The following is a 112,547-nucleotide window of genomic DNA, read 5'->3' as shown; positions in this document are numbered from 1 at the left end:
TTTCACGTCTGCCAATTGGGGGAATACCTGCAGCATCTTCGGCCGCATGTAGGCGCCGATGTCCTTGGGGTCTCGACCGGAGTAGTGGCAGGCGCCGCCGAACAACAGGCGGCGGTCGGCGGACAGGCGGAAGTAGTCCACCGTCACGCGCTGGTCACACACGGCCATGTTCTGCGGTAACAGGCGGGTGGCTTGCGCTTCGCTCAAGGGCTCGGTGGCAATGATGTAGCTGCCGGCGGGCAACACCTTGCCGCTCAGTTTCGGGTTGAGCCCGTTCAGGTAGGCGTTGCAGGCCAGTACCAGGGTCTTGGCGCGCACAGTGCCTTGGGCGGTATGCACCTTGACCTCAGGGCCATAGTCGATACGGGTCACTTGGGATTGCTCGTACAGCGCCGCGCCCAGCTGCTGGGCAACGGCAGCCTCACCCAGTGCCAGGTTCAGCGGGTGCAGATGGCCGGAACCCATGTCGATCATGCCGCCTACATAGCGATCAGAGCCGATTACCGTGCCCATCTCGCTGGCTTGCAGCAGGCGCACTTGGTGGCGGTAACCCAGGCTGCGCAGCTCTTCGGCATCCTCGGCCAGGCCCTGTAGGTCGCGGGGTTTGTTGGCCAGGTCGCAGTAGCCCCAGGTCAGGTCACAGGGGATCTGGAAGCGCTCCACACGCTCGCGCACGATCTCCACGGCTTCCAGGCCCATCAGCTTCATCTGGCGCACGCCGTCGCTGCCGATCACCTGGGTGAACTGATCCAGCCCGTGGCCGACACCGCGAATCAACTGGCCGCCATTGCGTCCGCTGGCGCCCCAGCCGATCTTGCGCGCCTCCAGCAACACCACGTGAAAGCCGCGCTCGGCCAATTCCAGGGCGGTGTTGAGCCCGGAGAAACCCCCGCCGATCACACAGACATCGGCGTTCACCTCACCCGTCAGCGTCGGGTAATCCGGTTGCGGCACGCTGCTGGCGGCGTAGTAGGAAGCGGTGTGCCGGGCGCTGGCGGTCATGGGGAACCTCCCTGTCTGGAAAATTTGACGCAGGATACAGGGGTCGCACGACGCTGTCTGCGCGGGGCGTTTTGCGTCAGAATCCACGTCTATTCGCCGTTCGGTATGGGTTTCGATGAGTTGCAACAGTCAGAAAATCAGCGCGCTGCGTCGCCAGATTCCTTCGTTCGAGTGCGTCCCCGGTTGCCACGACTGCTGTGGGCCGGTGACCACTTCACCTGAGGAAATGTCGCGCCTGCCGCGCAAGACCGCTGCCGAGCAAGAGGCGGCGATGGACGAGCTGAACTGCGTGCACCTGGGGCCCAAGGGTTGCACCGTGTATGACGAGCGGCCGCTGATCTGTCGCCTGTTCGGCACCACCAAGACCTTGCCGTGCCCTAATGGCCGCCGGCCAGTGGAGCTGATTCATCCGCGGGTGGAGAAGCAGATTCATGAGTACATGGCGAGTACCCGGCAGGTGCTGGTCTAGCGGATGTACTCGGTTAAAACTGTGGGAGCTGGCTTGCCTGCTCCCACATTTGACCGTGTTGTGTCAGTGGGTCAGTCAGGGATCGGCAGGTTCAGGCTCTCTTTCACCTCTTCCATCACGATATAGCTCTTGGATTCCCGCACATGAGGGAGTTTGAGCAGGATATCGCCCAGCAATTTGCGGTACGAAGCCATCTCCGAGATTCGCGCTTTCACCAGGTAGTCGAAATCACCCGACACCAGATGGCACTCCAGCACGTGAGGCAGTTTCAGCACGGCTCGGCGAAATTCTTCAAAGGTGTCACCCGACTTGTAATCCAGGCTGATCTCGACAAATACCAGCAAACTGCCCTTCAAATGCTGGGGATTGAGCCGTGCGTTGTAGCCCATGATGATCCCTTCGCGCTCCAGGCGCCGCACGCGCTCGGTGCAGGGCGTGGTGGACAGCCCGACCTTTTCCCCCAGCTCCGTGAACGAGATGCGCCCGTCGGTTTGCAGGATGCGCAGGATATTGCGGTCGATCTTGTCCAGCTCCCGCTTGGTCTGGGTGTTGGTACGCATAGGGGATACGCCTCTGTCAAAAGGGTTTTTGCCAAGAATTGTCGCCAAATATAGGCATTTATATAGTGAAATGCACTGCCGATTGTTTTTTACACTGCGCCCATCATTGCTCGAATAACACACGTCAGCGGCTGAGCCCGCGATGAGGATATAAAAATGCGCGTTCTGGTCTTGGGTAGCGGCGTCATTGGGGTGACCAGTGCCTACTATTTGGCGCGGGCCGGCTTCGACGTTGTGGTGGTTGATCGTCAGCCTGCCGCTGCCATGGAAACCAGTTTCGCCAACGCCGGTCAGGTGTCCCCTGGCTACGCCTCGCCATGGGCCGCGCCGGGTGTGCCGCTCAAGGCCATCAAATGGCTGCTTCAGCGCCACGCGCCGCTGGCGATCAAGGCCACTGCCGATATCGACCAATACCTGTGGATGGCGCAGATGCTGCGCAACTGCACGGCCAGCCGCTACGCGGTGAACAAGGAACGCATGGTGCGCCTGTCCGAGTACAGCCGCGACTGCCTCGACGAATTGCGCGCCGAGACCGGCATTGCCTACGAAGGGCGCAGCCTCGGGACTACCCAACTGTTCCGCACCCAGGCCCAGCTCGATGGCGCCGCCAAGGACATCGCCGTGCTGAAAGAGTCCGGCGTGCCATTCGAATTGCTCGACCGAGCCGGCATTGCCCGGGTTGAACCGGCCCTGGCCAGCGTCACCGATATCCTCGCGGGTGCCTTGCGCCTGCCCAACGACCAGACGGGCGATTGCCAGATGTTCACCACGCGCCTGGTCGAAATGTGCAAACAATTGGGCGTGGAATTCCGCTTCGAACAAGACATCCAGCGCCTGGACTACGCAGGCGACCGCATCAACGGTGTGCTGATCGACGGCAAGCTGGAAACTGCCGACCGCTATGTACTGGCCCTCGGCAGTTACTCGCCCAAGTTGCTCAAGCCATTGGGGATCAAGGCGCCGGTGTACCCGCTCAAGGGTTATTCGCTGACTGTGCCGATCACCAACCCGGCAATGGCGCCGACCTCGACCATTCTCGATGAGACCTACAAAGTCGCGATCACCCGTTTCGACAACCGCATTCGCGTCGGTGGCATGGCTGAAATAGCCGGTTTTGACCTGTCGCTGAACCCGCGGCGACGCGAAACCCTGGAGATGATCGTCAACGACCTTTATCCTCAGGGCGGCGATCTGGCCCAAGCCAGTTTCTGGACCGGCCTGCGCCCGACCACCCCGGACGGCACTCCGATTGTGGGTGCCACGCCGTTCAAGAACCTGTTCCTGAACACGGGCCACGGTACCCTCGGTTGGACCATGGCTTGTGGTTCCGGTCGCTTGCTGGCCGACCTGATGGCGAAAAAAACGCCGCAGATCAGCGCCGCAGGCCTCGATATTTCCCGTTATGGCAACCACCAGGAGTCCGCACAACATGTCAATCCAGCGCCAGCTCACCAATGAGCGCATGAGCCAGATCGTTGTCCACAGCGGTACCGTGTACCTGGCAGGGCAAGTTGGCGACGACATGAGCGCCGGGATTGAGCAGCAGACCCGTGAAACCCTGGTCAATATCGAGCGCTTGCTGGACCTTGCCGGTACCGACAAGTCCAAGTTGCTGTCGGTAACGATCTACCTGAAGGACATCGACGCCGACTTCGCTTTGATGAACGCGGTATGGGACAAATGGCTGCCTAAAGGCGTCGCCCCGGCCCGCGCCACGGTCCAAGCCAAGCTGTGCGAACCCGAGATTCTGGTAGAGCTGTCTGTCGTGGCTGCGCTGCCTTAACAATGATCCCTCTCCCGGTGCCGACGTTGTTGGTCGGCACCGGTTTTTTATTGACTTTGCTGCCTAGAAGCCTGCCGCCATGCGTCCAGCCCGTGCCCTGATCGATCTCCAAGCCCTGCGCCATAACTACCAATTGGCCCGAGAAGTCACCGGGGCCAAGGCCCTCGCCGTGATCAAGGCCGATGCCTACGGCCATGGCGCGGTGCCCGTGGCCCAGGCACTGGAGGCGCAAGCCGACGGGTTCGCGGTGGCGTGCATCGAGGAAGCGCTGGAACTGCGCGCCGCCGGCATTCGTGCCCCGGTGTTGCTGCTGGAAGGTTTTTTCGAAGCCGACGAGTTGCCGCTGATCATCGAGCAGGATTTGTGGTGCGTGGTGCATTCGTTGTGGCAGTTGGAAGCCATCGAGCAAGCTCGTTTGAGCAAGCCGCTGACAGTGTGGCTGAAGCTGGACTCGGGCATGCACCGTGTGGGCCTGCACCCCAAGGATTACCAGGAGGCGTATCAGCGCCTGCTGGCGAGTGGCAAAGTGGCGAAAATCGTGCTGATGAGCCATTTTGCCCGCGCCGATGAGCTCGATTGCGTCAGCAGCAACGAACAAGTAACGGTGTTTGAGGCGGCGCGCCAGGGGCTGGCGGCTGAGGTCAGCCTGCGCAACTCACCGTCTGTATTGGGCTGGCCGAGCGTGGCCAGCGACTGGGTGCGCCCCGGTATCATGCTTTACGGCGCAACGCCCTTTGGCGAAGACCAGGCCCTCGCCGCGCGCTTGCAGCCGGTGATGACCCTGGAGTCCAAAGTCATCTGCGTGCGCGAGTTGCCAGCCGGTGAGCCGGTGGGCTATGGCGCCAGGTTCGTCACGCCCAAGCCGATGCGCATCGGCGTGGTTGCCATGGGCTATGCCGACGGTTACCCACGTCATGCGCCCACCGGCACACCGGTGCTGGTCGCTGGCCAGCGCAGCCGACTGCTGGGGCGCGTGTCCATGGACATGCTGTGTGTCGACCTCACCGACTTGCCCCAGGCGGGCCTTGGTTCCACCGTAGAGTTGTGGGGCAAGCACATCCTCGCCAGTGATGTTGCCGTGGCCGCCGAGACCATCCCCTATCAGATTTTCTGCAATCTGCGCCGAGTGCCAAGGCTCTATAGCGGCGCTTAGCCGCCGGCAACGAACCGAGTACACCGGGATTTAGGCCCAAGTGTTGTAAATACTGAACGCTGTCGCCATGATAACGCTCAATTACAACAAAGCCTGAATCCTAGGAGGCTCCTGCATTGGACGTCGGCGAACGACTGCAATCCATCCGTAAACTCAAAGGTCTTTCCCAGCGTGAGCTCGCCAAGCGTGCGGGCGTCACCAACAGCACCATTTCGATGATCGAGAAAAACAGCGTCAGCCCCTCGATCAGCTCCCTGCGCAAGGTGTTGGGCGGTATCCCCATGTCCATGGTCGAGTTCTTCTCCGAAGAAGTGCTCCAGGAAATACCGACGCAGATCGTCTATAAAGCCAATGAGCTGATCGACATCTCTGACGGTGCCGTCACCATGAAACTGGTGGGCCGGGCGCGCCCAAGCCGGGCCATCGCATTTCTCAATGAAATCTACCCTCCGGGTGCCGACACGGGCGAAGAAATGCTCACCCATGAAGGCGAAGAAACCGGAATTCTGGTGGAAGGGCGCCTGGAGTTGGTGGTCGGTCTTGAAACTTTTGTGCTCGAAGCGGGCGATAGCTACTACTTTGAAAGCACCAGGCCTCATCGTTTTCGCAATCCGTTCGACGTGCCGGCGCGACTAATCAGCGCAGCCACACCCGCGAACTTTTAAGAATAGAGGCGCCCTGCCAGCGTTGCAGAGGTTCCCGCAGCTGTACACCGTGAGGCCGAATCTCCCTTTATTTAATAGGGTTGTTTCGGCCAGGCGGGCTAACCGTTATACTTTCGCCGCCTGCGAAACCGTGGCCGCAGGCGTGAATAGCCACCATTGAGGGTGAACGCGTGAACCTAATTATGAAAATGCTGGCTGCACCAGCAACCGTACTGGCCCTATGGGCTGTCAGCGCTCAAGCTGCGACCAATGATGACATTGCCAAGCGCCTGGAGCCTGTGGGCCAGGTTTGCGTCCAGGGCCAGGAATGCAAGGGCATGGAAGTTGCCGTGGCAGCCGGCGGCGGCGGCGCGAAAACCCCCGATGAGATCATCGCCAAGCACTGTAATGCGTGCCACGGCAGCGGCCTTTTGGGTGCGCCAAAAATTGGCGACACCGCCGCATGGAAAGAACGCGCCGACCATCAAGGTGGCCTCGATGGCATCCTGGCCAAGGCCATCACCGGTATCAACGCCATGCCGCCCAAAGGCACCTGCGCTGATTGTTCGGATGACGACCTCAAGGGTGCGATCAAGAAGATGTCCGGGCTGTAATCGGCCGATCTTCGTCAAAAATGCCGCTTACCAGCGGCTTTTTTGTGCCCGCGATTTGGTATTCAGGCTGTTCATTGCAGCAAAGACCCGGCAAGCTCGGTCCAACCCCTAATTCATGGAATGTTCGGGAGCAGTCGGATGGTGCAGTTGTGTTCAATCGAGCAAGCAGTTGACGACGTACTGGAGCGCCTGCCGGCGCATATCCATATGGGCATGCCGCTGGGGCTGGGCAAGCCCAACCTGTTCGTCAACGCGCTGTACCGGCGCATCGCGCAGTTGCCTGAACGGGCGCTGACGCTTTATACCGCCCTGAGCCTGGGACGGCCTACGCAGGGTGACGGTCTACAGAAACGCTTTCTCGAACCCTTCATCGAGCGGGTGTTTGGTGACTACCCCGAGCTGGATTTCCTCGCGGACCTGCACAAGGGCAGCCTGCCGAAGAATATCCGTGTGCAGCAATTCTTCATGCAGCCCGGCAGCTTGCTCCACAGCGCCGCGGCGCAACAGGATTACGTCAGCAGCAACTACAGCCATGCGGCCCGCGACATCAACGCCGCCGGCCTGAACCTGGTGGCGCAATTGGTTGCCAGTAGCAGCGAGCATCCCGACCGCCTGAGCCTGAGCTGCAACCCGGATATCACCCTCGACCTGATGCCCATGATCGCCAAGCGCCGCGCGGCCGGGGAGACCATCCTGGTCGTTGGCCAGGTCCATAGCGATTTGCCCTACATGCCTGGCGATGCCGAGTTGGGCATGGATGAGTTCGACTACCTGCTGGATGAAAAAGACAGCACCACGCTGTTCTCCACTCCGAACATGCCGGTGGGCTTTCAGGATCATTTTATCGGCCTGCATGCCAGCACCCTGGTGCGTGATGGCGGTACGTTGCAGATTGGCATCGGCTCCATGGGCGATGCACTGACGGCTGCCTTGCTGGCGCGCCAGGCCGACAACGAAGCCTATCGCCTGTTGCTCACCGACCTGGATGTGTACCAGTGGGCGCCGTTGATCAGCCGCGAAGGCGGCGTTGAGCCGTTTGCCCGTGGCCTTTACGGTTGCAGCGAGATGTTCGTCAACGGCTTGCTGGTATTGGCCGATGCCGGGATCGTGCGGCGCAAGGTCTACCCGGATGTGGCGACCCAGATGCAGGCCAACGCGGGCACCCTGGACGACGCGGCGCAGCCCGATGGCGTGTCGATCCATGGCGGTTTCTTCCTGGGGCCGCGCAGCTTTTACCAGCGTCTGCAGGAAATGACCCACGCCAAGCGCCAGGCATTCAACATGACCCGCATCAGCTATATCAACGAGCTGTACGGGCAGGAAGAACTCAAGCGCCTGCAGCGCCTGGATGCGCGGTTTATCAACAGCGCCATCATGGTCACCTTGCTCGGTGCTGGCGTGGCTGATCAGTTGGAAGACGGTCGCGTGCTCAGTGGTGTGGGCGGGCAATACAATTTTGTGGCCCAGGGGCATGCGCTGGAAGGTGCACGCTCAATCCTGATTTTGCGCAGCTGGCGTGAGTCGGCGGGTGAGGTCAGTTCCAATATCGTCTGGGAGTACGGCCACTGCACCATTCCCCGGCACCTGCGGGATATCGTCATTACCGAATACGGTATTGCCGACTTGCGCGGTCAGACGGATGCCAAGGTGATCGAAGCGTTGCTGAACATCACTGACTCAAGGTTCCAGCACGACTTGATTGAGCAGGCGCAAAAGGCCGGCAAACTGCCCAAGGATTTCCAGTTGGATCCGCGTTTTGCCGACAACACGCCGCAGCGGCTTCAGGCGATTCAGGCCAGGCACCGTCGCTTGTTTCCCGAATACCCCCTGGGCAGTGACTTCACGGATGAGGAGCGGGACTTGTTGCGGGCGCTGAACTGGCTCAAGAGCAAATTCAAGCTCACGGAAATTCTGGAGTTGGGCAAGGCGGCACTCGACGCGCCGGAGCCGGAGGCGTTTCCCGGGCATTTGAAGCGGATGCGCTTGGATAAGCCGGAGGGCATCAAGGAAGACCTGTATCAACGCTTGCTGCTGGCCGGCCTGCAGGCCACCGCCCACTGACAGCGCAACGCAAAACCTAATGTGGGAGCTGGCTTGCCTGCGATGAGGGCCTGTCAGCCGACATCTCTGTCGACTGACACACCGCTATCGCAGGCAAGCCAGCTCCCACACAGTGATTACTCGATAAAGGTCACGACACCACCGGCCAGCGACTTCACCCGCGCCAGCGACTCAACCCGATAACCTTGGGCATCCAGTTCTGCACGCCCACCCTGGAACGACTTCTCGATCACAATGCCCAAGCCGGCTACGGTCGCGCCGGCCTGCTTGATGATCGAGATCAGCGCCTGGGACGCCTTGCCGTTGGCCAAAAAGTCATCGATCACCAACACGCGGTCGCTGCTGGTCAGGTGCCGCGGGGAGATCGCCACGGTGCTTTCGGTTTTCTTGGTGAAGGAATACACCGTGGCCGACAGCAGGTTTTCCGTGAGCGTCAAGGATTGCTGCTTGCGGGCGAAGATCACCGGCACACCCAGGTTCAGCCCGGTCATGATCGCCGGGGCAATGCCCGACGCTTCGATGGTGACGATCTTGGTGATGCCCGAATCCTTGAACAGTGCGGCGAACTCGTCGCCGATCAGTTTCATCAGTGCCGGGTCGATCTGGTGGTTCAGAAAGGCGTCAACCTTGAGGACCTGATCGGAAAGCACGATGCCTTCTTCGCGAATTTTCTTGTGCAGTGCTTCCACGGAAAGCTTCCTCTAATGGCGCGTTGTGCGCCGAAAGTAGATTAAAAAGTAGTCGATTCTAGCGCTTTAACATCGCGCGTATATCCGCCAAGGCGGTGTTGCCGCGAACGGCCTTCACCTCGGTGGGAGTGTCGTCATTACCTTCCCAGGCCAGGTCGTCCGGCGGCAGTTCATCCAGGAACCGGCTGGGGGCACAATCGATGATTTCACCGTATTGCTTGCGCTTGGCGGCAAAGGTGAAGGCTAGGGTCTGACGTGCGCGGGTAATGCCCACGTAGGCCAGGCGGCGTTCTTCTTCGATGGTGTCGGCTTCGATGCTGGAGCGGTGCGGGAGGATTTCCTCTTCCATGCCCATGATGAACACGTAGGGAAATTCCAGGCCCTTGGACGCATGCAAGGTCATCATCTGCACGCCTTCGGCACCGTCTTCCTCTTCTTGCTGGCGCTCGAGCATGTCGCGCAACACCAGCTTGCCGATGGCGTCCTCGACGGTCATCTCGCCGTCTTCATCTTTTTCCAGGGTGTTCTTCAACGCCTCGATCAGGAACCAGACGTTGCCCATGCGGTAATCGGCGGCCTTGTCGCTGGAACTGTTGGTGCGCAGCCAGTTTTCATAGTCGATGTCCATGACCATGCTGCGCAGGGCGCTGATCGGGTCTTCGCCGGCGCACTGCTCGCGGACCTTGTCCATGAAGCGCTTGAAGCGTGACAGGCGATCAGTGAAGCGCGTGTCCAGGTGTTCGCCCAGGCCGATTTCGTCGGTGGCGGCGTACATCGAGATCTTGCGTTCGGTGGCGTAGTTGCCGAGCTTTTCCAGGGTGGTGGAGCCGATTTCCCGGCGTGGCACGTTGATCACGCGCAGGAAGGCGTTGTCATCGTCCGGGTTCACGATCAGCCGGAAGTAGGCCATCAGGTCTTTGACTTCCTGGCGTCCGAAAAAGCTGTTGCCGCCCGACAGGCGATACGGCACCTGATGATGCTGCAGTTTCAGCTCGATCAGCTTGGCCTGGTAGTTGCCGCGATACAGGATCGCAAAATCGCTGTAGGGCCGGTCGGTGCGCAAGTGCAGGCTGAGGATTTCCACGGCGACGCGCTCGGCTTCGGCGTCTTCGTTGCGGCAGCGGATCACACGGATCTCGTCGCCATGGCCCATCTCGCTCCACAGTTGTTTTTCAAACTCGTGGGGGTTGTTGGAGATCAGCACGTTGGCGCAACGCAGGATGCGGCTGGTGGAGCGATAGTTCTGCTCCAGCATCACCACTTTCAAGGAGGGGTAGTCTTCCTTGAGCAGCATCAGGTTTTCCGGGCGGGCGCCGCGCCAGGCGTAGATCGACTGGTCGTCGTCGCCCACCACGGTGAACTGGTTGCGCGTGCCGATCAGCAACTTCACCAGCAGGTATTGGCTGGCGTTGGTGTCCTGGTATTCGTCCACCAGCAGGTAGCGCACCTTGTTCTGCCACTTCTCCAGGATGTCCTTGTGCTCCTGGAACAGCTTGACTGGCAGCAGGATCAGGTCGTCGAAGTCCACGGCGTTGAACGCCTTGAGCGTGCGCTGGTAGTGGGTGTAGACGATGGCGGCGGTCTGCTCCTTGGGGTTGCGTGCAGCTTCCAGGGCTTCGGCGGGCAGGATCAGGTCGTTTTTCCACGAGCCGATCATGTTCTTGATTTCGTCGACGCCGTCGTCGCCCGCGTATTCCTTCTGCATGATGTCGGTCATCAGGGCCTTGACGTCGGTCTCGTCAAAGATCGAGAAGCCCGGCTTGTAGCCCAGTCGCACATGCTCCTTGCGGATGATGTTCAGGCCCAGGTTGTGGAAGGTGCACACGGTGAGGCCACGGCCTTCGCCACCCTTGAGCAGGGTGCCGACCCGCTCTTTCATTTCCCGCGCCGCCTTGTTGGTGAAGGTCATGGCGACGATGTACTGGGCGCGGATGCCGCAGTTCTGGATCAAGTGCGCGATCTTGCGCGTGATCACGCTGGTCTTGCCGGAGCCTGCACCGGCGAGCACCAATAGAGGGCCGCCGACGTAGTTCACGGCTTCTTGCTGCCGGGGATTGAGTCGGGACATACGGAAGTTCAGGGGTCGTTGTTCAAAAGGGCGGGCATTTTAACAGGCTGGAAAGATTCTGCTGCCATAGAACGACGGTGTGACGTACCACTCGATCTAAATTTGCCGGTTTTGCTACTTTGCCGCAGGATGTTAAGGATTATTCGAGACTAATATTTACAGTCTACGTGTTTGATAACACCTATCATTTGTCATCCTTTGTCATTGTCAGGCCGCACGTCATAATGGCACCGCTAATGAAATTTTGCAGAGTCTAGGGAGTTAGCGTGTCTACGCCTGTCGAACCCTTGCGTTTGCTGCTGCTGGCTGATGAGCCCGAGTGGGCAGCGTTGTTGCGCGAGTGCCTGGCGCCGATGGGCGAAGGGGCTGTGCTGATCAGTGCGCCCAACTGGGACTCGGTAAGCCGCCTGTTCGATGACGACCAGGGTGCTGTGTTATTGACCACGCCCAGCCTGCAGCCCGGCCCCGGCCGGTGCAGCCTGCCGTGTGTATTGCTGCTGGAGCAGGAGCCACTGGTGTCGCCGCTGGGTGTCAGCGATTGGTTGGTGTTGGATGCATTGGACGCCGACACATTGCGCCGCTGCCTGCGCCATGTGCGCGAGCGCGGCGTGCTGGAAAACACCTTGCAGCGCCTGGCCGAGCAAGACCCGCTCACCGGTATTGCCAACCGTCAGGGCTTCCAGACCTTGCTGGCCGCCCGGCTGGCAGAAAACGAAGGCCGTGGCCTGGCGCTCGGTCATCTGGACCTGGACAATTTTCGTCACGCCAACGATGCCCTTGGCCATCAGGCGGGCGACCGTTTGATCCTGCAAGTGGTGTCGCGGCTCAAGAGCCAGCTCGAAGCCGGGGACCAACTGGCGCGCCTGGGCAGCGATGAGTTTGCCTTGTTGATCGATACCCGCCGGGCGCCCCAGCGCGCCGAATGGATGGCCGAGCGCATCACCGAAGTGATGGCCGAACCCTATTGGGTGGATGGCGAAAGCCTGTTGATCGGTTGCAGCCTGGGCATGGCCCATGCTCGAGCCCGCGCTGGCGCCGACCCGTTGATGTGGCATGCCCATATCGCCATGCAGCAGGCTAAAAGCACCCAGGGCTGTACCTTTCATATCTTCAATGAACGCATCAACCGCAACGCCCGCAGCCTGGCCGACCTCGAAAGTGAACTGCGCCGGGCCTTGCGTCGCGATGAGTTGGAGCTGCATTACCAGCCGCGACTGGACCTGGACGACGGTCATATCGTTGGCCTCGAAGCCCTGGTGCGCTGGCGCCACGGTGAGCGCGGCTTGTTGCCGCCTAGCGAATTCGTGCCGCTGGCCGAACAGAGTGGTCTGATCGTGCCATTGGGCTACTGGGTGATCTCCCGAGCCCTGCGCGACATGCAAGACCTGCGTGAACGCGGCCTGCCGCCGCTGCACATGGCGGTCAACCTGTCGTTTCGCCAGTTCCAGGACAGTCAATTGTTGTCTACTCTCAGCCGCCTGATTGCCGAGCGCGGCGTGGAAGCGCAATGGCTGGAGTTCGAATTGACCGAAACCGCCGTGATGCGCCGCAGCGACCTGGTCAAGCAGACCATGGACGCCCTTGGCCGGCTGGGCGTGCGGTTTTCCCTGGATGATTTTGGCACCGGTTTTTCGTCGTTTGTGCACCTCAACAGCCTGCCGATTGCCTTGTTGAAGATCGACAAGAGCTTTGTCGGCGGCATGGAAGAGCGCGAAGAAAACCGCAAGCTCGTGCACGCCATGATCAACCTGGCCCACAACCTCAACCTGGAAGTGGTCGCCGAAGGCGTGGAAACCCCTGAGCAGCTTGAGCTTTTGCGCTTGTTTGGGTGCGATCAGGTCCAGGGTTACCTGATCAGCAAGCCGTTGCCGCTGCCAGAACTGGTGGAATACCTGATGTTCGGGCAAAGCCAGCAGGCGCTGTTGGGTTAAGCCTTCAAAGTGGTTCAAATGTGGGAGCTGGCTTGCCTGCGATAGCGGCCTGCCAGCCGACGCCTTTCTACCTGACACCCCACAATCAAACTGTGGGAGCGGGCTTGCTCGCGAAGGCGGCCTGGCAGTCAACACAGTTGGATTGTGTGTATATCCATTGCTGCGGTAACGGCCACTTAGGGTTCCGCCCTGACGGCGGCTCACTTTCGAAAAGCGCGAAAGTAAGCAAAGCGCTCTTGCCCCACCACTCGGCACCTCGCTTAGGCTCGGTGTGCCCGTAATCCGCCAGTGATTTGGGGGGCCGCCGCCACGCGCCATCCATGGCGCGGGGCGGCTAAACCGGCATCCCTGCCGGTTTACCCCCCAAATCCCTGTCGAATTCCGGCCAGCGTGGTTTAACGGGGCGCCTAAGATCAAAAGCAGATCAAGAGCGACTCGCTTCGCATCGTGGTTACCGTCTGCTGTTACAACCCACAAAGTTGTGTAGATCCTATGCTGCGATGGCGGTGTTGGATTCACTACCGCTATCGCAGGCAAGCCAGCTCCCACATGGGCCGCGTGCACTCGCTAGTCCGGCACGGCCGCTTGGAATTCAACAGGAGCATCCGGCTCCTGCCGAATCATCCGCTTCATCTTCGCCTCAAACGCCCAGGTCAGGCTCACCGCCGCACACGCCAGGCCCAGTGCCAGGCCCCACCAGACGCCTGTTGGCCCCCAGCCCAGGGTGAACGCCATCAACCAGGCTGACGGTGCGCCAATCAGCCAATAGCAACCCAGGCCCACCAGGAAGGTGGTCTTGGCGTCCTTCAAGCCACGGATACAACCCATGGCGATGGTCTGCACGCCATCGAACAATTCAAACCAGGCGGCGACGGCCAGCAGGCTCACCGCCAGCACGATGACGTCATGGAACGCCGGGTCGTCATGGTCGAGGAACAATCCGATCAGTGGGTCGGAAAACAGCCACAGTACCGCCGCAAACCCCAACATCACCATGGCGCCGAATCCTATGCCCACTCGTCCGGCCAGGCGTGCCTGCAGCAACTGCCCGGCGCCGTAATGCTGGCCGATGCGCATGGTCACCGCGTAGGACATCCCCGCCGGCACCATGAAGGCCACCGAGACAATCTGCAGGGCGATCTGGTGCGCCGCCAACTGCGTGCTGCCCATGGTGCCCATGCACAACGCCGCAAAGGCAAACAACCCGACCTCTACCGCATAGGTGCCGCCAATCGGCAGGCCCAGGCGCCACAGCTCGCGCAGGTAGTGGGTATTCAGGCGCAGCAGGCCGGTGCCCAGCGGGTAGGCGGCGTAGGCGCGGTTGCTGCGGATGTACCACATCAGTGCCAGCGCCATGCCATTGGCGACGATGGCGGTCACCAGGCCGATGCCCATCAGGCCCAGTTTCGGCAGGCCGAACATGCCTTCGATCAGTGCATGGTTGAGCAGGTAATTGACCACGGTGCCGCACAGGCTGATCACCATCACCGGGGTGGCCTTGCCGATGGCGCTGGTAAAGCCGCGCAGGGCCATGAAGCTCAGGTAGCCGGGCAGGGCAAAGGGCAGGATCGTCAGGAATTGCCCGGCCGCATGCACGTTGGTTTCGGTCTGGCCGAACATCAGCAGCACCGGCTTCAAGTTCCATAACAGCAACGCCGCCGCCAGGGCCATCAACCACGCCAGCCACAGCCCTGCCTGGGTCAGGCGAGTAGCGCCGTCGATATCGCCCGCGCCATGGCGAATGGCGACCAGGGTGCCCACGGCTGCGATCACGCCGATGCAGAAGATCGCCACGAACGAATAGCTCGCCGCGCCCAGGCCTCCGCCGGCCAGTGCCTCGGGGCTCAAGCGCGCCATCATCAAGGTATCGGTCAGCACCATCAGCATGTGCGCCAACTGTGAGGCAATCAACGGCCCCGATAGCCGCAGAATGGCCCAGAGTTCGGTACGTGCCGGATGTTGCATGATCATCACACTCGAATGGTCAGGAAGGTGGGGAAGGGTTGATTCTCGGCGCATTCAGCGCATTGCACAAAAGGATAAAAGCGATCGTTAGCATGATTAAAACTCATGTATGAGCGATTCTGGTAGGGTTTCCAGATTGCGCAGTCGGAGTTTTCAGCATGTCTCGTCGTCTTCCTCCTCTTTATGCCTTGCGGGCATTTGAAGCCGCCTCCCGCCACCACTCGTTTACCCGCGCGGCTGAGGAATTGTCGATTACCCAGAGTGCGATCAGCCGGCATATCCGTACGCTCGAAGATTATTTCGCCTGCCGATTGTTCCAGCGCAGCGGTCGCACGTTGCAGCTCACGGAAGCAGCGCGTTTGTTGCTGCCTGGCGTACGGGAAGGCTTCGCTGCCCTGGAGCGTGCTTGCCATACCTTGAATGCCGAAGATGACATCCTGCGTATGAAGGCGCCGTCAACCTTGACCATGCGCTGGCTGCTGGCGCGGTTGAGTCGCTTCCGCGCATTGCAGCCAGGCAATGAGGTGCAACTCACCAGTGCGTGGATGAGCATTGATGAAGTGGACTTCAACCAAGAGCCATTCGACTGCGCGGTGTTGCTCAGCAACGGGCACTTTCCGGCGGACTGGGAGGCCAGTTATCTGTTTGCGGAAATGCTGATCCCTGTGGGAGCCCCCAATCTGTTGGACGACGGTCCCTGGGACGTGACGCGGCTGGCAACCGCCGAACTGCTGCATCCGACGCCTGACCGCCGCGACTGGCGTTACTGGCTGCAGCGCATGGGGTTGTCATCTCACGTTTCACTCAAGGGTGGGCAGGTGTTCGACACGCTTGAACTGGGCATGATAGCCGCCGCCCGAGGCTATGGCGTCTCCATGGGTGATTTGCTGATGGTGGCTGAAGACGTGGCGCAGGGACGCTTGAGCCTGCCGTGGCCTACGGCGGTCGCCAGTGGGGAAAGCTACTACCTGGTGTGGCCGAAAACCCGTCCGGGTGGCGAACGTTTGCGACGGCTGGCGGAATTTCTTCAAGGTGAAGTCAAGGCGATGGAATTGCCCCAGGTTGAACGCCTCGATTGAGTAGGGCCGGACCGTTTGTGCAATCGTTTGCGAGATACCCCTGTGATTCGCTCAAGTATTGCCAAATGCCGCCGAAGAAAGGTGTTGGAACCCTCGTGCACTACCGTTTCCCACTAGATAATTTGCCGAGCAGCGCTATGAGATCAGGATGATCCTGGCCTCGGCCAGGAGCTGTCATGTCTCAACCTCGTGCCCGGATTGCCTCCCAGTTAGGCCTTGCACTCGCCGTGATTCTGGCTGTCGTGATCAGCGGCAGTACGGTCTTCGCCCTTCGTACCCTCGACTCCGCCAACCTCGCCACCCGCGAGGAACACTTGGCCAGCGAGGCGCGTTTGCTCGCCGACCAACTCAACACCTTCCACAGCACCTTGCGTGAAAGCACCCAGCGTTTGAGCGGGCTGTTTGAAAAGCGCTTCGGCGCCGGCTTGAGTGTGCGTGCGGACCAGCCTGTGGCCGTGGCCGGCGTGCAGACGCCGAGCCTCTACCTGGGCAATGAGGTGCTGAACAATAACTTCGAAGAGGTGGATGAGTTCAAGCAGATGTCCGGTGGCGTGGCCACGGTGTTCGTGCGCAGCGGCGACGACTTTATCCGTGTAAGCACCTCCCTGACCAAGCAGGACGGCAATCGCGCCATTGGCACCGTGCTCGACCGTCAGGGCGCGGCCTACCAGCGCGTTGTGAGCGGCCAGACCTACATCGGCCGTGCCGTGTTGTTCGACCGCTCCTACATGACCCAATACAGCCCCGTACGTGACAGCAGTGGGCAGGTCATCGCCGTGCTGTTCATCGGTTTCGATTACACCGATGCCCAGAACGCCCAGTTTGAAAACCTCAAGCGCTTCCGTATCGGCCAGACCGGCTCCCTCGCGCTGCTGGATGAGCAAAAGCACTGGCTGGTGCCGCCGGCTGGCGTGCAAGCGCCGGATCAGGCGATTGCCGTGATGCTCGACCTGGCGAAAAAGCCGGGTGCTGGCCGTTTCTGGAGCGACAAGAACGAAGATTTCTATAGCGTCTCGGTGCCGTTCGAAGGCGGCCCTTGGGCGGTGGTAGCGAGCATGCCCAAGGCTGAGATTCGCGCAGTGACCTGGGAAGTCGGCATCCGCCTGGTGGTGGGCAGTGTGCTGGCGATGTTGCTGGCAGTGGGCGCCACGGTGTGGCTGTTGCGCAGCAAGCTGGCGCCATTGAGCGAGCTGGTGCGCCAGGCCCAGGCCCTGGGCGCGGGCGATTTGAGTGCGCGGCTCAATGTGTCCAGCCATGACGAAATCGGCCAGCTGGCGCGTAGTTTCAACCAGATGGGTGAGGCGCTGTCGACCATGGTGTCGCATATCCGTACCGCCGCCGAACAGGTCAACAGCCGCGCCCAGGCGCTGTCGGGCTTGTCCGGCGGTGCCTATGAAGGCATGGAGCAGCAGTCCGGCGAGATCACCAGCATGGCCGGTGCGGTGGAAGAGTTCAGTGCTACCTCGCTGAACATTGCCGACAACATGGGCAACACCGAGCGCCTGGCCCAAGAGAATGCCCAGCAAACCCGTATCGGCCGCAGCTCGATGCAAGAGGCGTCATCGTCCCTGGAACATATCGCCACTGCGCTGAACAGCACCGCTGCCGTGATCAACACCCTGGGCCAGCGTTCCCAGGAAATCGGCGGGATCGTCGGCGTGATTACCGCCATCGCCGAACAGACCAACCTGCTGGCGCTCAACGCCGCCATCGAGGCTGCGCGCGCCGGCGAGCAAGGCCGTGGCTTCGCCGTGGTCGCCGACGAAGTGCGCAACCTGGCTTCGCGCACCCGCCAGGCCACCGATGAAATCTCCGGCATGATCCAGAGCATCCAGCAGGAAACCGGCAACGCCATCAGCACCATGGAGCACGGCAATGCGCTGATGCAGGAAGGCCTGTCGCGCAACGCCGACGTGGCCTCGGCCCTGGCGCGTATCGACGAGCAAAGCCGCTCGGCCGGCCAGCAATTTGCTGCGATCACCACCGCCACCCAGGAACAGAGCAGCACCGCGACCTTGCTCAGCAGCAACCTGCAGAGCATTGCGCTGGCCAACAGCGAGCAGCGTGAAGTGGTGTCCAACCTGGCAGTTACCGCCAAGGAACTGGAGACCTTGGCGGCAGGCTTGCGTCATGAGGTGGATCGGTTTCGTTGACGGATATAGATAAAAAGTTAAGGATCCAGTCTTATCTCTCTCGTTAAAAGCATTAAAAAGGTGAGGCTTAGATGTTAAAGTGGCCAATGAGTCTTTCTGAGGGATATATTGACTCTTCAAAAGTCTCATCGAATATAGTTATCGCATCAGCATGCTTTTTAAAGGCAGTATGATAAAAATTTCGTAAAAGGAACGCTAAGAAGGCATGAGGAGTTACTGGGGCGCTTACGGGGATTCTACAGTTTTTATATTGCCCTAGTGTTAAGTGAGATTTAGGGTGGTCAATTTCTTTGTAAGTGCCTTCAGTGATGTCAAAATCAAAACGGATAGGAAAAACTACGATATTTCGCATGACTATATCAGCATAAATTTCGTCATCTTCATAGATTTCTGGGTTGTTTTGATATTCTGTAAGGTCTGGTGACGGAAAAAATGCTAATCTATGGCATTTGAGTTTTCCATTTTCAAACTTATACATTAATTGGATTAAAGCGCCGTCTAGCATTTTTAGATTATAAGCATTTGTTCTTAATATTTCGTTATAGATTTCTTGGTATGGTTGGTTTTTTAAGATAAAGCTTAGGTCGCCCGTGCCGCTATAACTAACTTCTTGTAAGCTTCCCTCGCTCTTAAGTGAGGGGAAATTTTGACTGTTGCATAGGCCGAGGCCGATAAAATCTGCCGTAAGCTTCTCTACTTGGGTTCTGATTTTTTCGGGTGCTGGCATATGTCATTTGTCCTTATTGAATAAGGCCCGTAAGCGCTCTAGCTGATCCTCTGGAAGATCGTCCAGGAATACTTTTCCTTGGTCGATGTCGTCTAGAAGAGTTGCTACATTAACTTGTACCTGCTTAACTTTGCCTTTGGTTTCCGATGACATATCCCGATTGACGATGTTGAGATTTGCCCGCTCTGCGTCAGTTGGATATCTAAAAGCCAACTCAAATCTATTTTCTTTTACTGCGTTAAATTCTTCTATTAAGCTCTGCATTTGCGGCCCAATACCTAATACTCTTACCCAGGCTTTGCTTCTGGTAATGGCAGTAAATAGCATGTTTCTCATTCTTGCTAAGCTGCCGAAGGAGTAATAGCAGTCCTGAGCGTTGATGATGTAAACCATCCCCGCCTCATTTCCTTTGGCCCGATAGATTCCGGTGAATACTACTGAGTCCTCATCGCCTTCAAAAAACACATCTTGGGCTGTGTCAACACCCGCAAGATGAGAGTTTATATTTTTTTCAAATAGTAATTTTCTTGCAGGGCTGACATCATTTCTTGTTGTTAGCGGGTCGGGATTTATTACTATTATATCGTCATGATTCAGTTCGTCTTGCATCAGGTTTTTTTGGATGGCGTCCGCTAGCCAAGTCGCTTGTTCTTGAATGGTATCAAATTTTATGAATTGCACTAAGTCATTGATTTCAGAGTGATCCTCAAGAAAGGCTGGGCTGCTAAATTCAGTCCTCGCTAATCTTACTTGATGTCCGTCTTCTAATTTACCATCTTTAACTTCATATCCGACATCTTTCCAAAGATGACTTTGGTCAAACATTTGGATCAGCCCAGTCCCAGTTTTAGCGTCAGCTTTTCGGTATATTCCGAACCCTAGAGCATGAGCTGTAGTTAATACTGGTCTTGAATTTCGATAGCACTTTTCCAAAATTATGTCTTGTTTAGGCTTTCCAGGTACAGGATCTTCAAATCTAACTCGGGGTGAACCGTCTGGATTTTTGCCGAAAATTTCCTCTGGAGAGGGCAAAGACTTCTCGCTCAGGCTTTGTAGTTCGTCGTAAGCATAAACGAGGCGTTTGTCTCTTGTAAGGTATTCGTAGCATAATTTTAAAAACGCAGGAGAAAAATCTTGTGCCTCATCAATTAAGATTACATCATATAAAGGCTTGAGTTTGGAAGCGTCTTTAAGTGCTTTTTCACATGCGCCTTCAAACTCCCTATTTCTCCCATATTTGTTTTTTGCGGTCTGATAATCAAGAAACTCTATGCCGTGTGTTTGGCAAAAACTGTAGTACATTCCATTTCTTTGAGCTCCGCCAGGCCCTCCCCATGCATTGATAATCTGAAGATTGTCCCAGTCTGGCTCTTCATTCGTATGCTCAATTACAAATGTATTGATAAGTCGCTTAAACTGACCTTTTAATGATCGCGTATTGAAGGTTACAGCTATTTTCCATTCGGGGTGTTGGGCGTGCAAATATGCTGCTTTCAAGGCAAGTACAATTGTCTTTCCGGAGCCTGCCAATCCTCTAATTCGTTGCACACCTTGAACTGTTTCTATGACGGCGCTGCCTTGAAGGTTGTCTAGGTTAGCAACTGAGTCCTCAAGGTTTTTCAGGATCGCTCCTCGAGATGTTGTAGAGGAAGTCTCTCGCTTCCGCTTACCTTTACGTATGGTCGATATAGACTGTATTACTGCTAACACGGATTCAAATATATCTTGGTTGTCAAAGGCAGGTAGTTCATCAATAAAAGCATGCAGGCTTTGGGCATTGCAAATTGGGTACTCTTCCTCTAGTAGTTCCTCTTTTGCAGGAATTGCTGGTGCAAATGTAATTACGTTCGGCGGGATTTGTAGTCTTCTTCCGCGCATTAGACTTTTGTGGTTTCTTAGTTTCGCTTCTAGAGTGTTGAAGCTGTCATCCTGCGCTTGTTCATAATTTTCGAGGTTTTTTCCTTCTATTAAGTTAAATAATAGAAGTCCGCTCTCTTTGCTCAGCCAGATAGCGTCGATAGGGTAAGGGCCCTCTGGCGTCCCTATAATCGGATAACCTATAAAAAGGTGCCCATCATACTGAGGATTATTCTGGAAGAATTCGGCCAGCTGTTGGCTCGAAACCGGCTTTTTTGTGGAGCCCCAGATTATGTTGATCATTGAGTATCCAATTTTCAAATGTGACTAATGAATTGAGCAGAAATGCCATAAGGCGGAGGCTACTACACGCTCGAGCATGAGGCCACTGTCCGTTGGAGATAAAGCCATCTTAAGTACTGTTTAGGGATCCATATATAGTATTTTATGCTTTTCTGGCGTTTCCTCCAGGTCGTTTTTTTAAGAAGGTACAGATCGCGCTGTCCCTCAGGTTTTCTCAGTCTGAGTGATGAACTCTTTAGCTAGAAGCTGATGGTCGATACTGAAGGGCCTCTGCCAAATGATGACGAGAAATCACTTTAGCCTGATCCAAGTCCGCCAAGGTACGCGCTACCTTGAGCAACCGGTGTGCTGCGCGCAAGGATAACGTCAGTCGTTCACAGGCGCTCTCCAGCCAACGTTCATCGGCTTTCGTCAGCTGGCAGTGTTTGCGCAGTCGTGGCAGGTCGAGGAACGCATTGGCACAGCCCTGGCGCTGTTGCTGGCGCTCCCGGGCCTCGGCCACCTGGGCGGATGCCTGCGCGGTGGTGTCGCCGCCTTGTTGGTCGGGATTCAGCGCAGTGACTTCCCGCGCAACTGTCAGGTGCAAATCAATCCGATCCAGCAAAGGCCCGGACAGTTTATTGCGATAGCGCTGGATCTGCTCCGGCGTACACCGACAACGCCCACTGGGTTCGCCCATGTAGCCGCAAGGGCAGGGATTCATCGCCGCGACCAGTTGAAAGCGCGCCGGGAAACTCACACGGTCTCGGGCTCGGGAGATTACGATATGCCCCGACTCCAATGGCTCGCGCAGCACCTCCAGTACCTTGCGATCGAACTCTGGCAGTTCATCCAGGAACAACACCCCGTGATGAGCCAGGGTGATTTCACCCGGTTGTGGCTTCGAGCCGCCACCCACCAGCGCCGGCCCGGATGCCGAGTGGTGCGGCTGGCGAAACGGGCGGTTTGGCCAATGGCTCAGCGGTGCCAGGCTGACCACGGATTGGATTGCGGCCACTTCCAGCGCTTCCTGCTCGCTCAACGGCGGCAGCAAGCCCGGTAGCCGGCTGGCCAGTAAAGTCTTGCCGGTGCCCGGTGGCCCGCTGAACAACAGGTTATGCGCGCCCGCCGCGGCGATCAGCAATGCTCGCTTGGCCGCGAGTTGGCCCTGCACTTCACTCAGGTCCGGGTAAGGTTTGTTCAGGTACAGCAAACCGTCGGACGCGTAGGGCTCAATCGGCACATGCCCATTCAGGTGCGCCACCACTTGCAGCAGGTGGTCCACCGCAATCACCTTCAACCCCGACGCCAGGCACGCCTCCTCGGCATTGGCGCGCGGCACTATCACGGTGCGCCCGGCCTTGCGCGCCGCCAGCGCGGCCGGCAACACCCCCTTCACCGCGCGCACCTCGCCGGACAGCGCCAATTCCCCAAGGCATTCCACGTCATCGAGCATCAACGCCGGCACTTGCACACTGGCTGCCAGGATGCCCAGGGCGATCGCCAGATCAAAACGCCCGCCGTCCTTGGGCAGGTCGGCGGGCGCGAGATTGAGCGTGATGCGGCGGGCCGGATATTGCAGCGCCGAGTTGAGGATGGCGCTGCGCACGCGATCCTTGCTTTCCTTCACTGCAGTTTCGGGCAAACCCACCAGAGTGAGAGACGGCAGGCCATTGGCCATGTGCACCTCGACGGTGACGGCGGGGGCTTCTACACCCACCTGAGCGCGGCTGTGGACGATGGCGAGGGACATGCTCGTTCCTTGAGTGGGAGGGCCGCTTCCTGCGGTTTTTTCAAGGGTAGACGAGGTGGGATGGAGCGGGGCGGGGAGGTTTTACAGAACGTATCCGCGCGGCAGCGCAAAACAAGTGTGGGAGCTGGCTTGCCTGCGATGGCGGTGTGTCAGCAAAGAATCATCTGCTGATAAACCGCCATCGCAGGCAAGCCAGCTCCCACAACAATCGCGTTCACTCAGCAGAAGGTGGCGCCAACCGTGCTTCAAGTTCAGCCACCTTCGCCTCCAGGCTCTCCAGCCGCGCACGTGTGCGCGCCAGCACCACCATCTGGCTGTCAAACTCTTCCCGGCTGACCAGGTCGAGCTTGCTGAAACCACTCTGTAGCAAAGCCTTGAACTGGCTTTCGATTTCATTGCGGGGCAGCGGAGTGTCGCCGCTGAACAGGCGAGAGGCGTGGCCGCTCAGGGCGTCGAGGAAGTCTTTGGGCGCGAGCATTGGACATATTCCGGAAAACAGTTGGCCGGCAGTGTACCACGCAGCGTCTATAGTCATTTTCACGCCCCGCTGCGCACGGTTTTCGCGCATTGGGGCGGGCGGCTGCGCACTGTTTTGATGCGCATTGCGGCCGCACAGGCGCCCCGTAGGTGGGCATAAGCGGGCAAAGGATTGATTTCGGTGGTTTTTACGGAGCTGGCAAGGTTTCTGCTTAGACGATCATGACCCATGCACTGATGCAGTCGCTGTGACGAATGCAGTGCGCCGACGGATCCGGGTACAGGGCTCGTCACCAGTGGTTCGCTGGCGTCGCGACGGCAAATGCCGAGGCGACGATGCGTTACAAAGCCAGGCACTGCGCTTAGACTTGAGACGGGTTTGTTTTCCTGGGGCAAGTCCACCAAATTCGGGAGAGAGTTTTCATGAAGCTAGTCACTGCCATCATCAAGCCGTTCAAGTTGGACGATGTACGCGAGTCACTGTCCGAGATCGGCGTGCAGGGCATTACCGTTACTGAGGTCAAGGGCTTCGGTCGGCAGAAGGGTCATACCGAGCTGTATCGCGGCGCGGAATACGTGGTCGATTTCCTGCCGAAGGTGAAGATCGATGTCGCCATTGACGACAAGGATCTTGACCGGGTTATCGAGGCGATAACCAAGGCGGCCAACACCGGCAAGATCGGTGACGGCAAGATCTTCGTGGTCAATCTGGAACAGGCTATTCGCATCCGTACCGGCGAAACCGATACCGACGCAATCTAAGCCGCCAAACCCCAACGCCCCAGGAGAAAACAATATGACTCTGCGTAAATTCGCAGGGCTCGGAGCCCTGCTGTCCATCGTAATGCCAAGCCTGGCCATGGCGGCAGATGAAGTGGCTGCTCCAGTCCTCAATTCCGGCGACACCGCCTGGATGCTTACCGCCACCGCGCTGGTGCTGTTCATGACCATCCCTGGCCTGGCGCTGTTCTACGGCGGCATGGTCCGCTCCAAGAATATTCTGTCGGTGATGATGCAGTGTTTCGCCATCACTGGCCTGATCAGCATCCTGTGGGTCGTCTACGGCTACAGCATCGCGTTCGATACCACCGGTATGGAACAAGGTGTGGTCAACTTCAATTCCTTCTTCGGCGGCATGGGCAAGGCGTTCCTGGCGGGTGTCACCCCGGCCAGCATCACCGGGCCGGCGGCGCTGTTTCCGGAAGCCGTGTTCATCACCTTCCAGATGACCTTTGCCATCATTACTCCGGCGCTGATCGTCGGTGCTTTCGCTGAGCGTATGAAGTTCTCCGCGATGCTGATCTTCATGGCTATCTGGTTCACCCTGGTCTATGCGCCGATTGCGCACATGGTCTGGAGCGGCAATGGCGGCCTGATGTGGGACTGGGGTGTGCTGGACTTCGCTGGCGGCACCGTTGTGCACATCAACGCAGGTGTGGCTGGCCTGGTGGCGTGCATCGTGCTCGGCAAGCGCAAAGGTTTCCCCACCACCCCGATGGCCCCGCATAACCTGGGCTATACCCTGGTGGGCGCGGCCATGCTGTGGATCGGCTGGTTTGGCTTCAACGCCGGTTCCGCTGCGGCGGCCAACGGCACCGCGGGCATGGCGATGCTGGTAACTCAAATCGCTACCGCAGCTGCGGCCCTGGGCTGGATGTTTGCCGAGTGGATCACCCACGGCAAGCCAAGCGCACTGGGTATCGCCTCGGGCGTGGTCGCCGGCCTCGTCGCCGTGACACCAGCGGCTGGCACCGTGGGCCCGATGGGCGCCCTGGTGATTGGTCTGGTCGCTGGTGTGGTGTGCTTCTTCTGCGCGACCAGCCTCAAGCGCAAGCTGGGTTATGACGACTCCCTGGACGCCTTCGGCGTGCACGGTATTGGCGGTATCGTCGGTGCGATCCTCACCGGTGTGTTCGCAGCTCCTGCTCTGGGCGGCTTTGGCACCGTGACCGACATCGCGGCCCAGGTCTGGATCCAGTGCAAAGGCGTGGGCTTCACCGTGATCTACACGGCGATTGTGACCTACGTCATCCTCAAGGTGCTCGACATGGTCATGGGCCTGCGTGTCACCGAAGAAGAAGAGGCGGTCGGCCTCGACCTGGCGCAACACAACGAGCGCGGCTACAACTTGTAACTACGCGAAAAAAACATGCCCGGCTTGCCGGGCATTTTTTTGCCCGGCGTTTGTCTGTGGCTAAAGGTGCATGGGTTTTTTATCGACTTTGTGATGGGATCCACACTGCACTTTTAAGGGTGCAAATGTCTTACAGGCATGAAGGCGTATTAGGCACTTTGTTTTTTCCCAGAGCGCGCTAGAATGCGCGCCGATGGGCGGAGAACTGTATGTGGCAACAGACCCTGATTACCCTGCGGGCCAAGCCCCGGGGCTTTCACTTGGTAACGGACGAGTTGCTTGCCGGCTTGCCTGAATTGAGGGCGTGCCGTGTGGGCCTGTTGCATCTGTGGCTGCAGCACACCTCGGCCTCGTTGACCGTCAACGAGAATGCCGACCCGGCGGTTCGCCGTGACTTCGAGCGTTTTTTCAACCTGCTGGTGCCACAAGGTCGCGCAGGGTTTGAACATAACGACGAAGGTCCGGATGATCTGCCGGCGCACTTCAAGGCCAGTCTGCTGGGCTGCCAGCTGAGTTTGCCGGTCAAGGCCGGCCGCTTGGCGATAGGGACCTGGCAAGGTGTTTATCTGGGCGAGCACCGTGATCATGGCGGTGCTCGTAAAGTCCTCGCCACCTTGCATGGTGAAGGGGCGTAAGCCACTGGTGATCCAGTGGATGTTGATTTTTTTCCGGCAACCTCGACAGAGGGTGAAGCTGGGCTATAACTAATCTGCTTTTCGCAAGTCATGAGGTAGAACATGAGCGACGATGATCTGGAACAAGACGACCTCGAAGTAGGTGATGAAAGCGACACCGAAGACGGTCTTGAAGTTGCGGCCGAAGACGTTGCTGAGGACGTCGATGACAGTGTTGGCGATGACGCGGCTCCCAAAGCCAAAGGCAAAGCCAAGGCGGCTGTGTCGGTAGACGAGTTGCCGAGCGTTGAAGCCAAGAACAAAGAGCGCGATGCCCTGGCGCGTGCGATGGAAGAGTTCCTCGCTAAAGGCGGCAAAGTGCAGGAAGTCGAGGCCAACGTGGTGGCTGATCCACCGAAGAAGCCGGATAACAAGTACGGCAGCCGACCTATCTGAGGTTTGCCTCCTGCTTGTAAGAAAAAGCCCGCCGTCGCTGCGGGCTTTTTCATGCCTGGAGCAATTTACCGGTTTGCTGCAATACCCTGTGGGAGCTGGCTTGCCTGCGATAGCGGTCTATCTGAGAGCCCTGTGTTGACTGATCCACCGCTATCGCAGGCAAGCCAGCTCCCACATTGGGGTCAGTGTTAGCTCCAGCGACTCAGCAGTGGCGGTAACTCCGTCAGGCTGCGAATTTGCGCATCCGGGCGCTTGTCACCCTCCCAGGCCTTGCCCGTGGGGTTGAACCACACTGCCCGCAGTCCCGCCTGCTGCGCGCCGGCGATGTCATCCCCAGGATGATCGCCCACATGCACTGCCGCGCTGGCGTCCACACCGCCACGCTGCAGTGCTTCATGAAACAGCCGTGCATCCGGCTTGGCGATGCCGATATCTTCAGCGCGCAGGGCAAAGTGAAAGTAGTCCGCCAGGCCCACACGCTGCACATCGGCATTGCCATTGGTGATCACGCCGAGCAGGAAGTGCTGGCGCAGCGCCTTGAGCATCGGCTCGGCTTCCGGAAACACGGTGAGTTGGTGGCGTGCGTGGATGAACGCTTCGAAGCAGACATCCGCCATCTCTGTGGCCTCAGGCTGGGGATAACCGGCCTCCTCGAACGCATGCATCAACACGCGATGACGCAGCAGGCTGATACGGTGTTTGAGTTCGGGATGACGCTGCAGCACCTGCTGGCGCAGGCTGGCAAAATGCTCAAGGGGCAGCTCGCCGACCTTGGACGCGTGGGTCGCCAGCCAGTCGCGCATCGACGCTTCGGCGCTGATGATGACGGGTACGTTGTCCCAGAGGGTGTCGTCCAGGTCGAAGGTGATCAGCTTGATACTCATGAGTCGCCGCCCTTGATGCGTTTGGCCCGTGGATGGGCGCTGTCGTACACCGTTGCCAGGTGCTGGAAGTCGAGGTGGGTGTAGATTTGCGTGGTCTTGATATCCGAGTGCCCGAGCAGCTCCTGCACGGCGCGCAGGTCCTGGGAGGATTCGAGCAGGTGGCTGGCAAAGGAATGACGCAACATGTGCGGGTGCAGATTCTGCCCCAGCTCGCGCTCGCCGGCAGCCTTGACCCGCAGTTGAATCGCCCGCGGCCCCAGGCGCCGGCCTTGCTGGCTGACAAACACGGCATCGTCTGCCGGGTTGGTCAAGAGACGTAGCGGCAGCCATAGCTGCAAGGCTTCGCGGGCTTTCCTGCCCACGGGCAGTACGCGCGTCTTGCTGCCTTTGCCGAGCACTTGCACCAGGCCATCGGCGAGGTCCAGCTGATCGAGGTTCAGCCCCGTCAGCTCCGACAGGCGCAGGCCCGAGGAATAGAACAGCTCGAGGATTGCCTGGTCGCGATGAGCCAGGAAGTCATCCTCGACGGCACCGTCGAGCAATTGCAGGGCGCGGTCTGTGTCCAGGGTCTTGGGCAGGCGCCGTTCGCCTTTGGGCGGTGACAGGCCATTGGCCGGGTCGTGGTCGCACAGGCCTTCGCGATTGAGGTAGTGATAGAGGCCGCGCACCGCCGATAGCAGGCGAGACAGGCTGCGGGAGGATTGGCCCTGTTGGTGCAACCGGGCGATCAGGCTGCGCAGGGCCTGGATATCCAGGGCCTTCCAACTGCTGACGTGCTGTTTTTCGCAATAGGCCAGGACCTTGTTCAAGTCCCGCCGATAAGCTTCCAGCGTGTGGGACGACACCTGGCGCTCATTGCGCAGGTGAGCGCAGTAAGCGTCCAGTTGCCGCTCCATGATCAGCGCACCGCGCGCAGGGTGGTGGTGTGGCGTGGCAGGACGCGGCCCAGCACTTCGGCGATATAGGTCAGGAACAACGTGCCCACCGAGCTTTTGTAGTGCGCCGGGTCGCGGCTGGCGATGGCCAATACCCCGTGCAAGCCTTGATGGCTGAGGGCGATAACGGCCGTAGAGCCGATCTGCTTGCGCTGTTCGGCGCCAAACAGGAAGTCCAGCTCATGCTCGCGCAAGGTGCCGCTGACGGTCTTGCCTTCGGACAGCAGGCCACCGATGGCCGTCTGCGCTTCGCCACCTGTGACCCAGCGCCCCACCGGCATCGGGTTATCGCTGAACAGGATCAGGCTGACGAAGGGCACCTGGAAATCCTCGCGCAGGCTGTCTTCCACGGCGATCACCGTTTCTTCCAGGCTGGCGGCATCCATCAGGGCCAGAATCAGGCGGCGGGTCTTGTCGAACAAGCGGTCGTTGTCGCGGGCCACGTCCATCAGATGAGAGAGCCGGTGGCGCATTTCAATGTTGCGCTCGCGCAGGATCTTCATCTGCCGCTCCACCAGCGACACGGTATCGCCGCGCTGGTGGGGAATGCGCAAGGCCGGCAGCAGTTCTTCATGCTCGACGAAGAAGTCCGGGTTAGCCTCAAGGTACGCCGCGACAGCAGCGGCCTCCAGGCTCTCACTCGGGGTAGCGTGTGCGGGTACTTGAGGCTTATCGGTCATTAGCTTGGCTCACTCATAGACGGACCTGTCCTTCGTATACACGCGTGGCTGGCCCGGTCATCATCACCGGGTGGCCAGGGCCTGCCCATTCGATGGACAAACGTCCGCCGGGCAGGTCGATCAACAGTGGCGAATCCATCCACCCCTGGCTGATCGCGGCCACGGCAGCGGCGCAAGCACCGGTGCCGCAAGCCTGGGTTTCGCCGGCGCCGCGTTCCCATACGCGCAATTGCGCACGGTTACGGTCGATCACCTGCAGGAAGCCCACATTGACCCGTGCCGGAAAGCGCGGGTGATGTTCGATCTTCGGCCCCAGTTCATGCACGGGGGCGTTATTGATGTCGGTGACTCGCAGCACCGCATGGGGGTTGCCCATGGACACAGCGGCGACCTCCACGGTTTTGCCATCCACGTCCAGTGGGTAACTGAGGGCCTGCTCGGTGGCCTGGAACGGAATATCCGCCGGCACCAGGCGTGGGGCGCCCATGTTGACGCTGATCTGGCCATCATTGCGGATGTCCAGTTCGATCACGCCGCCCTTGGTTTCGACGCGAATCTGGCGTTTGGCAGTCAGGCGTTTGTCGAGCACAAAGCGCGCAAAGCAGCGAGCGCCGTTGCCGCACTGTTCCACTTCGGAACCGTCGGAGTTGAAGATCCGGTAACGGAAATCCACCTCCGGGTTGCTCGGCGCCTCGACCAGCAGCAACTGGTCGAAACCGATCCCGGTGTGGCGATCGCCCCACTGTTTGGCGTGCTTGGGCAGGATGTGCGCGTGCTGGCTGACCAGGTCGAGGACCATGAAATCATTACCCAGCCCGTGCATTTTGGTAAAACGCAGCAGCATGGCTTACTCCGGCAGCAGGCTTTCGCCAGCATACAACTCGGCTACCGTCTCGCGGCGACGCACTTCAAATGCTTGATCACCGTCCACCAGCACCTCGGCGGTGCGCCCGCGGGTGTTGTAGTTGGAACTCATGACAAACCCGTAGGCACCGGCCGAATGCACGGCCAGCAAATCACCTTCTTCAAGCGCCAACTCACGATCCTTGGCCAGGAAGTCGCCGGTCTCGCAGATGGGCCCGACGATGTCATAGGCGCGGGCGTCGCTTTTACGCGGCGTCACGGCGGTGACATCCATCCAGGCCTGGTACAGCGCTGGGCGGATCAGGTCGTTCATCGCCGCATCGACGATGGCAAAATCCTTGTGCTCGGTGTGCTTGAGGTACTCGACCTGGGTCAGCAGCACGCCTGCGTTGGCGACGATGTAGCGGCCTGGCTCGAACATCAGCGTGAGGTCGCGGCCTTCGATGCGTTCGCGCACGGCCTGGATATAGTCGGCAATCAGCGGCGGCTCTTCATCGCGATAACGCACGCCCACGCCACCACCGAGGTCGATGTGGTGCAGGTAGATGCCGCACTCGCCCAGACGGTCGATCAAGGCCAGCAGGCGGTCGAGGGCATCCAGGAACGGTGGCAGGGTAGTCAGTTGCGAGCCGATATGGCAGTCGACACCCAGCACTTCCAGGTTCGGCAGTTGGGCGGCGCGGATGTACACGTCCTCGGCGTCGGCGATGGCAATGCCGAACTTGTTTTCTTTGAGACCGGTGGAGATGTACGGGTGGGTGCCGGCGTCGACATCCGGATTGACGCGCAGGGAGATCGGCGCACGCACACCCATCTCGGCGGCGACCATTTGCAGGCGCTCCAGCTCGTCGGTGGATTCGACGTTGAAGCAATGCACGCCGACTTCCAGGGCGCGGCGCATGTCTTCGCGGCTCTTGCCGACGCCAGAGAAGACAATTTTGTCCGCCTGGCCGCCGGCGGCCAGTACGCGTTCCAGCTCGCCACGGGACACGATGTCAAAACCAGCGCCAAGACGCGCCAGGACATTGAGTACACCCAGGTTGGAGTTGGCCTTGACTGCGTAGCACACCAGGTGCGGCACGCCGTCGAGAGCGTCGGTGAACGAGCGGTATTGAGCTTCGATATGCGCACGCGAGTACACATAGGTCGGGGTGCCGAAGCGCTGGGCAATCGCGGACAAGGCCACGCCTTCCGCGAACAGCTCGCCGTCCCGGTAGTTAAAAGCGTCCATAAGTTTCCCTTAACTTAGTAGGTGTCGTGCTTATGGGCTTTTGACGGCTTTTGCGACGATTGCGCCTGTTCGTTTGGATCTTTGCTGTCATCCGGCAGGTACAGCGGGCCTTTCTGGCCACAGGCACTAACGAGGCAAGCGACCGCGACGAGCGCAGCAAGGGAAGAGATCAGGCGCTTCATGGCGAAATCCTTGAATATGCATTAATTGCGCCCGAGTATACCGACCACCCGCCAGCTTGCCTATGCGCCGCACCACCCGTCCGGCGGGGGTTTGCCGAGACAGTAGGGAAGCAGGCTACGATGCCTGGGGATATTTCGTACCGTCATCCGTGATGAAATCAGTATCCTTTGCAATCGGCGAAGCTCGCCCGTATCGTGCGGCGCTTGAGCAAAACCAGACACTTTTGAGGTTGCCACAATGAGTTTGACCGAAGCCCGCTTTCACGACCTGGTGGATGCCACCCAAGAGAAGCTGGAAGATATTTTCGACGACAGCGGCCTGGACGTGGACCTGGAAAGCTCGGCCGGTGTGCTGACGGTCAAGTTCGAGAGCGGCCAGCAATTGATCTTCAGTCGCCAGGAGCCGCTGCGTCAGTTGTGGCTGGCGGCGCGCTCCGGTGGCGTTCACTTCGACTACGATGAAGAAAGCGGCAAATGGCAGTGCGACAAGAGTGAAGAGTTGCTGGGTGAGATGCTTATGCGCCTGGTTCAGGAATACACCGGCGTCGAGCTGGATTTCGACGAGATCTGATGGTGAGTGAGCCTGTAGCCGTACGCCCGCCCAAGCCGCTGTTCAGCAATGTCAGCCCGGCGGTGCCGTCACCTTGTATCAGTTTGTGTCGCCTGGACGAGCGGAAAGTCTGCCTTGGCTGCTTTCGCCATGTGGAAGACATCCGGGAATGGCGCTCTGCCGACGATGCGCGGCGCCGGGTGATCTGCGCCGAGGCCGAGCAGCGCAAGGCGAGCGCCTGACGGCGTCTTGTTTATTTGTGTCGCTGTGGTAGTGTCCGGATACACCTCCATTCATCGAGGTCCGTGAGAACCCCGCCTTTTCCTGGCGGGGTTTTGCTTTTTTGTGCAGAAAAAAGGAGTCTGCCTGAATCATGACCACCGCACCGTCCATCATTCTTACCCGTCTTGACGTGCAGCGTCTGGAGCAACTGATCGACCGCTTGGGCGACGAGTTTCCCGGCGTCGAAGCGTTGCAAGCCGAACTCGACCGCGCCGAAGACGTGGTTGGTCACGATGAAGTGCCTGCGGGTGTCGTGACCATGAATTCCAGCGTGCATTGCCGTGAACAAAGCAGCGGCAAGGACTATCACCTGACGCTGGTCTACCCCAAGCACGCGAACGCCGACGAAGGCAAGATTTCGATCATGGCGCCCGTGGGCAGCGCATTGCTTGGCCTGCAAGTGGGCCAGCACATCGACTGGCCGGCGCCAGGCGGCAAGACCCTCAAGCTGGAATTGCTCAACGTCGAAGGCCAGCCCAAAGATGGCGGCGCCTTCCCGCTCTAAACCTGATCCAAGGCCGCATTGAGTGACTGTTCCAGTTCGGCTTTATAGCGCAGGTACAGATTGCTTGGGCTTTGCACATCACCGAGCAGCCCCGACAGATCCAGGTCAGTGATATAGCCGCGGTAACGCTCGGTCTCCCGACGTTGCCCGACGATCTCCCGGGCGACCACCGCAAACAGTTGGTCGCCAAATTCCAGTTCGGAAAACTCCCGCTGATTGCAGTACAGGGTGATCCCTACCTGGCCTGGCGCGCCCTTACCGATGATGGCCTGCACGTCATAAAACGCCTTGTTGGCCGGGTCTTGCGGGGCCGGTCGTGGCTCCACGCCCCGCGCCCGGCCGTTGCCCGATGGCAACAGTTTGTAGTACAGGATCTGTACCTCGCTCGCGGGTTGCTGGGTGTCCAGGTGCGATAGCGCTTCCCGGCGGTACAGGATCGATTGTAAAAAGCGTTGCAGTGGGGCCAAGAGGCTTTGCTCATCATGAAACGGCAAGCGCTGTTGCCAGAGCGCGTTGAATTCGTCGAGCACATAGACGTCGGCGAAGCCTTCATTGACCCGGTAGAACACCTGCACACACTCGGCTTGGCCCATGGGCAGCAGCAGCGCCAGGTCGTGGTCTTCCAAGGCCATGGCGTCCAGGTGCCACGGGCTGTAGCTGGCCAGCTCCTCGCTAAGGTAAGCGATCAGCGCGTCCTGAGTCGGCAGTGATACATGGGTGGCTTGGCCCGGTACCAGTTCCATGACGTGATAATGCTGCTGCACCTGGAGCAGGTAACGATGATTGCCCTGCCCGAGCAACAGATGTTGCGCGGTGTCGAATACCTCTTCCACCCGCTGGGCAATGAACTGTGCCCGGTTGTGGCAAAAACAACGCACTCGCAGGCGTGGCAGATGGTTCGATGGCAGTTGGTTGAGGTAGTCGCGCAGGCAGTCGAGCAGGGCGTGCGGGCCGTCATAGCGGCTGACCATTACTTCGTTCCAACTGTTGAGCGTGACTTGGTCCAGAGTCAGCACCAGGTTGTCGCGCACGCCGGCATAGCTCAGGGAGTCGGTGCGCTCCGTGGTCATCAGGATATTCAGGTCGCGATGATGCTTGAGCGGGTCAACCCCGACGTTGATCAGCAGCAGCACCTCTTCTGGCACTGCCGGGCGCAGCAAGCGGACCTCGTCGACACTGGCCAGGGGCAGGGTGATGGTCTGTTGCAGGCTGCCCAGCAGGTTGAACAGCTCGAACTCGGTCATGTCACTGGTGCCGGGGTGCAGCGCCAGGCGGGTGCTGCTGTCGATCACGCCGTTGCGATGGCACCAGGTGAGCATTTCCAGCAGGTCGCGGCTGCGTTTGATCGGTGCAAAGTGTTCCCATTCGAGAGCGGTAAGGTTGCCGTTATACAGGCCCCAATGGTGTTGGCCCGGCTCCTTGCGGTTGGGCGACTGCACCAGAGTCAAGGTATCTTCGGCCAGGTCAGGGGCGATGCCAGGGTTGATGAACTCGACCTTGCCGGCCTTGCGCTCGAACGCCGCGTACAAGCGGCGGCCCAGTACATTGAGCTCGCGCTTATTGACCGCGCTGGCGGTCTGTTCGCTGCGGGTGAACTGGGTGAGGAAGCGGTAGCTGTAGTTCAACTCATTGACCAGAGCACGGCGCTCGGAGGCGACCTGGCGCACTTTCCATTGGCTGCGGCTGTCCAGCAGGGCCAGTTGACGCGTGTCCCAGCCCCACTCATGCGCCAGGCGTTCCAGCAGCTGCCGTTGCCAACCGGCGGTGCGCTGGCCGGCGCTGAGCTTGCGGTTGACCTTCAGGTACAGGCTGCGCCGCACCAATTCCAGGCGCTCCAGCTCGTTGCGGGCCTTGAGGTACTCCTCGATACGGCGGTAGACCATGATGTACGGGTCCAGCTCATCCAGGTCTACCTGATGGCTGAACACCGCCTGTTTGAAGCGCAGGCTCAGGCAGTGCACGTTCGGGTGTTCGCTGGCATAGACCTCGGTCAGCAGCAGCTTGAGCACCGACTTGTAGGGCGACTCGATGCCCTTGAACAGTTGCCACAGCCCGGCACCAATAAACTCCCCCGGAGGAATATGAGCCAGATGGCCGAGGTCGAGGGTTTCATCGGTGCGGATAAAACGCTTGGACACCAGGGTGTGAGTAAATTCGGCGTAGCGGCTTTCTTCGTAGACCGGCACCAGCCACCAGATGGGCGTGCGCCCGGCCAGCCAGATCGCGGTGCGATAGAACTCATCCAACAGCAGGTAGTGCTGGGTGGTGCCGCAGTCGTCGGAACTCAGTTGGGTATCGCGATCACCCAACACAAAGCGCGTCGGGTCGATCAGGAAGAAATGCGCTTCGGCGCCCATGCCCAAGGCCCAGGTTTCCAGCAGTTGGCACTTTTTGCGCAGCTCGGCCAGCTCGGTTTCGCTCAGGTCGGGAGCGTGGCACACCCACACGTCCATATCGCTTTGATCGGCCTGGGCCAGGGTGCCAAGGCTGCCCATCAGGAACAAGCCGTGGATCGGCGTAGGCGGGTTGCCGTGGCGCGGTTTATAGGAGAACGAACGGGTCAGGCGCTGGGCATCTGCCAGGGCCTGGGCGTCCGGTTCGAAATTCGACAGCCCGGCCGGCGTGCTGCTAGAGACATAGCCCGGCAAGAGTGGGTGATTGACGTGGAAAAACAGCGGCAACAAGGCCAGCACGCTTTGCTGACGTGGCGTCAGCCCCTCGACGGCCCGGGACATGCGGCCTTGATTGAGGGTCATGAAACGCGCGCGCAGTTGGGTCAGCACCTTGCGGTCGATGCCTTCGTCCAGATCGGGGCGGATTTCATGGGTGGGGGTCATGTCGAACTCGTTGGCTCGCAGGGCCCGACGCGGGCTGCCATGCAGGAGTTTACAGACAGTAGCGTAGGAGTTTTAGAGGGAAATGGCTTTTTGGCGTCAGAATTCTGTATGCCGCGCAGCAATGCCCGCGGAATCCGCAGGCGGCGGACTCCATGGGCCGTATCAGGTATCAGGCGGCTTCTTTGGTGCTGGCAGTGGTGAGGATGGTCAGCAGGGTTTGGGCTTGCTCGGCAGCGTCCCGGCCAAGGCTCGTCAGGTAGCCCCCGTCCGGTTGGTCGATCAGCCCTTTGGCATGGAGGCGCTTGGCAGCGGCGATGGCAGTAGGGGCGGCAGTCTGATGGACTTTCAAGCCTTCCTTGGTGCTGTCCAAGGGAAAGAGTACAAGGATTTCCAGTTCGGCAACCAACTCAGGGGTATACGACATAAGGACTCCAGACTTTCTAAAATTTATTAGAGGCTAGCAGGCCATAAGGTGAACGCACTTTGCCGAACTGTCCAGCGTGTTGCTGCGTGCCGGGGTTATTCCTTTTCCGGCGGCAGCTCGGGCAGTGCCCGCAGTGCCGTTTCATACCACTCGGTATTGAAGGCGCGGTCATCTTCGAGCATGGCATCGATCTCGAACGCCAGCACGTGAGCCATCAGATTCAGGATATCTTCGCGCTCGTAACCCACCAGGGTCAGTTTGTTGAACGTAGCCTTGGCCGCTGGCGGGTTATCGCTCTCTATCTGGTTCTCGATGGCTTCGATCAGCGTGGTCTCGGTGAATTCTTCTTCGTCGTTGTCGATATCGGTCGGCTCGCTCATGGCAGGCTCCTCAAGGAAAGGGCGTCAGTCTACCCCCATTCAGGTGGGTGATGCTGCTGGTCAGGGTGCCTTCGAGGATCTATAACTCTTGCAGCCAACCCCACACCCGGCCTGGAGGCTTTGTGATGCTCAAGCTTTACGGATTTTCGGTCAGCAACTACTACAACATGGTCAAGCTGGCGCTGTTGGAGAAAGGACTGCCCTTCGAAGAGGTGCCTTTTTATGCCGGTCAAACCCCCGAAGCTTTGGCGGTAAGCCCCCGCGGCAAAGTGCCGGTGCTGGGTGTGAAGCAGGGGTTCATCAACGAAACCAGCGTCATCCTCGAATACCTAGAGCAGAGCCAGGAAGGCCCGGCGCTGTTGCCCGCCGACCCGTTTGCGCGGGCTCAGGTGTTGGCGTTGTGCCGTGAGATCGAGCTGTACATCGAACTGCCTGCGCGGGCGTGTTACGCCGAGGCTTTTTTCGGCATGACGGTGCCGGAGGCGATCAAGGAAAAATCCAGGGCCGAGCTGTTGCTTGGGATCGGTACGTTAGGCCGGCACGGTAAGTTTGCGCCTTATGTGGGAGGGGAGAGCTTTACCCTCGCGGACCTGTATTTCATGTACAGCCTGAACCTGGCCTGCGGTGTGGGCGAGAAGCTGTTTGGGCTGGACCTGCTGGAGCAGTTGCCGAAGGCGAAGGCATTGTTGGCACGCCTGAATGAGATGCCCAATGCGCAGAAGGTAGAGGCGGACAGGCAGGCGGCGATGCCGGCGTTCATGGCGATGATTGCGGCCAAGAAATAAACCTTTGGCATCTGTAAGGGCGCCATCGCGGGCAAGCCCGCTCCCACATTTTGATGTGTGAACCCAATCAAGTGTGGGAGCTGGCTTGCCTGCGATGCTTTTAGCGGCTGGCGAGCAATTCTTTGCCGCGCACGACCGCCGCCTTGACCTGTGCCGGCGCAGTGCCGCCCACATGGTTACGGGCATTCACCGAGCCTTCCAGGGTCAGCACGGCAAACACATCCTGCTCGATCTGGTCGCTGAACTGGCGCAGTTCTTCCAGGCTCATTTCCGCAAGGTCCTTGCCGGTGTCCACGCCGTACTTCACGGCGTGGCCAACGATTTCGTGGCAGTCACGGAACGGCAGGCCACGGCGCACCAGGTAATCCGCCAGGTCGGTCGCGGTGGAGAACCCGCGCAGTGCTGCTTCACGCATGATCGCGTGCTTGGGCTTGATCGCCGGGATCATGTCGGCAAAGGCGCGCAGCGAGTCGCGCAGGGTGTCGGCGGCGTCGAAGAGCGGTTCCTTGTCTTCCTGGTTGTCCTTGTTGTAGGCCAGTGGTTGACCTTTCATCAGGGTCAGCAGGCCCATCAGCGCGCCAAACACACGGCCGCTCTTGCCACGCACCAGCTCTGGCACGTCGGGGTTTTTCTTTTGCGGCATGATCGAGCTGCCGGTGCAGAAGCGGTCCGGCAGGTCGATGAACTGGAATTGCGCGCTGGTCCATAGCACCAGCTCTTCGGAGAAGCGCGACAGGTGCATCATCGCGATGCTGGCGGCGGCGCAGAATTCAATGGCGAAGTCACGGTCCGACACGCCGTCCAAAGAATTGCCGCCCACGGCGTCAAAGCCCAGCAGTTGTGCGGTGTACTCACGGTCGATCGGGTAGGTGGTGCCGGCCAGTGCAGCGCTGCCCAGCGGCATGCGGTTGGCGCGCTTGCGGCAATCGACCAGGCGTTCGTAGTCGCGGCTGAGCATTTCGAACCAGGCCAGCAGGTGGTGGCCGAAGGTCACGGGTTGTGCGGTCTGCAGGTGGGTGAAGCCGGGCATGATGGTGTCCGATTCACGCTCGGCCTGCTCCAGCAAGCCTTTTTGCAGGCGGGTGATTTCGCCCAGGATCAGGTCGATCTCATCGCGCAGCCACAGGCGGATATCGGTGGCGACCTGGTCGTTACGGCTACGGCCGGTGTGCAGTTTTTTGCCGGTCACGCCGATGCGATCAGTGAGACGTGCCTCGATGTTCATGTGCACGTCTTCGAGGTCGACGCGCCAGTCGAACGTCCCTGCCTCGATCTCACCGCGGATGGTGGTCAGGCCGTCGATGATGCTGTCACGCTCGGCGTCGGTCAGTACGCCGACCTTGGCCAGCATCGTGGCGTGGGCGACGGAGCCCATGATGTCGTGGCGGTACAGGCGTTGATCGAAGGTGACGGAGGCGGTGAAGCGCGCGACGAAGGCGTCGACGGGTTCACTGAAGCGGCCGCCCCAGGACTGGTTGGTCTTGTCGGTGCTCATGGATTCGCTCGTGATCTGCTTAAAAGAGGCATGAAGGTGTGCAGGCGATCATAACAGGGTTGCCCGTGGAGGCGGTGCTGCGGGTGGTCGGCAATTTTATTTGTGTAAGAGATGGCTAAGTGCCTTGCCGCCGATCGCATCCGGGACGAGACTGGTGACAGGTACTTATTGAAACGATATTTGACGATTGAGCAATGTCGCCTCAGTGAGCGTCTACAGTTGGACTGATAGTGTGTGAATGCACCAAAGTCGGGTGATGCGGTCATAACCAGACTATCCATTAAACAGGGGGGTATTCGGATTGTTTATCAGTGAACCCTACGACGATGCCCGAATGCAGCGGGTCTTGGGCGCTATTGAACAGGTCCGGGTAAATTTGGGTGCCATTCTCAGGGCACTTTTTGCCGCTCGCGCTAGTCTTAGCGTGGATCGCTGTGACGTCAGTCACCGCACCTGTCTACGCTATCCTTGTGCGAGACTCACGCAGGAATCCAGCGCAATATGAATGTCCTGATCGTTGATGACGAACCCCAAGCCCGCGAGCGACTGAGCCGTCTGGTCAGTGAACTCGAGGGTTATACAGTCCTTGAACCGAGTGCCACCAGCGGCGAGGAGGCGTTGACGCTGATCGACAGCCACAAGCCCGATGTAGTGCTGCTCGATATCCGCATGCCGGGCTTTGATGGCCTGCAGGTCGCCGCCCGCTTGAGCGAACGCGAATCGCCGCCTGCCGTGGTGTTGTGTGCGGCGCAGGATGAGTTTTCTGCACAGGCGCTGGAAGACAGCGGTGTCAGTTTTCTCGTCAAACCGGCCACTGCCGAAGCCTTGCTCAAAGCCTTGAAAAAAGCCGAGCGTCCCAGCCGCGCCCAACTGGCTGCTTTGACGCAACCGGCTGCGCAAAGTGGTAACGGGCCACGCAGCCATATCAGCGCGCGTACCCGCAAGGGCATCGAACTGATCCCGCTCGGCCAGGTGGTCTACTTTATTGCCGATCACAAATACGTGACCTTGCGCCACGAGACCGGTGAGGTGTTGCTCGATGAGCCGCTCAAGGCGCTTGAAGACGAGTTTGGCGAGCGTTTCGTGCGCATTCATCGCAACGCGCTGGTCGCCCGTGAACGCATCGAGCGCCTGCAGCGCACGCCCCTGGGGCACTTTCAGCTATTCCTGAAGGGGCTCAATGGCGATGCGTTGATTGTCAGCCGACGCCATGTCGCTGGCGTGCGTAAAATGATGCAGCAGCTTTAGCCCAAGGGCTGCGGCGCGGTCTGCATTCCTTATGCCGGTGCGACGTGGCCAGGGAGGCCCCGCACTTGCTGATTCAAATCAAAGCGTATTTGCCTGAGCTGTTATTATCCGCCGTATCTATTCAGTACGGATTGATCCATGTCCTCTCGCGAAATCCGCATCGCCACCCGTAAAAGCGCCTTGGCCTTGTGGCAGGCCGAATACGTCAAAGCACGCCTTGAGCAGGCCCATCCCGGCCTCAAGGTCTCCCTGGTGCCCATGGTCAGTCGTGGCGACAAGCTGCTGGACTCGCCACTGTCGAAAATCGGCGGCAAGGGCCTGTTCGTCAAGGAATTGGAAACTGCGCTGCTGGACAACGAAGCCGACATCGCCGTGCATTCGATGAAAGACGTGCCCATGGACTTCCCTGAAGGCCTGGGCCTTTTTTGTATCTGCGAGCGCGAAGACCCGCGCGACGCCTTCGTTTCCAACACCTTCGCGTCCCTGGACGAGCTGCCGCCGGGCAGTATCGTCGGCACCTCCAGCCTGCGTCGCCAGGCCCAATTGCTGACGCGGCGTCCCGACCTGCAGATCCGCTTTTTGCGTGGCAACGTCAACACGCGCCTGGCCAAGCTGGACGCCGGGGAATACGACGCGATCATCCTCGCCGCTGCCGGCCTGATCCGCCTGGGCTTCGAAGACCGCATCACCTCGGCCATCAGCGTCGAAGACAGCCTGCCCGCTGGCGGGCAGGGCGCAGTCGGCATCGAATGTCGCACCGCCGACAGCGAAATTCACGCACTGCTCAAGCCTCTCGATCACGCGGACACCGAAGTGCGTGTTACCGCCGAGCGTGCCTTGAACAAACACCTCAACGGTGGCTGCCAAGTGCCCATCGCCTGCTATGCCGTACTCGAAGGTGAGAACCTGTGGCTGCGTGGCCTGGTCGGTGATCCGGACGGCGGTAATCTGCTGACCGCCGAGGTGCGTGGGCCGCAGCGTGATGCCACGGCCCTGGGGATTCAGGTCGCCGAGGAACTGCTGGAAAAAGGCGCGGGTGCCATTTTGCAAAAAGTCTATGGCGAGGCCGGCCCGCAGTGACCAAATGGCGAGTGCTGCTGACGCGGCCCGCCGAGGAATCGACGGCCGTGGCGGCGTTATTGGCCAAGAGCGGCATTCACAGCAGCTGCCTGCCTTTGCTGGAGACTGAAGCCTTGCCGGTGACCGCAGAGCAACACGCGGTGTTCGGCGCGCTGCCGCGCTATTGCGCTGTCATCGTGGTGAGCAAGCCGGCTGCACGCCTGGCGTTGCAGCGGTTGGGGGGCTGTGTGCCGCCAATGCCCTGGTTCAGTGTCGGCGCGGCGACGGCACAGATACTGGCTGATCATGGCCTCAAGGTTCACTATCCCGCCACTGGCGACGATAGCGAGGCCTTGCTTGAACTGCCCGCCTTGCGCGAGGCTATTGCACAGCCTGGCGGCCGGGTGTTGATCCTGCGCGGCGAGGGCGGGCGTGAGTTGCTGGCAGAGCGTTTACGCGAGCAAGGTGCTAGTGTCGATTACCTGGAATTGTATCGGCGTTTTCTTCCGGTGTATGAGAAGGGCGCGTTGATGCAACGCATCCAGTTGGAACGCTTGAACGGCCTGGTGGTCAGCAGTGGGCAGGGTTTTTTACACCTGCACGCGTCAGCCGGCCCCGATTGGCCAGAGGTGGCACAGCTGCCGTTGTTCGTGCCCAGCCCGCGTGTATGTGAAATGGCGCGGGCCGCGGGTGCAGAAAAAGTTGTGGATTGTCGCGGCGCGAGTGCCGCGGCTTTGTTAGTGGCGTTAGGGAGCTATCCCGTTCCCACTCTCTGATACGCAAAGGACGGATACGTGAGCGAAACAGCCTTGCCTAAAGATGAAGCTCAGCCCGCGCTTGATGCGCCGGTCGAGACACCGGTCAGCGCGTCACGCCGTGGCAATGGCCTGGCAGTCGTCGCCTTGCTGTTGGGCGCTGCGGGCGTAGCCGCCGGCGGCTGGGGGATCTGGCAGGTCCGTGCCCTGCAAGCCAGCAGTCAGCACCAACTGGGCCAGGTGCAGACCCTGGATGACCAGGCCCAAAGCCTCAAGCAAGGCCAGCAACAGCTGGCCGCCCGCCTGGCGCAGTTGCCGGGTGCGGATGAGCTGGAAGAGCGTCGCCGCCTGGTCACGCAGTTGCAGGGTGATCAGCAGCGTCTCAACCAGCGTCTGGAAACCGTGTTGGGTGCCAGCCGCAAGGATTGGCGCCTGGCCGAGGCCGAGCATCTGATCCGTCTGGCCAGCTTGCGTTTGTCCGCCTTGCAAGACATCAACAGCGCCCAGTCGCTGGTGCAGGGTGCCGACGAGATTCTTCGCGAACAGAGCGACCCAGGGGCTTTCGCTGCACGGGAGCAATTGGCCAAGAGCCTGGCCGCGCTGCGCAGCACCGAGCAACCGGACCGTACCGGCCTGTACCTGCAATTGGCTGCCTTGCGTGACCAGGTGGTGCAACTGGCGGCGATTGCCCCGGAGTATCAGCTCACGGAGCCTGCTTCCCAGGGGCGCCCCACCAGCGATACGCAGAACCAGTTGAGCCAGTGGTGGGAGCAGATCTCCCGTTATTTCCGCATCGACTTCAACCCGGATGACAACATCCGTCCCTTGCTGGCAGGCCAAGGCCTGAACCAAGTGCGCCTGGCCTTGAGCCTGGCACTGGAGCAAGCCCAATGGGCTGCGCTTAATGGCGAGGCGGCCGTCTACAGCCGCTCGTTGGGGGAAGCGCGCAGCGTGTTGCAGGACAACTTCAACCAGGACAACCCGCAGAGCAAGGCGATGCTGGCGCGCATTGCCGAGCTTGAGCCCAAGGCCGTGTCCGTGGTCACGCCTGACCTGGCCGCGAGCCTGGCCGCTGTGCAGGCGTACCTTGAGCGTCGTCATCTGTCGGCCGACGAAGCCAAGGCCGCGGCTGGCAAACCGGCGACCCAGGAGTAGAGCTGATGAAGCGTTTCTATGTGATCCTGGTGCTCGCAATTGCGCTCGCCCTGGCCCTGGGTGTAGGCATTTCGAAGCACACCGGCTACGTGTTGATTACCTATCCTCACCTGCTGCATTACGAATCAAGCCTGTGGGCGACATTGGTGGCGGTGTTTGCCATCGGCCTGGCGATTTATCTGGTCCGCGTGTTGTGGAGCCTGGTCACCACATCCGGTGGCGTGGTCAACCCCTGGTCACGGCGCAATCGCAGCCGCCGTGTTCAGATCGCTATCGAGCAAGGCCAGATGGACCTCGCCGAGGGACGTTGGGCCAGTGCGGAGCGCCACTTGCACCGCGCCGCCGAAGCAGAGCGTCAGCCGCTGCTGTATTACATCGGTGCCGCCCGTGCGGCTAATGAACAGGGCCGTTATGAGGAATCCGACGGCTTGCTGGAGCGCGCTCTGGAGCGCCAGCCCCAGGCCGAACTGGCCATTGCCTTGAGCCACGCGCAATTGCAGATGGATCGAGGTGATACGGAAGGCGCGCTGGTCACTCTTCAGGCGATGCATGAGCGTCACCCGCATAACGCGCAAGTGCTGCGACAACTGCAACGCCTGCATCAGCAGCGTGGCGATTGGTCGTCTGTGATTCGCCTGCTGCCTGAGCTGCGCAAGGACAAAGTCTTGCCCGCCAATGAACTGGCCGAGCTGGAGCGTCGCGCCTGGGGCGAGAACCTGAGCCTGGCGGCCCAGCGTGAAGAGCAAGGCGAAGCCGGGTTGCAGTCCTTGGAACGCGCATGGGAGCAACTGACCGCTGCCCAGCGCCAACAGCCACAACTGGTGTTGGCGTATGCCGACCAACTGCGTCGATTGGGCGCGGATGCCAAGGCCGAAGAAGTGCTGCGTGGTGCTCTCAAGCGCGGTTATGACAGCCACTTGATCCGGTTGTACGGCCTGTTGCGCGGCAGTGATCCTGCGCGCCAATTGAAGTTTGCCGAAGGCTGGCTCAAGGACCACCCAGGCGATGCCAGCCTGTTGCTGACGCTGGGTCGTCTGTGCCTGCAAAACAGTCTGTGGGGCAAGGCGCGGGATTATCTGGAAAGCAGCCTGCAAGTGCAGCGCAATCCCGAAGCCTGCGCCGAATTGGCTCGTCTGCTTGCCCAATTGGGCGACACCGAGCGCAGCAACCAGCTGTTTCAGGAAGGCTTGGGGTTGCTCGACAATCGCCTGCTGTCTTCGCCGCTGCCGGTGCCTGCGCGAGCTTGAAGTAGGAAAGGGTGAGTGGATTGGCTCGGACCGATCCGACACCCGCTCCTTCAAAGCTTGAAAACACTCGGTTTAACTGGCCTTGTTACTAATTCCTACTTGTTGTAACTGAATTTCCTCGGGCCCGTGGCGGGATGTCTTTATGTTTTCGAGGAAATGTCTGCTCTAGGGCGTATTGAAAGGGGTCGGGCCTTTCCTCTACCGTAGCGACCTATCTCTTGCAGTGCGGATAAACAATGTCTTTGGCCCCTTTACGCTCTTTGTTTTTCCTGGCGTTCATGGCGGGTGCGCTGACGTTGGGCGCGTCTTTCTACCTTCAATACGGCGCGCTGCTACGACCTTGTTTTCTATGCCAGGTACAGCGCCTGTTCCTCGCGTCTTTTGCCTTGATCAACCTGATTGCCGCGCTTCACAGACCTGGGCGTTCCGGCCATTGCCTCTACGGGCTGGCGAGCATGGCCTGTGCGTCGCTGGGCGCCATCACCGCAGGCAGGCAAGTGCTGTTGCAGAACAGGCCGGCAAGTCAGGTCGGGGATTGCTGGCCCAGCCTGCAGCATATGCTTGAAAACCTGTCTGTCTGGCAGGCAATGCGCTCGGTGTTCAATGGCACGGTCGATTGTGTCGAAATCAACTGGACGCTGTTTGACCTGAGCCTGCCTGAGTGGAGCCTGTTGTTCTTCGTGGCGATGCTGATCCTGGGGTTCATGCAGGTGTCACGGTTGTTGTTCGGCAGGCATTTGCGCCTCGCAACGCCTTGAAAACTAGACTCAGGTTGTAGGAGCGGATTAAACACTTGTATGAACATTCTCTCCTGCGTACCTTGAAGCCATAGTCATGCGGGCATAATCTGGCCCGCACGCGTTATCCAAACCGCTTGTCAGACGCGGCCTTGTCCGTCTGCTGCTTCATCCTTGAAGTGTTGCGCAGGTACAGAGCTGCGGCGCCCCAATAGGGAAGAGAGATCATCATGTTGGAAAGTTGTCAGAATGCTCAGGAACGCTGGGGTGGGGTGCATAAGCTGATCGATAGATGGCTGTTGGAGCGCCACGAACTGATTCAGGCCTATGACACTCTTGGTGCCCATCCCGATGCATTGGCTGAGAAGCAAAAGCCTCTGCAAGAATTCTGCGGGTCTTTGGTGGACTACGTGTCTGCGGGTCATTTTGAGGTTTATGAGCAACTGACCGGCGAAGCGAAAGCCTTCAATGACAAGCGCGGATTGGAATTGGCCGAAACCCTTTACCCGCGCATTGATGTGATCACCGAGAAGCTGCTGGCCTTCAATGATCTGTGTGATGAAGGCAAGTGTGTTGCTGAAAAATTCAAGGAGCTCGGCGGTCTGCTCCATGAGCGTTTCGAGTTGGAAGATTGCCTGATCGAAGTGTTGCACACGGCCCACAAACAAAAGGCTGCTGTCCAGGCCTGACCCTTGGCGGCGAGATAAAAAACGGTGCGCATGTCGCACCGTTTTTTTATGGGTCAGTGGCGAGTACCGAGCAGTTCAATTTCGAACACCAGCGGCGTGTAGGGGGGGATCAACTCACCTGCGCCGTCTGCGCCATAGGCCTGGGCTGAAGGAATCACCAGCCGCCATTTCGCACCCACCGGCATCTGTTGCAATGCACTGCTCCAACCGCTGATCACGCTGTTGAGGCGAAACCATTGCGGTTGCGTACTTTTGTCGAAGACAGTTCCGTCAGGCAGTCGGCCCACGTATTTCACCTGCACTTCATCGCTGGCCAACGGCTTGTTGCCAGTGCCCGGTGCCAGCTCGGTGAGCAGGATCCCATCGGCCAACTGACGAACGCCGACGGTGGCTTTTTCCTTTGAGAGAAATTGCTGCTCGGCAGCGAGTGCTTTTTCGCTTTGAGGTCGTTGGGCGTCGGCGGCGTTCTGCGCTTCGTGCTGCGCGAGGATCTGTTCGATGCGCGCGTTATCCAGCGCCAGTGGCTTGCCTTGGTAGGCTTGCTTGAGTCCGTCGAGCAGGGCCTGTATCTGCAGGTCGGGGACTTCCTGGCGCAACCGTTCGCCAAGGCTTGCGCCCAGGCTATAGGCAAGATCGTGCGGGGTTGCGGCGGTGGTGTTTGAAGAGGGTTGCTCGCTTGCTTCGGCCACGCAGATCGCCAAGCCGAACACTAGAAAAAGGTAACGCGACATGGGCATTCTCCCGGCGAAAGTGCGACGGATTATGCCAGTGCGGCTGCGTAAAAAGTGACGTGGTTTTCCGTTATATCGATAAGAATTTTCGCACGTTGCAACGCAACGCAAACGATACTGTCAACATGCCCTAGCGGCGGTAAGAGCAGAGGGCTAGTATGAGCCGCACCCACGTCAGCCAGGAGGTAAACCATGTCGGCCAAACAGAAGCCTGTAAATACCCCGTTGCACTTGCTCCAACAACTTTCGGGCAGCCTGCTCGAACATCTGGAAAGCGCGTGCTCCCAAGCCTTGGCTGATGCAGAAAAACTGCTCGCCAAACTGGAAAAGCAACGCGGTAAAGCGCAAGAAAAACTGCACAAGTCCCGCACCAAACTGCAAGACGCCGCCACTGCCGGCAAGTCCAAGGCGCAAGCCAAAGCCAAAGGCGCGGTCAAAGAACTTGAAGAGCTGCTGGATGCTCTCAAGGATCGCCAAGCCGAAACCCGCAGCTATATTTCCCAACTCAAAAAAGACGCTCAAGAAAGCCTGAAACTGGCCCAAGGCGTTGGCCGTGTGAAGGAAGCCGTAGCTAAGGCACTGGGTGCTCGTGCGCCTGCAAAAGTAGCCGCTAAGCCAGTCGCTAAAACCGCTGCTGCGAAACCAGCCGCGAAGCCGGTTGCTAAAACTGCTGCTGCCAAACCAGCCGCCAAGCCAGCTGCTAAAACTGCTGCTGCCAAACCAGCCGCTAAGCCAGCTGCTAAAACTGCTGCTGCCAAACCAGCCGCTAAGCCAGCTGCTAAAACTGCTGCTGCCAAACCAGCCGCTAAGCCAGCTGCTAAAACTGCTGCTGCCAAACCAGCCGCTAAGCCGGCTGCTAAAACTGCTGCTGCCAAACCAGCCGCTAAGCCAGCCGCTAAAACTGCTGCTGCCAAGCCAGCCGCTAAGCCAGCCGCTAAAACTGCTGCTGCCAAGCCAGCCGCGAAGCCAGCTGCTAAAACTGCTGCTGCCAAACCAACTGCCAAGCCAGTCGCTAAAATGGCAGTTGCCAAACCGGCCGCTAAACCTGCTGCTGCCAAACCGGCTGCAAAGCCAGCTGCTAAACCCGCTGCTGCCAAACCAGCCGCGAAGCCAGCTGCTAAACCTGCTGCCGCCAAACCAGCCGCGAAGCCAGTTGCTAAACCTGCTGCCGCCAAACCGGCCGCGAAGCCCGCTGCCAAGCCAGCGCCCGCAAAGCCAGTTACTCCAGCAGCACCCACTGCCACTCCGGCAGCAGCCTCCGCTCCAACTGCATCGGCCAGCAGCACCCCTGCACCGGTAGCGCCAAGCACCACCCCAACCAGCGCTTCCTAAGTGTTGGTGGCCATGGCGCGCAATTGCAGCAGCGCGTCGTGGTCAAGGTTGGCGGCTTCGGTCGCCAGGCCTTCAAGCCATTCTTGCTGACCCGGCACCTCATTGATCGGCCATGCCTGCGCCAGCGCTTCCAAGCGCGCCAGCAGCGTTCTTTCGGCCTCCAGTTCCAGTGTCTTGACCTGCTCTCGTAGCGATGCCAATTGCGCATCCTGCTGGGCCAAGGCCCGCCATTGCACGCGCATTTGTCGTAGCGGTTCAACAACCTGCACCCGCCACGGCTGGGCAATCTGCTGCAGTGCCTGAACGCGTTCGGGCTTATATGCCACACCTCGCCATTCCAGCCACGCACCACACAACAACAGGCACACGTCTGCCCCTTGCTCCTGCACGCGCAGGCAAGCGGCCTCCACGCCCGGGCGGGCGTAGGTCGAAAGGGCAAAGCTCCACAGGTCAGCGCACATATTCACACCCAAGCCAGCGGCCAACGAAGCTGGTAGACTCCGCCGCCATTATGATCCGACTTCAAAGCCTAACATTACAGCGTGGCCCGCAACGTCTTCTTGAAGACGCCGAGCTGACCCTGCACGCCGGTCACAAAGCCGGCCTGATCGGTGCCAACGGCGCCGGCAAATCCACGTTGTTCGCCTTGTTGCTGGGTGAGCTGACCCCGGATTCGGGGGACTGCCTGCTGCCGGCCGACTGGCGCATTGCCCATATGCGCCAGGAGATCGACACCCTGGACCGTATCGCCATCGACTACGTGCTCGATGGCGACCTGCGCCTGCGCCAGGTGCAGCACGATCTGGCTGAGGCCGAAAAAGCCCAGGACGGTGCCGCACAGGCGCGCCTGCACTCGGAGCTGGACAGCGCCGACGGCTATACCGCCGACGCCCGTGCTCGCAAGATGCTCGCTGGCCTTGGGTTTACCAACGAACAGATGGACCGTCCGGTCGCCGACTTCTCCGGTGGCTGGCGTATGCGTCTGAACCTGGCCCAAGCGCTGATGTGCCCCTCGGACCTGTTGCTGCTCGACGAGCCGACCAACCACTTGGACCTCGATGCGATCCTGTGGCTGGAAGACTTCCTCAAGAGTTACCAGGGCACCTTGCTGCTGATTTCCCACGACCGGGATTTCCTCGACGCCGTGGTCGATAACATCGCCCATGTCGAACAGAAGAAAATCACTCTGTACCGTGGCGGCTATACCGCGTTCGAACGCGCTCGCGCCGAACGCCTGGCCCAGCAGCAACAGGCCTTTGAAAAGCAACAGGCGCAACGTGCGCACATGGAAAGCTACATCGCAAGGTTCAAGGCCCAGGCTACCAAGGCCCGCCAGGCCCAGAGCCGGATCAAGGCCCTGGAACGCATGGAAGAGCTGTCGGCGGCCCACGTCGATTCGCCGTTCGACTTTGTCTTCCGTGAGTCGGTGAAGATCTCCAGCCCGCTGTTGGACCTCTCGGATGCTCGCCTGGGCTATGGCGACAAAACCATCCTGGAGAAGGTCAAGCTGCAGCTTACGCCGGGCGCACGCATCGGTTTGCTCGGCCCGAACGGCGCAGGCAAGTCGACACTGATCAAGAACCTTTCGGGTGAGCTTGAGCCGCTGGCCGGCCGCCTGACCCGTGGCGAGAACACGGTGGTGGGTTACTTCGCCCAGCACCAATTGGACTCGCTGGACGCCAAGGCAAGCCCACTGTTGCACCTGCAACGCCTGGCGCCGACCGAGCGCGAGCAGACCCTGCGCGACTTCCTTGGCGGTTTCGACTTCCGTGGCGCGCGCATTGACGAACCTGTGCTGAATTTCTCCGGTGGCGAAAAAGCCCGACTGGCCCTGGCCCTGATCGCGTGGGATCGCCCGAACCTGTTGCTGCTCGACGAACCGACCAACCACCTGGACCTGGAAATGCGCCTGGCGCTGACCATGGCCCTGCAGGAATTCAGCGGTGCGGTATTGGTGGTGTCTCACGACCGTCACCTGCTCAAGAGCACCACCGACAACTTCCTGCTGGTGGCCGACGGTAAGGTCGAAGAGTTCGACGGCGACCTGGACGATTACGCGCGCTGGCTGACGGAATACCGCCTGCGCAATGCGCCGGCCAGCAACACGCCGGTCAACCCGGACAAGACCGACAAGAAAGCCCAGCGCCAGGCTGCCGCCGCGCTGCGCCAGCAGTTGGCGCCGCACAAGCGTGAGGCCGACAAGCTGGAAGCCGAACTGGGCAAGGTGCATGAGCGCCTGGCCAAGATCGAAGCCAGCCTGGGCGACAGCGCCGTGTACGAGGCGGCGCGCAAGGACGAGCTGCGTGACCTGCTGGCCGAACAGGCCAAGCTCAAGGTGCGCGAGGGGCAACTGGAGGAAACCTGGATGGAGGCCCTCGAATTGCTCGAAACCCTGCAAGCGGAGCTGGAGGCGCTGTCCTGATGGAAGCGTTGCAATTGCCAGTCCCGGTGCAATGGATCGAGCCCATCTGGATTGGCGTGCAAATCCTGCTGATCCTGCTGGCCGGCTACCTGGCCCAGCGCTTTGTCGCCAAAGGCCTGACACGCCTGGGTGAGCGCTACCCGTTTCCGCCGCAATTGTTGATGCCCCTGCGCGGTGGCTTGCGCTGGCTGATCATGGGCAGTGCACTGATCTTTGTATTGGGCCGCCTGGGTGTGTCGGCCACGGTGTTGTGGACGGCCCTGTCCGGCTTTGTCGCGGTGGCGGCCGTGGCGTTCTTCGCCATGTGGTCGGTGCTGTCCAACTTGCTGTGCGCGATCCTGATCTTTACCGTCGGGCCGTTTCGCCTGGGTGATATCGTCGAGTTGGTGGACACCGTCGACAAGCCGGGCGTGAAGGGCCGAGTCGTGGCGATCAACTTGCTCTACACCACGCTGATCGAAGTCGAGGAAGCCGGGACCAACAGCGCGATGGTGCAGGTGCCCAATAGTCTGTTCTTCCAGCGTTCGGTGCGACGTTGGCCGGGAACCCACGTATTTCCGGGCGACCGCTAGCGTTTACATCTTGTAAATATCTATAGCCAGCCTTTGGTCGCTGGAGTTAGCTTAAGGCACAACCGCTAACTCCCTTACGAGGTGTGCAATGGCTCTCGATACATGGCTGGCCTTTTTCCTGGCCAGTTGGATCATCTCCCTTTCTCCTGGCGCCGGTGCCATCGCCTCGATGTCTAGCGGCCTACAGTACGGTTTTGTGCGTGGCTACTGGAACGCTATCGGCCTACAACTTGGCCTGGCGATGCAGATTGCAGTGGTAGCGGGTGGCCTGGGTGCCATTTTGGCGGCATCGTCCACCGCGTTCTATGCGATCAAGTGGTTCGGCGTGGCCTATCTTGTGTACCTGGCCATCAAGCAATGGCGCGCGTTGCCCATGGACATGACCGATGACGCCGCCGTACGCCCGATCGGCAAACCGATGGCGATGATGTTCCGCGGCTTTCTGGTCAACGCCAGCAACCCCAAGGCGTTGGTGTTCATGCTGGCGGTGCTGCCGCAGTTCGTGAACCCGCAGGCGCCGTTGTTGATCCAGTACCTGATCCTTGGTGCGACCATGATCAGCGTCGATATGATCGTGATGGCGGGTTACACAGGTTTGGCCTCGAAAGTCTTGCGCCTGTTGCGTACGCCTAAACAACAGAAACGTGTAAACCGCACCTTTGCTGGCTTGTTTGTCGGCGCTGCCGGTTTCCTTGCCAGCCTGCATCGCGCCACGGCCTGACCAAGCGACTGGCTCAAATATGTGGGAGCGGGCTTGCTCGCGAATACGGTGTATCAGTCAAAGAAAATAGTGACTGAAGCACCGCATTCGCGAGCAAGCCCGCTCCCACATTGGTTTTAGGGTGATATGAAATAACACCTTGAGTCGAATCCATTAAAGCTCAACAATAGTGTTACTTCGTATTTCCACTTGAGATTCATTCATGACCGCCCCTTTCCGCTTTCTCGCCTGGCTGCTGTTGCCGGCATTGCTGTCGTGCAGCCTCAATCTGTCGGCCGCGACCGCCGAGGGCGCGCCGCAAGCCCTGCATTTGCTCGACTACATTGGCGCCGACTACCCGCCGACGGTAGAAGCGGGCAAGGTGGTGGATGATTCGGAATACCGCGAACAAGTGGAGTTTCTCGGGGTATTGCAGGGGCTGGTGGCGGAGTTGCCAGACAAACCCGAGCGCGCCGAGCTGATAAAGGGCGTTGATGAACTGCTGGCCGCGGTCACCGCCCATCAGGACGGCGCGAGCGTTGCCCGCCAGGCTCGTCAATTGGGCGCCAAGCTGGCCGTGGCGTATGAAGTCAGCCAGGCCCCGGCCATTACGCCGGACCCGACGCGCGGCGCGCCGCTCTACGCCCAGCATTGTTCCGTGTGCCACGGCACAGCGGGCGCCGGCGATGGCCCGGCAGGCATGGGCATGACGCCGCCCCCCGCTAACCTGCGCGATGCAACGCGCCTGGACCGCCTGAGCCTCTACGCGATCTACAACACCCTCGGCCTGGGCGTTGAAGGCACCGACATGCCGTCGTTCGCTGACCAACTGGACGACCGCCAGCGTTGGGACCTGGCAACCTATATCGCCGGCTTCACGGCCGACCCGGCCGCTGCCAAAGGCGAGCAGACGTTCAACCTTGCCGACCTGGCGCGCCAGACCCCCAATGAAGTGCTCGCCGCTGACGGCCCTGGCGCTGCGGCGACGTTCCGCGCCCAGCGTGCACAGCCGCCGCAGGTTCAGCGTGGCCCCGCGCAGTTGCTCGACTACACTGCCGCCACCCTGGACAAGAGCCTCGCGGCGTTCCGCAACGGCGACCACGAGCAGGCTTACGATCTATCCGTCGCTGCCTACCTGGAAGGCTTCGAGCTGGTGGAAAGCTCCCTGGATAACGTCGATGCCAATGTGCGCAAAGACACCGAGAAGGCCCTGATGGCCTATCGGCAATCGTTGCAGGACGGCTTGCCTATCGAGCAGGTGCAGCAGCGCTTGGATGCAGCCAAAGGCAAACTCACTGAATCGGCTGGTTTGCTGGGCGGCGATGGCCTGAGCTGGTCGTTGAGCTATATCTCCGGCTTGCTGATCCTGCTGCGTGAAGGCCTGGAAGCGATTCTGGTGCTGGCCGCGATCCTCGCCTTCCTGCGTAACACCGGCCAGCAATCGGCGGTGCGCAGCGTCAACGTCGGCTGGGGCCTGGCGCTGTTGGCAGGTTTGGGTACCTGGGCCTTGGCGGCCTATGTCATTGACGTCAGCGGTGCCCAGCGTGAATTGCTTGAAGGCTGCACGGCGTTGTTTGCCAGTGTCATGGTGCTGTGGCTCGGCGTGTGGATGCACGACCGGCGTCACGCGGCGGCCTGGCAGGACTACATCAAGAGCAGCCTGGTGGGCGGCGGTGGGCGTTTCGGTTTTGCCGTGCTGGCGTTCTTCTCGGTGTATCGCGAGCTGTTCGAAGTGATCCTGTTTTACGAAACCCTGTGGCTGCAGGCCGGCCCTGCCGGGCACAACGCGGTGCTGGCCGGTGGTGCCACGGCGCTGGTGCTGCTGGTGGGCCTGGCCTGGGTGATCCTGCGCGGTTCGGCGAAGTTGCCCCTGGCGCTGTTCTTCGGCATCAACGCCGCGTTGCTGTGTGCGCTGTCGGTGGTGTTCGCCGGGCACGGTGTGAAAGCCTTGCAGGAAGCGGGCATTTTCGGCACGCGGCCGGTGGCGTTCTTTGACTTCGACTGGCTGGGCATCCACGCCGATGCGTACTCGTTGGGGGCACAGGCCGTGGCGATCCTGGCGATTGTGGTGTTGTATGGCCGTAGCCGCCTGACCGAAAAGCGCCGGGCGGCGGCGTAGCATGCGCGTGTGGATCGACGCCGACGCCTGCCCTCGGGCGGCCAAGGACCAAGTGGTGAAGTTCGCTCTCAAGCGCCAGTTTGAGGTGGTACTGGTGGCAGGGCAAAGCCAGATCAAACCGAGCTTTGCCTGTGTGAAGTTGATCGTAGTGCCCAGCGGGCCGGATGCCGCAGATGATTACCTGGTGGAGCACGCCGTGCCTGGCGAACTGGTGATTTGCAGCGACGTGCCCTTGGCCGACCGCCTGGTGAAGAAGGGCGTGACGGCCCTTGACCCGCGTGGCAAGGAATTCAGCCCGGCGAACATGAGCGAGCGGTTGGCGGTGCGTAACCTGTTTACCGACCTGCGCGAGCAAGGCCAGATGGGCGGCGGCCCGCCGCCCCACAGCGAAAAGGACAAGCAGGCGTTTGCCAATGCGCTGGACCGAATCCTTACCCGCTTGATGAAGCCAGCCTGACCTGTGGCGAGGGAGCTTGCTCCCGCTGGGCTGCGTAGCAGCCCCAAAGCCGTCGTCAGTGTTTTATCTGAATCACCGCGTCAGCTTAGATGGGGCGGCTTCGCCACCCAGCGGGAGCAAGTTCCCTCGCCACAGCTGCATCCCCATCAGTCGTTCTCGTGGGTCAACTCCAGCACCCGATCCACCAGCTTGTTGATGCCGGACGCCACCTCGCTGATGTTCTTGCCCAGCATGTAGGCCGGTGTACTCACCAGCTTGCGCGCCTGGTCCTCGACGATGTCCTCCACGGTGCATTCGACGTGGGTGGCGCCCATCTTGTCCAGGGCTGCGGCGGTGCTGGCATCGTTGCCGATGGTGCAGGTCACGCCAGGGCCGTAGATCTTGGCGGCCAGGGCCGGCGAAATGCAGATCAAACCCACCGGCTTGCCCGCTTCGGCAAAGGCTTCAGCCAGTGCCAGTACCTGGGGGTTGATGCTGCAGCCGGCGCCTTCCACGGCAAAGTTCGACAAGTTCTTGGCCGCGCCAAAACCGCCCGGCACGATCAGCGCGTCAAAGTCTGCGGCGTTGGCTTGGCCAATATCCTTCACGGCGCCTCGAGCGATGCGCGCGGATTCCACCAGCACATTGCGCGATTCGGGCATTTCCTCGCCCGTGAGGTGGTTGATCACGTGCAACTGCGCTACGTCGGGTGCAAAGCATTCCACTTGAGCGCCGCGCTGGTCCAGGCGCAGCAGGGTGATCACGCTTTCATGGATCTCTGCGCCGTCGTACACGCCACAGCCGGAAAGGATCACTGCAATCTTTTTGCTCATGGGCATTTCTCCTGATTCATGGCGTTAAATGTCTACTAATTTGTAACCTCTTGCCAATGGGAACTCACGTCGCTGCACCTAATCTTGATGTAACAAAAATAGACCGGACTAGCCCATGGACTTTGTGCCTTACGCAGTACCGTTTTTTATTGCCCTGATCGTGGTGGAGTTGCTGGCCGACCGTTGGCGTGGCGTGCGCAACTACCGAGTGGCGGATGCCATCAACAGCCTTAGCACCGGAGTGCTGTCCACCACCACAGGCTTGCTCACCAAGGGCGTGGGCCTGCTGACTTACGCGTTCGCCCTCAAGCACCTGGCGCTGTTCGAATTGTCGGCCCAGAGTGCCTGGACCTGGGTGTTTGCCTTTGTGTTCTATGACTTCTGCTACTACTGGCTGCACCGCATGGGTCATGAGCGCAACATCCTGTGGGCCGCGCATTCGGTGCATCACCAGAGCGAGGACTACAACCTCAGCACCGCTTTGCGCCAGACCAGCACCGGTTTCCTGCTGAGCTGGATCTTCTACTTGCCCCTGGCGGTGGTTGGTGTGCCGCTGGTGGTGTTTATCAGCGTGGCGTCGCTCAACCTGCTTTATCAATTCTGGGTCCATACACGCCATGTTCCCAAGCTTGGCTGGTTCGAATGGTTTTTCGTCACACCGTCCAATCATCGGGCCCACCATGCGCAGAACGCTCTCTACATGGATCGCAACTACGGCGGGGTGTTCATTATTTGGGACCGACTGTTCGGTACCTTCCAGGAGGAAGACGATAACGAACCGGTGATTTTCGGTGTGACCACACCCTTGGCCAGCTGGAACCCGCTGTGGGCCAACCTGCAGTTTTATGCGCAACTCTGGAGTGACGCCCGGCGTACTGAGCGTTGGTGGGACAAGCTGCGTATCTGGTTCATGCGCACCGGCTGGCGCCCGGCGGACGTCAAGGCCAAGTACCCGATGGCCAAGCCGGACCTGAGTCAGTTCCGCAAATTCGAGGTCCCGCTGGATGTGCGCCAACAGGTCTACATCGCCTTGCAGTTTGCGGCCTATGTAGGGTTTGGCAGTTATCTGATGAATTTCGGTGAGGGCTTGCCCTCCACGGCGCTGGTCCTTGGCTGGGGCACGATGGCGCTGGGGTTGTTTACCCTGGGCGTGGCGCTGGAGAATCGCCCATGGGCGCTGAAGGCCGAGCTGGCGCGCCTGGCGCTGAATGTTCCGTTGGTATGGCTGGCGCCGCTGGTGGGGTTGTGGTCCGCCAGCAACCTGGGCTGGCTGGGCCTGGCGAGTTACAGCCTGCTCAGCATCATCGGCCTCTACTGTTGCAGAAGCCGGCTTACTCGGCTGGTGTCTTAGGCGTTTCGACCGAGGCTGGCTCGTTAGCCAGCCGAGCCTTGGCCTCGGCACAGGCTTGGCGGGCGATGCGGGCATTCTTGAAGCGACGGCGCAGCCACAGGCCAAAGCCCAGCACCAGCAAGGCGCCCAATACCCACAACTCGTATTTCTTGACGCTGCCGAGCATCCCTTCCAGCACCGCGCCGAAGTGATAGGCTGCCGCCCCCAGTGCCGCGGCCCAGATCGCCGCGCCAATACCGTTCAGAACCAGGTAGCGCAACGGTGGGTAGCCAGACAGGCCAATCGCCACGGGCATCACCGTGCGCAAGCCGTATACGAAGCGGAAACTCAATACCCAGATATCCGGATGCTTGCGGATATGTTCCAGTGCCTTGTCGCCCATCAGTTGCCAGCGCGGCTTGCGCGCCAGCAACTTGCGGCCGTGCTTGCGCCCCATGTAGTACCAGAGCTGGTCGCCGGCGTAGCTGCCAAAAAAGGCAACGACCACCACCAGGTTGATATCCATGTAGCCACGGAACGCCAGGAAGCCTGCGAGTACAAGGATGGTCTCGCCTTCAAAGAACGTGCCGAGAAAGAGGGCAAAGTAGCCGAAGTCATGCAGAAATTGTTGAAGCATGGTCTAGGGTGCTGGCGAAATGAACGCGCAGCCTACGCCTTCACGAAGATTCATGAAAGTATCGAGATGTGTCACGAAGTGAACAATTCCTACGCAAATGACGAATGGGACTACAGGTCGTGTCGATAAGCACAACTGTCATTCATTCGTCATAATGGCCGCTTATAACTGCAACGCTCGCCCGTAAACACGGGCTCAGGAGTCTGTCGTGAGCTTTACCCCTGCCAATCGCCTGTTCCCCGCCACCCGTCTGCGTCGCAATCGTCGTGATGATTTTTCTCGTCGCCTGGTACGTGAAAATGTACTGACCACGAATGATCTGATCCTGCCGGTTTTCGTGCTCGACGGTGAAAATCGCCGGGAAGCGGTGGCGTCGATGCCGGGTGTGGAGCGTCTGACCATTGACCTGTTGCTTGAAGAGGCGGCGAAGTGGGTCGAATTGGGCATCCCGGCGCTGGCGCTGTTCCCGGTGACCCCGGCCGAACTCAAGACCCTGGACGCCGCCGAAGCCTGGAACCCCCAGGGGATTGCCCAGCGTGCCACCCGTGCCCTGCGCGAGCGTTTCCCGGAGCTGGGCGTGATCACCGACGTGGCCCTGGACCCTTTCACCACCCACGGCCAGGATGGCATTCTTGACGAAGACGGTTATGTTCAGAACGACATCACCGTCGATGCACTGGTCAAGCAGGCGTTGTCCCACGCGGCTGCGGGCGCCCAGGTGGTTGCACCGTCGGACATGATGGACGGGCGCATCCAGGCGATTCGCGAAGCCCTTGAGCTGGCCGGTCACGTCAATGTGCGGATCATGGCCTACTCGGCCAAATACGCCAGCGCCTACTACGGCCCATTCCGCGATGCGGTAGGCTCGGCGCTGAACCTGGGCAAGGCCAACAAGGCCTCGTACCAGATGGACCCGGCCAACAGCCAGGAAGCCCTGCACGAAGTGGCCGCCGACCTGGCCGAAGGCGCCGATATGGTGATGGTCAAGCCGGGGATGCCTTACCTGGACATTCTTTACCGGGTCAAAGAGGAATTCAAAGTGCCGACCTTTGTCTATCAGGTCAGCGGTGAATACGCCATGCACATGGCGGCAATCCAGAATGGTTGGTTGAGTGAAGGGGTGATCCTCGAATCCCTGACTGCCTTTAAACGTGCCGGCGCTGATGGCATTCTGACCTACTTCGCCGCCCGCGCCGCCCAATTGCTTAGAGAGCAACAATAGCCCTCACAGGAACACTCGATGAATACCGAAGGACTCTCAGAAGTTGCCGTAAAAGACGCTCACCCGGTGGTTGAACAAGTCGCCCAGACCCCGCCGGAGCTGGAGCCTGCACCGCCTGCGGTGGTGGCCGAAGCACCTGCGCCGGCGCCAGTGCCAGTGGTCACCAACCTGGATGACAGCAGCCTGTACATCCACCGCGAGTTGTCACAACTGCAATTCAACATCCGCGTGCTCGAGCAGGCGCTGGATGAGTCCTACCCCTTGCTGGAACGGCTGAAATTCCTGCTGATTTTCTCCAGCAACCTGGACGAGTTCTTCGAGATCCGTGTTGCCGGCCTCAAGAAGCAGATCACCTTCGCCCGTGAACAAGCCGGTGCCGACGGCCTGCAACCGCACCAGGCCCTGGCGCGCATCAGTGAGCTGGTACACGGCCATGTGGACCGCCAGTACGCGATCCTCAATGACATCCTGCTGCCGGAGCTGGAAAAGCATCAGGTCCGCTTCATTCGTCGTCGTCACTGGACCGCCAAGATCAAGACCTGGGTGCGCCGTTACTTCCGGGACGAGATTTCGCCGATCATCACGCCTATCGGCCTCGACCCGACGCACCCGTTCCCCTTGCTGGTGAACAAGAGCCTCAACTTCATCGTCGAACTCGAAGGTATCGACGCTTTCGGCCGCGATTCGGGCCTGGCGATCATTCCAGCGCCGCGTCTGTTGCCTCGGATCATCAAGGTACCGGAAGAGGTAGGGGGCGCTGGCGACAACTATGTATTCCTGTCGTCGATGATCCACGCGCACGCCGATGACCTGTTCCAGGGCATGAAGGTCAAGGGCTGCTACCAGTTCCGCCTGACTCGTAACGCCGACCTGGCGTTGGACTCCGAAGACGTCGAAGACTTGGCCCGTGCCCTGCGCGGCGAACTGTTCTCGCGGCGCTATGGCGATGCGGTGCGCCTGGAAGTGGCGGACACCTGCCCGAAACATTTGTCGGACTACCTGCTCAAGCAGTTCAACCTGGCAGAATCGGAGCTGTACCAGGTCAACGGCCCCGTAAACCTGACGCGCCTGTTCAGCATCACCGGCTTGGACAGCCATCCTGAGCTGCAATACAAGCCGTTCACCCCGCAGATCCCGAAACTGTTGCAAAACAGCGAGAACATCTTCAGCGTGGTGAGCAAGCAGGACATCCTGCTGCTGCACCCCTTCGAGTCGTTCACCCCGGTGGTCGACCTGTTGCGCCAGGCCGCCAAAGACCCGCATGTCCTGGCCGTGCGCCAGACTCTGTACCGCAGCGGTGCCAACTCGGAAATCGTCGATGCGCTGGTGGATGCGGCACGTAATGGCAAGGAAGTCACCGCGGTGATCGAGTTGCGTGCGCGTTTCGACGAAGAGTCCAACCTGCAACTGGCCAGCCGCCTGCAAGCGGCCGGTGCGGTGGTGATCTACGGCGTGGTCGGCTTCAAGACCCATGCCAAGATGATGCTGATCCTGCGCCGTGAAGCCGGTGAGATCGTGCGCTACGCCCACTTGGGCACCGGCAACTATCACGCCGGCAACGCCAAGCTCTACACCGATTACAGCTTGCTGACGTCCGACGACGCGCTGTGCGAAGACGTCGGCAAGTTGTTCAGCCAGTTGATCGGCATGGGCAAGACTCTGCGCATGAAGAAGCTGTTGCACGCGCCGTTCACGCTCAAGAAGGGCATGCTCGACATGATTGCCCGTGAGACCCAGTTTGCCCTCGACGGCAAACCGGCGCACATCATCGCCAAGTTCAACTCGCTGACCGACCCGAAGATCATTCGCGCGCTGTACAAGGCCAGCCAGTCCGGTGTGCGCATCGACCTGGTGGTGCGTGGCATGTGCTGCCTGCGCCCCGGCATTGTGGGCGTGTCGCATAACATCCACGTGCGCTCGATCATCGGCCGCTTCCTGGAGCACACACGCGTGTTCTACTTCCTCAACGGCGGCGAAGAGCAGATGTTCCTCTCCAGCGCCGACTGGATGGAACGCAACCTCGACAAGCGTGTGGAGACCTGCTTCCCGGTGGAAGGCAAGAAGCTGATCATGCGCGTCAAGAAGGAGCTGGAAAGCTACCTGACCGACAACACCCATAGCTGGAGCCTGCAGTCGGATGGGCGCTACGTGCGTAACACGCCGACCGGCAACCAGAACCCGCGCAGCGCGCAGGCGACGTTGCTGGAGAAGTTGGGTAGCCCGATTCTGACGGTGAACTAGCCCAGGCATACGCAATTCCATGTGGGAGCGGGCAAGCCCGCTCCCACATTTGTTTTGCAGAATGCTTTTAGATTTGCTTAGCGCAGGTTCAGGCTGAACCCTACCCGCGTCAGCCATTCCGCTTCCTGGGCGAAGTCCGCCTGGGTCAGCTGGTTTTCATCCAGCCAGCCTTTGGGGAACATCACTTCCAGGCTATCGCCATCGGCGTGCAGTTTGACCTGGGGCATTTCCTGGGTGCCGCGGATGTGGTGGAACAGGATTGCAAAGCGCAGCAGCGCACACAGGCGGATCAGCTTGATGCCGTCTTTACCGAACTCGGCAAACTTGTCCTTGGGAATATTGCGACGATGGCCGCGTACCAGCAGCGCGAGCATCTGTTGGTCTTCCCGGGAGAAACCGGCCAGGTCCGAGTGTTCGATCAAGTACGCGCCGTGCTTGTGATAATGGTAGTGGGCGATGTCCAGGCCGACCTCATGCACCTTGGCTGCCCAGCCGAGTAACTCGCGCCAGACGCCGTCCTCCAGGTCCCAGTCCTCGGCCACCTGGTCGAAGGCGTGCAAGGCTTTGCGCTCGACGCGGGCGGCTTGCTCCAGGTCGACGTGATAACGCTCCATCAGCGAGCTGAGGGTGCGCTCTCGCACGTCTTCATGGTGGTGCCGGCCCAGCAGGTCGTAGAGCACACCTTCGCGCAGGGCGCCGTCACAGTGGTCCATGCGTTGCAGTTCGAGGGCGTCAAAGATGGCTTCGAGAATCGCCAGGCCCGCAGGGAAAATGGCGCGACGGTCGGGCTTGATGCCGTCGAAGTCGATTTTCTCTGCATCCCCCAGCTTGAACAGCTTGCGCTTGAGCCACGCCAGGCCTTCGGCGTTCACCTCACCGGTGCCATGGCCACCGGCCTTCAAGGCCAGGCCAATGGCACGGATGGTGCCGGACGAGCCGATGGCTTCATCCCAGGTCAGGCGGTGCAAGGCATGTTCAATGCTCATGATTTCCAGGCGCGCTGCGGTGTAGGCCTGGGCATAACGCGCCGGGGTGATCTTGCCATCCTTGAAATAACGCTGGGTGAAGCTCACGCATCCCATCTGCAGGCTTTCACGCAGTAGCGGTTCGAAACGCTGGCCGATGATGAACTCGGTGCTGCCACCGCCAATGTCCGCCACCAGGCGTTTGCCGGGCGTGTCGGCCAGGGTGTGGGACACGCCGAGGTAGATCAGGCGTGCCTCTTCACGGCCCGAGATGACTTCCACCGGATGCCCGAGGATTTCCTCGGCGCGATGGATGAATTCGTTGCGGTTGCGCGCTTCGCGCAAGGCGTTGGTACCAACGATACGCACCGCGCCAGGGGGCATGCCGTTGATCAGTTGCGCGAAACGCTTGAGGCAATCGAGCCCGCGCTGCATGGATTCTTCATTGAGCTTGCGCTCGTCGTCGATCCCGGCGGCCAGTTGCACCTTCTCGCCGAGCCGCTCAAGGATGCGGATCTCGCCGTTCTGGGCCTTGGCCACGACCATATGAAAGCTGTTGGAGCCCAGGTCGATGGCGGCGATCAAGGACAGATTCTTGGCTTGGGATTGCGGCATGGTTTGGGGGTCTCGGTCGATAACCTTGCCATCGTGCCACGATCGACGGCTGGCGCCAACGCGTAGTGCCAGAGGAATTTTCCCCAATCACTCATCAGAAATTGTGAATGCCGCTTGTAGGAGGTGGTTGCGATAGCTGTGTTATTGGGTCAGGAGTCGCTGTAGTTCATAACTTGCAGTGTGCGTAATTTCTGGATGGTCAACTTAGTCCTACATGTGTATGCATATTTGTCTTGGTTTTTTGTGTTTGCTCCTACAGTAAACAATCTAAATGTGAGCCGTTTTCGCAGAGCTGTCTTACGTTGATTGAGGTATTTTTCCGGCTTAATTATTTATGTGTGGCGCCGATACTGCCGGTCGGCAATTAAGCCGTGGCGGTAATTATTTGTCGCTCAGGGCTTGTACAAGGGGGTAGTCGTGCGTGTGGGGTTCAACAAGTGAACACCTCACATCGCTGACTATAGGTGCTGTTTTTACATGCTCAGGAAATTAAGGTGCTCAGATGAAGAGCAAAGTGTCAGTGCCGGCGGGACTGCTTCTGGCTGCTGTAGATTTAAGCGTCGAAGCAGCCAATCTACGAGTGAAGGGTATTAATGGCCCCGCCCGTTGCAGTTTAACACTATGAGTTCAATGGCAAGCAGCCTGCGCTAGAGCTGTGTTATTTCCGATAGTTGTTGTGTCGGCAGTTTTAGTGATGAGCGATATTGGTTTTTTGCTGGCGAATCCATTTCTATGTCTATGCAGGATGTAAGATCATGAAAGTAAAGTTTGTTTTGGTGGCAGGTATGGTGCTTTCGGTGGCTAGTCTGAGTGCTCAGGCCTCAGAGTTGCGCGTAAAGGGGGCCATTGTTCCTGCCAGTTGCAGTTTTACAATGACTAATGCTGTTTTCGATTATGGTGATATCCGGCCGTCGAGCCTAAGCGAAACTCAGTATACGCGTTTGACGGCGAAGTCTACGCCGTTCGCTGTTAAATGCGAGGGAACTGCACTCACTGCGGTTGGGCTCAAGGCAGTGGATAATCGTTCATCCAGCAAAGTTCCAGGTATCGTTAGCTCAATAGACCAAGGCTACACTGATAACTACAACTATAGATTGGGTGTGTCGTCCAAAGGACAAAAAATAGGGGGTTATGCCGTACATGTTCAAAACTCTATTGCTGATGGGCGAACCGTCCGTACATTGACTTCCGCAGACAATGGCAATACATGGACGAACTATCGAAGCAACGCGTTGGGTCAAGGCGGCGATGTCATTGCCTGGTGGGGTGGTTCAGGAGCGCAAACACCACTTAAGGTTAATTCGGTATCGGGGAATATTCAGATTATCACCTTTATTAATAAAAAGTCCGCGCTCGATGTGGGCAGTAAAATCGAGTTGGACGGTCACGCAACCTTGGAGCTTCGTTACCTCTAGGCTCCTATTCGTACTTCCTTGATCAGATAATTCGCATCGGTGTGTGGGTGATAGCGCAGGCCTAATAGTCATCGGGTTTGATCTGATATTTATCGTTATGTTGAGAGTGCTAAAAATGAATAAGACGATGTTTGTAATGAGTGTCGCGTGCTTGGCGTCCCTTGGTTTTCATGCTCAAGCTGCTGACCTGAGTGTGAAAGGAACGATTGCCCCCGTCAGCTGCAGTTTCACGATAACCAATTCGGTTTTTGACTACGGAAGGATTGACCCGAATTCCCTGAGTCCGACGCGTTATACACAGTTGGCTAAAAAGACAACGCCTTATTCGATCAAGTGTGCCAGCAATGTCAAGACAACGGTGGCGATCAGGGCGTCGGACAATCGTGCAAGCTCTCGAATTCCCGGCATGATGCTCAGTCTTTTTGGCAGTAATTATAAAGATATTTATAACTTCGGATTGGGTGCTACGTCCCAGGGGCAAAAGATTGGTGGGTATCTGATCCACCTACGTAATTCTGTGGCGGACGGTGTAGCGGTGGGGATTGTTGGTTCCGAGAATAATGGCGGATATTGGCATACGAATAGCACCCAAGCCGTCGGCCATACCTCCAACCTTACGGCTTGGCGGGCAGGAAATGTCTACGCACCTATCAAGCTTAATACGGTGGCAGGCCAAATTGAAGTGTTGCCTGTTATCAATAAAACATCAGAGTTAAATATGAGTAATCAGATTAATCTGGACGGTCAGGCTACTTTGGAGCTGCGCTATCTATAACTAGGTGCGGAAAGGGGCCGAGCAGAGCCACGCTTTATTAAGCGGGCTTTGTGTCGGCCAATATTTCTTTCGCAAAGCCTGTGCGCACAAGTGGGTAGTGAAGTGATGGTTAAAAGATTTCTTAAATCATGCTTGTTAATAGGTTTTTTCTTGCCGGCGGTGCTGTTCGCCGACGGTATGCGTCCTGATACCACCGTCATTGTGCTACATGAGGCAGAAGGTGAAGTCAGCATTAACGTCACCAACACGGATAGCAGTCCGGCACTGCTGCACTCGGTTATCGAGGATGTCCCGGAAGATACCGAGCAACTGATTGTTGTCACCCCACCGGTCACACGTGTGGATGCAGGAGAGCGTCAGATGGTGCGGTTTCTTTCAATAGGCACCGAACCACTCAAGACCCAGCGCCTGAAGCGTGTGTCCTTCGAAGGAATTCCTCAGGCACAACCTGGTTCCGGTGCGACCATTGGTATCAGCCTTCGGCAGAACCTTCCGCTGATCCTGCATCCCAAAGGCTTGCCAAAAAACGATGCGCCTTGGGAACTACTGACCTGGCATCTTCAGGCCAACGTCTTGAGTGTGCGCAACGACAGCCCCTACGTAGTTCGCTTGGCGGCAGACGTCCGTCTTAATCCGCAACGAGTGACGGCCAGCCTTGCTCGTACCTACGTGCTGCCTGGCGAAGTGTTGCAGGTGGCCTTGGACAAGCCTGTACCCGGTGCGACCTCGGTCACCCTCGAACCCGCGACCGTCTACGGCTTCGCTGTCGATAGCTACGATGCGCTGCTCATCACGAATGCGCCGTGACCGTTCATGAACACAACCAATGGCAATTTCGGTGCAGTTCCCGACGACTTGAATCATGTACAAAAGCGTGAGGCGCTTTTCAGGCGAAGCGGGCTGAGCCTGTCGGTGTGCATGGCAATGATGGCGGTGGTGGTCACGGATGCTTCTGCCGCCCGTGTATCGAGCATTTCCGGGTTCGACTTGGAAACGCTGCAGGCGCGGGGTATCAGCCCTTCGGTTGCCCACTATTTTCGTCATGCGCCACGTTTCAGTGAGGGTGTGAGGGTCGTGGACCTGCACGTCAACGGTGAGCGGATAGGCTTGACGGATGCTCGGTTCGATAAAGAAGGTGAGCTATGCTTTACCCGTAGTTTGCTTGATCGTGGCAGCTTGCGGGTACCTTCCTCGGTGATCGACAAAAGTGTCCCCCCCGAGCAAGCCTGTCATGACTTCAAAGCCGAATACCCTGAGACAGTAACGACATTGCGCCCTGGCAACGAAGAGGTGTCGTTGGTGGTGCCTACGCAAGCGCTGCGAGACGTTCAGCGAGACTCCGGCAGCTATGCGCGCGGAGGCACGGCAGCGCTACTCAATTACGACGTCCAGGCAATCAACAGTCATTCCAGGGCGGATACCTATCGGTATCTTTCAGCCTCCACAGAGGTGGGCTTCAATTTTGGTGATTGGATTGCCCGCAGCCGCCAGCTTTATATTTCCAACGATCGCCGCACAACGGCCGAACACCTTTTCGCCTATGCACAACGGGATTTCTTGCCTTTGGCTTCGACCTTCCAGGTCGGTCAGATATCGAGCAATAACCCGGTGTTTGGGGGAGTACAACTGACGGGCGCGCAGATTTTCCCCGATGGTATTGAAAGTGGTGGCAGTCACAATGGCGTGGTAGTCGAGGGGCGAGCCCTGAGCCAATCACGGGTGGAAGTACGGCAATCCGGCGCGTTGATCTATACCACGGTCGTTCCTGAGGGGCCTTTTACGCTGACCAATCTGCCCTTGCTCAACGGCACCAGCGACCTTCAAGTCACGGTGATAGAGACTCAGGGCGGGCAGCGCAGTTTTGTCGTGCCGGCTGCTACGTTCCGCGCAGTGGTCCCCGTGAAGTCTGGATATACAGCTTCTTTGGGCAAGGTCCGCGAGGTGGAGGGGAGAGGGGCCAAAGAGCCCTTGCTGGCCATGGCCAGTGGTACGTGGGCTGTGGGCAAGGACAGCGCGGTCAGCGCAGGGGTACAAGGTACCGATAGCTACAATGCGGTAGGGCTTGCCCTGGACAGCAGCTTTTCCCAGCGCTTTTCCCTGGGGGTGCGTAACAACTTGTCCCGGGATCATTCAACAAACGTACAAGGCGCGCGCAACAGTGTGTCTGTGAGCGTCGGTCTGCCTGCGAATGTACAGATGTCCTTGAGTGCCACTGCGCAGACACCGGGCTATCGTGACGTCATCGATACAGTGACGCCTCATGTAAACGATGTGGATGGCTCGCGATTCAAGAACCAGTACACCGTAGGATTCAGTTGGGCTGACCCTCAGTTGGGTGGCTTCTCAATCGGTTATAACCGGGGGGCCGATTTCAAGAGCCGGATTACCCAGAATATCTACGGCACGTGGAACAAGAGCTTCAGATATGCCAGCGTCGGTGTGACCGTGGACTCTCAGATTGGCCAGTCCAACAGTGCCGATGACCGGAACGATGACGGACTGGGTATTCGACTGCAGGTCAGTGTTCCCTTGGGCCGTGATCGGAGCCTCAGCGCATTCGCTCGACGTCAGGGAGAGCGCTCCAGTATCGGCACTGCCTATGATGAGCGTGTCGACGAGACGCTGAACTACCAGATACGCAGCGACAGAGACTTCGCAGGGCATCGTGAGCACACCCTGGGCGGCACGCTCAACGCGTCTTCTCGTTACGCGCAAGTGGGGCTGGGGCTGAATCGTGACTCGTCCAGCACCAGTTACTCCGGGCAATTGCAAGGGGCGGTGGTCGCCCATTCTGAAGGTTTCACATTGTCGCCGTATCGGGTTGAGGACACGTTTGGCGTGGTCTCGGTGGGCGAGGTTGCCGGTGCTCGTCTTACCACACCTCAAGGGCCGGTGTGGACCGACCCGTGGGGCAAGGCTGTGATCGCCAGTTTGCCGGCTTATCAGTCGAGTGTGTTGGAGTTGGAAGGCAAAAGCCTACCTCGCCAGATGGATATCAAGAACGGTACCAAGGTCCTGGAAGCGGGCCGTGGGTCCTTCAACAGGGTCGATTTCGAAGTAATCAACGTACGCCGGGTACTGCTGCGCGCTACGGATATACACGGCAAACCATTGCCTCAGGGCGCTGCCGTGCTGGGGCCAGAAAATGCATTGCTGACCACGGTGGTTGGGGATGGGATGATTTTTCTCAGCAACGTCGACGCCCCCCAAGCCCTTAAAGTCTCTTCCAGCACAGTGTCCTGCGCGCTGCAACTCGACCTTCCGGAGCAAACCTATAATGGCAAATTCTACGAAACCGCTTCGGCGGTCTGTCGGTGAGATGGCCCGCATGAATGAGTGGCGTATCGGGTGCCTCAAAGGCTTGGGGCTGTTGTTGAGCTGCCTTTTACTGGCAGCGCCGGCAAGTGCTGCGAACTGCCGCCTGTCCCTGAGCCAGCCCATCATCGATTACGGCCTGCTTCGCCCAGGCGAACAGCTCGAAAATCGGGGTGCTTCGCTGGGAAAGCGTATGGTACGTCTGAACGTGATCTGCGTGGAGGCTGCGGTGATTGCGCTACGTTTTCAAGGCGTGCCGGCCAATGAGACTGGCTACAGGTTTGGCCGCCAGGGTTTTTTCAACCTGACGCTTCAGCATCCTCAACTCGACGGTAAACCCATCGAGTTAGCGCAATGGCACAACCCTACCGAACGGGACGCCCAGCTACGCCCAGGCCAATCTCTGGTAGTGCTGGTCGGCGGAGCTCCTGCCAGAGGCCACGCTTTTTCGGCGCAGGTGCAAGTAGACACCTGGCTATCGAGCGCAGCCACTGCTGTTGGCAATAAAACCACATACGAGGGCAATGGGCGTTTCGAGCTGGTGTCCGGTGGCTGAGTCCTCAGGCAGGTGATCCATGGCTGCCGATGAAGTTTGCCAGCTCGGCAGATTGCGGATGTGCAAACAGCACTTTCGGATCGCCCACTTCATGCACCTTACCCTGGTGCATGAACACCAGCTTATCCCCAACCTCCCGGGCAAAACGCATTTCGTGGGTCACCATGATCAGGGTCATGCCGTCTTTAGCCAGTTGGCGCACCACGCTGAGCACTTCATTGACCAACTCCGGGTCCAGGGCCGATGTGATTTCATCGCACAGCAGCACTTTGGGTGACATGGCCAGCGCGCGGGCAATGGCGACTCGCTGTTGCTGGCCACCGGACAGTCGATCAGGGAAAGCGTCGAACTTCTCGCCCAGGCCTACCCGTTCCAGCATCTGCTTTGCCAACTGCACCGCTTTGGCCTTTGGCACTTTCTGCACCACTTGCGGCGCCAGCATCACGTTCTCGCCCACGGTCAGGTGCGGGAACAGATTGAATTGCTGGAACACCATGCCGACCTTCTGCCGCAGGCTGCGCAGGTCGGCGCGGGCCGCGTCGAGGTATTCACCATCGACTTCGATGACGCCGTCGTTGATCGACTCCAGACCATTGAGGGTGCGCAGCAAGGTGGACTTGCCCGAGCCGCTGCGGCCGATGATTGCCACCACCTGGCCTTCGTCCACCGTCAGGTCGATGCCCTTGAGCACGTGGTGATCGCCGTAATACTTATGTAGGGCGGAAATTCTAAGCAGAGGCATGCAGTCTCCTTTCCAGGTAGCGCGCACTGAGGGACAAGGGGTAGCAAAGCAGGAAGTAACCGAGGGCCACCAGGCCATAGACCATGAAGGGTTCGAAGGTGGCGTTGGCGAGCATGCCGCCCGTCTTGGTCAGTTCGGTGAAGCCGATGATCGAGGTCACGGCGGTGCCTTTGACCACCTGCACCGAGAAGCCCACTGTCGGCGCGACAGCAATACGTAGCGCCTGGGGCAAGATCACGTAGCGCAGTTGTTCAAGCGGGTTGAGGGCCAGGCTGGCCGAGGCTTCCCATTGGCCGTGGGCAATTGAGTCGACGCAGCCGCGCCATATTTCAGCCAGGTAAGCGCTGGTAAACAGGGTCAACGCAATCGCCGCTGCCAGCCAGGGCGATATGTCCACGCCGAGCAGGGCAACGCCGAAAAACACCAGGAACAGCTGCATCAGCAGTGGCGTGCCCTGGAACAGTTCGATATAGGTGCGGGCAATGTTGCGTGGGAACGCTTTGCGGCTGATGCGCAGGGTCATCACCAGTAAGCCGATCAGGCCGCCGCCCACAAACGCCACTAGCGACAGCAGCAGCGTCCATTGCAGGCCGGTAAGCAGGTTGCGCACGATGTCCCAGAACGAAAAATCACTCATCGGCTGTTCCTCATGACAAACCGTCGGCCGATCCAGTTGAGCAACTGGCGAATCATCAGCGCCATGCACAGGTACACCAGGGTGGTCAGGGCATAGGTTTCAAAGGCACGGAAATTACGCGACTGGATAAAGTTGGCGGCAAAGCTCAGCTCTTCGGTCGCGATCTGCGAACACACCGCCGAGCCGAGCATCACGATGATGATCTGGCTGCTCAGGGCTGGCCACACCTTGCCCAGGGCCGGCAGCAGCACCACATGGCGAAACGCTTCAAAGCGCGTCATTGCCAGCGCCGCGGCCGCCTCCAGTTGCCCTCGAGGGATGGCCTGGATGCCCGCACGGATGATCTCGGTGGAGTACGCCCCCAGGTTGATCACCATCGCCAGCACGGCGGCTTGCCATTCAGTGATTTTCAACCCCAGGGACGGCAGACCGAAGAAGATAAAGAACAGTTGCACCAGGAACGGCGTGTTGCGGATCAACTCGACATACACACCAAAGAGCCACGCGAACGGCTGGATCTTCCACGCCCTTACCACGGCGCCGACGGTTCCCAGTGCCACGCCGAGGAGGGCGCCAATGGCCGTCAGCTCAAGGGTGAACAGCGCGCCACGCAGGAGCAGGTCGGTATTGGCCAGCACCGGCACAAAGTCGAATTGATAGGCCATCGTTGAGCTCCGCGTCAGAGGTCGGCAGGCAGCGGTTCTTTGAGCCACTGCATGGCGTTTTTCTCCAGGCTACCGTCAGCCTTGGCCGCGACCAGGATCTGGTTGACCTTTTCCAACAGCGCCGGCTCGTTCTTGTTCACGCCCACGTACACCGGCGAGTCCTTGAGCTTCACCTTCAGCGCGGGTACGCGTTTGGGGTTGCGTTCGCTGATGGCCACCATGACCACGTTGCCGCTGGCGATCAGGTCGACCTGGCCGGCCAGGTAGGCGGCGATGGTGGAATTGTTGTCTTCAAATCGCTTGATCGTGGCTTCCTTGGGCGCTACCGCTGTCAGCTCGATGTCCTCGATGGCGCCACGGGTCACGCTAATGGTCTTGCCCTTGAGGTCGTCGAGGCTGGTGATGGCGGCGTCAGGCGGCCCAAACACGGCGAGGTAGAACGGCGCGTAGGCGTTGGAGAAGTCGATGACCTTTGCGCGCTCGGGGTTCTTGCCCAGGCTGGAAATCACCAGGTCGACCTTGCCGGTGGTGAGGAACGGGATGCGGTTGGTGCTGTTCACCGGGGTCAGTTCCAGCTTGACCTTGAGTTGGTCGGCCAGCAGCTTTGCGGTGTCGATGTCCAGGCCACGGGGTTGCATGTCAGGGCCGACCGAGCCAAACGGCGGAAAGTCCTGGGGGACGGCAACCTTCAGGGTGCCACGAGCGACGATATCATCCAGACCATTCGCCTGGGCGGGTGCCTGGCTCAGCATCAGGCTGGCAAACAGGGCAGTGAGCAGGGCGCTGTAGCGCTTGGTCATGGCAACTCTCCGAAAAAGGCGAAGGAATTTTCTGAGTTTGCCCAGTGCACAGCCCATGCCAGCACCGTTCGGATCGTCTGCAAGGCTGATGTTTGTTGAGGTGCACAGGTCTTACTGGTCTGAACAGTTACCAGGGTTTTCGCACCCTTTTCGAGCGCTGACAAAAAGCTGCGAGCCCCTTTGGGGCGTGGCTTGCAGCCGACCATAAATAGTTTTACAACGGGTCACGCAGCTATCGGGAACCTGAGCTTTTTATGAATTCCATTGCCCAAGCCGTACCGGAAGCGGCCTTGCAGGCCATCCGCAAACTCATCAAGGAGCAAGGCTTCGGGCCGGGCGATGCGTTACCGTCCCAGCGCGACCTGGCCCTGCAATTGGGGGTGAGTCGGGCTTCGTTGCGTGAGGCGCTGTCATCCCTTAGCGCCTTGGGCGTGGTCAGTGTGCAGCCGGGCAAGGGCGTGTTCGTGCAGGACGTGCAAGAAGCGCCAGGGTTTGCCTGGCCCTTCGCGGCGCAGGTTACGCCGCCGGATATCTTCCAACTGCGCTACGCATTGGAGGGGTTTGCGGCGGGGTTGGCAGCAATGACACTGACCATCGAGGCGCTGGACAGCCTGGAGGATAATGTCGAAGCCATGCACAGAGTGCTCAAGGCGGGTGACTTCGAAGCGGCCGCTCGCCTGGACTTCGAATTTCACCAGTGCATTCTGCTGGCCAGCGGTAACCAGGCAATGGTGAGTATCCTCAGTGCCAGTGCCGAGGTGTTTTTGGAGAGTCAGAAACTACCGTTCATCCGGCCGGAGCGGGCCATGGAAACCTGGCAGGAACATCGCAGGATCCTGCGTGCCCTGGCCCGCCGCAACAGTACGACGGCGCAGAAAACCATGCAGGAACATATACGTAATGCTGCGTTGCGCACGGGCATTGCGTTCGTGACGCCCGTTACGTCGTGAGTGGGGTCATACCCACACTCATTCAACTTCATAGCAAGACTCAATCAGACGCGGCTTCCTGAACAGGGGAAGGGCGGCTATGATGGGCAACGTTTTTTTTGCTTACAATCCGGAGACATCCATGAGCAACGATCTTATCAAGCACGTCACCGACGCGACCTTTGAGGCCGAAGTACTCAAGGCTGCCGGCCCGGTGCTGGTTGACTATTGGGCTGAATGGTGCGGCCCTTGCAAAATGATCGCTCCGGTCCTGGACGACATTGCAACCACCTACGAAGGCAAGCTGACCGTTGCCAAGCTGAACATCGACGACAACCAGGAAACTCCGGCCAAGCATGGCGTACGTGGTATTCCTACGCTGATGCTGTTCAAGAACGGCAATGTTGAAGCGACTAAAGTGGGCGCGCTGTCGAAGTCCCAGTTGCAAGCTTTCCTCGACGCGAACATCTAAGCGTCGTCAAAAAAGCCCCGCAAATAGCGGGGCTTTTTCGTAAAGCAGGGCTAGACGCTCCGAAATCCAGGTGGTACATTCGGCCCCGCAGTGGTTTCTCCACTGCCCCCTGCAAGCCGTCGCCGACGCATTCCTTTTCGATTAGTACGCGATCCTGTCGCCTTCTCTGCGGCGCGGCCTCATTAAGCCAAAAGCTTAATTTCCCCCCCCTCCATAAATGATTACGTCATTCCTATATGAATCTGACTGAACTCAAGCAAAAGCCGATTACCGACCTGCTCCAATTGGCCGAAGAAATGGGCATAGAAAATATGGCCCGTTCGCGCAAGCAGGACGTGATTTTCTCCCTGCTCAAGAAGCACGCGAAAAGCGGCGAGGAAATCTCCGGTGATGGCGTGCTGGAGATCCTCCAGGACGGCTTCGGCTTCCTCCGCTCTGCAGACGCGTCCTATCTCGCCGGCCCAGACGATATCTACGTCTCGCCGAGCCAGATCCGTCGCTTCAACTTGCGCACTGGTGACACCATCGTTGGCAAGATCCGTCCTCCGAAGGAAGGCGAGCGTTACTTCGCCCTGCTCAAGGTCGACACGATCAACTTCGACCGCCCAGAGAACGCGAAAAACAAGATTCTCTTCGAGAACCTGACCCCGCTGTTCCCGACCGTGCGCATGAAGATGGAAGCCGGTAACGGCTCCACCGAAGACTTGACCGGTCGTGTGATCGATCTCTGCGCTCCGATCGGCAAAGGCCAGCGTGGCCTGATCGTCGCACCGCCGAAAGCCGGCAAGACCATCATGCTGCAGAACATCGCCGCGAACATTGCACGTAACAACCCTGAAGTTCATCTGATCGTGCTGTTGATCGATGAGCGTCCGGAAGAAGTGACCGAAATGCAGCGCACCGTGCGCGGCGAAGTGGTTGCCTCGACGTTCGATGAGCCGCCAACCCGCCACGTGCAGGTTGCCGAAATGGTGATCGAAAAGGCCAAGCGCCTGGTCGAGCACAAGAAAGACGTGGTGATCCTGCTCGATTCCATCACGCGTCTGGCCCGTGCCTACAACACCGTGATCCCGAGCTCCGGCAAGGTGCTGACCGGTGGTGTCGATGCCCACGCCCTGGAGAAACCAAAGCGTTTCTTCGGCGCTGCGCGGAACATCGAAGAAGGCGGCTCGCTGACCATTATCGCCACCGCGCTGGTTGAAACCGGCTCGAAGATGGACGAAGTGATCTACGAAGAGTTCAAGGGTACCGGCAACATGGAACTGCCTTTGGACCGCCGCATCGCTGAAAAGCGTGTGTTCCCGGCGATCAACATCAACCGCTCCGGCACCCGCCGCGAAGAGTTGCTGACCGCAGACGACGAACTGCAGCGTATGTGGATCCTGCGCAAGCTGCTGCACCCGATGGACGAAGTCGCGGCCATCGAGTTTCTGATCGACAAGCTGAAAACCACCAAGACCAACGACGAGTTCTTCCTGTCGATGAAACGCAAGTAATACAGCGTTTCAGGTCCAAAAAAATGGCGTCCTTAATGGGGCGCCATTTTTTTTGCGTCGAGATTCTGCGATTTTTGTGGCATAAGTATCCGTTAAGTAACAAAAATTGACGCGTGACTTCGCTCATCCCTTTCGTCGCAGACTGACCACATTCTTATGACCACCCTTGCTTACCGCAGAGACATCGATGGCCTGCGTGCCATTGCTGTCCTTGCAGTCGTGTTGTTCCACTTTGGTGTCCCTGGCATTACTGGCGGTTTTGTTGGCGTTGACGTCTTCTTCGTCATCTCAGGTTTCCTGATCACGTCAATTATCTGGCGTGAGCGTCAAGCTGGACGCTTCAGCTTCATCGACTTCTGGGCTCGTCGAGCCCGGCGTATCTTGCCGGCCCTGTTTGTGATGATCGCCGCGACACTGGCAGTGGGTTGGTTTCTGTTGGCGCCCAAGGACTATGAGGAGTTAGGGCGGTCTGCGCACTATCAGGTGACCTTTACGTCGAACCTGTTGTTCTCGCGTCAGCATGGCTACTTTGATGCCTCATCCGACATCAAGCCCTTGCTGCATACCTGGTCGCTTGCAGTAGAAGAGCAGTTCTATATTTTCTTCCCATTGCTGCTGACGTTGCTTTCCAGTCGGTTGAAGCACTGGCGCCTGGCATTGTTCGCGGTACTGTTGGTGTCGTTTGGCATGAGCGTCTGGGCGGTTCAGCATGAGCCGCAGAAAGCCTTCTTCCTGTTGCACCTGCGGGCCTGGGAACTACTGGCCGGTGCAATGCTGGCGGTGCAGCCCAAGCGTGAATGGCGCGCCTCGCCGGCCTTGGCTCAAGGGGTCAGCCTGGCTTCCCTGGCATTGATCCTCATCGCTGTGCTGGGCTACGACGCGAAAACGCCGTTCCCAGGTGCGACCGCGTTGTTGCCCGTGCTGGGGGTGGTCGGGTTGATCTGGGCCAACGGTCAGCAACAGACCTGGGTCGCTCGCCTGTTGGGCACACGGATCATGGTGGGTATCGGGCTGATCTCTTATTCCTGGTACCTCTGGCACTGGCCGGTGTTCGTGTACGCCAACTATGCCGCGGTAGATGGCTTGAGCGCGCTGGAGCTGGCGGGGCTGATGCTGCTTTCGCTGGTGCTGGGCTATCTGTCCTGGCGCTTCGTGGAAACGCCGTTCCGGGAAAAGCGTTTGCTGGCTTCGCGTAAGGCGATTCTGGCGTCAGCCATGGTCGGCATTCTGGGGCTGGGCTTCACTGGCCTTGCGATACGCGAAGCTGACGGCGTGCCTTCGCGCTTGTCCGAACAGGCGTTGCGTTTTGCCCAGGCCAAGAAGTGGAGCCCTGACCTGCTGGCGTGCATGGCCGACAAAGATACGCCCGATGAACGCTTGTTCTGCCATTTCGGCCCGAAAGGCCAATCTGTTTCAGCGCTGGTATGGGGCGACAGTCACGCCACCGCGCTGATACCCGCACTCAAAGAAGGCGCTGATCGCCACGATATCAGCCTGGTCGAAGCCAGTTTTGCCGGCTGTATTCCCCTCGATGGCCTGGAGAATATTGCCCGTTGCGCGCATTTCAATCGTCGCGTCGAGAAGGCCATGGCCGAGCAGACATTCAGCGATGTGGTGTTGGCCGCCCGCTGGAGCCTGTATGTGTACGGGCAAATGTCCGGTGACAAGGAGCATGCGCTCAAAGACCCGGGCACCGGCCAGTATGTGCGTGCCGTCGCCGAACAACGCTTTGCCCAGGGCTTGCGCGAGCGCATCCAGGGCTTGCGCGCTGCCGGGCACAAGGTCTGGCTGGTCAAGGAAGTGCCGCTGCAGGAAATCATCGTACCTTACCGTCTCAGCCGCCTGGCCATGATGAACCGCCCCGTGGACGGTGAAGGGCTCGCCGTGGCCGAGCATGTAAAGCGCCAGGCCTTTATCACGCACTTGTTTGATGAGTTGGCGGCGGCCGACAGCGGTGTCGCGGTGCTGGACCCTGCGCCTTTGCTGTGTGGCACCGACGGTGTATGCCGGGTCGAACTCAATGGCCGAGCGCTGTATACCGACGATAACCACCTTTCAGACGTCGGCGCGCGACACATCGAAGCCTTCCTGGAGCCGTTGTTCAGTTCGTTGCAATCACGCGGATTGACGGCCAATTAAGCTGCCAGCCGCCCTCAGAGCAGGTAGGATGTACGCCTATTTTACGGGTGGCATGGTTAATGAAATTCAAGGATCTTCGGGATTTCGTGCAGCAACTTGAGCAGCGCGGAGAGTTGAAACGTATCCAGATGCCGATTTCTCCGGTGCTGGAAATGACTGAGATTTGCGACCGCACCTTGCGCAACAAGGGCCCGGCGCTGTTGTTCGAAAACCCGACCGGCTTCGATATTCCGGTGCTGGGCAACCTGTTCGGCACTCCCGAGCGCGTGGCCTTTGGCATGGGCGCCGAGTCCGTCAGCGAACTGCGCGAGATCGGCAAGCTGCTGGCCTTTCTCAAGGAGCCCGAGCCGCCCAAGGGCTTGAAGGACGCCTGGTCCAAGCTGCCGATCTTCCGCAAGATCATTGCCATGGCCCCCAAGGTGGTCAAGGACGCGGTGTGCCAGGAAGTGGTCATTGAGGGCGACGATGTCGATCTGGCCATGCTCCCGGTGCAAACCTGCTGGCCCGGCGACGTCGGCCCGTTGATCACCTGGGGCCTGACCGTCACCAAAGGCCCGAACAAGGACCGCCAGAACCTCGGTATCTACCGTCAGCAAGTCATTGCCCGTAACAAAGTGATCATGCGCTGGCTCAGCCACCGTGGCGGCGCCCTCGACTTCCGTGAGTGGTGCGAAAAGCATCCCGGCAAGCCGTTCCCGGTATCCGTGGCCCTGGGTGCCGACCCGGCGACCATCCTCGGCGCAGTCACGCCCGTACCTGACAGCCTCTCCGAGTACGCTTTCGCCGGTTTGTTGCGCGGTAATCGCACGGAGCTGGTGAAGTGCCGCGGTAATGACCTGCAAGTGCCGGCCACCGCCGAAATCATTCTTGAAGGCGTGATTCACCCAGGTGAAATGGCCGATGAAGGCCCGTACGGCGACCACACCGGTTACTACAACGAAGTCGACAGCTTCCCGGTGTTCACCGTCGAGCGCATCACCCATCGGGTCAAGCCGATCTACCACAGCACCTACACGGGTCGTCCGCCCGATGAGCCGGCCATCCTCGGCGTGGCGCTCAACGAAGTGTTCGTGCCGATCCTGCAAAAGCAATTCCCGGAAATTACCGACTTCTACCTGCCGCCCGAGGGCTGTTCGTATCGCATGGCCATCGTGACCATGAAGAAGTCGTATCCGGGGCATGCCAAGCGGGTAATGCTCGGTGTGTGGTCGTTTTTGCGACAGTTCATGTACACCAAGTTCGTTATCGTCACCGACGACGACATCAATGCCCGAGACTGGAACGACGTGATCTGGGCCATCACCACGCGCATGGACCCCAAGCGCGATACGGTGATGATCGACAACACGCCCATCGACTACCTCGACTTCGCGTCGCCGGTATCGGGCCTTGGCTCAAAGATGGGCCTGGATGCCACGCATAAATGGCCGGGCGAAACCACGCGTGAGTGGGGCCGGGTGATCGTCAAGGATGAAGCCGTCACTGCGCGGGTCGATGCGATCTGGAAAGAATTGGGAATAGATTGATGCGTGTAACCCTGCAACCTTCCGGTGCTGTGCTGGAGCTGGCTCCTGGCGAGCGAATCCTCGAAGGCGCACGCCGCCTGGGCTATGAGTGCCCCCAAGCCTGTCGCAATGGCGTGTGCCATGTCTGTGCGGCGTTGCTGGTGGAGGGCCGCGTACAGCAAGCCGGGGAGGTGCGCGATCATGGTGAGTTCTACACCTGTATCGCCGAGCCACTGGAGGACTGTGTGGTGTTGTGGGATGGCGTTCTGGCGCCGGGAGAGTTGCCGTTGCGCAAATTGTCGTGCCAATTGATCGAGTGTGTGCAAGTGGGTGGCGATGTGTGGCGTGTGCGCCTGCGCGCCCCGGCAGGCAAAGCGGTGCGTTACCACGCCGGGCAATACCTGATGATCGAGCGGGACAACGGCGAAAAGTCAGCGTTTTCCCTGGCCTCGGCGCCCCATGCCGGGCGTGAGTTGGAGTTGCATGTACTGGCGCGGGAAGCCAGTGCGCGCAGCCTCATCGAGCAGTTGCAGCGTAACCAGATGGCGCGCGTCGAGCTGCCGTTTGGCGACACTCATCTGGCTGAACTGCCAGACGGACCACTGGTACTGATGGCCGCTGGCACCGGCATGGCGCAGATGAACAGCCTGATCGAGCATTGCCGCGCTTCAGGCTTCAAGCACCCGGTGCATCTGTATTGGGGCGTGCGTCTGCCGGAAGATTTCTACGAAATCGAGCATTGGGATCAATGGCGGCAATTACCCAACCTGTTCCTGCACAAAGTCGTCAGCGACCTGTGTGGCTGGGAAGGGCGCTGTGGTTTGCTGCATGAGGCAGTGTGCGAAGACATTGCCGACCTCAATAGCGTGCACGTCTACGCCAGCGGTTCGCCGGCGATGATCTACGGCACGCTGGACGCACTGGTCAGCGCCGGCATGGATGCGCACCGGATGCGCGCCGACGTCTTCGCCTACGCCCCAAGGCCCTGAAGCCTTGCGCTGAATAATGTAGGAGCAGGCAAGTCAGCTCCCACAGGGGACGGTGTCGTGTCAGAAGCGCACGCCAGTTGTCACCATTGCCGCGTTGAACCCGAGCAACACCAACTCCGCCGCCACCGGCCCGTAATGCGCGCCCACCGACGGAATGATCACCGGCGCCACACCGAATCGGTTCAACGGGATCTTGTCGCGGTAGTCGCCGCGATAGCCCTGAAGCAGCCCGCCGGTCAATTTTGCATACACCGGATACTCGGCCATGTCATAGCGCTTGCCCGCATAGGCGTAGTACGAGCGCTGGCGGAACGAGTTGCGAAAAGTCACCCCGCCATACACTAGGCCCGACGCCTCGTTGCGTTCCAGGCCGATCAGGTCCTGTTTGTTGTTGTGCTCGGGGTCGGGGGCGAAGTGCCGGGTGTAGACGCTGGTCTGGGCGTACCAGAAGCCTTTGTCGTCGTTGGCGGGTGGGGTTTCGCCCGCCAGCGCGGTGGTGGCTTGGGCCAGGAACAACAGCCCAGGCAATCGAAATTTTTTCATGGGGCGACCTCGATAGTCGATGTAATGAACGGCTAAGTGGGTCGTTATGTGCGCGCTAGTTTGACGGCATGGCGCCCGCCCAGGCTGAACCGGGGCTGACAGTAGCGGGATTAACCGTCCAGATCCTGACGAGTGGCGGCGTTGATTAATGCCCAGTGGCACTTTTTCGCCGTACGGTTACAGCGCTGCGTTTTATTACGGTAAAGTCGCTCACAACTGGTAACACTCAGGAGGCGCACCGCATTTCGCCATGACCGCCATTGAAACCGATCTTCTGCAATTGGCTTACCCTCCGCGCCTCGATCTTGGGCCGCAACTCACACACGAACAGTTGATGAGCTCGATGCAAGCCACCATGGCACGGCATAAGGGCGGGCCGGTGTGGCTATTTGCTTATGGTTCGCTGATCTGGCGCCCTGAATGTTCATCCACCGAACGCGTACGGGCGCGGGTCCACGGTTATCACCGGGGCTTGTACCTGTGGTCCCATGAGCATCGGGGAACGCCGGAGTTGCCGGGGTTGGTGTTCGGCCTGGATCGCGGTGGTTCCTGCAGCGGGTTCGCCTACCGTTTGCCGGAAGATCAGTTGGAGGCCTCGCTGTATGCCCTGTGGCAACGCGAGATGCCTTACCCCTCTTACCGGCCGCACTGGCTCAGCTGCCGATTGCAAGATGGCAGTACCGTGCAGGCGTTGGGGTTTGTGTTGGAGCGGCATTTGCCCAGCTATGCCGGCAACTTGCCCGATATCGTGCTTAACCATGTACTGCAAAGCGCTTGCGGGCGTTACGGTACCACTCGCGATTATGTCGAGCAGACCGTGAACGCCCTGCGTAGCCACGCCATGCCAGATAAAAATCTGGAGGCGCGGCTCAAGCGTTGTGCCAAGGGTTGCCCGGGCGATTAACGCGCCGAGCTGACGCTGTTGGTGTGCCACAGCGTAGGGATCAGGAACGCGATCGCCAGTACACAGGCGCTGATCAGCAGCACGAAACCACCGTCCCAGCCGAAATGGTCAACCGTGTAGCCCATGGCCGCACTTGCCGCTACCGAACCGCCCAGATAACCGAACAGACCGGTGAAGCCCGCTGCGGTGCCGGCGGCCTTCTTCGGAGCCAGTTCCAGTGCCTGCAGGCCGATCAGCATCACCGGGCCGTAGATCAGGAAGCCGATGGAGAACAGCGCAATCATGTCGATCATCGGGTTGCCCGGCGGGTTGAGCCAGTAAACCAGGGTGGCCACTGTCACCAGAGCCATGAACACGATACCGGTCAGGCCGCGGTTGCCACGGAAGATCTTGTCCGACATCCAGCCGCACAGCAGCGTGCCCGGAATACCTGCCCATTCGTAGAAGAAGTACGCCCAGGACGACTTATCGACCGTGAAGTGCTTGGCTTCTTTCAAGTAGGTCGGCGCCCAGTCCAGTACGCCGTAGCGCAGCAGATAGACAAACACGTTGGCGAAGGCGATGTACCAGAGCATTTTGTTGCGCAGCACGTACTTGACGAAGATTTCCTTGGCGCTGAATTCGTCTTCGTGGCTGGCGTCGTAGCCTTCCGGGTAATCGTTCTTGTACTGCTCGATAGGCGGCAGGCCCACCGATTGCGGAGTGTCGCGCATGGTGATGAAGGCAAACGCCGCCACCGCCAGGGCCACGGTGGCCGGTACATAGAACGCCGCATGCCAGTCGTTGAACCACGCCATGCCCAGCAGGAACAGCGGGCCGATCAAGCCACCGCCGACGTTATGCGCCACGTTCCATACGGACACCACGCCGCCGCGTTCTTTCTGCGACCACCAGTGCACCATGGTCCGCCCACTTGGCGGCCAACCCATGCCCTGGGCCCAGCCGTTGATGAACAGCAAAATGAACATCATGGTCACGCTGGACGTTGCCCAAGGCGCGAAACCGAAAATGAACATCACCCCCGCCGAAACCAGCAGGCCGAAGGGCAGGAAGTAGCGCGGGTTGGAGCGGTCTGACACCAGGCCCATCAGGAATTTGGACAAGCCGTAGGCGATTGCGATCGCCGACATCGCCAGGCCCAGTTCACCGCGGGTGTAACCCTCGTCGATCAGGTAGGGCATGGCCAGGGAGAAGTTTTTACGCAGCAGGTAGTAACCGGCGTAACCAAAGAAAATACCCGCGAAGATCTGCCAGCGCAGCCGTCGGTAGGTACTGTCTATTTTTTCTTCAGGCAGGGGCGCCTGGTGTGCGGCAGGACGAAAGAAAGCAAACATTCAAGAGCTCCAAATTTCTTGTTTTGACTGCGGATGCGAATGTTACAGTTTCGTTACCGAAAATAGCATCGCCTCTTATCTGCAAACACAGGAAACGAGAGCAATTGCATGTTCTTTTACGAACATGTCGCCTATAGATAAGTGATGGTCGTGGTTAGGTCCTAAGACCGCGAAGTAACTACTGTGGGAGCTGGCTGGCCTGCGATGACGGTCTTTCAGCTTCATCTGTAGCAACTGACTCACCGCTGTCGCAGGCAAGCCAGCTCCCACATGGATTGCATTTCAGGTGTGTTATCGGGTTTGGACAACTATTTTACCCACTGCCTTGCGCTGCCCCAGATCATTGATCGCCTTTGCGGCCTGTTCCAGCGGATACACCTGTGACACCAACGGCTTCAACTTGCCCTCGCCATACCAGGTGAACAACTGCTGAAAATTCGCCGCGTTATCCTGCGGCTGGCGCTGGGCAAACGAGCCCCAGAACACCCCGACCACCGCTGCGCCCTTGAGCAACGCCAGGTTCACCGGCAGTTCAGGAATACGCCCACTGGCGAACCCCACCACCAGCAGCCGCCCATTCCAGGCGATCGAGCGAATGGCCTGGTCAAACAGGTCGCCACCCACCGGGTCGTAGATAACATCGGCGCCATTGCCATCGGTCAGGCGCTTGACCTCATCCTTGAGGCTGGCTTCGCTGTAGTTGATCAACTCATCGGCGCCGGCCGCCTTGGCTACTGCGAGCTTGTCGGCGCTGCTGGCGGCGGCAATCACCCGGGCGCCCATGGCCTTGCCGATCTCCACGGCGGCCAGGCCCACGCCGCCGGACGCACCAAGCACCAGCAAGGTCTCGCCGGGTTGCAGCTTGGCGCGTTGTTTCAGCGCATGCATGGAGGTGCCGTAGGTCATGCTGAAGGCGGCGGCGGTGTTGAAGTCCATGCTCGGCGGGATCGGCAGCACGTTATAGCCGGGCACTGCGACCTGCTCGGCAAAGCTGCCCCAGCCGGTCAACGCCATCACACGGTCGCCGACTTGCAGGTGGCTGACTTTCTCACCCACCTCGCAGACCACGCCTGCCGCTTCACCACCGGGTGAGAACGGAAAGGGCGGCTTGAACTGGTATTTGCCTTCGATGATCAGCGTATCCGGGAAATTCACCCCGGCCGCATGCACGTCCAGCAGGATTTCATTCTTCTTGATCGCCGGGCTGGCGATCTCTTCCAGCACCAGGGTTTCGGCGGGGCCGAAGGCTTTGCACAGCACAGCTTTCATCGGACTATTCCTTTTGGCGTCGTGGCCGATAAGTGTAGGAGGGAACGCCCGTGGGTCAACGAGCATGCCCACGCCTGATAAGCCCCCATAAGCTTGTGCTCAGCCTTGCTAGCGTTATGCTACCGGGCAACCGAATTCGAGGAATGAACTGTGAAAGCGTGGATCCTGTTGATGCTGGCCCTGACCTTGCCGATGGCAGCCCAGGCCGAAGAGGCCAAAGAGGGCGAGGCGCCGAAGGTCAGCTATATCAGCCTGAGCCCGCCGTTCGTGGGCAATTACGGCCTGGATGGCACGGCCAAACTCAAGGTGTACAAGGCCGACATCGCCCTGCGTGTGACCGGCACCGAAGCAGCCGCGGCGGTCAAGGCCAACGACCCGCTGATCCGCAACCAACTGGTGGCGCTGTTTACCCAGCAGACCAGCGAGGCCATGAGTACGGTCGAAGGCAAGGAAAAGCTGCGTCAGGAAGCCCTGAAACAAACCCAGCAAGTGATGAATGACGAGACCGGCAAGCCGATGGTCGAAGACCTGCTCTTCAACAATCTGATCATCCAGTAAAGCCGGCGCTTCGCGCCATTCGCGAGGTCCTGCCAGGCTTCCTCAGGAAGCCAGGCTTTTGCGAAACCGCGCCAACGCCACCGCAAAAAATACCAGGCCAATCCCCGCCAGTGCCAGCAAGTCTGGCCACACTACGCTCAGCCCTGCATCCCTGAATAGAATCGCTGCACTCAAGCTCACAAAATGCGTCGATGGTGAGCCCTGCATCACCCACTGCAACCATTCGGGCATGCTGTCCAGCGGCGTGCTGCCGCCAGAGAGCAATAGCATCGGGATGATCACCGGGATCGCCAGCAGGCCGAACTGCGGCGTCGAGCGGGCGAGGGTGGCGAGGAAGATCCCCAGCGCGGTACTCGCAAACAGATACAGCGCCGTCACCAGCAGGAACAGGCTCAACGAACCGGCCAACGGCACGCCGAGCAAACCTTTGACCACCAGTTCCAGGGACAGCCACGTACACAACACCACCACCAGCATGTTGCTCCAGATTTTCGCCAGCATAATCTCCAGCGCGGTCAGAGGCAGCACCAGCAGGTGATCGAGAGTGCCGTGCTCGCGTTCGCGCAACAGGGCGGTGCCGGTCAACACGATGGCGAGGATGGTGATGTTGTTGACGATCTGGATCACCGCCAGGAACCAGCCGCCTTCCAGGTTGGTATTGAACAGTGCCCGGGTGGTCAGCAGGGCCGGGGCTTTGCTAGCAGCGTCGGCCTGACCGCTGTAGGTCAGCAGCTCGCGTTGAAAAATTCGCCCGATGTAACCCGCCCCCATGAATGCCTGGCTCATCGCCGTGGCATCGACGTTCACTTGCACACCCGGCTGGCGCCCCGCTAGCAGGTCGGCCTGAAAATTCGCCGGTACATTGATCACGAAGGTGTATTGGCCGCTGTCCATGACCTTGTCCAGCTGGTCGTAAGGCAGTGGCGCTGGCGCCTGGAACTCTGGAGGTTGCAGGGCCTGGGCCATTTGCCGCGAGAGCGCGCTGTGGTCTTCATCGACAAAGGCCACGCTGGCGTTGTGCACGCCAATTACCGAGCCGGCTGCGGGCATATAAATCGCCACGGTAAAGGCGTAGAACAGAAACAGCAGCAAAACGCTGTCGTGGCGCAGGCTGGTGAGTTCCTTGAGCCCCAGGCGCAGGATGTGAGTGAGCTTGTGCATCAAGCCTCCTGCTTCTTGAGCATCACCAGGCTCAGCCCGGTAAAACCGACGAAAAACCCGAACAACGCCAGGCATTGAGGCCACAACTGACGCAGGTCCAGGGCCTTGGTGAAGGTGCCCACCGCAATATCCAGAAAGTGCCCGGCCGGAAACAGCATCCCCATCAGCCCCGCCGCCCCCTCCAGGGACGAACGCGGCACGATCAGCCCGGAAAACTGGATGGTCGGCAGGCTGGTGATGATCATGGTGCCGAGGATCGCTGCGATCTGGGTGCGGGTGAACGCCGAGATCAGCAGGCCCATGCTCGTCGTCGCCAGCACATACAACAGGCCGCCGAAGGCCAGGGTCAGGCCGCTGCCTTTGAACGGTACACCGAACAACCAGCGGTTCATCGCCACCAGCAGCGCCAGGTTGATCAGGCTGACGGCGAGGTAGGGCGCCTGTTTGCCCAACAGGAACTCCAGGCGTGTCAGCGGCGTGGCATAGAAGTTGGTAATCGACCCCAGCTCCTTCTCGCGCACGATGCCGAGAGCGGTGAGCATGGCCGGAATGAACGCCAGGATCAGCGCCATCACGCCAGGGCCGATAGCGTTCACGCTGACCACGTCCTGGTTGTAGCGAAAGCGGGTTTCCAGTTTGGCGGCCGCCTGGTTATTCAAGGGCAGGCTACTGAGTTCAGCCAGTTGCGCAAGGTTGCTCTGGTGCACGGCCTCCACGTAGTTGCGGCTGGTTTCAGCGCGAAACGGCATGCCCCCGTCGAGCCAGGCCGCGACAGTGGGCTGGCGGCCGGCGTAGAGGTCACGACCAAAGCCGGGCGGGATCTCCAGGGCCAGTTTGATTTCCGAGCGCTGCAGGCGCCGATGCAGTTCGTTGGCGTCGCTGATGGGTGCTCGTTCAGCGAAATAGCGCGAACTGCGAAATGCTTCCAGGTAGCTACGGCTTTGCGGGGTCTGGTCCTGGTCGTAGACGGCGAAGGCGAGGTTTTCCACGTCCAGGGATATGCCGTAGCCGAAGATCACCATCATGAACAGCGCCCCGAGCAAAGCAAAGGCCATACGTACCTTATCGCGCAGCAGTTCCTTGCCTTCGCGGCTGGCCACCGCCAACCACCGCGCCAGGCTGAAGCCGCGTTTGCTCGCGGGCGGCGCGTGGGTTTCGTTGACGGTTGCAGGGGGAGTGGTGGGTTCCGGTTCGCCCTGTGCCTGTTCCAGGCAGGTGACGAACGCGGCTTCCAGGGTGTCACCGTGGAACTGCTGTTGCAGCGCCTCGGGCGTGTCGCAGGCCAACACCTTGCCGGCATGCATCAAGGAGATGCGGTCGCAGCGCTGGGCTTCGTTCATAAAGTGGGTGGACAGGAAGATGGTCACGCCCTGTTCCCGTGACAACTCGATCAGCAATCGCCAGAAATCATCCCGCGCTGCAGGGTCGACGCCCGAGGTGGGTTCATCGAGGATCAGCACTTCCGGGCGATGCAGCACCGCAACCGCCAAGGACAAACGCTGGCGCAGGCCAAGGGGTAACTCGCCGGAGGGCTGTTCGGCCACTTCACCAAGGTCGAAACGTTGGATCAGTTCATCAATGCGCGGGCCGCTGTCGGCCTTGGGCAAGTCGAACAGTTGCGCATGCAGCACCAAGTTCTGGCGCACGCTCAGCTCGCCATACAGCGAGAAGCTCTGCGACATGAAGCCTACGCGTTTGCGGGTCGCCAGGTCCTTGGCGTCCACCGGTTTGCCCAGCAGGATTGCATTGCCCTCGGTGGCCGGCATCAGCCCGGTCAGGACTTTCATGGTGGTGGTCTTGCCGCAGCCGTTGGAACCGAGGAAGCCGAAGATCTCGCCGCGGCCAATGGCAAAGCTGACGTTGTTCACCGCAGTGAAATCGCCAAAGCGCAGGGTCAGGTTGTGGGCTTGGATGGCGATATCGGCGTTGCCGCTTGTACGCGGTGGAATGACCAGTGGCTGGTTGTCGTGGGCACTGTCGCCCTGGAAGTGGGTGAAGGCTTCATCCAGTTTGCCGCTGGGCGTGATCGTCGCCAGTTCGCTGCTCAGCCCATCGGCAATTAACCTGCCACGGTCGAGCATCAGGCAATGCTCAAATTGCTCGGCCTCTTCCATGTAGGCGGTGGCCACCAGCAGTGTCAGTTGCGGGCGCTCACGGCGTACGCTGTCTACCAGCTCCCAGAAACGCCTGCGTGACAGTGGGTCGACGCCGGTGGTGGGCTCGTCGAGGATCAACAGGTCCGGATCATGGATCAATGCGCAGCACAGGCCGAGCTTCTGTTTCATGCCGCCGGAGAGCTTGCCTGCCGGGCGCTCGGCAAAGCGTGCAAGGTCGGTGGCGAGCAGCAGGTTGTGCATGCGCTGGTCGCAATCGGCTTTCGACAGGCCGAACAAAGTAGCGAAGAAACGGATGTTCTCGCTGATGGACAGCTCGGGGTATAGGTTGCCGCCCAGGCCCTGAGGCATAAAGGCGATGCGCGGGTACAGGCTGTTGCGGTGGCGACGGTCTTGGATGGAACCGCCGAGCACCTGCAACTGGCCGTCCTGCAGTTTTTTAACCCCCGCGATCAAACCCAGCAGGCTCGACTTGCCGGCGCCGTCCGGGCCGATCAACCCGCAGCGGGTACCGGCCGGCAGGCTGAAGGCAATGTCGAGCAGTGCGTGTTGCTTGCCGTAGCGGTGGTTGATCCCCGTGGCGTGCAGCGCCAAGCCGCTCATTGCAGGTTGGCCGGCCAGTCGACATCGGCCGTGCGTACATAGCCCGCGCCGGGCATGCCCGGTTTGGCTTGTGGCACGGCGCTTGGCTGAGTCAGGCGCAATTTGACGCGGAACACCAGTTTCTGCCGCTCATCGCGGGTTTCGACTTCCTTGGGAGTGAACTGGGATTTGGCCGCGACAAAACTGATTCTGGCCGGCAGCGCTTGCTGTGGCAGAGCGTCGAGCAGGATACGCGCTTCACTGCCGACGGTCAGACGGCCGGTAACGGAGGCGGGCAGGTAGAGATTCATGTACTGGTCATTGGGGTCAATCAGCAGCAACACGCGCCCGCCCGCGCCGAGCACTTCGCCCGGCTCGGCCAGGCGCAATTGGATGATACCGTCGATCGGCGCTCGCAGGCTGCTGTCGTCGATTTCACTGGTGAGCTGGGCCACTTGGGCCTGGGCTGCGCCGATGGCGGCCTTCACCGCGTTGACCTGGGCTTGGGCGGCGATCACTGCCGCGTTGCCGGTGTTCTGGCGCGCTTGCTGCTGGTCGATCAATTGGCTGCTGGCGAAGCCGCGCCGGTACAGCTCTTGGGTACGCTTGAGTTCCTGGCTGGCCAGCAGTTGCTCGCTTTGGCGCAATTGCACGTTGGCTTGGGCGGCGGCGAAGTTTTCCTTGGCGCGCAACACCTCTGCTTCGGCCTGGGCGCGTTGGGCTTGCAGGGTGCGGGTGTCCATGCGCGCCAGCAACTGGCCCTTGAGCACTTTGTCGCCTTCATCCACGTGCACTTCGGCCAGGCGCCCGGGAATCTTGGCGGCGATCTGCACTTCGGTGGATTCCAGGCGCCCATTGCCCATGCTCAAGCCTTCGGGCAGGCGGTCCTGGGTCGAACGCCAGTAACCAAAGGCCCCGGCCCCCAGCAACAGGACGATCAGGGCGATGGCGAACAGACGGGACGTATGGTGGTTCGTAGACATGGCTGCATCCTGCGGCGTTAGCGTCCCAGTGTGATGGGTTTAGCCCATGGGGGGGGTTGATATCGGTCAGTTAAAGCAGAGAAAGGATGGCCGCCCATTGTTCAGGCGTGACTGCCATGACAGAAAGCCGGCTGCCCTTTTGCACCAGCGGCATTTCAGCCAGTGCAGTTTGCTGCTTCAGATAGCCAAGGCTTAGCACCTTGGGGAAGGTCTGCGCATGGGCGACATCGATCGCGCTCCACGGGTTTTTCTCCGGGGTGGCCTTGGCGTCGAAATAGTGGCTTTCTGGTTCCAGTGCGGTGGGGTCCGGGTAGGCGGCGCGGATAATTTTGCCGGTGCCGGCAATCCCAGGCTCCGGGCAACTGGAGTGATAGAAGAAAAACTCGTCGCCCACGGCCATGGCACGCAAAAAGTTGCGGGCCTGATAGTTGCGTACCCCGTCCCAGCGCGCTTCGCCGAGCTTTTCCAGGCCGTTGATGGAGAGTTCGTCGGGCTCGGATTTCATCAGCCAGTAGGCCATTGTTGGGCTCCTGAAAAAGGTATTGGGCACGTTGTCGGGCAATTGCATGACAAACCGACAGTCGGTTGGCGTCAAGGTTTGCGTGTTGGTTCACGTTACCGCAGAATGCGCGCTTTTAAGCTTGACGCAGCTGCAACGGACTACTTTGGAACGTTGTTGTCATCGTGTACGAGGTGCCTGAAAGGGGGGCAATCGATGCAACGTAAGCCGGATTTACTATGGATTTTGGTTATTTTGTTTGGTCTGGGCGTCGTGACCACCGGTTATGCCCAGAGCCTGTGGTCGAACAAGACCGATGCACCTGTTGAACTGGCTCAGCAGCAGCCACAACCGTTCAAGCGTTAACTCAAGCATTCACTAAGGCGCCGCTGTTTCCAGTGGCGTTTGCGCGACATACCACTGCTTATCAGTCACCGTACCCGCCAACGGCACATCCCAGCTTGCCTGCGCCAGGCGTTCGACTTTCTGGCATTCATGGGCCAGCCCCAGCAGCGTTGGCTTGCGCCAGCTCTGGCGGCGGGCAAGATAAGCCAGGCTGCGATCGTAGAACCCGCCGCCCATGCCCAGGCGCCCGCCCACATCATCGAACCCCACCAACGGCAATAACACCAGGTCCAGCGCCCAGACCTGGCGCTGGTGATGGGCATTGACCCGTGGCTCAAGAATGCGAAAGCGGTTGGGCAACAACTTATCCCCAGGACGTACGCGCTGGAACACCATCTTGGTGCGCGGCCAGGCGCTGAGCACCGGCAGGTAAGTGGCTTTGCCGCGGCGCTGGGCCGCACGCAGCAGCAGGCGCGGATCGATTTCACCGTCCGTGGGCAGATATAAAGAGATATGTTTGGCCCGGCGAAACAGCGGGTGCTGTGCCAGTTGTCGGTACAGACCCTGAGCGGCCTGGCGCTGCTCGCTTGGCGTGAGGGCGCGGCGGGCCTTGCGCAACATGCGTCGAAGTTGCGGACGAGATAGCGGCGCAGGTTCGGTCATGATTTTCGGCTCATAAAACAATGCCAGTCCGGGGACTGGCATTGAGTTTGGGAATTCAGGCTCCCCGACAGAGCCGCTGTCGACTTAGCCCTTGAACCCGAAAGTTCAAGGTGGAAGAAGCAGTAGGCTTTAAGGCTTTCCGTCTAGCGGACATGCACACCAGCCCAACGTGCAACTTCCAGGGTAGTGCGAATCGGCTCAGGGACATCGCCGACTGGCAAACACGCCAGGGAGTGGGGCGAGTATACCTTAAACCCGCTCGGCAATCAGCCCTTGGGTGTGTCTGAATCGGTGGAAAGCGCCAGATCCACGCGATCGAGCAGGTCACGCACCTGCTCGCGCGTCGAGCCACTTGCCTGTACGTCAGGGCGCTCCTGCTTATGCAGCAGGTCGTGGGTGATATTCAGCGCGGCCATCACAGCGATGCGGTCGGCGCCGATCACTTTGCCGCTGCTGCGGATTTCGCGCATCTTGCCGTCCAGGTAGCGGGCAGCGCTCACCAGGTTGCTGCGTTCTTCCTGGGGGCAGATGATCGAATATTCTTTGTCGAGGATCTGCACGGTAACGCTATTGCTTGAACTCATGAGTCTTGCTCCAGGGCCTTCAGGCGCGAAATCATCGATTCGACCTTACGCCGGGCGATTTCGTTTTTTTCAATGAGGTGAGCGCGTTCCTCGCGCCAGGTCTTTTCCTGAGCTAATAGGAGTCCGTTTTGACTCTTAAGTTGCTCGACCCGATCAATTAGCAGTTCGAGTCTGGCCATCAGCGCTTGCAGGTCGGTGTCTTCCATTGGGTTCCACTGGATTTGTCTGATGAATGGCAACTGCAGGATAAACGATCTGACGCCCTCGATAGTCTTGGTACGTCTGCCGGTGCTAGGATACAGCGCTCCATTCTAGACATTGCGCCGTCTGGCGCCTAGCTCACCATGCCCATTCAGAACTCCCCGTACGATGCTTTTTCCAAACTGCTGAGCACCAGCGGCCATCCATGCTCGCCTGCTGAACTGCACGGCGTGCTGTTGGGCCGCAGTTGCACCGGTGTCGGCTTTGATGCCGACAACTGGCTGGCCGATGTGGCCGAGCTGCTGGAAACCGAACCCACCGAGAACGTGCGCAATGCGTTGATCGGCCTGCAAGAGATGGTCAAGGGCGAGTTGACCGGTGACGACGTCACCGTGGTCCTGCTGCTGCCGACCGATGACGCGCCGCTCACCGAGCGCGCTGCTGCCCTGGGCCAGTGGTGCCAGGGCTTCCTCCACGGTTTCGGCGTGAATGCCGGCGGCCTGGAGCTGAGCACCGACGCCAAGGAAGTGCTGCAGGACCTGGCGGCCATCTCACAGGTGCAAGATGCCCTGGAAGAGTCCGAAGATGGCGAAGGCGACTACATGGAAGTCATGGAATACCTGCGCGTCGCGCCGTTGCTGCTGTTCACCGAGACCCGCAAGTCCGCTGAGCCCGCTGCTCCCAAGCCGTCGTTGCACTGAGAAAAGGACACCCATCTGCCCATGATCCATATCCCCAAAGCGGAATACACCCGGCGCCGCAAGGCGCTCATGGCGCAGATGGAACCCAACAGCATCGCGATCCTGCCGGCCGCCGCCGTGGCCATCCGCAACCGCGATGTCGAGCATGTTTACCGCCAGGACAGCGATTTCCAGTACCTGAGCGGTTTCCCCGAGCCCGAAGCGGTGATCGTGCTGATGCCCGGTCGCCAACACGGCGAGTACGTGCTGTTCTGCCGCGAGCGCAATGCCGAGCGCGAATTGTGGGACGGCCTGCGTGCGGGCACCGAGGGCGCGATTCGCGACTTTGGCGCGGATGACGCCTTCCCCATTACCGATATCGACGACATCCTGCCCGGCCTGATCGAAGGTCGCGACCGCGTGTACTCGGCCATGGGCAGCAATGCCGAGTTCGACCGGCACGTGATGGAGTGGATCAACGTGATCCGTTCCAAAGCGCACCTGGGCGCCCAGCCGCCGAACGAATTCGTTGCCCTGGATCATTTGCTCCACGATATGCGCCTGTATAAATCGGCGGCAGAAGTGAAGGTGATGCGCGAGGCAGCGCGAATTTCCTGTGCGGCCCATGTGCGGGCGATGCAGGCCAGCCGTGCCGGCCTGCATGAGTTCAGCCTGGAAGCCGAGCTGGATTACGAGTTTCGCAAAGGCGGCGCGAAGATGCCGGCCTATGGCTCCATCGTCGCTGCTGGGCGCAACAGCTGCATCCTGCATTACCAGCAGAATGACGCGGTGCTCAAGGACGGCGACCTGGTGCTGATCGACGCCGGGTGTGAGATCGATTGCTACGCCAGCGACATCACCCGTACCTGGCCGGTCAACGGCAAGTTTTCGCCGGAGCAGAAGGCGATCTACGAGATTGTGCTGGCCTCCCAGGAAGCCGCCTTCAAGCAGATCGCGCCGAACAAACATTGGAACCAGGCCCATGAGGCGACCGTGCAGGTCATCACCGCCGGCCTGGTGAAGCTGGGGTTGTTGCAAGGTGACGTTGACGAGTTGATCGCCAGCGAAGCCTACCGCGCCTTCTACATGCACCGTGCCGGCCACTGGCTGGGCATGGATGTGCATGATGTGGGCGAGTACAAAGTGGGCGGTGAATGGCGCGTGTTGGAAGTGGGCATGGCCTTGACCGTGGAGCCGGGCATCTATATTTCCCCGGACAACCAGAACGTGGCAAAAAAATGGCGTGGCATTGGCGTGCGCATCGAGGACGACGTGGTAGTGACCAAGCAAGGCTGTGAAATCCTGACTGGCGGCGTGCCCAAGACCGTTGCCGAGATCGAAGCGTTGATGGCGGCTGCCCGATGAGCCGGGTCAACCTGGCGATTATCGGCGGTGGCCTGGTGGGCGCCAGCCTGGCCCTGGCGTTGCAAGCGGGGGCCAAGGCGCGGGGTTGGAAGATTGTGCTGATCGAGCCCTTTGCACCGGGCGACAGCTACCAACCGAGCTACGATGCGCGCTCTTCCGCGCTGTCGTTTGGCGCGCGCCAGATTTACCAGCGGCTGGGCCTGTGGCAAGCCATTTCCCGACGTGCAGAGCCGATCAAGCAGATCCACGTGTCGGACCGTGGGCGTTTCTCCACCGCGCGTCTGTCTGCGATGGAGGAGGGCGTGCCGGCCCTGGGTTATGTGGTAGAAAACGCCTGGCTCGGCCAATGCCTGTGGCAAGGCTTGGACAAGGACGTGGTGAGCTGGCGCTGCCCGGCGGAAGTCACGCGCATGGAGCCGCTGCCCGATGGCTATCGCCTGACCCTCAACGATGAAACCGTGCTGGAATGCGACCTTGCGGTACTGGCCGATGGCGGCCGTTCCGGCTTGCGTGAGCAACTGGGCATTGGCGTGAAAACCCGGCCCTACAACCAGAGTGCCCTGATCGCCAACATCACCCCGAGCGAAGCCCACAATGGCGAGGCGTTCGAGCGTTTTACCGATGACGGCCCCATGGCCTTGCTGCCGCTGCCGGACAACCGTTGCGCGCTGGTCTGGACCCGCATCGGCATGGACGCCCAGCGCCTGGCCAGCCTTGACGAGCGTAGCTTCCTGAGCGAACTGCAGGGTGTGTTCGGGTATCGCCTGGGCACCCTCAAGCAAGTGGGCGCCCGCCACCTATACCCGTTGACCCTGGTGGAAGCCGAAGAGCAAGTGCGCTCGCACCTGGCGGTCCTCGGCAATGCTGCCCATAGCCTGCACCCGATTGCCGGGCAGGGGTTCAACCTGTCTCTGCGCGATGCCAATGCCTTGGCCGAAGCGCTGCTGGCCGGGCCTGCTGTGCCGGGTGACCTGGCGACTTTGCAAGGCTATCGCGAGCGCCAGCGCCTGGACCAGCAACTCACCGTAGGCTTCTCCGACCAGGTCACGCGCCTGTTTGGCAGTGCCCAACCGTTGGTGGCGCTGGGCCGCAATATGGGCTTGCTCGGCCTCGACCTGTTGCCACCGGCCAAACGCTGGTTCGCCCGCCAGGCCATGGGCCTGGGTACGCGTTCCGATGCGTAAGTGGCTAACCCAACGCGTGGGCAAGGCGCGCCTGTTGCGCTGGTTCCTCACCCTGTACCCGCCGTATCTCGGCGCCGGGGTGCGGGTGCAGGCATTGAGTGCCGATTTTCGGCATGCCAAGGTGCGCATGGGCCTGGGTTGGTACAACCGCAATTACGTCGGTACGCAATTTGGCGGCAGCCTGTATTCGATGGTCGATCCGTTCTACATGTTGCTGTTGATGGAGAACCTGGGGCGCGACTACATCGTGTGGGACAAGGCCGCGAGTATCGACTTCATCTCGCCGGGCAAAGGCCCGGTGTATGCCGAGTTCGCCATCGACGACGCTTTGCTCGATGAAATCCGGCGCCAGACCGCAGGTGGCGAGAAATATCTGCCCCACCTCAAGGTCGAGATTCATGACGGCTCCGGCACTCTGGTGGCGCGGGTCGACAAAACCCTTTATGTGCGGCGCAAGCCGCCAGCGAGACAGGCTTGAATATGGACATGCGCGCAGATGTGCTGATTGTCGGGGCCGGAATGGTCGGAAGCGCCCTGGCGCTGGCGTTGCAGGGCAGTGGCCTGCAGGTGCTGCTGCTCGACGGCAGCCCGTTGAGCGTCAAGCCGTTTGAGCCGGCGGCGGCGTTTGAACCACGGGTGAGTGCGTTGTCGGCGGCCAGCCAGCGCATTCTTGAGCGCCTGGGCGTGTGGGACGGCATCGTAGAGCGGCGTGCCAGCCCCTATGGCGAAATGCAGGTATGGGACGGCAGCGGTACCGGGCAGATCCACTTCTCGGCGGCCAGTGTGCATGCGGAGGTGCTTGGGCATATCGTCGAGAACCGCGTGGTGCAGGATGCCTTGCTTGATCGCCTGCATGACTGCGACCTCGGCCTGCTGGCCAATGCGCGCCTGGAACAGATGCGCCGATCCGGCGATGACTGGTTGTTGACCCTGGCCGACGGCCGCAAGCTGCGCGCGCCGCTGGTGGTGGCCGCCGACGGTGCCAACTCCGCCGTACGCCGCCTGACCGGTACACCTACCCGCGAATGGGATTACCTGCACAACGCCATCGTCACCAGCGTGCGCAGCAGCCAGCCGCACCAGCGCACCGCGTGGCAACGTTTCACCGACACCGGCCCATTGGCGTTCCTGCCGCTGGTGCGCGATGGGCAGGAAGACTGGTGCTCGATTGTCTGGTCGACCACGCCCGCGGAGTCCGAGCGCTTGATGGCGCTGGATGATGAACGCTTCTGTCGGGAACTGGAACGTGCCTTCGAGGGGCGCTTGGGCACTGTGGTCAGTGCCGACCCGCGTGTGTGCGTACCGTTGCGCCAGCGCCATGCCAAACGTTATGTGGCCGAAGGCCTGGCGTTGATCGGCGACGCCGCCCACGTCATTCACCCGTTGGCGGGGCAGGGCGTCAACCTGGGTTTCCTCGATGCAGCCGTGCTGGCCGAAGTGCTGTTGGCGGCGACCGAGCGCGGCGAGCGCTTGGCCGATGTGAAAGTGCTGAGCCGTTACGAGCGGCGCCGCATGCCCCATAACCTGGCGCTGATGGCGGCGATGGAAGGCTTTGAGCGCTTGTTCCAGGCCGATCAACTGCCGTTGCGCTGGTTGCGCAACGCGGGTTTGAAAATCGTCGACCAGATGCCCGAAGCCAAAGCCGTGTTTGTGCGCCAGGCACTGGGATTGACTGGCGATCTCCCCGAACTCGCCAAACCCTGAACTGAAATGCGTCCGTTCGGGCTTGTGTGGGAGCGGGCTTGCTCGCGAATGCAGTGGGTCAGTTGATATTTCTATAACTGACACTCCGTTTTCGCGAGCAGGCCCGCTCCCACAAAGGTGAATAAAAGCGCCTGCAACATCTGGTAACGCCTCCACCAAGCGTTACCAAATGTGAGTCCTTATCATTTGCCCTCCATTTGCAAATGAGAGACCGCACCCATGTTGGCACCCAAGCGCCTCCTGACTGCCCTGGCACTCACCCTGATCGGCAGCACCACCGTGCAGGCGGCCGACGAAGTCGTGGTCTACTCCTCGCGTATCGACGAACTGATCAAGCCCGTCTTCGACGCCTATACCAAAAAGACCGGCGTACAGGTCAAGTTCATCACCGACAAGGAAGCCCCGTTGATGCAGCGCATCAAGGCAGAGGGCGAGAACGCCACCGCCGACCTGCTGCTCACCGTTGACGCCGGTAACCTCTGGCAGGCCGAGCAGATGGGCATCCTGCAACCGTTCACCTCTCCTGTCATCGACAAGAACATTCCTCTGCAATATCGCTCATCGGCCCACGCCTGGACCGGTTTGAGCCTGCGTGCGCGAACGATCGCCTATTCCACCGACCGGGTAAAACCGGGCGACCTGACCACCTACGAAGCCCTGGCCGACAAGCAGTGGGAAGGCCGCCTGTGCCTGCGCACGGCGAAAAAAGTCTACAACCAGTCGCTGACCGCCACGTTGATCGAAACCCATGGCGCGGCCAAGACCGAAGAAATCATCAAGGGTTGGGTGAATAACCTCTCCACCGACGTGTTCTCCGATGACATCGCCGTGCTGGAGGCGATCAACGCCGGGCAATGCGACGTGGGTATCGTCAACACCTATTACTACGGTCGCCTGCACAAGCAGAAGCCAGAGCTGGCGGTGAAGTTGTTCTGGCCGAACCAGGGCGACCGCGGCGTGCATGTGAATCTCTCCGGCATCGGCCTGACCCAGCACGCACCGCACCCGGAAGCGGCCAAGGCGCTGGTGGAGTGGATGACCACGCCTGAGGCACAGAAGATCTTCGCCGACGTCAACCAGGAGTTCCCTGCCAACCCAGCGGTACCGCCATCGGCGGAAGTGGCGACCTGGGGCAAGTTCGTGGCCGATACCTTGCCAGTGGAAGTGGCAGGCAAGCGCCAGGCCGAAGCGATTCGCCTGATGGATCGCGCTGGCTGGAACTGAAGCTGCGCCGCTTAACTGTGGGAGCTGGCTTGCCCGCGATTGCATCACTTCGGTATCACTGATACACCGAGGTGCTTGTATCGCAGGCAAGCCAGCTCCCACATTGGTTAGTGGCCGCTTCAACATCTTTATTTTTCTGAGAGCTTTTCCTTGGCCCACCCCGCCCAACGTCGCTGGTACCTACCGGTTTTCAGCGTCGCCGCCCTGGTGCTGTTGCCGCTGAGCGTGCTGCTGCTGTCCTGGCAAAGCATCGACCCGCAGATCTGGTTGCACCTCTGGGACACTCAGATGCCCCGCTTGCTGGGCAACACCTTGACCCTGGTGCTCGGTGTCGGCCTGGGCGTGACGCTGCTGGGCGTCAGCCTGGCCTGGCTGACCAGCCTGTGCGAGTTCCCCGGGCGGCGCTGGCTCGATTGGGCACTGATGTTGCCCTTTGCAATCCCTGCCTATGTGCTGGCCTTTGTGTTCGTGGGCCTGCTGGATTTCGCCGGCCCGGTGCAAACCCTGCTGCGCGAGTGGTTCGGCACCGGGTTGCGCTTGCCGCGGGTACGCTCTACCAGCGGCGTGGTCATTGTGTTGGTGCTGGTGTTCTATCCCTATGTCTACCTGCTGGCGCGCAGTGCGTTCCTGGCCCAGGGCAAAGGCTTGATGGAAGCGGCGCGGGTGCTGGGGCAATCGCCATGGCAAGCGTTCTGGCGCGTGGCATTGCCAATGGCGCGACCAGCAATTGGTGCCGGTGTGGCCTTGGCGCTGATGGAGACGCTCGCGGATTTTGGCGCGGTCTCGGTGTTCAATTTCGACACCTTTACCACCGCAATCTATAAAACCTGGTACGGCTTTTTCAGCCTGTCCAGTGCCGCGCAACTGGCCAGCCTGCTGCTGCTGGTAGTGATGCTGGTGCTGTATGGCGAGCGACGTGCGCGCGGGGCCAGCCGACCGAGCAATGAGCGCCCACGGGGCAAGGCGTTGTACCACCTGCGCGGGTTCAAAGCCGTGGCGGCCAGCGCTTGGTGCAGCCTGGTCTTCGCCTGTGCGTTCGTGATTCCGATGCTGCAACTGGTGGCGTGGTTCTGGCAGCGTGGCCGCTTCGACCTGGATGAACGTTACACCGGGCTGATCGTGCATACCCTTTACCTGGGCGGTATCGCAGCGCTGATCACGGTCAGCGTGGCGCTGATACTGGCCTTTGCCAACCGTCTGGCGCCCACCCGGGCGATTCGCTCCGGTATCAGCCTGGCCAATGTCGGCTATGCCTTGCCAGGCTCGGTGCTGGCGGTGTCGATCATGCTGGCGTTCAGTTACCTGGACCGCGAGTTGGTGGTGCCGCTCTCCGGATGGCTGGGCGGGGCGGGCAAGCCTTTGCTGCTGGGCAGCCTGTCGGCACTGGTGCTGGCGTACCTGGTGCGGTTCCTGGCGGTGGCCTACGGGCCGCTGGAAAACAGCCTGGCGCGAATCCGTCCGTCACTGCCCGAAGCGGCACGCAGCCTTGGCGTGAGCGGCCCACGACTGTTTTGCAAAGTGTATCTGCCGTTATTGCTGCCGGGCACGTTGAGCGCAGCGCTGCTGGTGTTTGTGGATGTGCTCAAGGAAATGCCCGCCACCTTGCTGATGCGCCCGTTTGGTTGGGACACCCTGGCGGTCCGCATCTTTGAAATGACCAGTGAAGGCGAATGGGCGCGGGCGTCTTTGCCGGCGCTGACCCTTGTGCTGGTTGGCTTGTTGCCGGTCATCGGGCTGATTCGTCGCTCGGCTCGGCAAATCGGTTAGGTGCCAGTCCTACGGCTTGAGGCTACAATGCGCGGCATTCGGTGCGCTCCGTCTTTCGGATCGACCTGCTGTATGTGGCTGCGGGCCTTGTAGTACAAGGTGTTCGGCGCAAGTGGCAGCTCTGCGCGCCTTCGCCAAGCCCGGAAGGAGAAACCCATGGGACAGCGTACGCCTCTGTATGACCTGCATCTCGCCCTCGGCGCGAAAATGGTCGATTTTGGCGGTTGGGATATGCCTTTGCATTACGGCTCGCAAGTTGAAGAACACCACCAGGTGCGGCGCGACTGCGGGGTCTTCGATGTATCTCATATGACCGTAATCGATGTCACCGGCCCCCAGGCCAAGGAATGGCTCCAGTACCTGCTGGCCAATGATGTCGACCGACTGCACGGCTGTGGCCGTGCGTTATACAGCGCCATGCTCAACGAGCAGGGCGGGGTAGTGGACGACATGATCGTCTACCGCACCGAAGCCGGTTACCGCCTGGTGGTCAACGCCGCCACCCGCGACCAGGACATGGCCTGGATGCAGGAGCAACTGGGCACCTACTCAGTGCAACTGCATGAACGGTCAGAGTTGGCCATGCTCGCCATCCAAGGCCCACACGCCCGGCATAAAATCGCCGAACTGGTGACCCAGTCCCGTGGCACCCTGATCCATCAGCTCAAACCGTTCGAAGGCCGGGCCGACGGCGACTGGTTCATCGCCCGCACCGGCTATACCGGCGAAGACGGCCTCGAAATCGTGTTGCCGGCCGATCAGGCACCGGGCTTTTTCAACGATCTGGTGGGCGCGGGCATTTCCCCCATCGGCCTCGGTGCGCGCGACACCTTGCGCCTTGAGGCCGGCATGAACCTGTATGGCCAGGATATTCACCAGGCCGTCTCGCCCCTGGCGGCCAACATGGCCTGGAGCATCGCCTGGGAGCCGGTCGAGCGTAACTTCATTGGCCGCGCTGCGCTGGAAGCAGAAAAAGCGGCCGGCGTGCAGTTCAAACTGGTGGGGCTCGTCCTCGAAGAGCGTGGCGTACTACGTGCTCATCAGGTGGTTCGTATCGCCAATGTTGGCGAAGGAGAGATCACCAGTGGTAGTTTCTCGCCTACGCTAAGCAAATCCATTGCGCTGGCGCGTGTGCCGACGGCGACTGCCGACCGGGCCGAAGTGGAAATCCGCGGCAAGTGGTATCCGGTTCGAGTGGTCAAGCCGACCTTCGTGCGTCATGGCAAAACCCTGATCTAACCAATTCCGGCAGGCCAAAGGCCGCTGACATTTCATCTTGAGGACACAGACTATGAGCAATATCCCTGCCGACCTGCGTTTTGCCGAAAGTCACGAATGGGCCCGTCTGGAAGCTGACGGCACCGTGACCGTCGGGATCTCCGACCATGCACAGGAAGCTTTGGGTGATGTGGTGTTTGTTGAACTGACCGAAGTGGGCAAGGTGTTTGCCGCTGAAGACCAGGCGGGGGTGGTGGAGTCGGTCAAGGCCGCCTCGGACATCTACTCGCCGATTGCGGGCGAAGTGATTGCTGTCAACGACGAGTTGGGTGGCAGTCCTGAGCTGTTGAACTCTGACCCTTACGGCGCCTGGATCTTCAAGCTCAAGCCAAGCGACAAGGCCGAGCTGGACAAGCTGCTGGATGCCGCGGGCTACAAAGCCGTCATCGGCGAATAAACCCCATAGTTACAACGACACAAATCAATGTGGGAGCTGGCTTGCCTGCGATTGGGTCACCCGGGTATCACCGATACACCGAGGTGCCAGCATCGCAGGCAAGCCAGCTCCCACAGTTGATTGGGGTGTGTCTGCTGGTTGTGATCAGGCTCTTTTCAATACGGCTTTAACCGCCGCTACAGCCCGCTCCACATCCGCCTCTGTCATCGCCGTGAACATCGGCAACGACACGATCAAACGCCCAACACGCTCCGCCACCGGGAACATGCCTTCCTTGAAACCCTGCGCCCGATACAGGCTCAGCAGGTGGATCGGCGGGTAGTGATAGCCGATACCCACGCCGTGGGCCTGCATCTGTTCCATGAACGTGGCGCGGGCTGGCAGGCCATCCTGGCGCTCCGGCAATACCAGTTGGAACAGGTGCCAGTTGCTGTTTTCGAAGTCGGCCGGCGGCAGTTGCGCACCGTATTGGGCTTCGAAATCGCTGCCAAAGCATTTGAAGTAGTGCCGTGCCAGGTTCTGACGATGGGCGGTGATCTTCTCGATGTGCGCAAATTGCCCCAGGCCGATGGCGGCGGCAATGTCGGTCATGTTGAACTTGCCACCCAGCACATCCACATCCAGGCCATCGAAGCCGCTGCGGGTGACGCCTTGCAGGCGGTACTTCTCTGCCAGACGGGCCTCCTCGGCATTATTCAACACCAGGCAGCCGCCTTCGGACGACGTGATGTTCTTGTTCGCCTGGAAGCTGAAGGACACGAAGTCGCCGGTTGCGCCGATGCGTTCTCCATCCCAGCTGGACCCCAGGGCCTGGGCAGCATCTTCGACAATACGCAGGTTGTACTTGTTGGCCAGCGCGTAGAGCATCGGCATATCCAGGGGCAAGCCGGCCAGGTAGACCGGGATGATCGCCTTGGTGCGCGGGGTAATGGCAGCTTCTACCTGGGCCAGGTCGATATTGCGTGTCACCGGGTCGATGTCGGCAAAGACGGGAGTGGCGCCGACTTCGAGAATCACGTTGGCCGTGGCAACCCAGGAAATTGGGGTGGTGATGACTTCATCCCCAGGCCCGATCCCGGCGATGCGCAAGGCGATCTCCATGGTGCAGGTGCCCGAGTTGAAGGTGCGCACCGGACGGCCGCCAAAATAGTCCGACAGCTGTGCTTCGAACGCCTGCACCTGTGGCCCGCTGGTGATCCAGCCGGAACGCAGAACATCGCCGACCGCCGAAATGGTGGCTTCATCAATGGTCGGTTTGGAAAACGGCAGGAAGGGCTGTTGGCTCATGACGAAGAAGGCATCCGTTTCAGGTAGGCAATGAAAAATAGACGTGTCAGTAGGGCATGGTTGCACGCCGAGACTGAATATAGCCTGTCATCCATGAACGATTCGTCATGCAGCAGGCAAAAAAATGCCGCTTGAGAAAGCGGCATTTTTTATGAAGGCAGTTGTTACTCGGTCACAGCATTCTTCGCCAGGATGGCGTTAGCCAGTTCCATGTCCGTGGCTTGGAGGCCAGGGTTATCGGCGCGGACCTTCTGCATGGCCGCTTCCAGATACGGGCCGCGAATGCCGCCGTCGCTGGCGACGAAGCTGCCCGCGTCGTCCTGGGCGGCGACTACCAGCTTGTGGTCCTTGAACGTCAGGTAAGTCGAACCAGTGGTGGCGCCCGACGAGATGACATTACGCCAGAAGCTATCGGCCATGGCTGAGCCGACAGGTAGGGAAAGCACAGCGAGGGTTGCGACAGCATATTTGAGACGCATGATGGGTGACTCCGGTGGGTTATCTGTACGTTTTGATTGTAGTTAACCCGATCCAGTTCCATCACTGACTAAACAGTTTCAACCTTTAAAATCACCCCATCCTGCCCAACCACGCGGACTTGAGCGCCCACGGGCGCGTCTGCACCGGTGACCATCCACACGCCATCGCCGACTTTGACTTTGCCGCGGCCATCCACAATGGCTTGATGCACCACGAAAGTGCGCCCCACCAACTCCGAACCGCGCTCGTTCAACCCCGGTTGGTCGCTGGCCTTGGCACTGCTGCGTTGGCGTTTCCACCAGTACACGGCGGTCAGTATCGACAACACTGCAAACAGCAGCAGTTGCCATTCCAGCCCCAGCGGTGGGAACAGGAACTTGATCACGCCCACGGCGGCGGCGGCGATGCCCATCCAGAGCAGGTAGCCTCCGGCACCGAACACCTCGAGAATCAACAGCACGGTGCCCAGCGCCAGCCAGTCCCAGAACGACAAATGCAGCAAAAAGTCCCACATGGTGTTGGCCTCAGCCTTTCTGGTTGCCGAAGGTTGCCTTGACGATTTCGCCGATACCGCCTACGGCGCCAATCACCTGGCTGGCTTCCAGCGGCATCAGGATGACCTTGCTGTTGTTGGCCGATGCAAGCTTGCCCAGGGCGTCGATGTATTTTTGCGCGACGAAGTAGTTCACCGCCTGCACGTTGCCCGACGCAATGGCTTCGGACACCACTTGTGTCGCCCGTGCTTCGGCTTCGGCCTGACGCTCGCGTGCCTCGGACTCCAGGAACGCGGCCTGGCGGCTACCTTCGGCCTCAAGGATCTGCGCCTGCTTCTTGCCTTCGGCTGTCAGGATCGCCGACGCCCGCAGGCCTTCGGCTTCGAGGATTTGCGCACGTTTGATCCGCTCGGCTTTCATTTGGCCGGACATGGCGGCCATCAGGTCGGCGGGCGGGCTGATGTCCTTGATCTCGATACGGGTGATCTTGATGCCCCATGGCGCGGTGGCTTCATCCACGGTGCGCAGCAGTTTTTCGTTGATGCCGTCACGCTGGCTCAGCATGGCGTCCAGTTCCATGGAGCCGAGCACGGTGCGGATATTGGTCTGCAGCAGGTTGCGGATAGCATGTTCGAGGTTGTTGACCTCATAGGCGGCCTGGGCGGTGTTGACCACCTGGAAGAAGCACACGGCATCGATCTGCACGGTGGCATTGTCGGCGGTGATGACTTCTTGAGGCGGGATATCCAGCACGCTTTCCATCACGTTGATCTTGCGACCGATGCGGTCCATGACCGGGATGATGATATTCAGGCCGGGTTTTAAAGTATTGGTGTAGCGGCCGAAACGCTCGACGGTCCATTGGTAGCCCTGGGGCACCACTTTGAACCCCATGAACAGGATGGCGATGGCCAAGCCCACAAAAAGAAGCAGTACGGTTCCGATCTGCATAGCGATTCCCTATCTGAAGGTGTCAGTGAATGACATTAGGCCGATTGTAACGGTCTGGACACGGATAAAGACGGTTTCATGGCCCAACAAACAAAGGATTTGTTTCTGAATCCCCTGGCGTGACCCGCAATACCTCCGTCATCGTGGTCAGGCCGGCCTTCACTTTCTCGACGCCGGCCATGCGCAGGCTGCTCATGCCCTGCGCCAGTGCCTCACGGCGCAGCGCGTGTACGTCCGCACCCGGGGTGACCAGCGCTTGGAGTGCCGGGTCCATGAGCATGATTTCATACAGCCCGGCCCGGCCTCGATAACCGCTGTCACGGCATTTCGCACAGCCGACGGCTTCGCAGCCGTCAACGTCCGCCTGGCCCAGCGGGCGCTTGCAGTGGCTGCACAGAAGACGCACCAGGCGCTGCGCCATCACACCTATGAGCGTGGCTTTGATCAAATAGTGAGCAACGCCCAGTTCCTGCAGGCGGCTGATGGCGCTGGGTGCATCGTTGGTGTGCAAGGTCGAGAAAACCAGGTGCCCGGTCAGCGCGGCCTGGATAGCCATCTCTGCGGTCTCCTGGTCGCGAATTTCGCCGATCATGATGATGTCCGGGTCCTGGCGCAGCAGGGCGCGGATGCCGCTGGCGAACGTGAGGTCGATGTTGTGCTGGACCTGCATCTGGTTGAAGGCCGGCTCGACCATTTCAATCGGGTCTTCCACCGTGCACAGGTTGACCTCCCGGGTCGCCAGTTGCCTGAGGGTGGTGTAGAGGGTGCTGGTCTTGCCCGAGCCGGTGGGGCCGGTGACGAGGATGATGCCGTGGCTGCGTCGCGTCATGGCGTGCCAGCGCTGCTGGTCGGCGTTGGACAAACCCAACTGGTCAAAATCCTTGAGCAGCACCTGTGGGTCGAAAATTCGCATCACCAGTTTTTCGCCGAATGCCGTGGGCAGGGTCGAAAGCCGCAATTCCACTTCGACACCCGCAGGGTTCCTGGTTTTGACGCGGCCATCCTGGGGTTTGCGTTTTTCGGCCACGTTCATTCGCCCCAGGCTTTTCAGGCGGCTGACCACGGCCATGGTGACCTGTGGGGGAAATTGATAGACGTCATGCAGCAGCCCGTCAATGCGAAAGCGCACCCGGCCCTGGTCGCGGCAGGGCTCGATATGGATATCGCTGGCTCGTTGGCCAAAGGCGTATTGCAGCAGCCAGTCGACGATGTTGACGATATGCGCGTCGTTGGCATCCGGCTCCTTGTCGCTGGGGCCGAGGCTGAGCAAGTCGAGATTGCCAGGCGTCGTCATCTTGTCATCCGCACCGCTGACGGACTTGGCTAAACGGTAAAACTCGTTGATACAGCGCTGGATATCGCTGGGGTTGGCAACCACGCGCTTGATCGTGCGTCTGAGCACCTGGGACAGTCCGGCTTCCCAGGTGGTGACATGGGGTTGGGCACTGGCGATCGTCACGCTGTGGGTATCGACGGCGATTGCAAGAATGCCGTGGCGCTGGGCAAAAGCGTGGGACATCAACGGCACCACGGCTGCCACATCAATCTTCAACGGGTCGATGCGCAGGTAAGGTTGGCCTACCTGTCGGGCCAGCCATTGGGTCAAGGTCTCCAGGCAAGGGCCCTGGGCTGCGATGCATTCCAAGGGATGCTGGCTGCCGGACGCTGGCGCTACCTTTTGCGCCGCCTGCGCCGTGATCAGCCCTTGCTCGACCAACGCCGGCAATAATTGCTGCAGTTCCAAGGGGTGATCGTGAGTGGCGATGGGCATGCAGGTTTTCCTGGGGCGTGGGGGTAATCCCAGGCTAGCCAGCCGCTGAAGATCCTGCTGGCGCGTGTATTGCCGGTTTTTACTGCGCCATCGCCGCCAACGCTTGAGGCCGCTCGGAATCAGCCGACCACAGCTCCAGGGTGCAGACGCTGATCAGGTTTCGAATCTTTTCACCGATCACCTGGGCGCGGTGCCAGCTCAGGCCGGTCATCACGATATCGATGCTCAGCAGGTCGGCTTCCCGGTTCATGCTGACCTGGGTGGGCGTGAGCAATTGCAGCGCGAAGTAGTTCAGCACCCGGCACAGCACGTCCGGTTCAGCCTCGGCGACGATGCGATAGTGCGCCTGGCAGTGGCTGCTATTGACGGCCCACGCATCGACGCGGGTGGCGGGGTAGGCGGTTTCGACGGCATGCATGCTGACTCTCCAGTTTCGACTGGAGAAATTTTTACATTCGCCTGGGGAGATTTCTTATCTAAAATAAGCCTTTTTGGCGATAAACAGACCAAAACAATTCAAGATCAGCCTATTCATGGGTACGTTTATGCACAATGAGTTGGACGCCTACGACCGCCGCATCCTGGCCTTGCTGCAAGAGGATGCCTCGCTCTCCAGTGCACAGATTGCCGAGCAGGTCGGCCTGTCGCAGTCGCCGTGCTGGCGGCGTATTCAGCGGCTCAAGGAGGAGGGTGTGATCCGCGGCCAGGTCACCCTGCTGGACCGCAAGAAAATCGGGCTCAACACGCAGATTTTCGCCGAAGTCAAACTCAACGCCCACGGTCGTTCCAATTTCACCGAGTTCACCGAGGCGATTCGCGGGTTCCCGGAAGTGTTGGAGTGCTATGTGCTGATGGGGGCGGTGGATTTTCTGCTGCGTATCGTCACCTCGGATATCGAGGCGTACGAGCGGTTTTTCTTTGAGAAGTTGTCGATGGTGCCGGGGATTCAGGAGGTCAACTCGATTGTGGCGCTGTCGGAGATCAAGTCCACCACCAGCCTGCCAGTATTGCGCTGACAGGGAGGGCCTCATCGCGGGCAAGCCCGCTCCCACAGCAAATGTGGGAGCGGGCTTGCCCGCGATAGCGATTACAGGCGCAGAAGGGTCTTCCAGGCACGATTCTGATAAACCGCAATCGCCTGGTGCATACGCGCATCCAGCGATTCATCGGTAATCGGCTGGTTTGCCAAGTGCGCCAGCTTGTTCAGCTCGCCGTACAAACGGTCCAGTTCAGGAATGTCCACCACATGGCGCGCATGGTGCAGCCAGGCCTGGATGCGTTCGATGCGCGGCAGTTGCTCGGCCAGGTCTTCCGGCTGTTGCTGGTAGCGCTGCAATTGCAAGGCGACGGCGTCGTCGGCCAGCAGGCGTGGCAGCCAGTTGGTAATTTGTGCAGCGCCCTGACGGTTGCCACGCACGTTACGTTCGGCCGTCCAGGTGCGGGCCAGCAGCCAGCGCGAGAGGTTGAGTGAGAACAGGCCCCAGCGCACGTCTTGCAGCTCTTCGATGAACTGTTCCGGCGCGGCTTTGCGAATGTCTTCATCGTCGTCACCGGCCTGGACCAGCGGGCGCCAGTCTTCCAGCAACGCATCCAGGGCGCTGCGCAGTTCGCTGGTGGATTGGCGTGGCGCGGCCTGGCCGAGGCTGCCGATCAGGGCGCGCAATTCACCGAGGTTCTCGACCCAGTCTTGCAGCAGGCGCCAGTGGCCATTGAAGCGGTATTGCTCGGCCAGGCGCTGGCTGCTGCCCAGCAGGTGCCACAGGATCGCGGCGAAGGCGTCGTCCAATGGCATTTCGGCGTGGATCTGTGGCGCCGGCAGGCTCAGGGAGTAGCTGCTGGCGTCATACAGGCGATAGCCGCGTTCGGCCTTGCTGATGTCGCACGGCATCAGGGCCAGGGTTGCGGCCAGCTCGGCGGCCAGCTCCAGCAGGGCCGCCGGTTCGCCTTCGCGCAGTTCCAGTTCCAGCTCGCAGATTTCTTCTTTCTGCTTGCCGACCACCACATGGCCCAGGTCCAGGGCGGCTTCGATCACCACCTTGGCCTTGCCACGGCCCCAGGCGATCTCGGCGCGTTCACGCACGAAGTCGGTGGTGAAGATCGGCTTGAGGGTCTTTTTGTCCAGCTCGGCCAGTTGCTCGGGCCAGCACTCGCCATCGAGTTTCTTCACATCGAGCTTGGCTTTGGGCAGGTCCCAGTTGTATTCGTTGCGTTCCGACAAGCCGGCGACGCTTTGGCCGCGGGTCTTGAGGGTCTGGATGATGTCGTCACCGTCCTTGCGCAGGCGCAGGGCAACCTTGGCCTGGGCCAGGTCACGCTCGGGGGTGTCGAAGTACTGGTTCATCAACTCACGGCGTTCCCAGCCACTTTTGTTGCGTTTTTTCAGTAACGGGTGCTCACGCAGCGCGGCGAGTGTTTCGCGGCTGACGCGTAGCTTGATTTCGGTTTCTTTCTGCATGGCCGGAAAATCCAGGATCGGGAGCGCAGCCGGGGAAAAGTGTGGCTGCCAAGGTCGTGCAGTGTACAGGAGTGAGCCCGGCAACGTGCCGCAACGGTTTATTGTGTTGCGCAGATGCCTCTATAGTGAGGTTCATCCGGGAAGTTGGGAGACCGCGCATGCCGTTACCGTCCATGAAAGAGCAGTTCGCCGCCTTGATCGCCGCGCCGTCGGTGAGCTGCACCCAGGCCTCTCTCGACCAGAGCAACCGCCCGGTGATTGACCTGCTCGCCGCTTGGCTGGGCGACCTGGGCTTTGCCATCGATATCCAACAAGTCAGCCCCGGCAAGTTCAACCTGTTGGCCAGTTTCGGCAGCGGCCCCGGTGGCTTGGTGTTGGCGGGGCATAGCGATACCGTGCCGTATGACGCGGCGCTGTGGAACACCGACCCGCTCAAGCTGACGGAAGTGGACGGCCGCTGGGTAGGGCTGGGCAGTTGTGACATGAAGGGGTTCTTCGCACTGGTTATCGACGCGGTGTTGCCGCTGCTGGACCAACCCTTCAAGCAACCGCTGTTGATCCTTGCCACCTGTGACGAGGAAAGCTCTATGTCCGGTGCCCGTGCGCTGGCCGAAGCGGGGCGTCCATTAGGTCGTGCAGCGGTGATCGGCGAGCCGACCGGGCTCAAGCCGATCCGCCTGCACAAGGGCGTGATGATGGAACGCATCGAGATCCTCGGGCGCAGTGGCCACTCGTCGGACCCCAGTCTGGGCCATAGCGCCCTGGAAGCCATGCATGACGCCATCGGCGAATTGCGCGGCCTGCGCCTGGCCTGGCAGCGCGAGTACCGCAACGCGCAATTCAGCGTGCCGCAGCCGACGATGAACTTCGGCTGCATTCACGGCGGCGACAACCCCAACCGCATCTGCGGCCAGTGCTCCCTGGAGTTCGACCTGCGCCCTCTTCCGGGCATGGACCCCGAGGTGCTGCGCGCCGCGATCCGCCAGAAGCTCGAACCCCTGGCCGAGCGGCATAAGGTCAAGATCGACTACGCGCCGTTGTTCCCCGAAGTGCCCCCCTTTGAGCAGCCCGAAGACGCCGAGTTGGTGCGGGTGGCGGAGCGTTTGACCGGTCATCGTGCCGAAGCAGTAGCGTTCGGCACCGAAGCGCCTTATCTTCAGCGCCTTGGTTGCGAAACCCTGGTGCTCGGCCCTGGCGACATTGCCTGCGCCCACCAGCCTGGCGAGTACCTTGAAATGTCACGCTTGAGGCCTACAGTGCGTCTATTGCGGGAACTGATCGAACACTACTGCCTGAAACCTGCATAAATTAACCCCTGCCCATTCGTACATAAGGAGAGTGAGCGTGTCGCCAAGCCTGTTCCGACGATAACCATCAGCCGCTGTGCGCTTTCACGATTGATCCTTTATTTGGCTGCTTTTTATTACAGGCCCAGGTGTTATGCCCGAATACGTCAACTGGCTTCGTCACGCTTCGCCCTACATCAACGCCCACCGCGACTGCACTTTTGTGGTCATGCTGCCCGGCGATGGTGTGGACCACCCCAACTTCGGCAATATCGTCCACGACCTGGTGCTGCTTCACAGCCTGGGAGTTCGCCTGGTGCTGGTGCACGGCTCGCGCCCGCAAATCGAAACCCGCCTTGAAGCACGCGGCCTTACCCCGGCTTACCACGAAGGCCTGCGCATCACCGATGCTGCGACGCTGGAGTGTGTGATCGACGCGGTGGGTCATTTGCGCATTGCCATCGAGGCGCGCTTGTCCATGGACATGGCGTCCTCGCCGATGCAGGGTTCGCGCCTGCGTGTGGCCAGCGGCAACCTGGTCACCGCACGGCCAATCGGCGTGCTTGAAGGCGTGGACTACCACCACACCGGCGAAGTGCGCCGGGTCGACCGCAAGGGCATCAACCGTCTGTTGGATGAGCGCTCTATCGTGCTGCTGTCGCCGTTGGGGTATTCGCCCACCGGCGAGATCTTCAACCTGGCCTGCGAAGACGTCGCCACCCGCGCCGCCATCGACCTGGGCGCCGACAAGTTGCTGCTGTTCGGCGCCGATCCCGGTCTGATCGATGAGAACGGCCGCCTGGTGCGTGAATTGCGCCCACAACAAGTACCCGCGCACCTGCAACGCCTGGGCAGCAACTATCAAGCCGAACTGCTCGATGCCGCTGCCGAAGCCTGCCGGGGTGGAGTAGGGCGCAGCCATATCGTCAGCTACGCCGAAGATGGCGCTTTGCTTACCGAACTGTTCACCCGCGATGGTGGCGGTACGCTGGTGGCCCAGGAACAATTCGAACTGGTGCGCGAAGCGGCGATTGAAGACGTCGGCGGCTTGCTGGACCTGATCAGCCCGCTGGAAGAGCAGGGCATTCTGGTGCGCCGTTCGCGGGAAGTGCTGGAGCGTGAGATCGAGCAGTTCAGCGTGGTCGAGCGCGAAGGCATGATCATCGCCTGCGCGGCGCTGTATCAGATCGCGGATTCGGATGCGGGGGAGTTGGCGTGCCTGGCAGTGAACCCGGAGTACCGCCACGGCGCGCGAGGCGATGTGTTGCTCGAACGCATCCAGACCCGGGCACGCGCCCAAGGCTTGAAAACCCTCTTTGTACTCACCACGCGCACGGCCCACTGGTTCCGCGAACGCGGCTTTGTACCCAGCAGCGTGGACCGCCTGCCGTCGGCGCGCGCGTCGCTGTACAACTATCAGCGCAATTCGAAGATTTTCGAGAAGGCCCTGTAAAAGAGTACTGCTCTGTGTGGGAGCTGGCTTGCCTGCGATAGCGGCGCCTCGGTTTATCTGAAGGACCGAGTTGCTGGCATCGCAGGCAAGCCAGCTCCCACCAAAGACTGTATTTATTGTGTGATGAATTTGTCGGTCACATAGGCCGAATAATCCGGCAGCACCGTCTCCACCTTCCCCTGTTCCTTCAAGAACTTCGCCGTCTCCTCAATCGCCTTCGCCGTGCCGCCCTTGAGCAGCGCAGCGGTTTGCTGTGCCGGCGCATCCGGAAACGTCGTACCGGCCAAGAGTTCCGGAATGTCGTCGGCATTTGAACCTGTCAATCTGGCGATTTTCTGCACTGGCTCGGAATTCACCGTCCAGCTGTCTTTGTGGGCGGCATAGTCGGCAAAGGCATCCAGGGTAACTTTGGCGAACTTGGCCACTACGTCAGGATGTTTTTGCGCAAAATCCTTGCGCGCCACCCACACCTCAAATGTGGGTGCACCCCATTGGCCCACCTGCGCCGCGTCTGTCAGAGTCTTGCCGCTCTTGCGGATTTCGCCCAAGGCCGGGGACCACACAAAAGCCCCATCAATATCGCCGCGTTTCCACGCAGCGGCGATTTCGGCCGGTTGCAGGTTCACCACTTTGACTTGCTGGGTGTTCAGACCCCAGTGTTTCAGCGCGCCGAGCAGGCTGTAATGGGAGGTCGAGACGAACGGAGTGGCGATGGTTTTGCCGATCAAGTCCTGGGGGTTATCGATGCCACTGCCGTTGCGCACCACCAGGGCTTCAGAAGCGTTGATCTGTGCCGATACGATAAACGCCACAATCGGCAGGTTGCGCGAGGCCGCCGCCGCGAGCGGGCTGGAGCCGAGGTTGCCGATTTGTACATCACCCGAAGCGATGGCCGTGACCACCTCCGGCCCGCTGTTGAAGCGGCGCCAGGCGATTTTCTCGCCAATGGCTTTTTCGTAGAGGCCGTCGGCCTGGGGAACCTTGCTGGGATCAATGCCGGTCTGGTAGCCCACCGTCAGGTCGGCGGCATTGACACCAAAAGAAAGTAATAGCGATACAAAAACTGTAACAAATTGACGGGAGGATGTGCGTTTGGCCATGATGGCGTCGCCTTTTTGATCGTGAGTGACGTATGCAACCGTACGGCCACACTAATCGATCTAAAAAAGCACCAGTAAATACCCTTTAGGAATTAGCTTATGGAGCGGCGCGTCTATCCTGACCGGCCAGCTTCACGGAAAGCCTTATTCCTGGATCGTATGAAAAAGAATGAAATAATTCTTTTTGGGTGTATGAAAAACTCATTACCCTGCAGGGACCAAATCAACTGCGATTAGACGAAGGTAGTAGACACACAAGGTTACGATTGACTTGGTGGTCACTATCTGGCGCTAATCGCGCATCTGTGGATCTAGGGCGTCAGACCCGAGACCAAAGAAATACAAAAATTAGAAATGAGAGGAGCGGTACATGAAGAAGTCCACCTTGGCTGTGGCTGTAACGTTGGGCGCAATCGCCCAGCAAGCAGGCGCTGCCGGTTTCATCGAAGACAGCAAGGCCACACTGGGCCTGCGTAACTTCTACATCAACACCGATAACCGCGAAGGCGCTGGTGCGAACAAGAACGAAGAGTGGGGCCAAGGCTTCGATCTGCGTTTCATCTCCGGTTACACCCAAGGCACCGTCGGCTTCGGTCTGGACGCTATCGGCCTGCTGGGTGTTCGCCTGGATTCCGGCGGTGGCACCAACGGCGCGACTGCCAGCTCCTACGGCGGCACGATCTTCCCGAGCAAGTCCAATGGCGAAGCCGTTGATAACTACTCCAGCCTGGGCCTGACTGCCAAAGCCAAGATCTCTCAAACCGAACTGAAGTTGGGTACCTTGCAGCCCAAGCTGCCGGTCATCGTCACCAACGATGGTCGTATGCTGCCGCAAACCTTCCAAGGTGGCCAGATCACCTCTAGCGACATCAAGGACCTGACCCTGGTTGCTGGCCAGATCGAAAAGGCCAAGGGCCGTAACTCCAGCAACAACGAAAGCCTGTCCATTTCCGGCGCCAACAGCCGCGGTGTGAACTGGCGTTCGAGCAACAAGTTCTACTACGCCGGTGGCGACTACAAGATCACCAAGGATCTGACCGCCCAGTACTACTACGGCAACCTGGAAGATTTCTACAAGCAACACTTCCTGGGCCTGACCCACAACTGGGCTATCGGCCCTGGCGTGTTGAAGTCTGACCTGCGCTACTTCAACAGCTCCGACGATGGCAACAACGGTAACCAGTCCGCTTACTTCTCGACGGGCAACTACGGCGGCGTGAACTCCGGCCGTGGCAAAGTCGACAACAACCTGTACAGCGGCCTGTTCCTGTACTCGGTCGCCGGTCACACCTTCGGTGGCGGTTATCAGGTCAGCAACGGTAGCAGCGACTTCCCTTGGCTGAACCAGGGTGACGGCTCGTCGGCTTACATCACAACCGACATGCAAATCCAGAAGTTCGCCCGTGCCGGCGAGCGTACCTGGCAAGCTCGCTACTCCTATGACTTCGCCAAAGTCGGCGTACCTGGCCTGACCGCCGGTGTGGTTTACCTGAAAGGTGATCATATCGACACCGTCTCCAGCAACCGTACCGAGTTCACCGGCCAGTCCGAGTGGGAGCGTGACATCACTGTTGCCTACGTCGTACCGGAAGGTCCGCTGAAGAACGTCGGCGTGGCGTGGAAAAACGCTATGTGGCGCAGCGACATCGCCAACGCGCGTAACCAGGACGAAAACCGCTTGATCGTCAGCTACTCGATCCCGCTGTTGTAAGACTGTAAAACCTTGCCCGGCGCAATGCCGGGCAAGGTGTCTTGCTGTTCAAGTCGGGCTCAACCCCCGCAAGCCCTGCCTGAATCCCTCTTTTTGCAGCGTCTCAAGGCCTTCTCGAACCTTGAAGGCGATGTTGGCCTCAGGCCGTTCCCAAGTCCAATGAACTGATTTTTAATATTCCTTTATCGTCTAGATAAATCGATATTTATTCTTTTTAAATCACAAAAAATCCATG

107 protein-coding genes and 1 other RNA gene (1 of these 108 running past the window's edge) are annotated in these 112,547 nt (G+C 59.8%); 61 read left to right on the top strand and 47 right to left on the bottom strand.

Annotated features, from left to right (window positions below):
- Window positions 1-1,002: the 5' portion of an FAD-binding oxidoreductase gene (locus tag CLM72_RS27605; protein ID WP_105228956.1), read on the bottom strand. 291 nt of this gene lie to the left of the window's left edge; only the first 1,002 of its 1,293 coding nucleotides appear in the window; its start codon is at window positions 1,000-1,002; its stop codon lies beyond the left edge, outside the window.
- 115 nt (window positions 1,003-1,117) lie between these two features.
- On the opposite strand from CLM72_RS27605, the gene CLM72_RS27600 reads away from it, so the two are divergent.
- Window positions 1,118-1,471 (top strand): YkgJ family cysteine cluster protein, encoded by a 354-nt coding sequence (locus CLM72_RS27600; RefSeq protein ID WP_003195461.1) that lies wholly within the window; start codon window positions 1,118-1,120, stop codon window positions 1,469-1,471.
- Window positions 1,472-1,542: 71 nt separating this feature from the next.
- Here CLM72_RS27600 and CLM72_RS27595 read toward each other — a convergent pair whose 3' ends face one another.
- The gene (locus CLM72_RS27595; RefSeq protein WP_003176896.1) at window positions 1,543-2,031 is read right to left on the bottom strand and encodes an Lrp/AsnC ligand binding domain-containing protein; all 489 of its coding nucleotides are present in this window, start codon (window positions 2,029-2,031) and stop codon (window positions 1,543-1,545) included.
- Window positions 2,032-2,187: 156 nt separating this feature from the next.
- On the opposite strand from CLM72_RS27595, the gene dadA reads away from it, so the two are divergent.
- The 6 genes from dadA (at window position 2,188) to CLM72_RS27565 (ending at window position 8,286) form a co-directional block, all read left to right on the top strand.
- A complete protein-coding gene (gene dadA / locus CLM72_RS27590) occupies window positions 2,188-3,489 on the top strand; it encodes a D-amino acid dehydrogenase (protein ID WP_054896021.1) in 1,302 nt (433 codons plus the stop codon).
- Entirely contained in the window at window positions 3,461-3,814 is a 354-nt protein-coding gene (locus CLM72_RS27585; RefSeq protein WP_105228955.1) for a RidA family protein, read from the top strand. The genes dadA and CLM72_RS27585 overlap by 29 nt, the downstream gene beginning before the upstream one ends.
- A gap of 79 nt (window positions 3,815-3,893) precedes the next feature.
- Window positions 3,894-4,967 (top strand): alanine racemase, encoded by a 1,074-nt coding sequence (gene alr, locus CLM72_RS27580; protein ID WP_105228954.1) that lies wholly within the window; start codon window positions 3,894-3,896, stop codon window positions 4,965-4,967.
- A 116-nt stretch (window positions 4,968-5,083) separates the two neighbouring features.
- Window positions 5,084-5,632 (top strand): cupin domain-containing protein, encoded by a 549-nt coding sequence (locus tag CLM72_RS27575; protein WP_014720470.1) that lies wholly within the window; start codon window positions 5,084-5,086, stop codon window positions 5,630-5,632.
- Window positions 5,633-5,814: 182 nt separating this feature from the next.
- A complete protein-coding gene (locus tag CLM72_RS27570) occupies window positions 5,815-6,225 on the top strand; it encodes a cytochrome c5 family protein (RefSeq protein ID WP_034129081.1) in 411 nt (136 codons plus the stop codon).
- Between the two features lie 138 nt (window positions 6,226-6,363).
- Window positions 6,364-8,286, top strand: a complete 1,923-nt coding sequence (locus tag CLM72_RS27565; RefSeq protein ID WP_105228953.1) for an acetyl-CoA hydrolase/transferase C-terminal domain-containing protein — start codon at window positions 6,364-6,366, stop codon at window positions 8,284-8,286.
- A 116-nt stretch (window positions 8,287-8,402) separates the two neighbouring features.
- On the opposite strand, the gene CLM72_RS27560 is transcribed toward CLM72_RS27565, so the two are convergent.
- Both CLM72_RS27560 and rep read right to left on the bottom strand, forming a co-directional pair.
- A complete protein-coding gene (locus CLM72_RS27560; RefSeq protein WP_003195447.1) occupies window positions 8,403-8,975 on the bottom strand; it encodes a xanthine phosphoribosyltransferase in 573 nt (190 codons plus the stop codon).
- Window positions 8,976-9,033: 58 nt separating this feature from the next.
- On the bottom strand, window positions 9,034-11,043 hold the full coding sequence (rep, locus tag CLM72_RS27555) for a DNA helicase Rep (RefSeq protein ID WP_005792464.1): 2,010 nt from the start codon (window positions 11,041-11,043) through the stop codon (window positions 9,034-9,036).
- 266 nt (window positions 11,044-11,309) lie between these two features.
- On the opposite strand from rep, the gene CLM72_RS27550 reads away from it, so the two are divergent.
- Window positions 11,310-12,974, top strand: a complete 1,665-nt coding sequence (locus CLM72_RS27550; RefSeq protein ID WP_057975303.1) for a bifunctional diguanylate cyclase/phosphodiesterase — start codon at window positions 11,310-11,312, stop codon at window positions 12,972-12,974.
- A 567-nt stretch (window positions 12,975-13,541) separates the two neighbouring features.
- Here the strand turns inward: CLM72_RS27550 and CLM72_RS27535 are convergent.
- On the bottom strand, window positions 13,542-14,945 hold the full coding sequence (locus CLM72_RS27535) for a NorM family multidrug efflux MATE transporter (RefSeq protein WP_105228951.1): 1,404 nt from the start codon (window positions 14,943-14,945) through the stop codon (window positions 13,542-13,544).
- Window positions 14,946-15,097: 152 nt separating this feature from the next.
- On the opposite strand from CLM72_RS27535, the gene CLM72_RS27530 reads away from it, so the two are divergent.
- Window positions 15,098-16,018 carry a LysR substrate-binding domain-containing protein gene (locus tag CLM72_RS27530; RefSeq protein WP_014720465.1) on the top strand — a complete coding sequence of 307 codons (921 nt, stop codon included), beginning with the start codon at window positions 15,098-15,100 and terminating at the stop codon, window positions 16,016-16,018.
- A gap of 176 nt (window positions 16,019-16,194) precedes the next feature.
- Window positions 16,195-18,171: a methyl-accepting chemotaxis protein gene (locus CLM72_RS27525; RefSeq protein WP_105228950.1), complete on the top strand. Its 1,977-nt coding sequence runs from the start codon at window positions 16,195-16,197 to the stop codon at window positions 18,169-18,171.
- 67 nt (window positions 18,172-18,238) lie between these two features.
- Here the strand turns inward: CLM72_RS27525 and CLM72_RS27520 are convergent, their stop codons facing one another.
- The 4 genes from CLM72_RS27520 to CLM72_RS27505 all read right to left on the bottom strand — a co-directional run bounded on the left by CLM72_RS27520 (window position 18,239) and on the right by CLM72_RS27505 (window position 23,268).
- Window positions 18,239-18,898: a DUF2290 domain-containing protein gene (locus tag CLM72_RS27520; RefSeq protein WP_105228949.1), complete on the bottom strand. Its 660-nt coding sequence runs from the start codon at window positions 18,896-18,898 to the stop codon at window positions 18,239-18,241.
- A 3-nt stretch (window positions 18,899-18,901) separates the two neighbouring features.
- On the bottom strand, window positions 18,902-21,058 hold the full coding sequence (locus tag CLM72_RS27515) for a DEAD/DEAH box helicase (RefSeq protein ID WP_105228948.1): 2,157 nt from the start codon (window positions 21,056-21,058) through the stop codon (window positions 18,902-18,904).
- 235 nt (window positions 21,059-21,293) lie between these two features.
- A complete protein-coding gene (locus tag CLM72_RS27510; protein WP_105228947.1) occupies window positions 21,294-22,790 on the bottom strand; it encodes a YifB family Mg chelatase-like AAA ATPase in 1,497 nt (498 codons plus the stop codon).
- Window positions 22,791-23,004: 214 nt separating this feature from the next.
- On the bottom strand, window positions 23,005-23,268 hold the full coding sequence (locus CLM72_RS27505) for an accessory factor UbiK family protein (protein ID WP_034129057.1): 264 nt from the start codon (window positions 23,266-23,268) through the stop codon (window positions 23,005-23,007).
- A gap of 422 nt (window positions 23,269-23,690) precedes the next feature.
- Between CLM72_RS27505 and glnK the strand changes: the two genes are divergently transcribed.
- The 4 genes from glnK to sutA all read left to right on the top strand — a co-directional run bounded on the left by glnK (window position 23,691) and on the right by sutA (window position 26,471).
- Window positions 23,691-24,029 carry a P-II family nitrogen regulator gene (gene glnK, locus CLM72_RS27500; RefSeq protein ID WP_002555808.1) on the top strand — a complete coding sequence of 113 codons (339 nt, stop codon included), beginning with the start codon at window positions 23,691-23,693 and terminating at the stop codon, window positions 24,027-24,029.
- A gap of 34 nt (window positions 24,030-24,063) precedes the next feature.
- Window positions 24,064-25,401, top strand: a complete 1,338-nt coding sequence (locus tag CLM72_RS27495) for an ammonium transporter (RefSeq protein WP_020302863.1) — start codon at window positions 24,064-24,066, stop codon at window positions 25,399-25,401.
- 209 nt (window positions 25,402-25,610) lie between these two features.
- On the top strand, window positions 25,611-26,036 hold the full coding sequence (locus CLM72_RS27490) for a secondary thiamine-phosphate synthase enzyme YjbQ (RefSeq protein WP_034129056.1): 426 nt from the start codon (window positions 25,611-25,613) through the stop codon (window positions 26,034-26,036).
- Window positions 26,037-26,138: 102 nt separating this feature from the next.
- Window positions 26,139-26,471 carry a transcriptional regulator SutA gene (gene sutA, locus CLM72_RS27485; protein WP_105228946.1) on the top strand — a complete coding sequence of 111 codons (333 nt, stop codon included), beginning with the start codon at window positions 26,139-26,141 and terminating at the stop codon, window positions 26,469-26,471.
- Window positions 26,472-26,659: 188 nt separating this feature from the next.
- Here the strand turns inward: sutA and CLM72_RS27480 are convergent, their stop codons facing one another.
- The 6 genes from CLM72_RS27480 to CLM72_RS27455 are packed head-to-tail and all read right to left on the bottom strand — an operon-like array spanning window position 26,660 to window position 31,247.
- The gene (locus CLM72_RS27480; protein WP_105228945.1) at window positions 26,660-27,355 is read right to left on the bottom strand and encodes an HAD family hydrolase; all 696 of its coding nucleotides are present in this window, start codon (window positions 27,353-27,355) and stop codon (window positions 26,660-26,662) included.
- Complete coding sequence (xerC, locus tag CLM72_RS27475) at window positions 27,352-28,251, bottom strand: tyrosine recombinase XerC (protein ID WP_014720459.1); 900 nt, start codon at window positions 28,249-28,251, stop codon at window positions 27,352-27,354. The genes CLM72_RS27480 and xerC overlap by 4 nt, the downstream gene beginning before the upstream one ends.
- A gap of 2 nt (window positions 28,252-28,253) precedes the next feature.
- Window positions 28,254-28,970 carry a DUF484 family protein gene (locus CLM72_RS27470; protein WP_054896015.1) on the bottom strand — a complete coding sequence of 239 codons (717 nt, stop codon included), beginning with the start codon at window positions 28,968-28,970 and terminating at the stop codon, window positions 28,254-28,256.
- Between the two features lie 13 nt (window positions 28,971-28,983).
- On the bottom strand, window positions 28,984-29,814 hold the full coding sequence (dapF, locus tag CLM72_RS27465; protein ID WP_060766884.1) for a diaminopimelate epimerase: 831 nt from the start codon (window positions 29,812-29,814) through the stop codon (window positions 28,984-28,986).
- Between the two features lie 3 nt (window positions 29,815-29,817).
- Window positions 29,818-31,065, bottom strand: coding sequence for a diaminopimelate decarboxylase (lysA, locus tag CLM72_RS27460; RefSeq protein WP_105228944.1), 1,248 nt, complete (start codon window positions 31,063-31,065; stop codon window positions 29,818-29,820).
- 14 nt (window positions 31,066-31,079) lie between these two features.
- Complete coding sequence (locus CLM72_RS27455; protein WP_003195417.1) at window positions 31,080-31,247, bottom strand: lipoprotein; 168 nt, start codon at window positions 31,245-31,247, stop codon at window positions 31,080-31,082.
- Window positions 31,248-31,485: 238 nt separating this feature from the next.
- Here CLM72_RS27455 and cyaY point away from each other — a divergent pair, with 238 nt between their 5' ends.
- The 3 genes from cyaY to rnk all read left to right on the top strand — a co-directional run bounded on the left by cyaY (window position 31,486) and on the right by rnk (window position 32,584).
- Entirely contained in the window at window positions 31,486-31,818 is a 333-nt protein-coding gene (cyaY, locus tag CLM72_RS27450) for an iron donor protein CyaY (RefSeq protein ID WP_034129050.1), read from the top strand.
- Window positions 31,818-32,039 (top strand): DUF1289 domain-containing protein, encoded by a 222-nt coding sequence (locus tag CLM72_RS27445; RefSeq protein WP_215908744.1) that lies wholly within the window; start codon window positions 31,818-31,820, stop codon window positions 32,037-32,039. Before cyaY ends, CLM72_RS27445 begins: the two co-directional genes overlap by 1 nt.
- A 131-nt stretch (window positions 32,040-32,170) precedes the next feature.
- Window positions 32,171-32,584, top strand: coding sequence for a nucleoside diphosphate kinase regulator (rnk, locus tag CLM72_RS27440; protein WP_105228943.1), 414 nt, complete (start codon window positions 32,171-32,173; stop codon window positions 32,582-32,584).
- Here rnk and CLM72_RS27435 read toward each other — a convergent pair.
- From CLM72_RS27435 to CLM72_RS27425, 3 genes are all read right to left on the bottom strand, one after another.
- Window positions 32,581-35,421: a class I adenylate cyclase gene (locus CLM72_RS27435; protein WP_105228942.1), complete on the bottom strand. Its 2,841-nt coding sequence runs from the start codon at window positions 35,419-35,421 to the stop codon at window positions 32,581-32,583. The two genes, rnk and CLM72_RS27435, sit on opposite strands and share 4 nt — an antisense overlap.
- A gap of 169 nt (window positions 35,422-35,590) precedes the next feature.
- The gene (locus CLM72_RS27430) at window positions 35,591-35,845 is read right to left on the bottom strand and encodes a TIGR02647 family protein (RefSeq protein WP_003195403.1); all 255 of its coding nucleotides are present in this window, start codon (window positions 35,843-35,845) and stop codon (window positions 35,591-35,593) included.
- Between the two features lie 95 nt (window positions 35,846-35,940).
- A complete protein-coding gene (locus CLM72_RS27425; RefSeq protein ID WP_014720450.1) occupies window positions 35,941-36,225 on the bottom strand; it encodes a hypothetical protein in 285 nt (94 codons plus the stop codon).
- 125 nt (window positions 36,226-36,350) lie between these two features.
- Here CLM72_RS27425 and CLM72_RS27420 point away from each other — a divergent pair, with 125 nt between their 5' ends.
- Entirely contained in the window at window positions 36,351-37,010 is a 660-nt protein-coding gene (locus CLM72_RS27420) for a glutathione S-transferase family protein (protein ID WP_105228941.1), read from the top strand.
- A 100-nt stretch (window positions 37,011-37,110) separates the two neighbouring features.
- Here CLM72_RS27420 and argH read toward each other — a convergent pair whose 3' ends face one another.
- Window positions 37,111-38,505: an argininosuccinate lyase gene (gene argH / locus CLM72_RS27415; protein WP_105228940.1), complete on the bottom strand. Its 1,395-nt coding sequence runs from the start codon at window positions 38,503-38,505 to the stop codon at window positions 37,111-37,113.
- A gap of 501 nt (window positions 38,506-39,006) precedes the next feature.
- Between argH and CLM72_RS27410 the strand changes: the two genes are divergently transcribed.
- The 7 genes from CLM72_RS27410 (at window position 39,007) to CLM72_RS27385 (ending at window position 45,395) form a co-directional block, all read left to right on the top strand.
- Window positions 39,007-39,753 carry a LytTR family DNA-binding domain-containing protein gene (locus CLM72_RS27410; protein WP_003195394.1) on the top strand — a complete coding sequence of 249 codons (747 nt, stop codon included), beginning with the start codon at window positions 39,007-39,009 and terminating at the stop codon, window positions 39,751-39,753.
- A gap of 138 nt (window positions 39,754-39,891) precedes the next feature.
- Window positions 39,892-40,833, top strand: coding sequence for a hydroxymethylbilane synthase (hemC, locus tag CLM72_RS27405; protein ID WP_034129044.1), 942 nt, complete (start codon window positions 39,892-39,894; stop codon window positions 40,831-40,833).
- Window positions 40,830-41,588 (top strand): uroporphyrinogen-III synthase, encoded by a 759-nt coding sequence (locus CLM72_RS29420; RefSeq protein WP_105750072.1) that lies wholly within the window; start codon window positions 40,830-40,832, stop codon window positions 41,586-41,588. Before hemC ends, CLM72_RS29420 begins: the two co-directional genes overlap by 4 nt.
- Window positions 41,589-41,606: 18 nt before the next feature.
- Complete coding sequence (locus CLM72_RS29415) at window positions 41,607-42,722, top strand: uroporphyrinogen-III C-methyltransferase (RefSeq protein ID WP_105750073.1); 1,116 nt, start codon at window positions 41,607-41,609, stop codon at window positions 42,720-42,722.
- Window positions 42,723-42,727: 5 nt separating this feature from the next.
- On the top strand, window positions 42,728-43,969 hold the full coding sequence (locus CLM72_RS27395; RefSeq protein WP_105228939.1) for a heme biosynthesis protein HemY: 1,242 nt from the start codon (window positions 42,728-42,730) through the stop codon (window positions 43,967-43,969).
- Window positions 43,970-44,205: 236 nt separating this feature from the next.
- Window positions 44,206-44,727, top strand: a complete 522-nt coding sequence (locus tag CLM72_RS27390) for a disulfide bond formation protein B (protein ID WP_105228938.1) — start codon at window positions 44,206-44,208, stop codon at window positions 44,725-44,727.
- Between the two features lie 209 nt (window positions 44,728-44,936).
- Window positions 44,937-45,395, top strand: a complete 459-nt coding sequence (locus CLM72_RS27385; RefSeq protein ID WP_034129039.1) for an Rsd/AlgQ family anti-sigma factor — start codon at window positions 44,937-44,939, stop codon at window positions 45,393-45,395.
- Between the two features lie 53 nt (window positions 45,396-45,448).
- On the opposite strand, the gene CLM72_RS27380 is transcribed toward CLM72_RS27385, so the two are convergent.
- Window positions 45,449-46,126 (bottom strand): FKBP-type peptidyl-prolyl cis-trans isomerase, encoded by a 678-nt coding sequence (locus tag CLM72_RS27380; protein ID WP_105228937.1) that lies wholly within the window; start codon window positions 46,124-46,126, stop codon window positions 45,449-45,451.
- 192 nt (window positions 46,127-46,318) lie between these two features.
- Here CLM72_RS27380 and CLM72_RS27375 point away from each other — a divergent pair, with 192 nt between their 5' ends.
- Window positions 46,319-47,458, top strand: coding sequence for an AlgP family protein (locus tag CLM72_RS27375; RefSeq protein ID WP_105228936.1), 1,140 nt, complete (start codon window positions 46,319-46,321; stop codon window positions 47,456-47,458).
- Here the strand turns inward: CLM72_RS27375 and CLM72_RS27370 are convergent.
- Window positions 47,455-47,919 carry a TIGR02444 family protein gene (locus tag CLM72_RS27370; protein WP_177430945.1) on the bottom strand — a complete coding sequence of 155 codons (465 nt, stop codon included), beginning with the start codon at window positions 47,917-47,919 and terminating at the stop codon, window positions 47,455-47,457. The genes CLM72_RS27375 and CLM72_RS27370 overlap by 4 nt on opposite strands.
- A 50-nt stretch (window positions 47,920-47,969) precedes the next feature.
- On the opposite strand from CLM72_RS27370, the gene abc-f reads away from it, so the two are divergent.
- From abc-f to CLM72_RS27345, 5 genes are all read left to right on the top strand, one after another.
- Window positions 47,970-49,880, top strand: a complete 1,911-nt coding sequence (gene abc-f, locus CLM72_RS27365; protein ID WP_014720438.1) for a ribosomal protection-like ABC-F family protein — start codon at window positions 47,970-47,972, stop codon at window positions 49,878-49,880.
- A complete protein-coding gene (locus tag CLM72_RS27360) occupies window positions 49,880-50,452 on the top strand; it encodes a mechanosensitive ion channel family protein (RefSeq protein WP_105228934.1) in 573 nt (190 codons plus the stop codon). The genes abc-f and CLM72_RS27360 overlap by 1 nt, the downstream gene beginning before the upstream one ends.
- 88 nt (window positions 50,453-50,540) lie before the next feature.
- Window positions 50,541-51,173: a LysE family transporter gene (locus CLM72_RS27355; protein WP_005792425.1), complete on the top strand. Its 633-nt coding sequence runs from the start codon at window positions 50,541-50,543 to the stop codon at window positions 51,171-51,173.
- A gap of 202 nt (window positions 51,174-51,375) precedes the next feature.
- On the top strand, window positions 51,376-53,271 hold the full coding sequence (locus CLM72_RS27350; RefSeq protein WP_105228933.1) for an FTR1 family protein: 1,896 nt from the start codon (window positions 51,376-51,378) through the stop codon (window positions 53,269-53,271).
- 1 nt (window position 53,272) lies between these two features.
- A complete protein-coding gene (locus tag CLM72_RS27345) occupies window positions 53,273-53,728 on the top strand; it encodes a YaiI/YqxD family protein (protein ID WP_105228932.1) in 456 nt (151 codons plus the stop codon).
- A 146-nt stretch (window positions 53,729-53,874) separates the two neighbouring features.
- Here the strand turns inward: CLM72_RS27345 and elbB are convergent, their stop codons facing one another.
- A complete protein-coding gene (elbB, locus tag CLM72_RS27335) occupies window positions 53,875-54,540 on the bottom strand; it encodes an isoprenoid biosynthesis glyoxalase ElbB (protein WP_034129031.1) in 666 nt (221 codons plus the stop codon).
- Window positions 54,541-54,655: 115 nt separating this feature from the next.
- On the opposite strand from elbB, the gene CLM72_RS27330 reads away from it, so the two are divergent.
- Window positions 54,656-55,891, top strand: coding sequence for a sterol desaturase family protein (locus tag CLM72_RS27330; protein ID WP_105228930.1), 1,236 nt, complete (start codon window positions 54,656-54,658; stop codon window positions 55,889-55,891).
- Here CLM72_RS27330 and CLM72_RS27325 read toward each other — a convergent pair.
- Window positions 55,872-56,507 carry a DedA family protein gene (locus tag CLM72_RS27325; protein ID WP_105228929.1) on the bottom strand — a complete coding sequence of 212 codons (636 nt, stop codon included), beginning with the start codon at window positions 56,505-56,507 and terminating at the stop codon, window positions 55,872-55,874. The two genes, CLM72_RS27330 and CLM72_RS27325, sit on opposite strands and share 20 nt — an antisense overlap.
- Window positions 56,508-56,715: 208 nt before the next feature.
- On the opposite strand from CLM72_RS27325, the gene hemB reads away from it, so the two are divergent.
- Together hemB and ppk1 are read left to right on the top strand one after the other, a co-directional pair.
- Complete coding sequence (hemB, locus tag CLM72_RS27320) at window positions 56,716-57,729, top strand: porphobilinogen synthase (protein WP_057975313.1); 1,014 nt, start codon at window positions 56,716-56,718, stop codon at window positions 57,727-57,729.
- A gap of 18 nt (window positions 57,730-57,747) precedes the next feature.
- Window positions 57,748-59,970 carry a polyphosphate kinase 1 gene (gene ppk1 / locus CLM72_RS27315; RefSeq protein ID WP_054896006.1) on the top strand — a complete coding sequence of 741 codons (2,223 nt, stop codon included), beginning with the start codon at window positions 57,748-57,750 and terminating at the stop codon, window positions 59,968-59,970.
- Window positions 59,971-60,047: 77 nt separating this feature from the next.
- Here the strand turns inward: ppk1 and ppx are convergent, their stop codons facing one another.
- Entirely contained in the window at window positions 60,048-61,550 is a 1,503-nt protein-coding gene (gene ppx, locus CLM72_RS27310; protein WP_003195352.1) for an exopolyphosphatase, read from the bottom strand.
- A 755-nt stretch (window positions 61,551-62,305) separates the two neighbouring features.
- On the opposite strand from ppx, the gene CLM72_RS27305 reads away from it, so the two are divergent.
- The 5 genes from CLM72_RS27305 (at window position 62,306) to CLM72_RS27285 (ending at window position 67,611) form a co-directional block, all read left to right on the top strand.
- A complete protein-coding gene (locus tag CLM72_RS27305; RefSeq protein ID WP_105228928.1) occupies window positions 62,306-62,965 on the top strand; it encodes a DUF1120 domain-containing protein in 660 nt (219 codons plus the stop codon).
- Window positions 62,966-63,080: 115 nt separating this feature from the next.
- Window positions 63,081-63,740 (top strand): DUF1120 domain-containing protein, encoded by a 660-nt coding sequence (locus CLM72_RS27300; RefSeq protein WP_157717968.1) that lies wholly within the window; start codon window positions 63,081-63,083, stop codon window positions 63,738-63,740.
- Window positions 63,741-63,845: 105 nt separating this feature from the next.
- Window positions 63,846-64,547, top strand: coding sequence for a fimbria/pilus chaperone family protein (locus CLM72_RS27295; protein ID WP_081095710.1), 702 nt, complete (start codon window positions 63,846-63,848; stop codon window positions 64,545-64,547).
- A 6-nt stretch (window positions 64,548-64,553) separates the two neighbouring features.
- Window positions 64,554-67,058, top strand: coding sequence for a fimbria/pilus outer membrane usher protein (locus tag CLM72_RS27290; protein ID WP_283250718.1), 2,505 nt, complete (start codon window positions 64,554-64,556; stop codon window positions 67,056-67,058).
- Between the two features lie 190 nt (window positions 67,059-67,248).
- Complete coding sequence (locus tag CLM72_RS27285; protein WP_230960007.1) at window positions 67,249-67,611, top strand: hypothetical protein; 363 nt, start codon at window positions 67,249-67,251, stop codon at window positions 67,609-67,611.
- A 4-nt stretch (window positions 67,612-67,615) separates the two neighbouring features.
- On the opposite strand, the gene CLM72_RS27280 is transcribed toward CLM72_RS27285, so the two are convergent.
- Genes CLM72_RS27280 through CLM72_RS27265 form a run of 4 tightly spaced genes read right to left on the bottom strand, consistent with a single transcriptional unit; the run spans window position 67,616 to window position 70,455 of the window.
- A complete protein-coding gene (locus CLM72_RS27280) occupies window positions 67,616-68,353 on the bottom strand; it encodes an amino acid ABC transporter ATP-binding protein (RefSeq protein WP_034129024.1) in 738 nt (245 codons plus the stop codon).
- Entirely contained in the window at window positions 68,340-68,990 is a 651-nt protein-coding gene (locus tag CLM72_RS27275) for an amino acid ABC transporter permease (protein WP_073526089.1), read from the bottom strand. The genes CLM72_RS27280 and CLM72_RS27275 overlap by 14 nt, the downstream gene beginning before the upstream one ends.
- Window positions 68,987-69,655 (bottom strand): amino acid ABC transporter permease, encoded by a 669-nt coding sequence (locus tag CLM72_RS27270; protein ID WP_054896001.1) that lies wholly within the window; start codon window positions 69,653-69,655, stop codon window positions 68,987-68,989. Before CLM72_RS27270 ends, CLM72_RS27275 begins: the two co-directional genes overlap by 4 nt.
- Window positions 69,656-69,669: 14 nt before the next feature.
- Window positions 69,670-70,455, bottom strand: a complete 786-nt coding sequence (locus CLM72_RS27265) for a transporter substrate-binding domain-containing protein (protein ID WP_105228927.1) — start codon at window positions 70,453-70,455, stop codon at window positions 69,670-69,672.
- Window positions 70,456-70,709: 254 nt separating this feature from the next.
- Here CLM72_RS27265 and CLM72_RS27260 point away from each other — a divergent pair, with 254 nt between their 5' ends.
- The 6 genes from CLM72_RS27260 to CLM72_RS27235 all read left to right on the top strand — a co-directional run bounded on the left by CLM72_RS27260 (window position 70,710) and on the right by CLM72_RS27235 (window position 77,985).
- Window positions 70,710-71,405 carry a FadR/GntR family transcriptional regulator gene (locus CLM72_RS27260; RefSeq protein ID WP_105228926.1) on the top strand — a complete coding sequence of 232 codons (696 nt, stop codon included), beginning with the start codon at window positions 70,710-70,712 and terminating at the stop codon, window positions 71,403-71,405.
- Between the two features lie 121 nt (window positions 71,406-71,526).
- Window positions 71,527-71,856, top strand: a complete 330-nt coding sequence (trxA, locus tag CLM72_RS27255) for a thioredoxin TrxA (protein WP_034129019.1) — start codon at window positions 71,527-71,529, stop codon at window positions 71,854-71,856.
- Between the two features lie 236 nt (window positions 71,857-72,092).
- Window positions 72,093-73,352 carry a transcription termination factor Rho gene (gene rho, locus CLM72_RS27250; protein ID WP_003176825.1) on the top strand — a complete coding sequence of 420 codons (1,260 nt, stop codon included), beginning with the start codon at window positions 72,093-72,095 and terminating at the stop codon, window positions 73,350-73,352.
- Window positions 73,353-73,508: 156 nt separating this feature from the next.
- A complete protein-coding gene (locus CLM72_RS27245; protein WP_105228925.1) occupies window positions 73,509-75,491 on the top strand; it encodes an acyltransferase family protein in 1,983 nt (660 codons plus the stop codon).
- 59 nt (window positions 75,492-75,550) lie between these two features.
- Window positions 75,551-77,017 (top strand): 4-hydroxy-3-polyprenylbenzoate decarboxylase, encoded by a 1,467-nt coding sequence (gene ubiD / locus CLM72_RS27240; RefSeq protein ID WP_105228924.1) that lies wholly within the window; start codon window positions 75,551-75,553, stop codon window positions 77,015-77,017.
- Entirely contained in the window at window positions 77,017-77,985 is a 969-nt protein-coding gene (locus tag CLM72_RS27235; protein ID WP_105228923.1) for a CDP-6-deoxy-delta-3,4-glucoseen reductase, read from the top strand. Before ubiD ends, CLM72_RS27235 begins: the two co-directional genes overlap by 1 nt.
- Window positions 77,986-78,045: 60 nt before the next feature.
- Here the strand turns inward: CLM72_RS27235 and CLM72_RS27230 are convergent, their stop codons facing one another.
- Complete coding sequence (locus tag CLM72_RS27230) at window positions 78,046-78,528, bottom strand: sn-glycerol-3-phosphate transporter (protein ID WP_105228922.1); 483 nt, start codon at window positions 78,526-78,528, stop codon at window positions 78,046-78,048.
- Between the two features lie 250 nt (window positions 78,529-78,778).
- Here CLM72_RS27230 and CLM72_RS27225 point away from each other — a divergent pair, with 250 nt between their 5' ends.
- Window positions 78,779-79,432: a gamma-glutamylcyclotransferase gene (locus tag CLM72_RS27225; RefSeq protein ID WP_054895996.1), complete on the top strand. Its 654-nt coding sequence runs from the start codon at window positions 78,779-78,781 to the stop codon at window positions 79,430-79,432.
- Here CLM72_RS27225 and glpT read toward each other — a convergent pair.
- A complete protein-coding gene (gene glpT / locus CLM72_RS27220) occupies window positions 79,429-80,766 on the bottom strand; it encodes a glycerol-3-phosphate transporter (RefSeq protein ID WP_014720415.1) in 1,338 nt (445 codons plus the stop codon). The genes CLM72_RS27225 and glpT overlap by 4 nt on opposite strands.
- A gap of 291 nt (window positions 80,767-81,057) precedes the next feature.
- Window positions 81,058-82,035: an NADPH:quinone oxidoreductase family protein gene (locus CLM72_RS27215; RefSeq protein WP_105228921.1), complete on the bottom strand. Its 978-nt coding sequence runs from the start codon at window positions 82,033-82,035 to the stop codon at window positions 81,058-81,060.
- 150 nt (window positions 82,036-82,185) lie between these two features.
- Between CLM72_RS27215 and CLM72_RS27210 the strand changes: the two genes are divergently transcribed.
- Window positions 82,186-82,593, top strand: a complete 408-nt coding sequence (locus CLM72_RS27210; RefSeq protein ID WP_105228920.1) for a flagellar basal body-associated protein FliL — start codon at window positions 82,186-82,188, stop codon at window positions 82,591-82,593.
- 42 nt (window positions 82,594-82,635) lie between these two features.
- Here CLM72_RS27210 and CLM72_RS27205 read toward each other — a convergent pair whose 3' ends face one another.
- The 4 genes from CLM72_RS27205 to CLM72_RS27190 form a co-directional block, all read right to left on the bottom strand.
- Entirely contained in the window at window positions 82,636-83,754 is a 1,119-nt protein-coding gene (locus tag CLM72_RS27205; RefSeq protein WP_105228919.1) for an ABC transporter permease, read from the bottom strand.
- The gene (rbbA, locus tag CLM72_RS27200; protein WP_105228918.1) at window positions 83,754-86,471 is read right to left on the bottom strand and encodes a ribosome-associated ATPase/putative transporter RbbA; all 2,718 of its coding nucleotides are present in this window, start codon (window positions 86,469-86,471) and stop codon (window positions 83,754-83,756) included. The genes CLM72_RS27205 and rbbA overlap by 1 nt, the downstream gene beginning before the upstream one ends.
- Window positions 86,468-87,433: an HlyD family secretion protein gene (locus tag CLM72_RS27195; RefSeq protein WP_105228917.1), complete on the bottom strand. Its 966-nt coding sequence runs from the start codon at window positions 87,431-87,433 to the stop codon at window positions 86,468-86,470. Before CLM72_RS27195 ends, rbbA begins: the two co-directional genes overlap by 4 nt.
- Before the next feature lie 70 nt (window positions 87,434-87,503).
- Complete coding sequence (locus tag CLM72_RS27190; protein ID WP_105228916.1) at window positions 87,504-87,953, bottom strand: EVE domain-containing protein; 450 nt, start codon at window positions 87,951-87,953, stop codon at window positions 87,504-87,506.
- A gap of 195 nt (window positions 87,954-88,148) precedes the next feature.
- Here CLM72_RS27190 and CLM72_RS29015 point away from each other — a divergent pair, with 195 nt between their 5' ends.
- On the top strand, window positions 88,149-88,298 hold the full coding sequence (locus tag CLM72_RS29015) for a hypothetical protein (protein WP_010207387.1): 150 nt from the start codon (window positions 88,149-88,151) through the stop codon (window positions 88,296-88,298).
- 12 nt (window positions 88,299-88,310) lie between these two features.
- Here the strand turns inward: CLM72_RS29015 and CLM72_RS27185 are convergent, their stop codons facing one another.
- The 4 genes from CLM72_RS27185 to CLM72_RS27170 form a co-directional block, all read right to left on the bottom strand.
- The gene (locus CLM72_RS27185) at window positions 88,311-88,940 is read right to left on the bottom strand and encodes a 5-formyltetrahydrofolate cyclo-ligase (protein WP_105228915.1); all 630 of its coding nucleotides are present in this window, start codon (window positions 88,938-88,940) and stop codon (window positions 88,311-88,313) included.
- 57 nt (window positions 88,941-88,997) lie between these two features.
- Window positions 88,998-89,176, bottom strand: a non-coding RNA gene (gene ssrS, locus CLM72_RS27180) — 6S RNA.
- A 30-nt stretch (window positions 89,177-89,206) separates the two neighbouring features.
- Window positions 89,207-89,524, bottom strand: a complete 318-nt coding sequence (locus CLM72_RS27175; protein WP_054895993.1) for a cell division protein ZapA — start codon at window positions 89,522-89,524, stop codon at window positions 89,207-89,209.
- A complete protein-coding gene (locus CLM72_RS27170) occupies window positions 89,521-89,730 on the bottom strand; it encodes a TIGR02449 family protein (RefSeq protein WP_003177365.1) in 210 nt (69 codons plus the stop codon). The genes CLM72_RS27175 and CLM72_RS27170 overlap by 4 nt, the downstream gene beginning before the upstream one ends.
- 138 nt (window positions 89,731-89,868) lie before the next feature.
- Here CLM72_RS27170 and CLM72_RS27165 point away from each other — a divergent pair, with 138 nt between their 5' ends.
- The 9 genes from CLM72_RS27165 (at window position 89,869) to gcvH (ending at window position 99,324) form a co-directional block, all read left to right on the top strand.
- A complete protein-coding gene (locus CLM72_RS27165) occupies window positions 89,869-90,426 on the top strand; it encodes a YecA family protein (protein WP_076951965.1) in 558 nt (185 codons plus the stop codon).
- Between the two features lie 21 nt (window positions 90,427-90,447).
- A complete protein-coding gene (gene pepP, locus CLM72_RS27160; RefSeq protein WP_034129009.1) occupies window positions 90,448-91,770 on the top strand; it encodes a Xaa-Pro aminopeptidase in 1,323 nt (440 codons plus the stop codon).
- Window positions 91,767-92,954: a 2-octaprenyl-6-methoxyphenyl hydroxylase gene (gene ubiH / locus CLM72_RS27155; RefSeq protein ID WP_105228914.1), complete on the top strand. Its 1,188-nt coding sequence runs from the start codon at window positions 91,767-91,769 to the stop codon at window positions 92,952-92,954. The genes pepP and ubiH overlap by 4 nt, the downstream gene beginning before the upstream one ends.
- Window positions 92,947-93,432 carry a DUF4442 domain-containing protein gene (locus CLM72_RS27150; protein ID WP_105228913.1) on the top strand — a complete coding sequence of 162 codons (486 nt, stop codon included), beginning with the start codon at window positions 92,947-92,949 and terminating at the stop codon, window positions 93,430-93,432. Before ubiH ends, CLM72_RS27150 begins: the two co-directional genes overlap by 8 nt.
- A gap of 8 nt (window positions 93,433-93,440) precedes the next feature.
- Window positions 93,441-94,658, top strand: a complete 1,218-nt coding sequence (locus CLM72_RS27145) for a 2-octaprenyl-3-methyl-6-methoxy-1,4-benzoquinol hydroxylase (protein ID WP_168220205.1) — start codon at window positions 93,441-93,443, stop codon at window positions 94,656-94,658.
- A 219-nt stretch (window positions 94,659-94,877) separates the two neighbouring features.
- On the top strand, window positions 94,878-95,882 hold the full coding sequence (locus CLM72_RS27140; protein ID WP_057975325.1) for an extracellular solute-binding protein: 1,005 nt from the start codon (window positions 94,878-94,880) through the stop codon (window positions 95,880-95,882).
- Between the two features lie 150 nt (window positions 95,883-96,032).
- A complete protein-coding gene (locus tag CLM72_RS27135) occupies window positions 96,033-97,649 on the top strand; it encodes an iron ABC transporter permease (protein ID WP_105228912.1) in 1,617 nt (538 codons plus the stop codon).
- 156 nt (window positions 97,650-97,805) lie between these two features.
- Window positions 97,806-98,888 carry a glycine cleavage system aminomethyltransferase GcvT gene (gene gcvT, locus CLM72_RS27130; RefSeq protein WP_105228911.1) on the top strand — a complete coding sequence of 361 codons (1,083 nt, stop codon included), beginning with the start codon at window positions 97,806-97,808 and terminating at the stop codon, window positions 98,886-98,888.
- 52 nt (window positions 98,889-98,940) lie between these two features.
- Window positions 98,941-99,324 carry a glycine cleavage system protein GcvH gene (gcvH, locus tag CLM72_RS27125; protein ID WP_105228910.1) on the top strand — a complete coding sequence of 128 codons (384 nt, stop codon included), beginning with the start codon at window positions 98,941-98,943 and terminating at the stop codon, window positions 99,322-99,324.
- Between the two features lie 144 nt (window positions 99,325-99,468).
- On the opposite strand, the gene CLM72_RS27120 is transcribed toward gcvH, so the two are convergent.
- The 6 genes from CLM72_RS27120 to CLM72_RS27095 form a co-directional block, all read right to left on the bottom strand.
- Window positions 99,469-100,611 carry a DegT/DnrJ/EryC1/StrS aminotransferase family protein gene (locus CLM72_RS27120; protein ID WP_105228909.1) on the bottom strand — a complete coding sequence of 381 codons (1,143 nt, stop codon included), beginning with the start codon at window positions 100,609-100,611 and terminating at the stop codon, window positions 99,469-99,471.
- A gap of 164 nt (window positions 100,612-100,775) precedes the next feature.
- A complete protein-coding gene (locus CLM72_RS27115; RefSeq protein ID WP_003176799.1) occupies window positions 100,776-101,090 on the bottom strand; it encodes a DUF2388 domain-containing protein in 315 nt (104 codons plus the stop codon).
- A gap of 68 nt (window positions 101,091-101,158) precedes the next feature.
- Window positions 101,159-101,605: an NfeD family protein gene (locus CLM72_RS27110; protein WP_014720400.1), complete on the bottom strand. Its 447-nt coding sequence runs from the start codon at window positions 101,603-101,605 to the stop codon at window positions 101,159-101,161.
- Window positions 101,606-101,615: 10 nt separating this feature from the next.
- Window positions 101,616-102,536 carry an SPFH domain-containing protein gene (locus tag CLM72_RS27105; RefSeq protein ID WP_003195285.1) on the bottom strand — a complete coding sequence of 307 codons (921 nt, stop codon included), beginning with the start codon at window positions 102,534-102,536 and terminating at the stop codon, window positions 101,616-101,618.
- A 76-nt stretch (window positions 102,537-102,612) separates the two neighbouring features.
- Complete coding sequence (locus CLM72_RS27100) at window positions 102,613-104,307, bottom strand: GspE/PulE family protein (RefSeq protein ID WP_105228908.1); 1,695 nt, start codon at window positions 104,305-104,307, stop codon at window positions 102,613-102,615.
- A gap of 79 nt (window positions 104,308-104,386) precedes the next feature.
- Window positions 104,387-104,725, bottom strand: coding sequence for a hypothetical protein (locus CLM72_RS27095; RefSeq protein ID WP_038451930.1), 339 nt, complete (start codon window positions 104,723-104,725; stop codon window positions 104,387-104,389).
- A gap of 127 nt (window positions 104,726-104,852) precedes the next feature.
- Here CLM72_RS27095 and CLM72_RS27090 point away from each other — a divergent pair, with 127 nt between their 5' ends.
- On the top strand, window positions 104,853-105,323 hold the full coding sequence (locus CLM72_RS27090) for an Lrp/AsnC family transcriptional regulator (protein ID WP_054896032.1): 471 nt from the start codon (window positions 104,853-104,855) through the stop codon (window positions 105,321-105,323).
- 71 nt (window positions 105,324-105,394) lie between these two features.
- On the opposite strand, the gene CLM72_RS27085 is transcribed toward CLM72_RS27090, so the two are convergent.
- Window positions 105,395-106,762 carry an inorganic triphosphatase gene (locus CLM72_RS27085; RefSeq protein WP_020301821.1) on the bottom strand — a complete coding sequence of 456 codons (1,368 nt, stop codon included), beginning with the start codon at window positions 106,760-106,762 and terminating at the stop codon, window positions 105,395-105,397.
- A gap of 158 nt (window positions 106,763-106,920) precedes the next feature.
- Here CLM72_RS27085 and argE point away from each other — a divergent pair, with 158 nt between their 5' ends.
- Window positions 106,921-108,069, top strand: coding sequence for an acetylornithine deacetylase (argE, locus tag CLM72_RS27080; protein ID WP_105228907.1), 1,149 nt, complete (start codon window positions 106,921-106,923; stop codon window positions 108,067-108,069).
- Window positions 108,070-108,202: 133 nt separating this feature from the next.
- On the top strand, window positions 108,203-109,501 hold the full coding sequence (gene argA / locus CLM72_RS27075; RefSeq protein WP_003195273.1) for an amino-acid N-acetyltransferase: 1,299 nt from the start codon (window positions 108,203-108,205) through the stop codon (window positions 109,499-109,501).
- 113 nt (window positions 109,502-109,614) lie between these two features.
- On the opposite strand, the gene tauA is transcribed toward argA, so the two are convergent.
- Window positions 109,615-110,601: a taurine ABC transporter substrate-binding protein gene (gene tauA / locus CLM72_RS27070; RefSeq protein ID WP_105228906.1), complete on the bottom strand. Its 987-nt coding sequence runs from the start codon at window positions 110,599-110,601 to the stop codon at window positions 109,615-109,617.
- Between the two features lie 370 nt (window positions 110,602-110,971).
- Between tauA and CLM72_RS27065 the strand changes: the two genes are divergently transcribed.
- Window positions 110,972-112,312 (top strand): OprD family porin, encoded by a 1,341-nt coding sequence (locus CLM72_RS27065; protein ID WP_105228905.1) that lies wholly within the window; start codon window positions 110,972-110,974, stop codon window positions 112,310-112,312.
- Window positions 112,313-112,547: the final 235 nt, after the last annotated feature.

Origin of the sequence: Pseudomonas sp. MYb193 (assembly GCF_002966775.1) — a bacterium.
GTDB lineage: Bacteria > Pseudomonadota > Gammaproteobacteria > Pseudomonadales > Pseudomonadaceae > Aquipseudomonas > Aquipseudomonas paracarnis.
This window is presented reverse-complemented; position numbering and strand designations above follow the sequence as displayed.

Coding starts and splice junctions, on each gene's coding strand:
- CLM72_RS27595 (WP_003176896.1), bottom strand. CDS start 2,031: ATGCGTACCAACACCCAGACCAAGCGGGAGCTGGACAAGATCGACCGC.
- gcvH (WP_105228910.1), top strand. CDS start 98,941: ATGAGCAATATCCCTGCCGACCTGCGTTTTGCCGAAAGTCACGAATGG.
- sutA (WP_105228946.1), top strand. CDS start 26,139: ATGAGCGACGATGATCTGGAACAAGACGACCTCGAAGTAGGTGATGAA.
- CLM72_RS27145 (WP_168220205.1), top strand. CDS start 93,441: ATGCGCGCAGATGTGCTGATTGTCGGGGCCGGAATGGTCGGAAGCGCC.
- ubiH (WP_105228914.1), top strand. CDS start 91,767: ATGAGCCGGGTCAACCTGGCGATTATCGGCGGTGGCCTGGTGGGCGCC.
- CLM72_RS27395 (WP_105228939.1), top strand. CDS start 42,728: ATGAAGCGTTTCTATGTGATCCTGGTGCTCGCAATTGCGCTCGCCCTG.
- pepP (WP_034129009.1), top strand. CDS start 90,448: ATGATCCATATCCCCAAAGCGGAATACACCCGGCGCCGCAAGGCGCTC.
- CLM72_RS27330 (WP_105228930.1), top strand. CDS start 54,656: ATGGACTTTGTGCCTTACGCAGTACCGTTTTTTATTGCCCTGATCGTG.
- CLM72_RS27225 (WP_054895996.1), top strand. CDS start 78,779: ATGACCGCCATTGAAACCGATCTTCTGCAATTGGCTTACCCTCCGCGC.
- CLM72_RS27380 (WP_105228937.1), bottom strand. CDS start 46,126: ATGTCGCGTTACCTTTTTCTAGTGTTCGGCTTGGCGATCTGCGTGGCC.
- alr (WP_105228954.1), top strand. CDS start 3,894: ATGCGTCCAGCCCGTGCCCTGATCGATCTCCAAGCCCTGCGCCATAAC.
- CLM72_RS27085 (WP_020301821.1), bottom strand. CDS start 106,762: ATGCAGAAAGAAACCGAAATCAAGCTACGCGTCAGCCGCGAAACACTC.
- CLM72_RS27120 (WP_105228909.1), bottom strand. CDS start 100,611: ATGAGCCAACAGCCCTTCCTGCCGTTTTCCAAACCGACCATTGATGAA.
- ppx (WP_003195352.1), bottom strand. CDS start 61,550: ATGCCGCAATCCCAAGCCAAGAATCTGTCCTTGATCGCCGCCATCGAC.
- CLM72_RS27410 (WP_003195394.1), top strand. CDS start 39,007: ATGAATGTCCTGATCGTTGATGACGAACCCCAAGCCCGCGAGCGACTG.
- CLM72_RS27515 (WP_105228948.1), bottom strand. CDS start 21,058: ATGATCAACATAATCTGGGGCTCCACAAAAAAGCCGGTTTCGAGCCAA.
- CLM72_RS27325 (WP_105228929.1), bottom strand. CDS start 56,507: ATGCTTCAACAATTTCTGCATGACTTCGGCTACTTTGCCCTCTTTCTC.
- tauA (WP_105228906.1), bottom strand. CDS start 110,601: ATGGCCAAACGCACATCCTCCCGTCAATTTGTTACAGTTTTTGTATCG.
- CLM72_RS27600 (WP_003195461.1), top strand. CDS start 1,118: ATGAGTTGCAACAGTCAGAAAATCAGCGCGCTGCGTCGCCAGATTCCT.
- hemC (WP_034129044.1), top strand. CDS start 39,892: ATGTCCTCTCGCGAAATCCGCATCGCCACCCGTAAAAGCGCCTTGGCC.
- CLM72_RS27140 (WP_057975325.1), top strand. CDS start 94,878: ATGTTGGCACCCAAGCGCCTCCTGACTGCCCTGGCACTCACCCTGATC.
- argE (WP_105228907.1), top strand. CDS start 106,921: ATGCCGTTACCGTCCATGAAAGAGCAGTTCGCCGCCTTGATCGCCGCG.
- CLM72_RS29015 (WP_010207387.1), top strand. CDS start 88,149: ATGCAACGTAAGCCGGATTTACTATGGATTTTGGTTATTTTGTTTGGT.
- ppk1 (WP_054896006.1), top strand. CDS start 57,748: ATGAATACCGAAGGACTCTCAGAAGTTGCCGTAAAAGACGCTCACCCG.
- CLM72_RS27535 (WP_105228951.1), bottom strand. CDS start 14,945: ATGATCATGCAACATCCGGCACGTACCGAACTCTGGGCCATTCTGCGG.
- CLM72_RS27275 (WP_073526089.1), bottom strand. CDS start 68,990: ATGAGTGATTTTTCGTTCTGGGACATCGTGCGCAACCTGCTTACCGGC.
- CLM72_RS27370 (WP_177430945.1), bottom strand. CDS start 47,919: ATGTGCGCTGACCTGTGGAGCTTTGCCCTTTCGACCTACGCCCGCCCG.
- cyaY (WP_034129050.1), top strand. CDS start 31,486: ATGAGTTTGACCGAAGCCCGCTTTCACGACCTGGTGGATGCCACCCAA.
- CLM72_RS27285 (WP_230960007.1), top strand. CDS start 67,249: ATGGTACGTCTGAACGTGATCTGCGTGGAGGCTGCGGTGATTGCGCTA.
- CLM72_RS27235 (WP_105228923.1), top strand. CDS start 77,017: ATGCGTGTAACCCTGCAACCTTCCGGTGCTGTGCTGGAGCTGGCTCCT.
- glnK (WP_002555808.1), top strand. CDS start 23,691: ATGAAGCTAGTCACTGCCATCATCAAGCCGTTCAAGTTGGACGATGTA.
- CLM72_RS27385 (WP_034129039.1), top strand. CDS start 44,937: ATGTTGGAAAGTTGTCAGAATGCTCAGGAACGCTGGGGTGGGGTGCAT.
- dapF (WP_060766884.1), bottom strand. CDS start 29,814: ATGCTGCTGCGTTTTACCAAAATGCACGGGCTGGGTAATGATTTCATG.
- CLM72_RS27215 (WP_105228921.1), bottom strand. CDS start 82,035: ATGAAAGCTGTGCTGTGCAAAGCCTTCGGCCCCGCCGAAACCCTGGTG.
- ubiD (WP_105228924.1), top strand. CDS start 75,551: ATGAAATTCAAGGATCTTCGGGATTTCGTGCAGCAACTTGAGCAGCGC.
- CLM72_RS27345 (WP_105228932.1), top strand. CDS start 53,273: ATGCGCGTGTGGATCGACGCCGACGCCTGCCCTCGGGCGGCCAAGGAC.
- CLM72_RS27520 (WP_105228949.1), bottom strand. CDS start 18,898: ATGCCAGCACCCGAAAAAATCAGAACCCAAGTAGAGAAGCTTACGGCA.
- CLM72_RS27245 (WP_105228925.1), top strand. CDS start 73,509: ATGACCACCCTTGCTTACCGCAGAGACATCGATGGCCTGCGTGCCATT.
- rho (WP_003176825.1), top strand. CDS start 72,093: ATGAATCTGACTGAACTCAAGCAAAAGCCGATTACCGACCTGCTCCAA.
- CLM72_RS27470 (WP_054896015.1), bottom strand. CDS start 28,970: ATGACCGATAAGCCTCAAGTACCCGCACACGCTACCCCGAGTGAGAGC.
- argH (WP_105228940.1), bottom strand. CDS start 38,505: ATGAGCACCGACAAGACCAACCAGTCCTGGGGCGGCCGCTTCAGTGAA.
- CLM72_RS27110 (WP_014720400.1), bottom strand. CDS start 101,605: ATGTGGGACTTTTTGCTGCATTTGTCGTTCTGGGACTGGCTGGCGCTG.
- CLM72_RS27260 (WP_105228926.1), top strand. CDS start 70,710: ATGAATTCCATTGCCCAAGCCGTACCGGAAGCGGCCTTGCAGGCCATC.
- CLM72_RS27195 (WP_105228917.1), bottom strand. CDS start 87,433: ATGTCTACGAACCACCATACGTCCCGTCTGTTCGCCATCGCCCTGATC.
- CLM72_RS27425 (WP_014720450.1), bottom strand. CDS start 36,225: ATGAGCGAGCCGACCGATATCGACAACGACGAAGAAGAATTCACCGAG.
- rep (WP_005792464.1), bottom strand. CDS start 11,043: ATGTCCCGACTCAATCCCCGGCAGCAAGAAGCCGTGAACTACGTCGGC.
- abc-f (WP_014720438.1), top strand. CDS start 47,970: ATGATCCGACTTCAAAGCCTAACATTACAGCGTGGCCCGCAACGTCTT.
- rbbA (WP_105228918.1), bottom strand. CDS start 86,471: ATGAGCGGCTTGGCGCTGCACGCCACGGGGATCAACCACCGCTACGGC.
- CLM72_RS27505 (WP_034129057.1), bottom strand. CDS start 23,268: ATGCTCGCGCCCAAAGACTTCCTCGACGCCCTGAGCGGCCACGCCTCT.
- CLM72_RS27280 (WP_034129024.1), bottom strand. CDS start 68,353: ATGCCTCTGCTTAGAATTTCCGCCCTACATAAGTATTACGGCGATCAC.
- CLM72_RS27420 (WP_105228941.1), top strand. CDS start 36,351: ATGCTCAAGCTTTACGGATTTTCGGTCAGCAACTACTACAACATGGTC.
- CLM72_RS27090 (WP_054896032.1), top strand. CDS start 104,853: ATGCACAATGAGTTGGACGCCTACGACCGCCGCATCCTGGCCTTGCTG.
- CLM72_RS27510 (WP_105228947.1), bottom strand. CDS start 22,790: ATGTCCCTCGCCATCGTCCACAGCCGCGCTCAGGTGGGTGTAGAAGCC.
- CLM72_RS27300 (WP_157717968.1), top strand. CDS start 63,081: ATGAATAAGACGATGTTTGTAATGAGTGTCGCGTGCTTGGCGTCCCTT.
- CLM72_RS27170 (WP_003177365.1), bottom strand. CDS start 89,730: ATGGAAGACACCGACCTGCAAGCGCTGATGGCCAGACTCGAACTGCTA.
- CLM72_RS27230 (WP_105228922.1), bottom strand. CDS start 78,528: ATGAAAAAATTTCGATTGCCTGGGCTGTTGTTCCTGGCCCAAGCCACC.
- CLM72_RS27445 (WP_215908744.1), top strand. CDS start 31,818: ATGGTGAGTGAGCCTGTAGCCGTACGCCCGCCCAAGCCGCTGTTCAGC.
- glpT (WP_014720415.1), bottom strand. CDS start 80,766: ATGTTTGCTTTCTTTCGTCCTGCCGCACACCAGGCGCCCCTGCCTGAA.
- CLM72_RS27165 (WP_076951965.1), top strand. CDS start 89,869: ATGCCCATTCAGAACTCCCCGTACGATGCTTTTTCCAAACTGCTGAGC.
- CLM72_RS27490 (WP_034129056.1), top strand. CDS start 25,611: ATGTGGCAACAGACCCTGATTACCCTGCGGGCCAAGCCCCGGGGCTTT.
- CLM72_RS27480 (WP_105228945.1), bottom strand. CDS start 27,355: ATGAGTATCAAGCTGATCACCTTCGACCTGGACGACACCCTCTGGGAC.
- CLM72_RS27390 (WP_105228938.1), top strand. CDS start 44,206: ATGTCTTTGGCCCCTTTACGCTCTTTGTTTTTCCTGGCGTTCATGGCG.
- CLM72_RS27290 (WP_283250718.1), top strand. CDS start 64,554: ATGAACACAACCAATGGCAATTTCGGTGCAGTTCCCGACGACTTGAAT.
- CLM72_RS27375 (WP_105228936.1), top strand. CDS start 46,319: ATGTCGGCCAAACAGAAGCCTGTAAATACCCCGTTGCACTTGCTCCAA.
- rnk (WP_105228943.1), top strand. CDS start 32,171: ATGACCACCGCACCGTCCATCATTCTTACCCGTCTTGACGTGCAGCGT.
- CLM72_RS27205 (WP_105228919.1), bottom strand. CDS start 83,754: ATGCACAAGCTCACTCACATCCTGCGCCTGGGGCTCAAGGAACTCACC.
- CLM72_RS27190 (WP_105228916.1), bottom strand. CDS start 87,953: ATGGCCTACTGGCTGATGAAATCCGAGCCCGACGAACTCTCCATCAAC.
- CLM72_RS27570 (WP_034129081.1), top strand. CDS start 5,815: ATGAAAATGCTGGCTGCACCAGCAACCGTACTGGCCCTATGGGCTGTC.
- CLM72_RS27065 (WP_105228905.1), top strand. CDS start 110,972: ATGAAGAAGTCCACCTTGGCTGTGGCTGTAACGTTGGGCGCAATCGCC.
- CLM72_RS27525 (WP_105228950.1), top strand. CDS start 16,195: ATGTCTCAACCTCGTGCCCGGATTGCCTCCCAGTTAGGCCTTGCACTC.
- argA (WP_003195273.1), top strand. CDS start 108,203: ATGCCCGAATACGTCAACTGGCTTCGTCACGCTTCGCCCTACATCAAC.
- CLM72_RS27495 (WP_020302863.1), top strand. CDS start 24,064: ATGACTCTGCGTAAATTCGCAGGGCTCGGAGCCCTGCTGTCCATCGTA.
- CLM72_RS27185 (WP_105228915.1), bottom strand. CDS start 88,940: ATGACCGAACCTGCGCCGCTATCTCGTCCGCAACTTCGACGCATGTTG.
- lysA (WP_105228944.1), bottom strand. CDS start 31,065: ATGGACGCTTTTAACTACCGGGACGGCGAGCTGTTCGCGGAAGGCGTG.
- CLM72_RS27115 (WP_003176799.1), bottom strand. CDS start 101,090: ATGCGTCTCAAATATGCTGTCGCAACCCTCGCTGTGCTTTCCCTACCT.
- elbB (WP_034129031.1), bottom strand. CDS start 54,540: ATGAGCAAAAAGATTGCAGTGATCCTTTCCGGCTGTGGCGTGTACGAC.
- xerC (WP_014720459.1), bottom strand. CDS start 28,251: ATGGAGCGGCAACTGGACGCTTACTGCGCTCACCTGCGCAATGAGCGC.
- CLM72_RS27565 (WP_105228953.1), top strand. CDS start 6,364: ATGGTGCAGTTGTGTTCAATCGAGCAAGCAGTTGACGACGTACTGGAG.
- CLM72_RS27360 (WP_105228934.1), top strand. CDS start 49,880: ATGGAAGCGTTGCAATTGCCAGTCCCGGTGCAATGGATCGAGCCCATC.
- CLM72_RS27105 (WP_003195285.1), bottom strand. CDS start 102,536: ATGCAGATCGGAACCGTACTGCTTCTTTTTGTGGGCTTGGCCATCGCC.
- CLM72_RS27175 (WP_054895993.1), bottom strand. CDS start 89,524: ATGAGTTCAAGCAATAGCGTTACCGTGCAGATCCTCGACAAAGAATAT.
- CLM72_RS27295 (WP_081095710.1), top strand. CDS start 63,846: ATGGTTAAAAGATTTCTTAAATCATGCTTGTTAATAGGTTTTTTCTTG.
- CLM72_RS27530 (WP_014720465.1), top strand. CDS start 15,098: ATGTCTCGTCGTCTTCCTCCTCTTTATGCCTTGCGGGCATTTGAAGCC.
- CLM72_RS27435 (WP_105228942.1), bottom strand. CDS start 35,421: ATGACCCCCACCCATGAAATCCGCCCCGATCTGGACGAAGGCATCGAC.
- CLM72_RS27095 (WP_038451930.1), bottom strand. CDS start 104,725: ATGCATGCCGTCGAAACCGCCTACCCCGCCACCCGCGTCGATGCGTGG.
- trxA (WP_034129019.1), top strand. CDS start 71,527: ATGAGCAACGATCTTATCAAGCACGTCACCGACGCGACCTTTGAGGCC.
- CLM72_RS27270 (WP_054896001.1), bottom strand. CDS start 69,655: ATGGCCTATCAATTCGACTTTGTGCCGGTGCTGGCCAATACCGACCTG.
- CLM72_RS27350 (WP_105228933.1), top strand. CDS start 51,376: ATGACCGCCCCTTTCCGCTTTCTCGCCTGGCTGCTGTTGCCGGCATTG.
- CLM72_RS27430 (WP_003195403.1), bottom strand. CDS start 35,845: ATGTCGTATACCCCTGAGTTGGTTGCCGAACTGGAAATCCTTGTACTC.
- CLM72_RS27100 (WP_105228908.1), bottom strand. CDS start 104,307: ATGCCCATCGCCACTCACGATCACCCCTTGGAACTGCAGCAATTATTG.
- CLM72_RS27305 (WP_105228928.1), top strand. CDS start 62,306: ATGAAAGTAAAGTTTGTTTTGGTGGCAGGTATGGTGCTTTCGGTGGCT.
- dadA (WP_054896021.1), top strand. CDS start 2,188: ATGCGCGTTCTGGTCTTGGGTAGCGGCGTCATTGGGGTGACCAGTGCC.
- CLM72_RS27585 (WP_105228955.1), top strand. CDS start 3,461: ATGTCAATCCAGCGCCAGCTCACCAATGAGCGCATGAGCCAGATCGTT.
- CLM72_RS27455 (WP_003195417.1), bottom strand. CDS start 31,247: ATGAAGCGCCTGATCTCTTCCCTTGCTGCGCTCGTCGCGGTCGCTTGC.
- CLM72_RS27265 (WP_105228927.1), bottom strand. CDS start 70,455: ATGACCAAGCGCTACAGCGCCCTGCTCACTGCCCTGTTTGCCAGCCTG.
- CLM72_RS27150 (WP_105228913.1), top strand. CDS start 92,947: ATGCGTAAGTGGCTAACCCAACGCGTGGGCAAGGCGCGCCTGTTGCGC.
- gcvT (WP_105228911.1), top strand. CDS start 97,806: ATGGGACAGCGTACGCCTCTGTATGACCTGCATCTCGCCCTCGGCGCG.
- CLM72_RS27355 (WP_005792425.1), top strand. CDS start 50,541: ATGGCTCTCGATACATGGCTGGCCTTTTTCCTGGCCAGTTGGATCATC.